Source organism: Streptomyces sp. NPDC002788 (genome assembly GCF_053592115.1).
Map to the genome: position 1 here is coordinate 129,130 of NZ_JBSFVB010000014.1, position 112,321 is coordinate 241,450.

The 112,321-nt window shown below is 71.0% G+C and carries 104 protein-coding genes and 7 pseudogenes (1 of these 111 cut by a window edge); 51 read left to right on the forward strand and 60 right to left on the reverse strand.

Annotation, left to right across the window (positions count from 1 at the left end):
• Positions 1-283 (reverse strand): annotated as a pseudogene (locus tag ACWD1U_RS25450) (hypothetical protein); the annotation flags it as partial.
• Positions 284-876: 593 nt separating this feature from the next.
• Positions 877-1,164, reverse strand: coding sequence for a DUF3040 domain-containing protein (locus ACWD1U_RS25455; RefSeq protein ID WP_451110800.1), 288 nt, complete (start codon positions 1,162-1,164; stop codon positions 877-879).
• Between the two features lie 338 nt (positions 1,165-1,502).
• On the opposite strand from ACWD1U_RS25455, the pseudogene ACWD1U_RS25460 reads away from it, so the two are divergent.
• Positions 1,503-1,610: pseudogene (locus tag ACWD1U_RS25460) on the forward strand (DNA-binding response regulator); the annotation flags it as partial.
• On the opposite strand, the pseudogene ACWD1U_RS25465 reads toward ACWD1U_RS25460, so the two are convergent.
• The 3 genes and pseudogenes from ACWD1U_RS25465 to ACWD1U_RS25475 all read right to left on the reverse strand — a co-directional run.
• Positions 1,605-1,837 (reverse strand): annotated as a pseudogene (locus ACWD1U_RS25465) (arabinose isomerase); the annotation flags it as partial. The pseudogenes ACWD1U_RS25460 and ACWD1U_RS25465 sit on opposite strands and share 6 nt — an antisense overlap.
• A gap of 128 nt (positions 1,838-1,965) precedes the next feature.
• A complete protein-coding gene (locus ACWD1U_RS25470; RefSeq protein ID WP_451110802.1) occupies positions 1,966-3,228 on the reverse strand; it encodes an MFS transporter in 1,263 nt (420 codons plus the stop codon).
• Positions 3,229-3,379: 151 nt separating this feature from the next.
• The gene (locus ACWD1U_RS25475) at positions 3,380-3,793 is read right to left on the reverse strand and encodes a helix-turn-helix domain-containing protein (protein ID WP_451110803.1); all 414 of its coding nucleotides are present in this window, start codon (positions 3,791-3,793) and stop codon (positions 3,380-3,382) included.
• Positions 3,794-3,870: 77 nt separating this feature from the next.
• Between ACWD1U_RS25475 and ACWD1U_RS25480 the strand changes: the two genes are divergently transcribed.
• The 3 genes and pseudogenes from ACWD1U_RS25480 (at position 3,871) to ACWD1U_RS25490 (ending at position 6,565) form a co-directional block, all read left to right on the forward strand.
• A complete protein-coding gene (locus tag ACWD1U_RS25480) occupies positions 3,871-4,722 on the forward strand; it encodes a class I SAM-dependent methyltransferase (protein ID WP_451110805.1) in 852 nt (283 codons plus the stop codon).
• A gap of 51 nt (positions 4,723-4,773) precedes the next feature.
• Entirely contained in the window at positions 4,774-5,484 is a 711-nt protein-coding gene (locus tag ACWD1U_RS25485) for a ThuA domain-containing protein (protein ID WP_451110807.1), read from the forward strand.
• Positions 5,454-6,565, forward strand: a pseudogene (locus ACWD1U_RS25490) (Gfo/Idh/MocA family protein). Before ACWD1U_RS25485 ends, ACWD1U_RS25490 begins: the two are co-directional and overlap by 31 nt.
• Positions 6,566-6,570: 5 nt before the next feature.
• On the opposite strand, the gene ACWD1U_RS25495 reads toward ACWD1U_RS25490, so the two are convergent.
• Positions 6,571-8,049: a glutamate-cysteine ligase family protein gene (locus ACWD1U_RS25495; protein ID WP_451110809.1), complete on the reverse strand. Its 1,479-nt coding sequence runs from the start codon at positions 8,047-8,049 to the stop codon at positions 6,571-6,573.
• A gap of 171 nt (positions 8,050-8,220) precedes the next feature.
• Between ACWD1U_RS25495 and ACWD1U_RS25500 the strand changes: the two are divergent.
• The 3 genes and pseudogenes from ACWD1U_RS25500 to ACWD1U_RS25510 form a co-directional block, all read left to right on the forward strand.
• Positions 8,221-8,583, forward strand: a pseudogene (locus tag ACWD1U_RS25500) (MFS transporter); the annotation flags it as partial.
• A 160-nt stretch (positions 8,584-8,743) separates the two neighbouring features.
• Positions 8,744-9,622 carry an SDR family oxidoreductase gene (locus ACWD1U_RS25505; protein ID WP_451110811.1) on the forward strand — a complete coding sequence of 293 codons (879 nt, stop codon included), beginning with the start codon at positions 8,744-8,746 and terminating at the stop codon, positions 9,620-9,622.
• 42 nt (positions 9,623-9,664) lie between these two features.
• On the forward strand, positions 9,665-10,393 hold the full coding sequence (locus ACWD1U_RS25510) for a maleylpyruvate isomerase family mycothiol-dependent enzyme (RefSeq protein ID WP_451110813.1): 729 nt from the start codon (positions 9,665-9,667) through the stop codon (positions 10,391-10,393).
• Positions 10,394-10,409: 16 nt separating this feature from the next.
• On the opposite strand, the gene ACWD1U_RS25515 is transcribed toward ACWD1U_RS25510, so the two are convergent.
• A complete protein-coding gene (locus ACWD1U_RS25515) occupies positions 10,410-10,805 on the reverse strand; it encodes a MarR family winged helix-turn-helix transcriptional regulator (RefSeq protein WP_451110814.1) in 396 nt (131 codons plus the stop codon).
• Positions 10,806-10,890: 85 nt separating this feature from the next.
• Here ACWD1U_RS25515 and ACWD1U_RS25520 point away from each other — a divergent pair, with 85 nt between their 5' ends.
• Entirely contained in the window at positions 10,891-12,372 is a 1,482-nt protein-coding gene (locus ACWD1U_RS25520; protein ID WP_451110816.1) for an MFS transporter, read from the forward strand.
• A 103-nt stretch (positions 12,373-12,475) separates the two neighbouring features.
• On the forward strand, positions 12,476-12,736 hold the full coding sequence (locus ACWD1U_RS25525; RefSeq protein WP_451110818.1) for a DUF6332 family protein: 261 nt from the start codon (positions 12,476-12,478) through the stop codon (positions 12,734-12,736).
• Here the strand turns inward: ACWD1U_RS25525 and ACWD1U_RS25530 are convergent.
• A pseudogene (locus ACWD1U_RS25530) lies at positions 12,711-13,226 on the reverse strand (sensor histidine kinase); the annotation flags it as partial. The gene ACWD1U_RS25525 and the pseudogene ACWD1U_RS25530 sit on opposite strands and share 26 nt — an antisense overlap.
• A 107-nt stretch (positions 13,227-13,333) precedes the next feature.
• On the opposite strand from ACWD1U_RS25530, the gene ACWD1U_RS25535 reads away from it, so the two are divergent.
• Both ACWD1U_RS25535 and ACWD1U_RS25540 read left to right on the forward strand, forming a co-directional pair.
• Positions 13,334-14,278 (forward strand): bifunctional helix-turn-helix transcriptional regulator/GNAT family N-acetyltransferase, encoded by a 945-nt coding sequence (locus ACWD1U_RS25535; RefSeq protein ID WP_451110820.1) that lies wholly within the window; start codon positions 13,334-13,336, stop codon positions 14,276-14,278.
• A 298-nt stretch (positions 14,279-14,576) separates the two neighbouring features.
• Positions 14,577-14,792 (forward strand): hypothetical protein, encoded by a 216-nt coding sequence (locus tag ACWD1U_RS25540; RefSeq protein ID WP_451110821.1) that lies wholly within the window; start codon positions 14,577-14,579, stop codon positions 14,790-14,792.
• Positions 14,793-15,280: 488 nt separating this feature from the next.
• Here the strand turns inward: ACWD1U_RS25540 and ACWD1U_RS25545 are convergent, their stop codons facing one another.
• Positions 15,281-16,522: a geranylgeranyl reductase family protein gene (locus ACWD1U_RS25545; protein ID WP_451110822.1), complete on the reverse strand. Its 1,242-nt coding sequence runs from the start codon at positions 16,520-16,522 to the stop codon at positions 15,281-15,283.
• A gap of 190 nt (positions 16,523-16,712) precedes the next feature.
• On the opposite strand from ACWD1U_RS25545, the gene ACWD1U_RS25550 reads away from it, so the two are divergent.
• Together ACWD1U_RS25550 and ACWD1U_RS25555 are read left to right on the forward strand one after the other, a co-directional pair.
• On the forward strand, positions 16,713-18,068 hold the full coding sequence (locus ACWD1U_RS25550) for a M20/M25/M40 family metallo-hydrolase (RefSeq protein WP_451110824.1): 1,356 nt from the start codon (positions 16,713-16,715) through the stop codon (positions 18,066-18,068).
• 60 nt (positions 18,069-18,128) lie between these two features.
• Complete coding sequence (locus ACWD1U_RS25555; protein WP_451110826.1) at positions 18,129-18,830, forward strand: MBL fold metallo-hydrolase; 702 nt, start codon at positions 18,129-18,131, stop codon at positions 18,828-18,830.
• Between the two features lie 3 nt (positions 18,831-18,833).
• Here the strand turns inward: ACWD1U_RS25555 and ACWD1U_RS25560 are convergent, their stop codons facing one another.
• The 13 genes from ACWD1U_RS25560 to ACWD1U_RS25620 form a co-directional block, all read right to left on the reverse strand.
• On the reverse strand, positions 18,834-19,937 hold the full coding sequence (locus ACWD1U_RS25560) for an ABC transporter ATP-binding protein (protein ID WP_451110827.1): 1,104 nt from the start codon (positions 19,935-19,937) through the stop codon (positions 18,834-18,836).
• Between the two features lie 23 nt (positions 19,938-19,960).
• Positions 19,961-21,061: an ABC transporter ATP-binding protein gene (locus ACWD1U_RS25565; protein ID WP_451110828.1), complete on the reverse strand. Its 1,101-nt coding sequence runs from the start codon at positions 21,059-21,061 to the stop codon at positions 19,961-19,963.
• Between the two features lie 27 nt (positions 21,062-21,088).
• Positions 21,089-22,081: an ABC transporter permease gene (locus ACWD1U_RS25570; protein ID WP_451110830.1), complete on the reverse strand. Its 993-nt coding sequence runs from the start codon at positions 22,079-22,081 to the stop codon at positions 21,089-21,091.
• A 74-nt stretch (positions 22,082-22,155) separates the two neighbouring features.
• On the reverse strand, positions 22,156-23,832 hold the full coding sequence (locus tag ACWD1U_RS25575; RefSeq protein ID WP_451110831.1) for an ABC transporter substrate-binding protein: 1,677 nt from the start codon (positions 23,830-23,832) through the stop codon (positions 22,156-22,158).
• A gap of 77 nt (positions 23,833-23,909) precedes the next feature.
• Positions 23,910-24,941 (reverse strand): ABC transporter permease, encoded by a 1,032-nt coding sequence (locus ACWD1U_RS25580; RefSeq protein ID WP_451110832.1) that lies wholly within the window; start codon positions 24,939-24,941, stop codon positions 23,910-23,912.
• Positions 24,942-25,246: 305 nt separating this feature from the next.
• Positions 25,247-26,290, reverse strand: coding sequence for an NUDIX hydrolase (locus ACWD1U_RS25585; RefSeq protein ID WP_451110834.1), 1,044 nt, complete (start codon positions 26,288-26,290; stop codon positions 25,247-25,249).
• Between the two features lie 141 nt (positions 26,291-26,431).
• Complete coding sequence (locus tag ACWD1U_RS25590; RefSeq protein WP_451110836.1) at positions 26,432-26,629, reverse strand: hypothetical protein; 198 nt, start codon at positions 26,627-26,629, stop codon at positions 26,432-26,434.
• A 66-nt stretch (positions 26,630-26,695) separates the two neighbouring features.
• The gene (locus tag ACWD1U_RS25595) at positions 26,696-26,932 is read right to left on the reverse strand and encodes a hypothetical protein (RefSeq protein ID WP_451110838.1); all 237 of its coding nucleotides are present in this window, start codon (positions 26,930-26,932) and stop codon (positions 26,696-26,698) included.
• Between the two features lie 50 nt (positions 26,933-26,982).
• Positions 26,983-27,258: a hypothetical protein gene (locus tag ACWD1U_RS25600; protein ID WP_451110989.1), complete on the reverse strand. Its 276-nt coding sequence runs from the start codon at positions 27,256-27,258 to the stop codon at positions 26,983-26,985.
• Between the two features lie 134 nt (positions 27,259-27,392).
• Positions 27,393-29,789 carry an ATP-binding cassette domain-containing protein gene (locus ACWD1U_RS25605; protein ID WP_451110839.1) on the reverse strand — a complete coding sequence of 799 codons (2,397 nt, stop codon included), beginning with the start codon at positions 29,787-29,789 and terminating at the stop codon, positions 27,393-27,395.
• Between the two features lie 150 nt (positions 29,790-29,939).
• Positions 29,940-30,356: a VOC family protein gene (locus ACWD1U_RS25610; protein ID WP_451110840.1), complete on the reverse strand. Its 417-nt coding sequence runs from the start codon at positions 30,354-30,356 to the stop codon at positions 29,940-29,942.
• 10 nt (positions 30,357-30,366) lie between these two features.
• Entirely contained in the window at positions 30,367-30,843 is a 477-nt protein-coding gene (locus ACWD1U_RS25615; RefSeq protein WP_451110841.1) for a helix-turn-helix transcriptional regulator, read from the reverse strand.
• 328 nt (positions 30,844-31,171) lie between these two features.
• Positions 31,172-32,122, reverse strand: coding sequence for an ROK family protein (locus ACWD1U_RS25620; RefSeq protein WP_451110842.1), 951 nt, complete (start codon positions 32,120-32,122; stop codon positions 31,172-31,174).
• Positions 32,123-32,394: 272 nt separating this feature from the next.
• On the opposite strand from ACWD1U_RS25620, the gene ACWD1U_RS25625 reads away from it, so the two are divergent.
• Positions 32,395-33,381 carry a LacI family DNA-binding transcriptional regulator gene (locus ACWD1U_RS25625; RefSeq protein ID WP_451110844.1) on the forward strand — a complete coding sequence of 329 codons (987 nt, stop codon included), beginning with the start codon at positions 32,395-32,397 and terminating at the stop codon, positions 33,379-33,381.
• Between the two features lie 7 nt (positions 33,382-33,388).
• Positions 33,389-34,210 carry a hypothetical protein gene (locus ACWD1U_RS25630; protein WP_451110845.1) on the forward strand — a complete coding sequence of 274 codons (822 nt, stop codon included), beginning with the start codon at positions 33,389-33,391 and terminating at the stop codon, positions 34,208-34,210.
• A gap of 268 nt (positions 34,211-34,478) precedes the next feature.
• Here ACWD1U_RS25630 and ACWD1U_RS25635 read toward each other — a convergent pair whose 3' ends face one another.
• Positions 34,479-35,780 carry a DUF6986 family protein gene (locus tag ACWD1U_RS25635; protein ID WP_451110847.1) on the reverse strand — a complete coding sequence of 434 codons (1,302 nt, stop codon included), beginning with the start codon at positions 35,778-35,780 and terminating at the stop codon, positions 34,479-34,481.
• Between the two features lie 215 nt (positions 35,781-35,995).
• Here ACWD1U_RS25635 and ACWD1U_RS25640 point away from each other — a divergent pair, with 215 nt between their 5' ends.
• On the forward strand, positions 35,996-36,898 hold the full coding sequence (locus tag ACWD1U_RS25640; RefSeq protein WP_451110849.1) for an endonuclease/exonuclease/phosphatase family protein: 903 nt from the start codon (positions 35,996-35,998) through the stop codon (positions 36,896-36,898).
• Positions 36,899-36,965: 67 nt separating this feature from the next.
• Here the strand turns inward: ACWD1U_RS25640 and ACWD1U_RS25645 are convergent, their stop codons facing one another.
• The 4 genes from ACWD1U_RS25645 to ACWD1U_RS25660 form a co-directional block, all read right to left on the reverse strand.
• Positions 36,966-37,928 carry an electron transfer flavoprotein subunit alpha/FixB family protein gene (locus tag ACWD1U_RS25645; protein WP_451110851.1) on the reverse strand — a complete coding sequence of 321 codons (963 nt, stop codon included), beginning with the start codon at positions 37,926-37,928 and terminating at the stop codon, positions 36,966-36,968.
• 55 nt (positions 37,929-37,983) lie between these two features.
• Entirely contained in the window at positions 37,984-38,772 is a 789-nt protein-coding gene (locus ACWD1U_RS25650) for an electron transfer flavoprotein subunit beta/FixA family protein (protein ID WP_451110853.1), read from the reverse strand.
• Between the two features lie 219 nt (positions 38,773-38,991).
• Positions 38,992-39,483, reverse strand: a complete 492-nt coding sequence (locus tag ACWD1U_RS25655) for a flavin reductase family protein (RefSeq protein WP_451110854.1) — start codon at positions 39,481-39,483, stop codon at positions 38,992-38,994.
• Positions 39,484-39,557: 74 nt separating this feature from the next.
• The gene (locus ACWD1U_RS25660; protein WP_451110991.1) at positions 39,558-39,980 is read right to left on the reverse strand and encodes a thioredoxin family protein; all 423 of its coding nucleotides are present in this window, start codon (positions 39,978-39,980) and stop codon (positions 39,558-39,560) included.
• 88 nt (positions 39,981-40,068) lie between these two features.
• Here ACWD1U_RS25660 and ACWD1U_RS25665 point away from each other — a divergent pair, with 88 nt between their 5' ends.
• Together ACWD1U_RS25665 and ACWD1U_RS25670 are read left to right on the forward strand one after the other, a co-directional pair.
• Positions 40,069-40,299, forward strand: a complete 231-nt coding sequence (locus ACWD1U_RS25665; RefSeq protein WP_451110856.1) for a DUF4395 family protein — start codon at positions 40,069-40,071, stop codon at positions 40,297-40,299.
• Between the two features lie 187 nt (positions 40,300-40,486).
• Positions 40,487-41,215 carry a lysophospholipid acyltransferase family protein gene (locus ACWD1U_RS25670; RefSeq protein WP_451110858.1) on the forward strand — a complete coding sequence of 243 codons (729 nt, stop codon included), beginning with the start codon at positions 40,487-40,489 and terminating at the stop codon, positions 41,213-41,215.
• Between the two features lie 18 nt (positions 41,216-41,233).
• Here the strand turns inward: ACWD1U_RS25670 and ACWD1U_RS25675 are convergent, their stop codons facing one another.
• From ACWD1U_RS25675 to ACWD1U_RS25695, 5 genes are all read right to left on the reverse strand, one after another.
• Entirely contained in the window at positions 41,234-41,935 is a 702-nt protein-coding gene (locus ACWD1U_RS25675; protein WP_451110860.1) for a B3/B4 domain-containing protein, read from the reverse strand.
• A 13-nt stretch (positions 41,936-41,948) separates the two neighbouring features.
• Positions 41,949-42,521, reverse strand: a complete 573-nt coding sequence (locus ACWD1U_RS25680; protein WP_451110862.1) for a transglutaminase-like domain-containing protein — start codon at positions 42,519-42,521, stop codon at positions 41,949-41,951.
• Positions 42,522-42,880: 359 nt separating this feature from the next.
• Complete coding sequence (locus ACWD1U_RS25685; RefSeq protein ID WP_451110864.1) at positions 42,881-43,951, reverse strand: threonine aldolase family protein; 1,071 nt, start codon at positions 43,949-43,951, stop codon at positions 42,881-42,883.
• Positions 43,948-44,697, reverse strand: a complete 750-nt coding sequence (locus ACWD1U_RS25690; RefSeq protein ID WP_451110865.1) for an SDR family NAD(P)-dependent oxidoreductase — start codon at positions 44,695-44,697, stop codon at positions 43,948-43,950. The genes ACWD1U_RS25685 and ACWD1U_RS25690 overlap by 4 nt, the downstream gene beginning before the upstream one ends.
• 41 nt (positions 44,698-44,738) lie before the next feature.
• Positions 44,739-46,136 carry a DUF6421 family protein gene (locus ACWD1U_RS25695; protein WP_451110866.1) on the reverse strand — a complete coding sequence of 466 codons (1,398 nt, stop codon included), beginning with the start codon at positions 46,134-46,136 and terminating at the stop codon, positions 44,739-44,741.
• A gap of 249 nt (positions 46,137-46,385) precedes the next feature.
• Here ACWD1U_RS25695 and ACWD1U_RS25700 point away from each other — a divergent pair, with 249 nt between their 5' ends.
• Positions 46,386-47,105: a glycerophosphodiester phosphodiesterase gene (locus ACWD1U_RS25700; protein ID WP_451110868.1), complete on the forward strand. Its 720-nt coding sequence runs from the start codon at positions 46,386-46,388 to the stop codon at positions 47,103-47,105.
• 103 nt (positions 47,106-47,208) lie between these two features.
• Here ACWD1U_RS25700 and ACWD1U_RS25705 read toward each other — a convergent pair whose 3' ends face one another.
• Positions 47,209-47,748 (reverse strand): GNAT family N-acetyltransferase, encoded by a 540-nt coding sequence (locus ACWD1U_RS25705; RefSeq protein WP_451110869.1) that lies wholly within the window; start codon positions 47,746-47,748, stop codon positions 47,209-47,211.
• 71 nt (positions 47,749-47,819) lie between these two features.
• On the opposite strand from ACWD1U_RS25705, the gene ACWD1U_RS25710 reads away from it, so the two are divergent.
• Positions 47,820-48,212, forward strand: coding sequence for a VOC family protein (locus tag ACWD1U_RS25710; RefSeq protein WP_451110870.1), 393 nt, complete (start codon positions 47,820-47,822; stop codon positions 48,210-48,212).
• Between the two features lie 45 nt (positions 48,213-48,257).
• Here ACWD1U_RS25710 and ACWD1U_RS25715 read toward each other — a convergent pair whose 3' ends face one another.
• The gene (locus ACWD1U_RS25715) at positions 48,258-48,482 is read right to left on the reverse strand and encodes a hypothetical protein (RefSeq protein WP_451110872.1); all 225 of its coding nucleotides are present in this window, start codon (positions 48,480-48,482) and stop codon (positions 48,258-48,260) included.
• 187 nt (positions 48,483-48,669) lie between these two features.
• Between ACWD1U_RS25715 and ACWD1U_RS25720 the strand changes: the two genes are divergently transcribed.
• Entirely contained in the window at positions 48,670-49,431 is a 762-nt protein-coding gene (locus tag ACWD1U_RS25720) for a VOC family protein (protein WP_451110873.1), read from the forward strand.
• Positions 49,432-49,642: 211 nt separating this feature from the next.
• Here the strand turns inward: ACWD1U_RS25720 and ACWD1U_RS25725 are convergent, their stop codons facing one another.
• Together ACWD1U_RS25725 and ACWD1U_RS25730 are read right to left on the reverse strand one after the other, a co-directional pair.
• Positions 49,643-50,104, reverse strand: a complete 462-nt coding sequence (locus tag ACWD1U_RS25725; protein ID WP_451110993.1) for a MarR family winged helix-turn-helix transcriptional regulator — start codon at positions 50,102-50,104, stop codon at positions 49,643-49,645.
• Between the two features lie 473 nt (positions 50,105-50,577).
• Positions 50,578-52,248 (reverse strand): FUSC family protein, encoded by a 1,671-nt coding sequence (locus ACWD1U_RS25730; RefSeq protein ID WP_451110874.1) that lies wholly within the window; start codon positions 52,246-52,248, stop codon positions 50,578-50,580.
• A gap of 145 nt (positions 52,249-52,393) precedes the next feature.
• On the opposite strand from ACWD1U_RS25730, the gene ACWD1U_RS25735 reads away from it, so the two are divergent.
• The 5 genes from ACWD1U_RS25735 to ACWD1U_RS25755 all read left to right on the forward strand — a co-directional run bounded on the left by ACWD1U_RS25735 (position 52,394) and on the right by ACWD1U_RS25755 (position 56,495).
• Positions 52,394-52,942 (forward strand): DUF5134 domain-containing protein, encoded by a 549-nt coding sequence (locus ACWD1U_RS25735; RefSeq protein WP_451110875.1) that lies wholly within the window; start codon positions 52,394-52,396, stop codon positions 52,940-52,942.
• Positions 52,943-53,041: 99 nt separating this feature from the next.
• Complete coding sequence (locus ACWD1U_RS25740; protein ID WP_451110877.1) at positions 53,042-53,977, forward strand: M56 family metallopeptidase; 936 nt, start codon at positions 53,042-53,044, stop codon at positions 53,975-53,977.
• Positions 53,978-54,193: 216 nt separating this feature from the next.
• Positions 54,194-54,883 carry a phosphatase PAP2 family protein gene (locus ACWD1U_RS25745; RefSeq protein ID WP_451110879.1) on the forward strand — a complete coding sequence of 230 codons (690 nt, stop codon included), beginning with the start codon at positions 54,194-54,196 and terminating at the stop codon, positions 54,881-54,883.
• A gap of 57 nt (positions 54,884-54,940) precedes the next feature.
• A complete protein-coding gene (locus tag ACWD1U_RS25750; protein WP_451110881.1) occupies positions 54,941-55,630 on the forward strand; it encodes an HAD family hydrolase in 690 nt (229 codons plus the stop codon).
• A 178-nt stretch (positions 55,631-55,808) separates the two neighbouring features.
• A complete protein-coding gene (locus ACWD1U_RS25755) occupies positions 55,809-56,495 on the forward strand; it encodes a TetR/AcrR family transcriptional regulator (protein ID WP_451110883.1) in 687 nt (228 codons plus the stop codon).
• On the opposite strand, the gene ACWD1U_RS25760 is transcribed toward ACWD1U_RS25755, so the two are convergent.
• A complete protein-coding gene (locus ACWD1U_RS25760) occupies positions 56,483-57,985 on the reverse strand; it encodes an LVIVD repeat-containing protein (RefSeq protein ID WP_451110884.1) in 1,503 nt (500 codons plus the stop codon). The two genes, ACWD1U_RS25755 and ACWD1U_RS25760, sit on opposite strands and share 13 nt — an antisense overlap.
• 190 nt (positions 57,986-58,175) lie before the next feature.
• Between ACWD1U_RS25760 and ACWD1U_RS25765 the strand changes: the two genes are divergently transcribed.
• The gene (locus tag ACWD1U_RS25765) at positions 58,176-58,829 is read left to right on the forward strand and encodes a DUF305 domain-containing protein (protein ID WP_451110886.1); all 654 of its coding nucleotides are present in this window, start codon (positions 58,176-58,178) and stop codon (positions 58,827-58,829) included.
• 9 nt (positions 58,830-58,838) lie between these two features.
• On the opposite strand, the gene ACWD1U_RS25770 is transcribed toward ACWD1U_RS25765, so the two are convergent.
• Complete coding sequence (locus tag ACWD1U_RS25770; protein WP_451110888.1) at positions 58,839-59,495, reverse strand: maleylpyruvate isomerase family mycothiol-dependent enzyme; 657 nt, start codon at positions 59,493-59,495, stop codon at positions 58,839-58,841.
• A 443-nt stretch (positions 59,496-59,938) separates the two neighbouring features.
• On the reverse strand, positions 59,939-60,397 hold the full coding sequence (locus tag ACWD1U_RS25775) for a DUF6214 family protein (RefSeq protein WP_451110890.1): 459 nt from the start codon (positions 60,395-60,397) through the stop codon (positions 59,939-59,941).
• A 107-nt stretch (positions 60,398-60,504) separates the two neighbouring features.
• Between ACWD1U_RS25775 and ACWD1U_RS25780 the strand changes: the two genes are divergently transcribed.
• The 3 genes and pseudogenes from ACWD1U_RS25780 to ACWD1U_RS25790 all read left to right on the forward strand — a co-directional run.
• Entirely contained in the window at positions 60,505-60,729 is a 225-nt protein-coding gene (locus tag ACWD1U_RS25780; RefSeq protein WP_451110891.1) for a hypothetical protein, read from the forward strand.
• Positions 60,730-60,932: 203 nt separating this feature from the next.
• The gene (locus tag ACWD1U_RS25785) at positions 60,933-61,565 is read left to right on the forward strand and encodes a DUF4352 domain-containing protein (RefSeq protein ID WP_451110893.1); all 633 of its coding nucleotides are present in this window, start codon (positions 60,933-60,935) and stop codon (positions 61,563-61,565) included.
• An 84-nt stretch (positions 61,566-61,649) separates the two neighbouring features.
• Positions 61,650-61,781: pseudogene (locus ACWD1U_RS25790) on the forward strand (NADH:flavin oxidoreductase/NADH oxidase); the annotation flags it as partial.
• 66 nt (positions 61,782-61,847) lie between these two features.
• On the opposite strand, the gene ACWD1U_RS25795 reads toward ACWD1U_RS25790, so the two are convergent.
• Positions 61,848-63,164: an extracellular catalytic domain type 1 short-chain-length polyhydroxyalkanoate depolymerase gene (locus ACWD1U_RS25795; protein WP_451110895.1), complete on the reverse strand. Its 1,317-nt coding sequence runs from the start codon at positions 63,162-63,164 to the stop codon at positions 61,848-61,850.
• Between the two features lie 52 nt (positions 63,165-63,216).
• Positions 63,217-63,480: a hypothetical protein gene (locus ACWD1U_RS25800; RefSeq protein WP_451110897.1), complete on the reverse strand. Its 264-nt coding sequence runs from the start codon at positions 63,478-63,480 to the stop codon at positions 63,217-63,219.
• 483 nt (positions 63,481-63,963) lie between these two features.
• On the opposite strand from ACWD1U_RS25800, the gene ACWD1U_RS25805 reads away from it, so the two are divergent.
• On the forward strand, positions 63,964-64,752 hold the full coding sequence (locus ACWD1U_RS25805) for a pectate lyase (protein WP_451110899.1): 789 nt from the start codon (positions 63,964-63,966) through the stop codon (positions 64,750-64,752).
• Between the two features lie 356 nt (positions 64,753-65,108).
• On the opposite strand, the gene ACWD1U_RS25810 is transcribed toward ACWD1U_RS25805, so the two are convergent.
• Entirely contained in the window at positions 65,109-65,693 is a 585-nt protein-coding gene (locus tag ACWD1U_RS25810; RefSeq protein ID WP_451110901.1) for an Rv1733c family protein, read from the reverse strand.
• Between the two features lie 214 nt (positions 65,694-65,907).
• On the opposite strand from ACWD1U_RS25810, the gene ACWD1U_RS25815 reads away from it, so the two are divergent.
• The 5 genes from ACWD1U_RS25815 (at position 65,908) to ACWD1U_RS25835 (ending at position 72,651) form a co-directional block, all read left to right on the forward strand.
• Entirely contained in the window at positions 65,908-67,065 is a 1,158-nt protein-coding gene (locus tag ACWD1U_RS25815) for a WD40/YVTN/BNR-like repeat-containing protein (RefSeq protein ID WP_451110903.1), read from the forward strand.
• Between the two features lie 598 nt (positions 67,066-67,663).
• Complete coding sequence (locus ACWD1U_RS25820) at positions 67,664-68,218, forward strand: carbohydrate ABC transporter permease (RefSeq protein WP_451110904.1); 555 nt, start codon at positions 67,664-67,666, stop codon at positions 68,216-68,218.
• The gene (locus ACWD1U_RS25825) at positions 68,215-69,474 is read left to right on the forward strand and encodes a family 1 glycosylhydrolase (protein ID WP_451110905.1); all 1,260 of its coding nucleotides are present in this window, start codon (positions 68,215-68,217) and stop codon (positions 69,472-69,474) included. Before ACWD1U_RS25820 ends, ACWD1U_RS25825 begins: the two co-directional genes overlap by 4 nt.
• A complete protein-coding gene (locus ACWD1U_RS25830) occupies positions 69,471-71,351 on the forward strand; it encodes a sugar-binding domain-containing protein (protein WP_451110906.1) in 1,881 nt (626 codons plus the stop codon). The genes ACWD1U_RS25825 and ACWD1U_RS25830 overlap by 4 nt, the downstream gene beginning before the upstream one ends.
• Positions 71,352-71,625: 274 nt before the next feature.
• Positions 71,626-72,651 (forward strand): LacI family DNA-binding transcriptional regulator, encoded by a 1,026-nt coding sequence (locus tag ACWD1U_RS25835; RefSeq protein WP_451110908.1) that lies wholly within the window; start codon positions 71,626-71,628, stop codon positions 72,649-72,651.
• A 27-nt stretch (positions 72,652-72,678) separates the two neighbouring features.
• Here ACWD1U_RS25835 and ACWD1U_RS25840 read toward each other — a convergent pair whose 3' ends face one another.
• The gene (locus tag ACWD1U_RS25840) at positions 72,679-73,356 is read right to left on the reverse strand and encodes a uracil-DNA glycosylase (protein ID WP_451110910.1); all 678 of its coding nucleotides are present in this window, start codon (positions 73,354-73,356) and stop codon (positions 72,679-72,681) included.
• Positions 73,357-73,506: 150 nt separating this feature from the next.
• On the opposite strand from ACWD1U_RS25840, the gene ACWD1U_RS25845 reads away from it, so the two are divergent.
• On the forward strand, positions 73,507-74,490 hold the full coding sequence (locus ACWD1U_RS25845) for an N-acetylglucosamine kinase (protein WP_451110911.1): 984 nt from the start codon (positions 73,507-73,509) through the stop codon (positions 74,488-74,490).
• A 110-nt stretch (positions 74,491-74,600) separates the two neighbouring features.
• Complete coding sequence (locus ACWD1U_RS25850; RefSeq protein ID WP_451110913.1) at positions 74,601-75,524, forward strand: sirohydrochlorin chelatase; 924 nt, start codon at positions 74,601-74,603, stop codon at positions 75,522-75,524.
• Positions 75,525-75,727: 203 nt separating this feature from the next.
• On the opposite strand, the gene ACWD1U_RS25855 is transcribed toward ACWD1U_RS25850, so the two are convergent.
• Together ACWD1U_RS25855 and ACWD1U_RS25860 are read right to left on the reverse strand one after the other, a co-directional pair.
• A complete protein-coding gene (locus ACWD1U_RS25855; protein ID WP_451110994.1) occupies positions 75,728-77,227 on the reverse strand; it encodes an FUSC family protein in 1,500 nt (499 codons plus the stop codon).
• A gap of 499 nt (positions 77,228-77,726) precedes the next feature.
• A complete protein-coding gene (locus ACWD1U_RS25860) occupies positions 77,727-79,043 on the reverse strand; it encodes an acyltransferase family protein (RefSeq protein ID WP_451110914.1) in 1,317 nt (438 codons plus the stop codon).
• A 792-nt stretch (positions 79,044-79,835) separates the two neighbouring features.
• On the opposite strand from ACWD1U_RS25860, the gene ACWD1U_RS25865 reads away from it, so the two are divergent.
• Complete coding sequence (locus tag ACWD1U_RS25865; RefSeq protein ID WP_451110996.1) at positions 79,836-81,521, forward strand: chloride channel protein; 1,686 nt, start codon at positions 79,836-79,838, stop codon at positions 81,519-81,521.
• Between the two features lie 105 nt (positions 81,522-81,626).
• On the opposite strand, the gene ACWD1U_RS25870 is transcribed toward ACWD1U_RS25865, so the two are convergent.
• The 3 genes from ACWD1U_RS25870 to ACWD1U_RS25880 all read right to left on the reverse strand — a co-directional run bounded on the left by ACWD1U_RS25870 (position 81,627) and on the right by ACWD1U_RS25880 (position 84,124).
• Entirely contained in the window at positions 81,627-82,310 is a 684-nt protein-coding gene (locus tag ACWD1U_RS25870; protein ID WP_451110916.1) for a hypothetical protein, read from the reverse strand.
• A 154-nt stretch (positions 82,311-82,464) separates the two neighbouring features.
• Complete coding sequence (locus ACWD1U_RS25875; protein ID WP_451110918.1) at positions 82,465-83,001, reverse strand: MarR family winged helix-turn-helix transcriptional regulator; 537 nt, start codon at positions 82,999-83,001, stop codon at positions 82,465-82,467.
• Between the two features lie 34 nt (positions 83,002-83,035).
• Complete coding sequence (locus tag ACWD1U_RS25880) at positions 83,036-84,124, reverse strand: PP2C family protein-serine/threonine phosphatase (protein ID WP_451110920.1); 1,089 nt, start codon at positions 84,122-84,124, stop codon at positions 83,036-83,038.
• A 577-nt stretch (positions 84,125-84,701) separates the two neighbouring features.
• Between ACWD1U_RS25880 and ACWD1U_RS25885 the strand changes: the two genes are divergently transcribed.
• The 4 genes from ACWD1U_RS25885 (at position 84,702) to ACWD1U_RS25900 (ending at position 89,766) form a co-directional block, all read left to right on the forward strand.
• Positions 84,702-85,178, forward strand: a complete 477-nt coding sequence (locus ACWD1U_RS25885; protein WP_451110922.1) for an Lrp/AsnC family transcriptional regulator — start codon at positions 84,702-84,704, stop codon at positions 85,176-85,178.
• A 42-nt stretch (positions 85,179-85,220) separates the two neighbouring features.
• A complete protein-coding gene (locus ACWD1U_RS25890) occupies positions 85,221-85,916 on the forward strand; it encodes an HAD family hydrolase (protein ID WP_451110923.1) in 696 nt (231 codons plus the stop codon).
• Positions 85,917-86,032: 116 nt separating this feature from the next.
• Positions 86,033-88,864, forward strand: a complete 2,832-nt coding sequence (locus ACWD1U_RS25895; RefSeq protein WP_451110924.1) for a beta-L-arabinofuranosidase domain-containing protein — start codon at positions 86,033-86,035, stop codon at positions 88,862-88,864.
• Positions 88,865-89,007: 143 nt separating this feature from the next.
• The gene (locus ACWD1U_RS25900; protein ID WP_451110926.1) at positions 89,008-89,766 is read left to right on the forward strand and encodes a DUF4142 domain-containing protein; all 759 of its coding nucleotides are present in this window, start codon (positions 89,008-89,010) and stop codon (positions 89,764-89,766) included.
• A gap of 126 nt (positions 89,767-89,892) precedes the next feature.
• On the opposite strand, the gene ACWD1U_RS25905 is transcribed toward ACWD1U_RS25900, so the two are convergent.
• Positions 89,893-90,660 (reverse strand): LysR family transcriptional regulator substrate-binding protein, encoded by a 768-nt coding sequence (locus ACWD1U_RS25905; protein ID WP_451110928.1) that lies wholly within the window; start codon positions 90,658-90,660, stop codon positions 89,893-89,895.
• Positions 90,661-90,744: 84 nt separating this feature from the next.
• On the opposite strand from ACWD1U_RS25905, the gene ACWD1U_RS25910 reads away from it, so the two are divergent.
• Positions 90,745-91,125: a DUF5997 family protein gene (locus ACWD1U_RS25910; RefSeq protein ID WP_451110929.1), complete on the forward strand. Its 381-nt coding sequence runs from the start codon at positions 90,745-90,747 to the stop codon at positions 91,123-91,125.
• A gap of 426 nt (positions 91,126-91,551) precedes the next feature.
• Positions 91,552-92,040, forward strand: a complete 489-nt coding sequence (locus tag ACWD1U_RS25915; RefSeq protein ID WP_451110931.1) for a hypothetical protein — start codon at positions 91,552-91,554, stop codon at positions 92,038-92,040.
• Here the strand turns inward: ACWD1U_RS25915 and ACWD1U_RS25920 are convergent.
• A complete protein-coding gene (locus tag ACWD1U_RS25920) occupies positions 92,006-92,317 on the reverse strand; it encodes a hypothetical protein (RefSeq protein ID WP_451110932.1) in 312 nt (103 codons plus the stop codon). The genes ACWD1U_RS25915 and ACWD1U_RS25920 overlap by 35 nt on opposite strands.
• 495 nt (positions 92,318-92,812) lie before the next feature.
• Between ACWD1U_RS25920 and ACWD1U_RS25925 the strand changes: the two genes are divergently transcribed.
• From ACWD1U_RS25925 to ACWD1U_RS25940, 4 genes are read left to right on the forward strand one after another with little or no spacing between them, the layout of a single operon-like run.
• A complete protein-coding gene (locus ACWD1U_RS25925; RefSeq protein ID WP_451110934.1) occupies positions 92,813-94,195 on the forward strand; it encodes an L-serine ammonia-lyase in 1,383 nt (460 codons plus the stop codon).
• Positions 94,196-94,227: 32 nt separating this feature from the next.
• Positions 94,228-95,115, forward strand: coding sequence for a formate dehydrogenase accessory sulfurtransferase FdhD (fdhD, locus tag ACWD1U_RS25930; RefSeq protein ID WP_451110936.1), 888 nt, complete (start codon positions 94,228-94,230; stop codon positions 95,113-95,115).
• Positions 95,112-95,246, forward strand: a complete 135-nt coding sequence (locus tag ACWD1U_RS25935; RefSeq protein WP_451110938.1) for a hypothetical protein — start codon at positions 95,112-95,114, stop codon at positions 95,244-95,246. The genes fdhD and ACWD1U_RS25935 overlap by 4 nt, the downstream gene beginning before the upstream one ends.
• A gap of 11 nt (positions 95,247-95,257) precedes the next feature.
• On the forward strand, positions 95,258-95,443 hold the full coding sequence (locus ACWD1U_RS25940) for a hypothetical protein (protein ID WP_451110939.1): 186 nt from the start codon (positions 95,258-95,260) through the stop codon (positions 95,441-95,443).
• A 44-nt stretch (positions 95,444-95,487) separates the two neighbouring features.
• Here the strand turns inward: ACWD1U_RS25940 and ACWD1U_RS25945 are convergent, their stop codons facing one another.
• Entirely contained in the window at positions 95,488-97,782 is a 2,295-nt protein-coding gene (locus ACWD1U_RS25945) for an FdhF/YdeP family oxidoreductase (protein ID WP_451110941.1), read from the reverse strand.
• A gap of 3 nt (positions 97,783-97,785) precedes the next feature.
• On the reverse strand, positions 97,786-98,928 hold the full coding sequence (locus ACWD1U_RS25950) for an aromatic ring-hydroxylating oxygenase subunit alpha (RefSeq protein ID WP_451110943.1): 1,143 nt from the start codon (positions 98,926-98,928) through the stop codon (positions 97,786-97,788).
• A 191-nt stretch (positions 98,929-99,119) separates the two neighbouring features.
• On the opposite strand from ACWD1U_RS25950, the gene purU reads away from it, so the two are divergent.
• Together purU and ACWD1U_RS25960 are read left to right on the forward strand one after the other, a co-directional pair.
• Positions 99,120-99,992 (forward strand): formyltetrahydrofolate deformylase, encoded by an 873-nt coding sequence (gene purU / locus ACWD1U_RS25955; protein ID WP_451110945.1) that lies wholly within the window; start codon positions 99,120-99,122, stop codon positions 99,990-99,992.
• Positions 99,993-100,045: 53 nt separating this feature from the next.
• Positions 100,046-100,837 (forward strand): IclR family transcriptional regulator, encoded by a 792-nt coding sequence (locus tag ACWD1U_RS25960; protein ID WP_451110946.1) that lies wholly within the window; start codon positions 100,046-100,048, stop codon positions 100,835-100,837.
• Between the two features lie 108 nt (positions 100,838-100,945).
• Here ACWD1U_RS25960 and ACWD1U_RS25965 read toward each other — a convergent pair whose 3' ends face one another.
• The 8 genes from ACWD1U_RS25965 to ACWD1U_RS26000 all read right to left on the reverse strand — a co-directional run.
• Positions 100,946-101,551 carry a sarcosine oxidase subunit gamma gene (locus ACWD1U_RS25965; RefSeq protein ID WP_451110947.1) on the reverse strand — a complete coding sequence of 202 codons (606 nt, stop codon included), beginning with the start codon at positions 101,549-101,551 and terminating at the stop codon, positions 100,946-100,948.
• Positions 101,544-104,783: a sarcosine oxidase subunit alpha family protein gene (locus ACWD1U_RS25970; protein ID WP_451110948.1), complete on the reverse strand. Its 3,240-nt coding sequence runs from the start codon at positions 104,781-104,783 to the stop codon at positions 101,544-101,546. The genes ACWD1U_RS25965 and ACWD1U_RS25970 overlap by 8 nt, the downstream gene beginning before the upstream one ends.
• Positions 104,784-104,803: 20 nt before the next feature.
• The gene (locus tag ACWD1U_RS25975) at positions 104,804-106,036 is read right to left on the reverse strand and encodes a sarcosine oxidase subunit beta family protein (protein WP_184907377.1); all 1,233 of its coding nucleotides are present in this window, start codon (positions 106,034-106,036) and stop codon (positions 104,804-104,806) included.
• Complete coding sequence (gene glyA, locus ACWD1U_RS25980) at positions 106,033-107,316, reverse strand: serine hydroxymethyltransferase (protein ID WP_451110949.1); 1,284 nt, start codon at positions 107,314-107,316, stop codon at positions 106,033-106,035. Before glyA ends, ACWD1U_RS25975 begins: the two co-directional genes overlap by 4 nt.
• A complete protein-coding gene (locus ACWD1U_RS25985; protein WP_451110951.1) occupies positions 107,313-108,173 on the reverse strand; it encodes a bifunctional methylenetetrahydrofolate dehydrogenase/methenyltetrahydrofolate cyclohydrolase in 861 nt (286 codons plus the stop codon). Before ACWD1U_RS25985 ends, glyA begins: the two co-directional genes overlap by 4 nt.
• A gap of 22 nt (positions 108,174-108,195) precedes the next feature.
• On the reverse strand, positions 108,196-110,634 hold the full coding sequence (locus ACWD1U_RS25990; protein ID WP_451110953.1) for a GcvT family protein: 2,439 nt from the start codon (positions 110,632-110,634) through the stop codon (positions 108,196-108,198).
• Between the two features lie 227 nt (positions 110,635-110,861).
• A complete protein-coding gene (locus tag ACWD1U_RS25995) occupies positions 110,862-111,824 on the reverse strand; it encodes an ABC transporter substrate-binding protein (RefSeq protein WP_451110954.1) in 963 nt (320 codons plus the stop codon).
• 13 nt (positions 111,825-111,837) lie between these two features.
• A protein-coding gene (locus ACWD1U_RS26000) for an ABC transporter permease (RefSeq protein ID WP_451110998.1) crosses the window boundary here: on the reverse strand, positions 111,838-112,321 show its final stretch. 1,043 nt of this gene lie beyond the right edge of the window; only the last 484 of its 1,527 coding nucleotides appear in the window; its start codon lies off the right edge, out of view; the stop codon is at positions 111,838-111,840.

Genomic DNA, 112,321 nt, shown 5'->3' on the forward strand with positions numbered 1-112,321 from the left:
CCTTCCCGTGCCCTTCGTGCTTGCCGTTCTCGTCGTGCTTGCCCTCTCCTTCGTGCTTGGTGGTGCCCCAGTCGTCGTCCGCGTTCACCGCGGACAGGGCTCCGCCACCCGTGTGTACCCCGCCGCGGGGCGCGTGGTGCTTGCCGTCCTTGTGGTGCTCCTTGCTGTACGAAGTGGTGTCGTGGTCCCGGTCACCCATCGCCTCGGCGTAGGCGGCGGGTGCGGCGATCGCGAGCGCCGCCGTGGCGGTGGCCGTCGCGAGCAGCATGCGGGCAGAGCGCATCGGTGAGTCCTTCCGTCGCGATCCGGGCAGCTGACGCCTCGCCAGCTCACGAGACCCGGCCTCGACGTGAACCACCGTCAGCCATGACGGGCGCTCCCACCATTCAGAGCGTTCACACGGGTTACGGACCCACTCTGACGGCGGCACCCGACCCCTGGGTGTTCGGCCCCCACGCAGGCAACCTCTGCCCGCTGATCACTGGCTCCTACCGCGACACCCAGGGGTGAGAACACCGCACTCCCCCGGACCATCACGGTCAGGCGCACATGGCCGTGGTCGGCCTGTTCTGGATCGGCGAGGACTCGCTGTGCGTGGGGGCCGAGCCCCCGGGAGCCGCCGCGGGGCTGCGGCTGACCCGGGACGGTGTCGAGGCGCAGGAGCGAAGCGGGTGCGCGCAACAGCGCCGCGAAGAGGCAGAGCGCGGCGTCGGCACACAGGAGCGAAGCGGGTGCGCGCAGGCAGGGCGCGCGGGCGGGTGCGTGCGGGCACGACGCGAGCCGGCACGCGGAGCAGGCGCCGAGGCGGGTCCGTGCGGGCTGGTCGAAGGGGAGCAGGGCATGGGGCAGGCATCGCGGGCCGGACGCCTGCACGCGTCACCGGCGCCCCGGCCCCCGGTGCCCCGTGCGCGCCGGGTCCGGGTCGACCAGCTGGGCCGCCATGCCCACCAGGACCAGCCCGCCGGCGATGAGCAGCCCCTGGGCCAGGGCGATGCCTGAGCCGAGGACGCCCACACCGAGAGCAAGCCCCCACCAGGCTCCGGTACGCCGGTACTCACGGGGCGGGGCCGGGCAACCGGATCTCATGGCACGGGTGAACCTGGGGTCCTCCCGTTCGAGTCGTGCTTGGAGGTGCACGAGGCGCTCCTCTTCGGACTGGGACACGGCTTCTCCTCTCCGGGACCGGCGGCGCTTCGGGCAGGGCACGGCCGGGGCCAGGGCAAGTCGTGGGGTGTCGGGCCGAGTGAGGGCGGAGGGAGACGGCCCGCCGGGTGCACGACGCGGACGGTCCCACCGGGGCTTCAGCTTCTCCCCCCTCCGACGGCGTCCGCCGTCAGGCCCACCCTCATCCTTCCCGGTGCCCGTACCTCACGAACGCCGTTCCGGGGGGAGCGTGTTCGGGCCGAGTGTGGGTGCTGTCACGGATGGGGGGATGCCGGGCGCCTCGGACGCCGGGGGTGACGGTGTCGAGGAGACGGTAGGCGGTGCCCCTGCGAAAACGACGGTTCTTCTTCGAGGCCCTCGGCGCGGGTGCCTCGGGCCACGTCCTGAAGTCCGCCGCTGACCGCGATCTGGTCGAGGTGTGCCGGGACACTGTGCGGGGCGAGCCGGCTGGTGGTGTTTCCGATCTCCGGCAGCGGCCCCGGTACGACGGCGCCCTCGGAGGTGACGAACGACAGGCCGCCGTCGGCGTCCTGGCCGAGGCCGAGGAGGGTGACGGGCCCGTGCTGGACGTCGAGCTCGACGCTCACGCCCCAGCCGCGTTGCCGTGGTGGACGCCGAGCCCGCGCAGCAGGAGGTCGCGGGCTCGGACGGCGAGGTGCCCCATGAGGCCGTGCCGGGCGTGCCGGAGCGCGGACTGATCCAGAACAGAACGCGGCAGGCAGCCGGGGCCGGACTCTCGGTGATCAGCCGTGGACCGTTCTGTCTGTTCGGCCGATCACCGTCCGAGACAGACACTCGCGGTCAGGGTCGCACCGCGGCCGCCCCGCTGGGGGTCTGCGTACCGCTGCTGCCGAACCGGACCCCCTTGGCCTCCTTGCCGAGCGCGCTCAGCAGGATCACCACGGCCAGGGTGGGCACGATGGTCCATGCCATCGCCGAGGGGTAGCCGTGGCGTTCGGCGAGGGCCTCCTGGATCGGCAGGTTGAGGGCGGCGATGAGGTTGCCGAGCTGGTAGGTGACGCCCGGGTAGAAGCCCCGGACGGCGTCCGGGCTCATCTCGGTCAGATGCGCCGGGATGACGCCCCACGCTCCCTGCACGCAGACCTGCATCAGGAACGACGACAGCATCAGCCAGCCGACCGTGGTGGACAGCACGAAGAACGGCACCACGACCAGTCCCGCGGCCGCCGCGATCATGATGGTCCGGCGGCGGCCCAGCCGTTCCGAGTACGCCCCGAGCAGGACCCCGCCGATCATGGCGCCGATGTTGTAGACCACGGCGATCGCGATCGAGGTGTTCGCCGACAGCTCGAGGCCCTTCTTCACGAACGTGGGGTAGATGTCCTGGGTGCCGTGCGACATCCAGTTGAAGGCGGTCATCAGCGCCACGAGGTAGACGAAGCGCCGCAGCACCGCCGGGTTCCTGAACACCTGGTGCGCCGGGGTGCGGTTGAGCTGGACGCTCTTCTCCCACACCTCGCTCTCCTCCACCCGGCTGCGCACCCACAGCGCGACCAGGGCGGGCAGCAGGCTGAAGGCGAACAGGCCGCGCCAGCCGAAGACGGGCTCGATGACGAAGAACGCCACGGCGGCCAGCAGGTACCCCAGCGAGTAGCCGCTCTGCAACAGACCCGACCAGAATCCGCGCCTTTCGGTGGGGATCTTCTCCATGGCCAGGGCCGCGCCCAGACCCCACTCGCCGCCCATGCCGATGCCGTAGAGCAGGCGCAGCACCAGCAGCACCGTGTAGTTGGGCGCGAAGGCGCACGCGAAGCCGACGATCGAGTAGAAGACGACATCCACCATGAGCGGTGTGCGGCGGCCCTTGCGGTCCGCCCACATCCCGAAGAGCAGTGCGCCGATGGGCCGCATCACGAGAGTCGCCGTGGTCAGGAATGCCATGTCCGTCAGGGAGACATGGAAGTCGTCGGCTATCTCGCTGTAGACGAGCACGACGAGGAAATAGTCGAACGCGTCCATCGCCCAGCCGAGATAGGCGGCCACGAAGGCATTGCGCTGGTCTTTGGTCAGACCCGTCGCCTGCCGTTTCACGGTTTTCAGCACTGCGGCCTCCTGAAGTTCGCAGCCGAGGCTAGGCAGGGGGTCACGGGAATCGGGCAAAGCACGGACCAGGATTGGACCAAAGGTCGCTTACGGGGCCAAGGGGTCCTTGCACTGTGCCCGCCCGGGTCGCGCGCTCATAGCGCCAGGACCCCTAACGGCCGGGGATTCGCCTTCCCGGTGCTGTCGCGTCGTCCAGGAGACGGCGGAACGTGGGGCATTCCAGGTGGCTCGGGGCGGGGCACGCGGCGGCATGGCGCAGGGAATCGCGCAGCACGCCGAGTTCGCGGATCCTGCGGTCCAGTTCGTCCGCCTTGGTCGAGAGCATCCGCCGGTCGATCCGCGGTCGCCCGTCCGGTGCGAACATCCGGGCGATCTCGTCGAGCGAGAACCCGGCCGTCCTGCCCAGCGCTATCAGCGCCAGCCGCTCCAGTACGCCGGGGTCGTACTGGCGCCGCAGGCCACGCCGGCCGGTCGAGGCGATCAGCCCCTTCTCCTCGTAGAAGCGCAGCGTCGAGGCGGGCACCCCGGCGCGGTGCGCCACTTCGGCGATGTCCAGGTCTGTCATTGCCTTGACCTCAAGTCGGCTTGAAGTAGAACGCTGTCATCCCGACTCGACGAAGGCAAGCAGAAGGAGAGACGACCATGGACGCTTCGCGCAGGGGCGACGACGATCAGGCCGCCCGTTGGAACGGGCCCTCGGGCCATGCCTGGGTGGATCTCCAGGAGGTGCTGGACGGGATGTTCCGGCCCTTCGAGGAGCTGCTCGTCGAGGCCGTGTCCGCCGAGCAGGCCGGCCGGGTGCTCGATGTCGGCTGCGGCACGGGCGGCATCACCCGGGCCGTCGCCCGACGGGTCGGTCACTGCGTCGGCATCGACATCTCCGAGCCGATGATCGCCACCGCCCGGGAGCACGCCGAACGGGAGGGCGTACCGGCGTCCTTCCTCCGCGACGACGCTCAGGGGCACGCGTTCGAGCCCGGCAGCTTCGACGCCGTCGTCTCCCGGTTCGGTGTCATGTTCTTCAACGATCCCGTCCGGGCTTTCACGAACATCCGGAGCGCCGTCGTGGAGGGGGGCCGACTGCGGCTCGTCGTGTGGCGCGACCCCGCGGAGAACCCGTTCATGACGACAGCGGAACGTGCCGCGGCACCGTTCGTGCCGGACCTGCCCGCCCGCCGGCCGGACCAGCCGGGGCAGTTCGCCTTCGCGGACCCGGACAGGGTCCGCCGCATCTTGGCGGAGAGCGGGTGGGTCGAGATCGACATCCGGCCGATCGACGTGGTCTGCACCCTGCCCGAGAAGGAACTCGTGAGCTACTTCACCCGGCTCGGCCCTCTCGGCACGATTCTGCCCCGGGCCGACGAGGAGACCCGCGCACGGGTCGTCGAGACGGTCCGCCCCGCCTTCGAGCCCTTCGTGCAGGGCACGGACGTCCGTTTCACCGCGGCTTGTTGGACGGTCTCCGCGCGGTCCGCCGCCGCGAAAATTTCGTGAGGTCCGGCCACCTTTTCGAAGCGGGGGCGCCCTGCGCATAGTGAGATCACGATGACGCGGAAGAGAGCCCTGGTCGTCCGGGGCGGTTGGGAAGGCCACGAGCCGGTCAAGGCGACGGAGCTGTTCTTGCCCTTCCTCCGGGACAACGGATACGTCGTCCGGGTCGAGGAGTCGACCGACGTCTACGCCGATGCCGCGGAGCTGGCCGGTACCGACCTCGTCGTGCAGTGCGTGACGATGTCGGAGATCACGTCCGAGCAGGTGGCGGGGCTGAGCTCGGCGGTCGTGGCCGGCACCGGCCTCACCGGCTGGCACGGCGGCATCGCCGGCTCGTTCCGCGCCTCGGCCGACTATCTCCATCTGGTCGGCGGCCAGTTCGCGACGCACCCCGGCAGGGAGCCGTGCGAGCGCAGGGGCGGGGCGGCGGACAACTTCCTGCCGCACACGATCACCGTCACCGCCGCCGGCCGCGAGCACCCCGTCACCGCGGGTATCGAGGACTTCGAGCTGCACACCGAGCAGTACTGGGTGCTGCATGACGACCTCATCGACGTGCTGGCCACCACCACGCACCCCACCCGGCCGTGGCAGCCGTGGCACCGGCCGGTCACCTCGCCGGCGGTCTGGACGCGGCGGTGGGGCGCCGGTCGGATCGTGGTGACGACACCCGGACACAGCCTCGACGTGCTGGAGAACCGACAGGTCCGCACCATCGTCGAGAGGGGCATGCTGTGGGCGACGCGCACCGCGTCGGCGTCGTAGGGCTCGGCGTCATCTCCCGCGCGTACCTGGACACGCTGGCCGGCCATCCCGCCGTACGCGTCACCGCGGTCGCCGATCTCGACGCCGGCCGGTCGGCCGCGGTCGCCGCCGAACTGCCCGGCGCCCGGGCACTGCCCGTCGCGACCTGCTGCGCAGCCCGGACGTGGACACGGTGCTGAACCTCACCACCCCCGCGGCGCCCGCCGAGATCGCCCTCGGCGCGATCGGCCACGGCAAGCACGTCTACGGGGAGAAGCCGCTGGCCGCCACGTTCGCCGACGCCCGTGCGGTCGTGGCGGCCGCGGCGAAGGCCGGCGTGGGTGTGGGGTGTGCGCCGGACACCGTCCTGGGCACCGGAGTGCAGACGGCCCGGGCGGTCGTGGAGGCGGGGAGCATCGGGCGTCCCCAGTTCGCCTCGGCCGTGATGGTCACCCCGGGCCACGAGCGCTGGCATCCCCACCCCGACTTCTCCTACACGGCCGGAGGCGGCCCGTTGCTCGACATGGGGCCGTACCACCTCACCTCTGTGATCCATCTGCTGGGCCCGGCGCGGGCCGTGACCGGAGCGGGAGGACGCCTGCGCACCGAGCGGGTCATCGGTTCGGGGCCGCGCGCGGGCGAGCGCATACCGGTCGAGGTGGACAGCCATGTCTCCGGAGTGGTCGAGCACGTGAACGGGACCCTGACCACCCTCACGACGAGCTTCGACGGTGTGGCCACCACGGCCGCCCCGATCGAGGTCCACGGCGAGACGGGAACCCTCTCGGTCCCTGACCCGAACCGCTTCGACGGCGAGGTACGGCTCCACCCACTCGGCGACACACGGTGGCACGCCCTCCCCGCGTCGGCGGGGTACGAGGACGGCGCACGGGGCGTCGGTCTGCTGGACTTCCTCACCGCCGGCGGGCAGCGCGCGAGCGGCGGACTCGCCCTGCACGTGCTGGAGACGATGACCGCGCTGCTGCGCTCCCCGGCCGAGGGACGGCGCATCGAGCTGACGACGTCGGCTGAGGTGCCCGCGCCCGTACCGCTGACGGCGGCCCGGGAATGGCGGGGCCAGGCCACACCCGGCCCCGCGTGAGCCTGTCAGTCCACGGGCCAGGTGTGGGCGGGCGCGTTCATGTGCATGTAGTCCATGTACGTCCGGGTCATCTGGCGCAGCGCTTCGCGCCGGTCGGAGATGCCGGCCTTCTCCAGGTGGTGGACCGTCTCCGTCTGCCAGGTGGCGCCGTTGCGGCCGGTGAGGCAGCGCTGCTCGATGATGCCCAGCAGCGGTTCGCGCCACGAGTCGTCCATGCCGGCCAGTTCGAGGCCGCGATGAGCCAGGGGCAGCAGCCGTCGCAACACCAGTTCGGTGACCGGCACTTCACCCACTCCGGGCCAGTACAGGCGGGCGTCGATGCCGTCGCGGGCCGCGGTGTGCAGGTTCTCCTCGGCCACCGCGAACGACATCCGCGTCCACACCGGCCGGTCCTCGTCGACGAGGGCGCGGGTCAGGCCGTAGTAGAAGGCGCCGTTGGCGATGATGTCGGCCACCGTGGGGCCGGCGGGCAGCACCCGGTTCTCGATGCGCAGATGCGGACCGCTGTCGGTGACGGCGTAGACGGGCCGGTTCCAGCGGTAGATCGTGCCGTTGTGCAGTGTCAGTTCGCCCAGTTGGGGCACGCCGCCGTTGTCGAGCTCCCGCTGCGGGTCCTCGTCGTCACACAGCGGCAGCAGGGCCGGGAAGTAGCGCACGTTCTCCTCGAAGAGGTCGAAGACGCTGGTGATCCAGCGCTCGCCGAACCACACTCTGGGCCGTACGCCCTGCGCCTTGATCTCCTCGGGGCGGGTGTCGGTGGCCTGCTCGAACAGGGGGATGCGGGTCTCGCGCCACAGCTCCCGGCCGAACAGGTAGGGCGAGTTCGCCGCGAGGGCGATCTGCACGCCCGCGATGGCCTGCGCCGCGTTCCAGTAGTGCGGGAACTCCTTCGGGTCGACCTGGAGGTGGAACTGGGTGCTGGTGCAGGCGGCCTCGGGGGTGATGGTGTCGGCGTACGTGGCCAGGCGCTCCACACCGTCGACCCTGATCCGCAGGTCCTCACCTCGCGCGGCGAAGATCTGCTCATTGAGCAGCCGGTAGCGCGGGTCTCCGGAGAGGGCGGACTCGCTCACGTCCGTCTCCCCCAGGGTCGGCAGGATGCCGACCATGATCAGGTGGGCGCCCACGGCGGCGGCACGGTCCTCGGCGTGGTTGAGGGCGTCCCGGATCTCCTGCTCCCAGGCGCCCGGGCCGCCGGCTGTCAACTGCCGGGGCGGGATGTTGATCTCCAGGTTGAAGCGGCCCAGTTCGCTGGACCAGGCGGGGTCGGCGATCGCCCGGAGCACGTCGGTGTTCCGCATGGCGGGAAGTCCGTGGTCGTCCACCAGGTTGAGCTCGATCTCCAGCCCGACCTGGGGGCGCTCGCTCTCGAAGCCGGACTCGCGGAGCATCCGCGCCAGCGCCTCGAGGCCGGTGTGCATCTTCTCCCGGTACCGACGGCGGTCCTCCCGGGTGAACACCAGGGCCGGCACGTCACGTCCCATGCGCCCTCCTGTACTCCGGCGGCGGCTGCTTCCGGTCCCAGCGTCGCACCTTGTCGTCGCCCCCGCACCCACCTAGCCTGACTTTGTGCCGCAAATAAACAAACCGCGAACGCACAGTGCCGTGCCGGGCAACGGCAGCTCCCTCACCCGACTCCGTACCCTCATCACCGTCTTCTCGGCATGATCGGCCGCCGCAGCGTCGCCGGCGGCACCACCGCGGCGGCCGGGATGCTGCTCGGCTCCCTCGCCCCGTCCCTGTGGGCGGCCCTGCTCGGCTACGCGATCACGGGCATCGGCCTGGCGAACCTCTTCCCCGTGGCGGTGGAACGGGCGGGCGCGCTGGCCGGGCCCAGTGGGGTCGCCACGGCCTCCACGCTGGGCTACGGAGGCATGCTCCTCGGGCCGCCGGCGATCGGTTTCATGGCGGACTGGTTCACCCTGCCGGCCGCGCTGACCAGCGTGGCGGTGCTCGCGGGGGTGGCAGCGGCGGTCGGAGCGCTGGTGGGGGCGGCGTCGCGGCGGTCGGGGGACTGAGGGAAGGGCCGGCCGGGGCGGCCACCCCCATCCGGGTGAAGGACCGCCCCGCCGCGGAGCCGCTCTCGATCGGGAGATCGGCCCAGTCGTGATCCTGGGTACCCGTCGCCAGGCCCGAGGTGATCTCCGGGCCGCATGCCAGGAACAAGGAGGCAGACTCGTGACCGAACAGCAGCACCCCGGCGAGCAGCACCCGACCCCGGAGTTTCCCTCCCAGGACCAGCCGCACCCCGGCTGGACGGGGCCCATGGACCCGCCCCCGGACCACGGTGAGGAGTCCTACCGGGGCAGCGGCCGGCTGGAGGGCCGCAAAGCCGTGATCACCGGCGGCGACTCCGGGATCGGCCGCGCGGTCGCCCTGGCGTTCGCCCGTGAGGGAGCCGACGTGCTCTTCACCCACCTCGACGAGGAGAAGGACGACGCCGCCGAGACCGCGCGGCTGATCCAGGAGGCCGGCCGGCGTGCCGTGCCCGTCTCGTGCGACGTACGGGAGGAGGAGAACTGCCGGGCGCTGATCGACCGTGCCGTGGCGGACTTCGGCCGGATCGACATCCTGGTGAACAACGCGGCGTACCAGATGTCCCAGCCCGACGGCATCGAGGCGATCTCCACCGAGCAGTTCGACCGGGTGCTGCGCACCAACCTGTACGGCATGTTCTGGCTGTGCAAGCTGGCCGTGCCGCACATCCCGGAGGGCGGCAGCATCATCAACTCGACCTCGGTGCAGGCGTACAAGCCCAGTCCGCATCTGCTGGACTACGCGATGACGAAGGGCGCGATCGTCACCTTCACGCAGGGGCTCGCGCAGATGCTGATCGAGCGGGGCATCCGCGTCAACGCGGTCGCGCCGGGCCCGGTGTGGACGCCGCTGATCCCGGCGACGCTTCCGGACACGCAGACGTTCGGCAAGCAGGCGCCCATCGGGCGGCCCGCGCAGCCCGCCGAGATGGCTCCGGCGTACGTCTTCCTCGCCTCGCAGGAGGCGTCGTACATCACCGCCGAGATCGTCAACGCCACGGGCGGTACGCCGCTGCCGTGAAATCCGGCGCCTCGAGCGGGCTCCGTACGGCAGACTCGCGCCATGGATACCGCCGAGTTCCTGCAAGCGCTGGAGACAGAGGGCCGGTTGCTGGCCGAGGCAGCCGAGGAGGCCGGGACGGAGGCGAAGGTGCCGACGTGCCCGCAGTGGCAGGTGCGCGATCTGCTGCGGCACACGGGCGCGGTGCACCGCTGGGCCGCGGCGTACGTCGCGGAAGGGCTCACCGAGCGCCGCCCGCTGACCGAACCCACCGGCCTCGACGGCCCGGAGCTCGTGGCCTGGTACCGCGACAGCCACCGCCTTCTCGTCGGCACACTGGCCGGCGCCTCGCCCGACGTGGAGTGCTTCACGTTCCTGCCCGCGCCGTCGCCGCTGGCCTTCTGGACCCGGCGGCAGGCGCACGAGACGGCGGTGCACCGGGTCGACGCGGAGTCCGCACGCGGGGGCGGCACGACGGCCGTCACCCCGCACTTCGCGACCGACGGCATCGACGAACTCCTGCGCGGTTTCCACGCCCGTCCCAGGAGCCGGGTCCGCACGCCCGAGCCGCGCGTGCTGCGGGTCCGCACGGACGACACCGACGCCGTGTGGACCGTACGGCTGTCCCCGGAGCCCCCCGTGACCACACGGGGCGCCTCCGGGGACGCCGAGTGCGAACTCTCCGGTCCGGCCGGGCAGTTGTATCTGGCACTGTGGAACCGGGCTCCCGTGCCGACGATCACGGGCGAGGGGGCGCTCGCCGAGCTGTGGCGGAAGGCGTCGGCAATCTGACCTGAGCCGGGGCAGCTCAGTCGTCCGCCAGCATCCGCTCCAGAACCGCGCGCTGCACGGGCAGCACCTCGCCGTGCAGCGCGCGACCCTTCGCCGTGAGCGAGACCTTCACGCCCCGCCGGTCCTCGGGGCACATGCCGCGCTCGACCAGGCCCTCCTTCTCCAGCCGGGCGATCAGTCGCGACAGCGCGCTCTGGCTCAGATGGACCCGCTCGGAGATCTCCTGCACGCGGTAGGAGGGCGCGCCCTTCGCCACCCGGCGCCTGGCGAGGACGTCGAGCACCTCGAAGTCACTGGCGCACAGGCCGTGGCCGTGCAACGCACGGTCGAGTTCGCACTGCGTCCGCGCGTGCAGCGCCAGAATGCCCCGCCACTGTTTCACGAGCGCCTGCTCGGCCTGCTTCGCCGCCATGAGGCGCACCGTAACAGAGAAGCGAGGTTGTTGCACACGAATTAAATGCATTTGCATCACATGCAAGCGCATGTAGTCTTCGGGCATGACCTCTCCGCTCATCTCCCCCACGGCCGAGGGACGTTGGACTCCCCGCCTCTGGGGCACCCTTCTGGTGCTCTGCGCCGCGATGTTCCTGGACGCCCTCGACGTGTCCATGGTCGGCGTGGCGCTGCCGTCCATCGGCGCCGACCTCGGCCTGTCGACATCGGCGCTGCAATGGATCGTCAGCGGCTACATCCTCGGCTACGGCGGTCTGCTGCTCCTCGGCGGACGCGCCGCAGACCTCCTGGGCCGGCGCCAGGTCTTCCTGGTGGCCCTGGGCGTCTTCGCGCTGGCCTCGCTGCTCGGCGGGCTCGTCGACTCGGGGCCCCTGCTCATCGCCAGCCGCTTCATCAAGGGTCTGAGCGCGGCCTTCACCGCCCCCGCCGGCCTGTCGATCATCACCACGACGTTCCCCGAGGGCCCCCTCCGCAACAGAGCCCTCGCCATCTACACCACCTGCGGCGCCGCCGGCTACTCGATGGGCCTGGTCTTCTCCGGCCTGCTCACGGAGGCCAGTTGGCGACTCACCATGCTCCTGCCCGCCCCCATCGCGCTGATCGCCCTGCTCGCCGGCCTGAAGCTGCTGCCGCGCAGTGCCCGCGAGCGCGGCGAGGGCGGCTACGACATCCCCGGCGCCGTGCTCGGCACCGCCTCGATGCTCCTGCTCGTCTTCACCGTCGTCGAGGCGCCCGAGGTGGGCTGGGGTTCGGCCCGCACCATCCTGTCCTTCGCCGCCGTCGCCGTACTGCTGGCCGCGTTCGTGACGGTCGAGCGGCGCAGCCCGAGCCCGCTGATCCGGCTCGGCGTGCTGCGCTCGGGGCCGCAAGTGCGGGCCCAGCTCGGTGCGTTGACGTTCGTCGGCAGCTACATCGGCTTCCAGTTCCTGGTCACGCTCTACATGCAGCAGCTGCTCGGCTGGTCCGCGCTGCACACGGCCCTGGCCTTCCTGCCGGCCGGCGCGCTGGTGGCGCTGTCCGCGACGAAGGTCGGCGCCGTCATCGACCGGTTCGGCACGGCCCGCCTGATCGTGCTCGGCTTCGCCCTGATGGTCGCCGGCTACGCGCTGTTCCTGCGCATCGACCTCCACCCGGTCTACGCGACCGTGATCCTTCCGACGATGCTGCTGGTCGGCTCCGGCTTCGCACTGACCTTCCCGTCCCTCAACGTCCAGGCCACCAACGGCGTCGACGAGCACGAGCAGGGCATGGTCTCCGGACTGCTCAACACCTCGGTCCAGGTGGGCGGCGCGATCTTCCTCGCCGTGGTGACGGCGGTGGTGACCGCGAACTCCCCCGAGGGTGCCGACGCCTCCCCGCAGGCCGTCCTCGACAGCTACCGGACCGGCCTGGTGGTCGTGGCGTTCATCGCTCTCGCCGGCCTGCTGATCACCCTCTCGGGCCTGCGGACCCGCCCGGACCGGCCGTCCGTCGTGGTCGCGAAGTCCACCCCGAAGGAGGCGGAGCGCGTCGCCGTACGCGACTAGGGCTGTCGCGTGATCCGAACGACAAGCCCTGGGGGGAATGCCTCCACGGTGTGCCCGGCGGGCTGCCTTGCCTGCCGGGCACACCCCCTGTTTGACTCGTCGTATGACCAGTCACGGAGGACGGCGCACTCAGGCCGAACGCGACGCGATCACCGTCGAGATCGGGTACGCGCTGTGCAGTGCGGCTTTCGCGGCAGCCGTGGTGTTCGGGGCCGTTGCGGGGCCCGCGCTGCTCTTCGACCTGCCGGACACGCCGGAGAGCCTGCTGCTGCGCGCCGGACTGGTGCTCGCGCCGGTGCTGTTCGCCGCGCGGGTGGTCAGCGTGCTGGTCCGGTTCCGATCGCCACGACCCACGTGGCGATGACGATCTCCTCACCCCAGGAGACGGCGGAGTCCCCCGAAGGCGGCAGCCACTTGTACAGCCAGTGCGCCACCAGGACGTGCCCTGCCCACAGAGTCCCCATCGCGGCCCATGCCGCCCACCGGTGCCCCGCGACGACGGCGCTGAAGCAGGCCAGGGCGACGGTGAAGAGCACCGGTCCGTACGGATATCCGGCGCCCAGGTACATCATGACGGCCGCCGCCGTGCCGAACACCACGGCCACCGGGTACCGCTTCCGCCACAGCAGCAGCGCCCCGGCCGCGAGCAGCAGAACGCGCGCGAAGAGGTCCAGGTCCGCCCGCTCGCCCTCCTGTCCGTGCGCGGCGAAGTTCGACCCGGCCAGCACGAAGACGGTCACGGCGAGGGTGGACCGCCAGGGCCACCGGGGCGCCCGCTCCCCCGACCGGTCCCACCCGGGAGGCCCGTGCCGCCACCACTGCGGCGGACCGCCCCGCCCTCGCTGCTCGTCCATACCGGCCACGCTAGACGCCGGCAGCGGCGTCCCCCGGGCGTGGTGATCACGGGTACTCCCCGGGAAGTACGTTGCCCTGTCCGTCATTCTCTGACTAAGGTCAGAGAATGACGACGGACCAGGTGGACCAGGTGGAGCAGGTGGACCAGGTGGAGCAGGTGGACCAGGTGCGGCGCTTCAACCGGACGGTCGCCGAGCGGCTGGGAGTGCTGCACGACCACTATCTGGGCGGTGCCCGCCCCTACGGGCAGGCGCGCCTGCTCTGGCAGATCGGCGACGAGGGAACCCACGACGTCCGCAGCGTGCGGGACCGGCTCGGCCTCGACTCCGGCTACGCGAGCCGGCTCCTGCGGGCACTGGAGCGCGACGGCCTCGTCGCCGTCGAGCCCCACCCCCGCGACCGGCGGGTACGCACCGTGCGGCTGACCGAGGCAGGGCGGCGGGAGCGCGCTCTTCTCGACGACCGCAGCGAGGTGCTCGCCGCGTCGCTCCTCGACCCGCTCGACGCCCGGCAGCGGGACCGGCTGACCGCGGCCATGGCAGAGGTCGAGCGCCTGCTGACCGCCTCGGTGGTGTCCCTGGAGGTCCTCGACCCCGATCACCCCGACGCCGCGTACTGCCTGCGGTCCTATGCAGCGGAACTGCGGGAGCTGTTCGAGGGCGGCTTCGACCCCGCGCACAGCCTGCTCCCCGACCCGGGCGCCTTGCGCACCCCGCGCGGTCTGTTCCTCGTCGCCCGGCTGCACGGCGAGCCGGTGGGCTGCGCCGGGCTCAAGCTCCCGCCGGGAGCCCCCGCCGAGATCAAACGCCTGTGGGTCCACCCCCGCACCCGGGGGCTAGGACTGGCCCGGCGCCTCCTGTCCGAACTCGAGGAACGCGCGGCCCGGCACGGCAGCGAACTGGTGCGGCTCGACACCAACAAGGCCTTGGAAGCGGCCACTCGTCTCTACCGCACCAGCGGATACACCGAGGTACCCGCCTTCAACGACGAGCCCTACGCCGACCATTGGTTCGAGAAGCGGCTGCCTCCGGCAGCGCCGGGGAAGCGATGACGAAGCCTGAGCACGGCGGCAGCGCGCTAGGGTGACGCGCATGAACACGACACGTGCGGCAGGACCGACGGGCTTCAGGTAGCCCGCCAGGAGATACCTGGCGGTTGCCGCGAACGGAGCCCCCGTGACCCGCACCGCCCACCACCTTCCCCCTTCACTCGGCCAGAGAGCGCACGGCCGCTCGTCAGGAAGCCCCTGGCGTTCCGTGGTTCTCCACGACCTCAGGTACAGCGCCCACACCTTGACCCAGGCCGCACGAGAGTCCGAGCGACCCCGACCTCGGCCGATCCGCCGCACGGTGGCTGTCTACTCGTTCGCCCGGCACCAGCGGGACCGCTCCGTCGCCGAGTGGTCCGCGGTGGAGGAGCGCCGGGCGCGACAGCGGCTGCGCACCCAAGTGGGCACGCTGCTCAAGCTGGTGAACTCAACGGCCGGCGAACTCGCGCTGGACGCCGCGGATGCGGTGGACGTACCGCCGGCGCGTCATCGGCGCGGCTCGCTCTGGCTCGCGTAGCCGCGCCGCCGCATCGTTCGCGACCATCAGGCCCGCCGGGGCTGCGTTCGGAGTTTCTGGATCCTTGCCGGCCCTGCTCACCTTCGGTGCCGGACTTGTGTTGCGCCGCCGCCGGATCCCGCGCTGGCTGACCGGGCCGGGAACGATCAGTCACTCGGTCTACGTGGTGCATCCGGTACTGCTGGCGGTGACCGACGGCACGATAGGCCGGTGGCGGCGGGACAATCTCGTACTCCGGGTGGCCTTCTGTGCGGTGCTGTTACCGCTGTGCCTGCTGACCTACCGTTACATCGAAGCGCCGGGCCGGACATGGGGCCGGAAGCCGGCACGCCGCTCCCGGCCTCGACGTCGGTCGGGGCGGGGGACGACTCCGGATGACCCAGCCGGGCGGAACCGGCGCTCCGGTCCCTGGTGTCGTCGCCCGTCACCCATGCCCCTGCCCTGCCTCCCGCATCGTCATCGCTGTCCGCGGGTGCAGGAACAGGTACTCACTCCGGCGAGCTGACCTCGCCGCCCGTCGCGGGGCGGCGGTCCAGCGCGTTCAGCGCACGCTGGGCCATCGGATGCGTGCGGACGAGTTCGCCCAGCGAGGTCTTGCCCTGCGTGATGTCCTTGAACGCCTTCCAGGCGGGGCGGAAGCCCGTCAGCGCCGCGTGGAACAGGCCGGGACGGCGCTCGAACGCCGTCAGCATCCGCTTGCCGATGCTCATCTCCACGCCGAGCCCGGCCTTGACCGCGAACGCGTAGTTGAGTGCCTGCCGGCGGGTGTCCACGGCGTCGTGCGCCTCGGCGATCCGCACCGCCCACTCCCCCGCCAGCCGGCCGGAGCGCAGCGCGAAGGAGATGCCCTCGCGGGTCCACGGCTCCAGCAGTCCGGCCGCGTCTCCGCACACCAGCACCCGCCCGCGCGACAGCGGCGAGTCGTCGGCCCGGCAGCGCGTCAAGTGCCCGGAGGAGATACTCGGTTCGAAGCCGGCGAGGCCCAGTCGCCCGATGAACTCCTCCAAGTACCGCTTCGTCGCTGCTCCTTCACCGCGGGCCGAGATCACCCCGACCGTCAGCGTGTCGCCCTTGGGGAAGACCCAGCCGTAGCTGCCGGGCATGGGGCCCCAGTCGATGAGCACCCGCCCCTTCCAGTCCTCGGCTACGGTCTCCGGCACCGGGATCTCCGCCTCCAGCCCGAGGTCCACCTGGTCCAGCTTGACTCCGACGTGCGCGCCTATGCGGCTGGCGCTGCCGTCCGCCCCGACCACGCACCGGGCGAGCAGGACCTCGCCGCCCTGCAGGACGACGGCGACCGTGCGCCGGTCCGGCACCGCCGAGCCGTGCTGCTCGACCCGCTGGACGGTGACGCCCGTGCGCAGCTCGGCACCCGCCTTCTGCGCGTGCTCGACGAGCTGCTGGTCGAACTCGGGCCGGTTGACCAGCCCGAACAGCGTGTGCCTGGACCGGCGCGTACGCGTGAAGCGGCCGTTGTTCGAGAACGTCACCGCGTGCACCCGGTCCCTGAACGGCAGCTCGAAGCCGGGCGGCAGGGCGTCACGCGAGGGGCCGATGATGCCGCCGCCGCAGGTTTTGTAGCGCGGCAGCTCGGCCTTCTCCAGCAACAGCACGCGTCTGCCGGCGACCGCCGCCGCGTACGCGGCCGAAGCGCCCGCCGGTCCCGCGCCCACCACTACGACGTCCCACACCTGCCGCACGTCGTCCGCCGAAGAGTTCTCGCTGCTCACGATGGTCTACTGCTCCCGATCAAGCCGCCTGCCGCTGTCTCCCGCATCCTACGGCGGCGGTCACCGCAGGCTGCTGTGGGAGGATCGGCGGTGTGGGTGGCCCCTACACGGGGACGCTCCAGCACCGCATGATCACCGCGTACCGAGACGTACGCATCCGTACAACGTCGCACCCACGAGGAGCGTGCCCATGTCGTCGAATCCGGTTGCCGAGACCGTCGCCTCGCTGATGCCCAGGGCGAAGAAGGAGCTCACCGAGCTGGTGGCCTTCCGGTCGGTGGCGGACTTCGACCAGTTCCCGAGGAGCGAGAGCGAGGGCGCCGCCCGCTGGGTCGCGGACGCGCTCGCCGCCGAGGGCTTCCGGGACGTGGCACTGCTCGACACCCCCGACGGCACGCAGTCGGTCTACGGCTACCTGCCCGGCCCGGCGGGTGCGAAGACCGTCCTGCTCTACGCCCACTACGACGTGCAGCCGCCCCTGGACGAGGCCGCCTGGACGACCCCGCCGTTCGAGCTGACCGAGCGGGACGGGCGCTGGTACGGGCGCGGGGCCGCCGACTGCAAGGGCGGCCTGATCATGCATCTGCTGGCGTTGCGGGCGCTGCGGGCGAACGGCGGCGTTCCGGTCCACGTGAAGGTGATCGCCGAGGGCTCCGAGGAGATGGGCACGGGCGGTCTGGAGCGGTACGCCGAGGAGCACCCGGACCTGCTGGAGGCGGACACGATCGTCATCGGTGACGCGGGCAACTTCCGGGTCGGCCTGCCGACCGTCACCTCCACCCTGCGGGGCATGACCCTGGTCCGCGTACGGATCGACACGCTCGCGGGCAACCTGCACTCGGGCCAGTTCGGCGGTGCCGCGCCCGACGCGCTGGCCGCGCTGATCCGGGTCCTGGACTCCCTGCGCGCCGAGGACGGTTCGACGACCGTCGAGGGGCTCACCGGGGGCGCGGCCTGGGAGGGGCTGGAGTACGAGGAAGAGCAGTTCCGGCAGGACGCCAAGGTGCTGGACGGCGTGGAGCTGATCGGGTCCGGGACGGTCGCCGACCGTGTCTGGGCACGCCCGGCCGTCACGGTCATCGGCATCGACTGCCCGCCCGTCGTCGGTGCCACCCCGTCCGTGCAGGCGAGCGCCCGTGCGCTGATCAGTCTGCGGGTGCCGCCGGGGGTGGACGCGGGCGAGGCGACCAAGCTGCTCCAGGCGCACCTGGAGGCGCACACGCCGTGGGGTGCGCGGGTGAGTACCGAGCAGATCGGTGAGGGGCAGCCCTTCCGGGCAGACACCGACAGCCCGGCCTACCAGGCCATGGCGGCGGCGATGGCGGTGGCGTACCCGGGGCAGGAGATGCAGTACGCGGGGCAGGGAGGCTCCATCCCGCTGTGCAACACGCTCGCGGCCCTCTACCCGCGGGCGGAGATCCTGCTCATCGGGCTGAGCGAGCCGGAGGCGCAGATCCACGCGGTGAACGAGAGCGTGTCGCCGCGGGAGCTGGAGCGGCTGTCGGTGGCGGAGGCGCTGTTCCTGCGCAACTACGCGGCGAGCTGACCGCTCTGCCCACGGCAGAAGCCCTCGCCCTCGGGCGGGGGCCTTGCCTACGGTCGTCCCATGGACGTCATCGAGCTGCTCCCCCGCCTGCACCTTCTGCGTTTCCCGGTCGGTCAGGCCTATCTCTGGCGCGACGGTGACGAGCTGACGCTGGTCGACGCCGGTCCGGCGGGCTCCGGCGCCCCGCTCGCCGAGGCCGTGACCGCGCTCGGCCGGGATCCGCGGGACGTACGGCGGATCGTGCTCACCCACTTCCACGAGGATCACGCGGGCGGGGCGGGCGAGTTCGCCGCCCTCAGCGGTGCCGAGGTACTGGTTCACCGGCTGGACGCGCCCGTCGTACGGGGCGAAGTCCCGGGCCCGGCACCGATGTTCGAGGACTGGGAGCGGCCGTTGCACGAGCAGGCGGCGAAGTTGCTGCCCGAGGGTGACTTCGCCCGGCCCGCGGAGGTCACCGAGATGTCCGGTGGAGATGTGCTGGATGTCGGTGGCGGGGCGCACGTCGTGCACGTGCCGGGGCACACGCACGGCAGCATCGCGCTCCATCTCCCGGAGCACGGGGTGCTGTTCACGGGCGACACGGTCGCCGCGTCACCCGTCGACGGCTCGGTGATGCCGGGCGTGTTCAACCTCGAACGCGCGAAGGTCCTCGCCGCCTGCCGGCGACTGGCCGAACTCGATGCGGACGTCGCCTGCTTCGGTCACGGGGCCCCGGTGAGACGGCACGCGGGCGAGGAGCTGCGGGCCCTGGCACACGCCTGAGCGTCAGCGGCTCTCCTTCAGCTCCGCGAGCGCCGGGTCCAGGACGATGTCCTCCTCGCGTGCGGCGACCGTCGGTTCCTCGGGGAAGTGGCAGGCGGTCAGGTGGCCCGAGGGGCTGCCGTCGACCCGCGCCAGGGGCGGTTCCTCGGTGGCGCACTTGTCCTGGGCCTTCCAGCAACGGGTGCGGAAGCGGCAGCCGGAGGGCGGGTCGATCGGTGAGGGCACGTCCCCGGCCAGCCGGATCCGCTCGCGCCGCTCGGTGGCGTCCGGGTCGGCCTCGGGCACGGCGGACAGCAGGGCGTGGGTGTAGGGGTGCCTGGGGCGGGTGTAGAGGGACTCCCGCTCGGCGACCTCGACGATCTTGCCGAGGTACATGACGGCGACCCGTTCGGAGAAGTGCCGTACGACGGCGAGGTCGTGGGCGATGAAGACGAAGGCGATGCCGAACTCCCGCTGGAGGTCCTGGAGCAGGTTGACGACCTGTGCCTGGATGGAGACGTCCAGCGCGGAGACGGGTTCGTCGGCGACGATCAGCTTCGGCCGCAGGGCGAGGGCGCGGGCGATGCCGATGCGCTGGCGCTGGCCGCCGGAGAACTCGTTCGGGTAGCGGTTGTAGTGCTCGGGGTTGAGGCCCACCGTCTCCAGGAGTTCCTGGGCGCGCCGCTTGTGGCCCTGCGGCGGATTGATGCCGTTGAGCCGCATCGGCGTCTCGATGATGGTGCCGACGGTGTGCCGCGGGTTCAGCGAGGAATACGGGTCTTGGAAGATCATCTGGAGGTTGCGGCGGGCCTCCTGCATCCTCCCGGGCGGCTGGTGCGTGATGTCCTCGCCGTCGAACACGACGGAGCCGCCGGTGGGTTCGAGGAGCCGGGTGACCAGGCGGCCGGTGGTCGACTTGCCGCAGCCGGACTCGCCGACCAGGCCCAGCGACTCGGCGGGCCCGACCGAGAAGTCGATGCCGTCGACGGCTCGTACGGCCCCGATCTGCCGCTGGAAGATGATGCCCTGCCGGAGGGGGAAGTGCTTCTGGAGACCGCGTACTTCGAGAAGGTTCTCACCGCTGGGGCGGTCGGTGGTCTGTCCGGTGAGGGACTGGGTGTTGCTCACGTCATGCTCCCTTTCGTCCGCCGTCACTGCGCGGCCCGTGCGGCTGCGGTGCCGCGGTCGTCGGGGCCGGCACCGCCGCGGATCTCCTGCTTGGCCTCGTCGGTGAGATGGCACGCGGCGAGGTGGCCCCCGGTGCCGGGGACGAGGCGCAGCTCGGGCCGTTCCACGGTGCAACGCCCTTCCGGGACCCAGCCCTTGTAGGCGCAGCGCGGGTGGAAGGAGCAGCCGTCCGGCAGGTTGATCAGGCTCGGCGGGGTGCCGGGGATCGGGTTGAGCCGTTCGCCGACGTCGCCGGTGAGGTGCGGCATCGACTGCAACAGGCCCCAGGTGTAGGGGTGCTGGGGGTGCTTGAGGACATCGCGGGTGGAGCCGTACTCGATCCGGCGACCGCCGTACATCACCAGGATGTCGTCGGCGACGTCGGAGACCACGCCGAGGTCGTGCGTGATGATGACGACGGCGGAGCCGAACTCCTCCTGCAGATCGCGGATCAGGTCCAGGATCTGCGCCTGGACGGTGACGTCCAGGGCGGTGGTGGGCTCGTCGGCGATGAGCAGCGTGGGGTCGCAGACCAGCGACATGGCGATCATGGCGCGCTGGCGCATGCCGCCGGAGAACTGGTGCGGATAGTCCCTGACCCGGCGTTCGGGCTGCGGGATGCCGACGCGCTCGAGCATCTCGACCGCGCGGTTCTTGGCCTCCGTCTTCGAGACCTTGTGGTGCACGCGGTAGGCCTCGGCGATCTGGGCGCCGACGGTGAAGAAGGGGTGCAGCGCGGAGAGCGGGTCCTGGAAGATCATCGAGACGGTGCGGCCGCGCAGGGCGCGCATCTCGGCCTCCGGCAGGGCGACGAGTTCCTTGCCCTCCAGCCAGATCTCGCCGCTGACCTGGGCGCGGGTGCCCTTGTGCAGTCCGAGCAGGGCCAGCGAGGTCACCGACTTGCCGGAGCCGGACTCGCCGACGATACCGAGGGTGCGGCCCTTCTCCAGGGTGAAGGAGACACCGTCGACGGACTTGACGAGGCCGTCCTCGGTCGGGAAGTGCACCCTCAGGTCGCGTACGTCGAGGAAGGGCGCGGGCGCGGGCGTGACGTCCGCGGGCTGCGGTGAGGTCTGAACGGACACGGGTGTTCCTAAGGACGAAAGAAGGGCTCAGGCGAGGCGCACGCGCGGGTCGACGAGGCCGTACACCAGGTCGACGACGACGTTGGCGAGGACGACGAACGTCGCGGCGAAGAGCGTGGTGCCGAGGATGACGGGCAGGTCGGAGTTCTGCACGGAGTCGACCGCGAGCTTGCCGATGCCGTTGATGCCGAACACCGACTCGGTGATGACCGCGGAGCCGCCGATCAGCGATCCGACGTCCATGCCGAAGATGGTGATGATCGGGGTGATCGCGGCCCGCAGCCCGTGTTTGAGGACGACCGTGGAAGCCGACAGGCCCTTGGCCCGGGCGGTGCGCATGTAGTCCTCGGCGAAGACCTCCAGCATGGAGGAGCGGCTGAGCCGGGTGTACATCGCGAGGTAGACGAGGACCAGGGTGGCCCAGGGCAGGATCAGTCCCTTGAACCAGCCGGCCGGGTCCTCGGTGATCGGTGTGTAGCCGGAGGTCGGCAGGATCTGGAACTTGTCGACGAACAGGTACAGCAGGAGCAGACCGATGAAGTAGATCTGCACCGAGACGCCGAACAGAGCCAGTCCGACCGCCGCCTTGTCGGCGGCCCTGCCCCTGCGGACCGCTGCGACGGTACCGAGGCCGACACCCAGGACCAGGAACGTCACCGCGGCGCCGAGACCGAGGGAGAGGTCCGCTGGGAAGTCCTGGAGCAGCGTGGTCAGGACGGGGGTGTCGGTCTGGAAGGAGACGCCGAGGCAGGGCGCACCGCAGTGGATGCTGACGCTCTGGTCGCCGAAGGTACGGCCGACGAACAGTCCCTTGAGGAACTCCCAGTACTGGGTGAGATAGCTCTGGTCCAAGCCCAGCGAGTGCTTGATCTCGGCGAGGCGGGAGGGCGAGCAGGTCTTTCCGCAGGCCAGGAGTGCGGGGTCGGACGGCAGCGCGAAGAAGATGAAGAAGGTGATCGTGGTGATCACCAGCATGATCAGGGCCGCTGCCAGCAGGCGTCTGATGAGGTAACGAAACATGGGGTGCCGGGACCTGACGTGAGTGGGCTGCCCGCCGGCGGCCGGGACCGCCGGCGGGGTTCAGAGGAGATGCGTCAGTGCTTGACGTAGACGTGGACCAGGCTCGGCTCGGCCACGATCGAGTCGGAGATGACCCCGCCGACCTTGGAGCCGGACATCTCGCTGAAGTTCATGTACATCAGCGGGACCACGGCGGCGTCCTTCAGGATCTGCTCGTCCATCTGGCCGTAGACCGCGTTGCGCTGCGTGATGTCGGTCATCTTCGCGGCCTTGTCGATCAGTGCGTTGACCTTCGGGTCGTTCAGGTACGACTGGTCCTGGTTGGCCTGCGGGTTCTTCTTGATCAGCCGGCCGTCGAAGAGGGTGGGCAGCACCGTGGAGGCGTTCGGCCAGTCGGCGATCCAGTCGACCCACGTCAGGTCGTACTGGTTCTTCACGTTGTCGATGGTGCTGAAGTAGTTCGACGCGTCGATGGGGGTGATGTTGACGGTGATGCCGATCCGTCCCAGCGCCGTCTTCACCGCGTCGGCGAAGTGCTCCTCGGTGGCGGTGTTCTCCACCGCGATCGACATGGTCGGCTTCGGGTTGCCGGCCTGCTTCATCAGCGTCTTGGCCTTGGCGAGGTTGCCCGCCGGGTTCGCGCTGTACAGGTTGAACTTCTTGTAGCCGCCGATGCCGGGGCTCAGCATGGTGCTGGCGTAGTCGCCGTACGCGGAGCCACCGAAGGCGCCGCGGGCCGTGGTCTTGTCCAGGGCGTACTCGATCGCCTGGCGGACCCGGAGGTCCTTGACACGGGTGGTGTTGATCGCCAGGTAGTTGATGCCGGGCGCGGGGATCTTGTAGTAACGGCCCTTCAAGGAAGGGTCGTTGGCGAGCTGGGCCAGGTCGGAGCCCGCGATCGGCCACTGCTGGATCGAGGTCTGGGCGGTGCCGGCGTCGGCCTTGAGCTGCTGGTCGATGGCGGCCTCGTCCTGCCCGAACTTGACGTCCATCTCGTCGACGTTCTGCTGCCGTATCGGGTCGGTCGACTGCGACCAGTGCTGGTTCCTGGCGAGAACGAGTTCCTTGTTCTTGGTGTACGACTTGATCATGTACGGGCCGTCGGACCAGACCTTGGTGTCGTAGGTCGAGCCGGTGTCGTGGGCCTTGGGCACGGCGGACCAGCCGGTCATCGTGGTGGTCTCGTTGAAGTCGGCCACCGGCTGGTTCAGGTGGAAGACGATCGTGTACTTGTCCGGCGTCTGGATGGAGCCCAGTTGCTTGCCCTGGTACGGGCCCTTGTAGTCGGCACCGCCGACGAGCCACTGGGCCGCGTAGGGCGGGCCGCCGTTGATGTCGGAGGAGAAGAACCGCTCGACGCCGTACTTCACGTCGGGTGCGGTGACCTCGGTGCCGTCCTGGTACTTGACCCCGTGCCGCAGGTGGAAGGTCCAGACCGTGGCGCCCTTGCTGGCGGTTCCGGTGTCGGTGGCCAGGTCGCCGACCAGCTTCGGCTTCGGCCCCGTCTCGTCCCAGCCGGTGAGGGTGCGGACGATCTCCTGGTCCATGCTCTGGCCCTCGGTCGTGTAGACGCGCTGAGGGTCGAGGTGGTCGTAGTCCGCCTTGTTCAGGATGGTCAGGGTGCCGCCCTTGCCGGGCGTGCCGCTGGCGCTGCTGCCGGAGGACCCTCCGCATGCGGTGGCTCCGAGGGCGATCGCCACGGCGGAGGCCGTGAGAGCGACCGTGCGCGATCTGCGCGTGCTGCGCGTCATTGAGGAAACTCCGTTTCTTGCTACGGGCCCGGCGGCCGTTCGTGGGACCGCCGGGCCGACACTCGGGGGGTGGCTTGTCAGCCGCGCCCGGCGCGGGGGTCCAGGGCGTCCCGGACGCCGTCCCCGAGGAGGTTGAGCGCCAGGACCAGGAGGAAGAGCAGGACACCGGGCACGAAGAGGTACATCGGGTCCTGCAGGAAGAACTGTGAGGCGTCCGACAGCAGGGATCCCCAGTCGGGGTTGGGCGGGATGACGCCGACGCCCAGGTACGACAGCGCCGCCTCGGTGGTGATGTTCTGCGGCACGGCGAGCGCGAAGGAGATCAGGATCGGCGCCCACAGGTTGGGCAGCAGCTGCCGGAAAAGGATGTGCCCCCGGCCGGCGCTCATCAGCCGCGCGGCGTCGACGAACTCCCGCTCACGCAGGGACAGCACCTGTCCGCGCACCAGACGGGCGGTGTACGCCCAGGCGAAGACGGCGATGTTGAGGACCAGGACGAGCAGCCGGAGGTTCTCGTCGGTGCCGCCGTGGCTGTCGGTCTGCAGCGCGTTCTGGATCACCGGGGTGAGCGCGATGATGAACAGCAGCTGCGGGAACGCCAGCATCACGTCCATGACCCGGGACAGCAGGGAGTCGACCCAGCCGCCGAAGTAGCCGGCCGCGAGCCCCGCCACGACACCGACCACGGTGGACAGCACGGCCGAGGCGAAACCCACGTAGAGGGAGGTGCGCAGGCCGTAGACGACGCGGGCGAACAGGTCGTAGCCGGTGCCCGGTTCGACGCCGAGGAGGTGCTGGGCGCTGATGCCTCCCAGCGATCCGTAGGGGAAGTTGCCCGTGTCGGGGTTGATCGCCTTGTTGTCGGGGGTGATCGGTCCCCAGCTGGTCAGCGCGGTGAGGACCGGCGCGAGCAGGGCGACGGCAAGGAACAGGAGGGTGGCCACCAGGGCGGCCGTTGTGACCTTGTCCCGCCTGATCCGCTTCCAGGCCATGCGGGCCGGTGAGCGGCCGGCGACGACCGTGTCGCCGGTTCTGGGGTCCGGTGTCGACGGCTCGGTCAGCAGCGCGGTGCCGCCGCCGGCGTCGGCCGGCTGGTGTTGCGTGGTCATCTTACGGACATCCCGGATCTGCCCCTGAGGCAAGGAAATTGAGTGGCGGTCGTAAGCGCCGCCGTGAGACTCTGCGGACTTTCGCAATCCCGTGCGAGTCCGGTCAAGCCGAGCAGGGGCCAGAAAAGGGATTGTTTGCGGTCATGGAAAAGTGTTGACGAGAGAAGGGAATGTGATTACCCGCCGCGTGAAGAAGTGCGGGAGATTCCTTGGCCAGCGATTGACAATGGGCCCGTGGCCGTTTCCTTGTGCTTTTCCCTCGGAATCCCCCGTGCCGGGTAAAGAGCACGATCAAAGGGCAGGGGTCAGCCGACCGGCACCCCGGCTTCCAGATAGAACGCCGCTCCGCGTTCGCGTGCCCTCAGGGCCCAGCGCAGCCGCTCGTAGCGCACCGGTGGCAGCAGGTCGGCGGCCTCCGCCTCGGTGACGAACCGCCAGTCGCGCAGCTCCGGTCCGGGCAGCAGCAGCCGTCCGGCTTCCGTGGACTCGAGGAGGCCACCGTCGAAGAGGAGCCGCAGTCCGCCGTATCCGGGGGGAGAGGGGCGCTCCCAGTCGACGACGAGCAGGCTCGGTACCTCGTCGAGGCGGAGGCCGGTCTCCTCGGCGACCTCCCGCATGCCGGCACGCGCGGGCGCCTCACCGGGTTCGACGACGCCGCCGGGGAACTCCCAGCCGGCCTTGTAGGTGGGGTCGACCAGCAGCACCCGGTCCTGTTCGTCGAAGAGGAGCACACCGGCGGCGAGTGTCTCGGCGGTGGGCTCGGGCGTCTGCACGATGTCGCAGACCGGCGCGGAGCCGTTGGTGACGGACGCGGCGATCCGGGCGGCGGTCTCGTACGGCGTGAGGTCGCTGGTGTCGACCAGGTGGGCGTCGGCGGTGAGCCAGGAGGCGAGGGCGGCCCGGTACGGCTCGATGTGGTCGAAGGACCACTGGCGTGTTCGCACCTCGCCGTCGGGCAGGTCCGGCGGGACGTCACGCCCCGCTATCCGCTCCCGCAGTATCGTTTCGGCCGGAGCGAGCAGGATGTGGCTGACCGGGATCCTGCGGGCGGCCAGGCCGCCGAAGATCTCGTCCCGGTACTCCTGACGCAGCAAGGTCATGGGGACCACCAGGGTCCCGCCGAGCTCGGCCAGCATCGCGGCCGCCGTGTCGATCACGAGCCGCCGCCAGATCGGCAGGTCCTGGAAGTCACCGACCTCGGCGAGGTGTTTGGGCGGCAGCAGGTACCGGAGCGCTCCGCCGATGACCTCGGGGTCGAAGAGCGTACTGTTCGGGATCAGTTCGATCAGTTCCTGTGCGGTGGTGGTCTTTCCCGCACCGAACGCGCCGTTGATCCAGACGACGGTCACAGGTCCCCCTCTTCTTTGGCCCCCTGAGGCTTGCCCGCTCCACCCTGCCATGGAAACCAGCCCCAGTTGAGGGCGCATGACGACGGCGCCGGCGCCCCCGCGGGCGGGGGTGCCGGCGCCGTGGGCCTGGGCGGGGCCCCGTCAGCCCTTCTTCTCCTGAGCGTCGGCGTCCCGGTCCAGGGACAGGCTGTCGTCGGCGACCGACTTGTCGAGGGTGCTGAGGGTCTCGTCCACGTTGAGGGTGCCGAGGTTCTCCCCGAGGGCGTGCGACGGGGTGACCGCCGCGACGACGAATCCGGTGGCGAGGGAGGCGATGGCGAGCATGCTGCGCTTCTTCATGCCCGGCTCAACTGCCGGATCCGCTCCGGGGTCACGCAGTCGCCCGCGACCGGGCGAAGAAGGGCTTCACGCAAAGTCACCGTCACGGTCCGTGCCCCACGCGTCCGGCCCGCCGCCGCGCCACTCGATCAGCCCCGACGTCGCCACGTACGCCGCGTCGGCGTCCTCGATCCCGGCCCGCCGCAGGAACTCCGCGATGTCCAGCAGCCCGTAGGCGATCCCGAGGAACTGGTCGCCCACGCGTACCCGCCGGCCGTTGTCCGCGGCGGGCGGGTAGACCACGACGGGTTTCGCGGACGCCATGGCACCAGGGTGCGCGGGGGCGGTGCCGGGCGCCCGCCGGACTGGGCCGTTCAGCTGGCCTTGTGCGTCTGCCGGAGCTCGTGGACGCTCGCGGTGAGGGTGCCGTCGTGCTGTTCGTAGTGAGACAGGGCGAGGCCGAGGCCGAAGAAGGTGGGCGCCCATTCGCCGACGAAGATGCCCCAGCGGTCGGCTCGGGCGACGTTGGTGCCGGGTTCCATCTTCAGGGAGCCCATCCAGGCGACGACGCTGAGGCCTATGGACGCCATGGCGGCCATGTACGCGTGCTCACTGCGGACGCCCATCTCGTGCATCTTCTTGATGATCATCAGCGACTCCGTTCTGTGGGGGGTCACGGGACGGAGTGCCCTCGGAGCGTGTCGATATTCATCATTTCGCACCTTATATCCAAAATGGGGGTTCTTGAGCCGAGCTGGAAGCACTCAGCGCACGGCCGACTCCGTCAGGCGCCCACGTACGCCGCCAGGTGCTCCCCGGTCAGTGTGGAGCGGGCCTCGACCAGCTCGGCCGGCGTGCCCTCGAAGACGATCCGGCCGCCGTCGTGACCGGCACCGGGGCCCAGGTCGATGATCCAGTCCGCGTGCGCCATGACCGCCTGGTGGTGCTCGATGACGATGACCGACTTGCCGGCGTCGACCAGCCGGTCGAGCAGGCCGAGCAGCTGCTCCACGTCCGCGAGGTGAAGGCCGGTGGTCGGCTCGTCCAGGACGTAGACGCCGCCCTTGTCGGCCATGTGCGTGGCCAGCTTGAGGCGCTGCCGCTCGCCGCCGGACAGCGTGGTGAGCGGCTGGCCGAGGGTGAGGTAGCCGAGCCCGACGTCGGCGAGCCGCTCCAGGATTCTGTGCGCGGCCGGGGTGCGTGCCTCACCGCTGCCGAAGAACTCCCCCGCCTCGGTCACCGACATCGCGAGCACCTCGCTGATGTCGCGGCCGCCCAGGTGGTACTCCAGCACCGACGCCTGGAACCGCTTGCCCTCGCAGTCCTCGCAGGGGGTGTCGACGCCGGCCATCATCCCCAGGTCGAAGTAGATGACACCGGCTCCGTTGCAGGTGGGGCAGGCGCCCTCGGAGTTGGCGCTGAACAGGGCCGGCTTCACGCCGTTGACCTTGGCGAACGCCTTGCGGATCGGGTCGAGCAGGCCCGTGTACGTCGCGGGGTTGCTCCGGCGCGATCCCTTGATCGGGCTCTGGTCCACCGAGACCACGTCCGCGTCGGCCGGCATCGACCCGTGCAGGAGGGAGCTCTTGCCGGAGCCGGCGACACCGGTGACGACGGTGAGCACCCCGAGCGGGACGTCGACGTCGACGTTCTGCAGGTTGTTCGCCGAGGCGCCGCGGATCTCCAGCGCGCCGGTGGGCTTGCGGACCGTCTCCTTGATCCCGGCCCGGTCGTCGAGGTGTCGGCCGGTGACGGTGTCGGCGGCCCGCAGGCCCTCGACCGTGCCCTCGAAGCAGACGGTGCCGCCCGCCGTACCCGCACCGGGGCCGAGGTCGACGACGTGGTCGGCGACCGCGATGGCCTCCGGCTTGTGCTCCACGACGAGGACCGTGTTGCCCTTGTCCCGCAGCCGCAACAGCAGGTTGTTCATCCGCTGGATGTCGTGCGGGTGCAGACCGATGGTGGGCTCGTCGAAGACGTAGGTGACGTCCGTGAGCGAGGAGCCGAGGTGGCGGATCATCTTGACGCGCTGCGCCTCACCGCCCGAGAGCGTGCCCGCCGACCGGTCGAGCGAGAGATAGCCGAGGCCGATCTCCACGAACGAGTCGAGCGTCCCCTGCAGCGCGGTGAGCAGTGGCGCCACCGACGGCTCGTTCAGGCCCCTGACCCACTCGGCCAGGTCCCTGATCTCCATCGCACAGGCGTCGGCGATGCTGATCTCGCCGATCTTCGAGGATCTGGCGCCCTCGCTCAGCCGGGTACCGTCGCATTCAGGGCAGGTGGTGAAGGTGACCGCCCGCTCCACGAACGCCCGGATGTGCGGCTGCATCGCCTCCTTGTCCTTGGACAGGAACGACTTCTGGATCTTCGGGATCAGGCCTTCGTAGGTGAGGTTGACGCCGTTCACCTTGACCTTGGCCGGCTCGCCGTAGAGGAAGGCATGCATCTCCTTCTTGGTGAACCGGCGGATCGGCTTGTCGGGGTCGAGGAATCCGGACTGGGCGTAGAGGCCCACCGTCCAGACGTTGTCCGCCTTCCAGCCGGGGATGGTGAACGCACCCTCGGAGATCGACTTGGAGTCGTCGTAGAGCTGGGTGAGGTCGATGTCGGAGACCTTGCCGCGGCCCTCGCAGCGGGTGCACATGCCGCCGGTACGGGAGAAGGTCGCCTTCACGGTCTTGGTCTTGTCGGCGCCGCGTTCGACCCTGATCCCGCCGCTCGCGCTGACCGAGGCGGTGTTGAAGGAGTACGCGCTGGGCGGGCCGATGTGCGGCTTGCCGAGCCGGCTGAAGAGGATGCGCAGCATCGCGTTGGCGTCGGTGGCGGTGCCGACGGTCGAGCGGGGGTCGCCGCCCATCCGCTGCTGGTCGACGGCGATAGCGGTCGTCAGCCCGTCGAGCACGTCGACCTCCGGGCGGGCCTGGTTGGGCATGAAGCCCTGCAGGAAGGCGCTGTAGGTCTCGTTGATCAGCCGCTGCGACTCCGCCGCGATCGTGTCGAACACCAGCGAGCTCTTGCCCGAGCCGGACACGCCTGTGAAGACCGTCAGCCGGCGTTTCGGGATCTCGATGCTGACGTCCTTGAGGTTGTTCTCGCGTGCGCCGTGCACGCGGATCACGTCATGGCTGTCGGCGACGTGCGGCCCGGGCGACTGTCCGTCCGTCGTCTTGGCCTTGCTCATGGTGTCTCCATCTGTCAGGCGGGCCTGCCGCGCTCGGACGATCTCCTCCCCGCGCCGCCCCGGGGGGTGCGGCGCGGGGGCGCGGAAGCCCGCGGTACGGGGTTGCCGTCTGCGGGGTCCCGCGGTGTGACGCGTCGGTCTCGGATGCTGCTACTGCGGCTTCAGCTCCTGGATGCGGACCATGTTGCCCGCGGGGTCGCGGAAGGCGCAGTCGCGGACGCCGTACGGCTGGTCCACCGGCTCCTGTACCACCTCGGCGTCGCCCGACTGCAGCCGCTCGAAGACGCCGTCGACGTCGGGGGTGGCCAGGACGATGCTGGCGTAGGTGCCCTTGGCCATCATCTCGGCGATGGTGCGGCGCTCCTCCTCGGTGATGCCGGGGTATGCGGCCGGCGGGTGCAGCACGATGTTCGTGCCGGGCTGGCCGACGGGACCGACCGTGATCCAGCGCATGCCCTCGTACCCGACGTCGTTGCGGACTTCGAAACCGAGGGTGTCGCGGTAGAACGCCAGGGCGGCGTCCGGGTCGTCGTGCGGAAGGAAGCTGGCGTGAATGTTGAGGTCCATGGCCATCACGCTAGTTTCGGCTCCCGGCGGGCGCTTCTCGATTCCTGATCGGTCGGGTGACCTGCTTCGCCACGCACGACGGGATCCCCGCGGTCGCGCGCGCCGCCTCACGCCGGTAGGCGCTGGGCGGCATGCCGACCAGCTCGGTGAAGCGGGTGCTGAAGGTGCCCAGCGACGAGCAGCCGACCTCGAAGCACACCTGCGTGACGCTGAGGTCCCCACGGCGCAGCAGCGCCATCGCGCGCTCGATGCGCCGCGTCATGAGGTAGCTGTACGGCGATTCCCCGTACGCCTGCCGGAACGCGCGGCTGAGGTGCCCGGCCGACATGTGCACACCCCGGGCCAGCGCCTCCACGTCCAGGGGCTGTGCGTACTCCCGGTCGATCCGGTCCTTGACCCGGCGCAGGCGGGCGAGGTCGCGCAGGCGCTGCTCCGAGACGGGTCTGCTGCTGCTCACACGCGTGATCGTGCCACATCGCACGGACATGCGGTCGATTTTTCCGGGTATCCCGACCCGGACCGACAGGTTCCGGGGCAGGGCTCACCACTTCCCGTGGAGCCGGCACCCGCTGCTCGGCTTTGCGGCGCTTTCGGCCCCGGCCCTGCGGGGGCTCCGTGTTCGGACTTGCGGCGCTTTCAGCCCCGGGAAGCCCCAGGTCTCGGGCCGGTGCCCCCAGGGCCCGGGCAGGAGCCCGGGCAGGAGCCCAAACCTGGTCGCGAGCCCCAAGGCCCGGGCTCCGCCTCGCAGCGTCGGGGATCACGCCTCCCGCGACCCCGTTGACTGAACGTTCCTGCACGGTCCGGCGGCCCCGGTCTCACACCCCTGCCGCCGCGCCCGTCCGCTTCGCCAGGGCTGCCGCCGCCGCGCCCACCAGTCCGGCGTCGGTGCCCATCTCTGCCGGGGCCACGGTGAGGTGCCGGACGAAGGACAGGGTGGCGTAGGCGTCGAGAGCCTTGCGCAGAGGGGCGAAGAGGACGTCGCCCGCCTTGCCCACTCCCCCGCCGATCACGGCGATGTCGATCTCCACGAGGGTGGCCGTCGCCGCGATCCCGGCGGCCAGGGCCTGGGCGGCCCGCTCGAAGGAGGCGACGGCGACCGGGTCGCCGAACCGGGCGGCGGCGGCCACCGCGGCGGCGGACGTGTCACCGTCGGGGCCGGGCCGCCAGCCGCTCTCCAGGGCGCGCCGGGCGATGTTGGGGCCGCTCGCGATGCGCTCCACGCAGCCGTGTGAACCGCATGGGCACAGGTCGCCGTCGAGGTCCACGCTGATGTGGCCGATGTGGCCGGCGTTGCCGGTGGGCCCGGGGTGCAGCCGGCCGCCGAGCACCAGACCGCCGCCGACGCCCGTGGAGACGACCATGCACAACGCGTTGTCGTGGCCGCGGGCGGCGCCCTGCCAGTGTTCGGCCGCGGTGATCGCCACACCGTCGCCGATCAGCTCGACGGGCAGGTTCCCGGCCGCGGCCCGGACCCGGGCGACAAGCGGGTAGTCGCGCCAGCCGGGCACGTTCACCGGGCTCACCGTGCCCGCCGAGGCGTCCACGGGCCCGGCGCTGCCGATCCCCACGGCCGTGGCGCGGCCCCACAGCGAGGACGCCGTGAGCTCGCCGAGCACCTCCTCCACGGCCCGCATCACGGTGTCGCCGTGCTCCCGGGCGGGCGTCGGCCGCTGGGCGCGGACCAGGATCCGGCCGTGGCCGTCCACGAGAGCGCCGGCGATCTTGGTGCCGCCGATGTCGAGCGCGGCCACGAGGTCGTTGTGCATCAGTGTCGGATCTCCCCGTCAACCATCGGAAAAACGCCGAGAATAGCGATCGAGCAGGTCAAACTGCGGACCGGCCCCGCCGCCGCCCTCGGGCCGGAGAATGTGGTGGACAGTCTCCTCCGCCCCTGACAACGTTGTCCAGCCTCTATGCTCGACGCCACATCCTCAAACCGACCCAGGACCGACGCATTCCCGTGGCCGACAGGACAGGACACCGCACCGTGCCCCAGACCCACCTCCGATCCGCCACGCGCTACGGCAACCGTCCTACCATGAAGGACGTGGCCGCCCGCGCCGGAGTCGGTCTCAAGACGGTCTCACGGGTCGTGAACGGAGAACCCGGCGTCACACCGGAGACGGAGCGACGGGTCCAGGAGGCTATCGACGCCCTCGGTTTCCGGCGCAACGACAGCGCGCGGGTGCTGCGCAAGGGCCGCACGGCGAGCATCGGCCTGGTCCTGGAGGACCTCGCCGACCCGTTCTACGGGCCGCTCAGCCGGTCGGTCGAGGAGGTGGCCCGCGCGCACGGCGCCCTGCTGATCAACGGCTCCAGCGCGGAGGACCCGGAGCGCGAGCAGGAGCTGGTGCTGGCCCTGTGCGCGCGGCGGGTGGACGGGCTGGTGGTGATCCCGGCCGGGGACGACCACCGGTATCTGGAACCGGAGCTCAAGGCAGGTGTCGCCACGGTGTTCGTGGACAGGCCGGCCGGTCACGTCGACGCCGACGTGGTCCTGTCGGACAACTTCGGCGGCGCCCGCGACGGCGTCGCCCATCTCATCGCGCACGGCCACCGCCGGATCGGTTTCATCGGCGACATGCCCCGCATCCACACCGCAGCCGAGCGGCTGCGCGGCTACCGGGCCGCCATGGAGGACGCGGGCATACCGGTGGCGGACTCCTGGATGTCCCTCGGTGTCACCGACCCCGGGCGGGTGCGCAGGGCCGCCGAGGAGATGCTGTCCGGTCCGGACCCGGTCACCGCGGTCTTCGCGGGCAACAACCGGGTGACGGTCACCGTGATCCGCGTGCTCGCCGAGCAGACCCGCCGCGTCGCCCTCGTCGGCTTCGACGACATCGAGCTGGCGGACCTGCTCCAGCCGGGCGTCACGGTCGTCGCCCAGGACGCGGCGGACATCGGCCGCACCGCCGCGGAACGCCTCTTCCGGCAGTTGGACGGCTCCCTTCTCACCCCGGAACGCATCGAGCTGCCGACCCGGCTGATCACCCGAGGATCCGGCGAGCTGCCCCCGGCGGACTGAGAGGCCCATGGACGATCGCACGGATCGCACACTGCGCGCACTCGGCCTGACCGAGGCGCCGCGCGAACACCCCCTGCTGTACCCCGGCGCGTGGCCCGCCGACTCCGGACTGCTCGACGACGAACGCTTCCTGCCGCTGGAACAGCTGATGCACGACGACCGCACGCCGGTCCTCGCCATCGGCTCCAACGGCTGCCCGGGCCAGCTGCGGCACAAGATGCGTGAGTTCGGGATCACGTCGCCGCTTCCGATGGTGAAGGCCCGGGTGACGGGGGTCGACGCCGGGGTCTCGGCCCATGTGAGCCGCATGGGGTACGTCTCCGCCTCGCCGGTCAGCGCCCCGGACACGGTGCGGGACTTGTTCGTCCTCTGGCTGGATGCCGAGCAGCTCGCGGTGATCGACGCGAGCGAGGGCGTGCCGGTGCCGGGCGGCAACTTCGACCGGGCCTGGCTGCCCGCACCCGACGTACGGATCGCCCTCGCGGACGGCACCCGCCTGCCCGGCGTGTACGCCTACGTCAACCGCCACGGCGTCCTCCACGACGGCGCCGGCGCGCGGCGCACCCACCCGGGCGAGCGCGAGCTGCTCACCGATCTGCTGGTCGGCCTGCCACCCTTGCGGGAGCTGTTCGGCGTCGTGCCCGAGGAGTTCTGCGCACGGGCACGGGGCGACCGGCGGTTGTGCGAGCGGGGCACGCGGCTGTTCGTCGAGGAGAAGCTGGTGACGGCCTCGGGGCTGGAGCGGTACGCCGCGGTGTCCGTGCGGGCTCAGCGGAGCGGGAGCCCGGGGACCGCCACATCGTTGTCGCCGGCCTTGATGGAGATGTAGACGTCGCCGACCCGGACGTTCGTGTTGCCGCTGAGACCTCGTCGGTCTTCGCCCACCAGACGTTGGTCTGCCCCGGCCGCCGTGAGCCGCCGCGCCTGCTGCCCCCGCGGGCCCGGAGGCCCGCGGCCGGAGAGGCTCCGGCGTGCCGGGCCCTCATGAACACGGGGGCGTACGAACTACGGGGCGGCGATGACGGAGGGGGGCGATGACGGCGGCGGCCGGCGGTGACGGCCGTGACGGGGCCGGTACGTGCGAGTCGTTCGGCCCCTCAGGCGGACGCCGTGAGGTCCCCCCGGCGGGGCGCTGCGAAGGTCTCCAGATCGGCGCGGGTCAGCCCGGCCAGGCGCGCGACCTCCCCGATGTCCAGGGCGCCGCAGTCCAGTCCGCGCAGCAGGTAGCCGCTGAGAGCCTTGGCGGTGGCGGGCTCGTCCATGACATCGCCGCCGGTGCGGTTGGCGTAGCGGGCGAGACGGGCGGCGGCCTGCTCGAAACCCTCGCGGTAGAAGGCGAAGACGGCCGCGTAGCGGGTGGGGATGTGGCCGGGGTGCATGTCCCAGCCCTGGTAGTAGGCGCGGGCGAGGGCACGGCGGGTGAGGCCGTAGTGCAGGCGCCAGGCGGCGTGGACCTTCTCGGTCGGGCCGACCGGTAGGACGTTCGTCGAGCCGTCCGAGACGCGGACACCGGTCCCCGCCGCCGCGACCTGCATGATCGCCTTGGCGTGGTCGGCGGCCGGGTGGTCGCCGGCCTGGTGGGCGGCGGAGACGCCGAGGCAGGCGCTGTAGTCGAAGGTGCCGTAGTGCAGCCCGGTGGCTCGGCCCTCGGCGGCCTGGATCATCCGGGCGACGGTGGCGGTGCCATCGGCGGCCAGGATGGACTGGCTGGTCTCGATCTGGATCTCGAAGCCGATCCGGCCGGGCTCGAGCCCGTGGGTCTCCTCGAAGGCGTCCAGCAGCAGCGCCATTGCGGTGACCTGCTCGGCGTACGTCACCTTCGGCAGGGTGAGCACCAGTCCGCCGGGCAGGCCGCCGGACTCCATCAGGCCGGTGAGGAAGATGTCGAGTGTGCGGATGCCCCGGGCGCGGACGGGCGCTTCCATGCACTTCATGCGGATGCCCATGTAGGGAGCCGCGGTGCCGTCCTCGTGTGCCTCGGCGATGAGCCGGGCGGCGCGGGCGGCGGCCTGGTCCTCCTCGGCGTCGGGGCGGTTGCCGTATCCGTCCTCGAAGTCGACGCGCAGGTCCTCGACGGGCTCGCGCTCCAGCTTGGCGCGCACGCGCGTGTGGACGGGCTCGGCGAGTTCGTCCGAGAGGCCGAGGACGGCGGCGAAGGAGGCGGCGTCCGGGGCGTGTCGGTCGAGGGCGGCCAGTGCCCGGTCGCCCCAGGAGCGGATGGTGTCCGCGGCGAAGACGTCACCGGGTACATACACGGTGTGGACGGGCTGGCGGGTGCCGGGGTCTCCGGGGTAGCGGCGTTCCAGTTCGGCGTCGACGGGCGCGAGGGAGGCGCTGATCTCCTCGCTGACGGCGCCCGCGAGGCTCGTCGCCACCTTCTCCTGTTGACCCTGACCCATGCCGAGACCCTCCTGGTTTCCGCTTTACGGAATCAACAATCCGTAGAGCGAAGTTATCGGCCGACCTTCCCGATGGTCAACACGGTCTTGCGCGGCGATCCGCTCTGCCATCTCGGCATGTTCACGTCCATCTGGCACCGTTTCCCTCGGAACCGCCCACACCTCCACAGGTTCCTCCGCACGACTCGCCCGAAGCCGCCACAGAAGGAGCCCCTGTGCCGCACCTCCGAGTCACGCGCCGCCTGGGTCTGAAGACCGCGCTGGCCGGCGCGGTCGCCCTGCCTCTCTCCAGTACAGCAGTCTCCCCCGGGCCCGCCTCGGCCGAGGAGCGCGGGGACGGCCGCCTGGAGGTCATGTCGTTCAACCTCCGCTTCGCCAGTACGGTCCAACCCAACAGCTGGGCCGCCCGCAGACCGGTCATGCGCGCCCTGCTGCGCCGCGAGCGTCCCCACGTGATCGGCACCCAGGAGGGCCTCTACCAGCAGTTACAGGACATCGAGGCCGATCTCGGAACGCACTACGACTGGATCGGCACGGGGCGTGCCGGGGGCAGCCGCGACGAGTTCATGGCGATCTTCTTCGACACCCGCCGGCTGGCCCCGGTCGAGTACGACCACTTCTGGCTCTCCGACACCCCGGACGTCATCGCGTCCAACACCTGGGGCAACGCCTCGGTCCGCATGGTCACCTGGGTGCGCTTCCGTGATCTGCGCGACGGCGGCCGGGAGTTCTACGTCCTCGACACCCACTTGGACAACGCGAGCCAGTACGCGCGCGAGCGGGCCGCCTCGCTCACGGCGCAGCGCATCGCCGGGCTCACCCGCTCCCTGCCCGTGATCGTGACGGGCGACTTCAATGTCGCGGCGCACCGGAACCCGGTTCACGACACGATGCTGGGTGCCGGGCTCGTCGACACCTGGGACGCGGCTGCCGAGCGCGGCGACCTCCACGGCACGTTCCACGGATACAAGCCCTTGGTGCCGGGCGGCCCTCGCATCGACTGGATCCTGGCCACGCGGGGCGTCACGGTCCACCGCGCGGCGATCAACACGTTCGCCCTGAACGGCCAGTTCCCCAGCGACCACCTGCCGGTGCAGGCCTCCCTCCGGCTGGGGTGACGGCCGAGGGAACGACGAGGCCCCCGTGACCGGCTGGTCACGGGGGCCCGCTGCGGCCGGGAGACGATCAGCCCTTACGGGCCTTGATCTCCTCGGTCAGGGCCGGGACGACGTCGAACAGGTCGCCGACGACGCCGTAGTCGACCAGGTCGAAGATCGGGGCCTCGGCGTCCTTGTTGATCGCCACGATCGTCTTCGAGGTCTGCATACCGGCGCGGTGCTGGATCGCGCCGGAGATGCCGGAGGCGATGTACAGCTGCGGCGAGACGGACTTGCCGGTCTGGCCGACCTGGTTGGTGTGCGGGTACCAGCCGGCGTCCACCGCGGCACGCGAGGCGCCGACGGCCGCGCCGAGGGAGTCGGCGAGCGCCTCGATGATCGCGAAGTTCTCCGCGCCGTTGACGCCACGGCCACCGGAGACCACGATCGCGGCCTCGGTCAGCTCGGGGCGGCCCGTGGACTCACGCGGCGTACGGCCGGTGACCTTGGTGCCGGTGGCCTGCGCGGAGAAGGACACCGACAGGGCCTCGACCGCACCGGCGGCCGGTGCGGCCTCCACGGCGGCGCTGTTCGGCTTGACCGTGATGACCGGGGTGCCCTTGGAAACACGGGACTTGGTGGTGAAGGAGGCGGCGAACACCGACTGCGTGGCCACCGGGCCCTCGTCGCCGGCCTCCAGGTCGACGGCGTCGGTGATGATGCCGGAGCCCAGGCGCAGCGCCAGACGGGCGGCGATCTCCTTGCCCTCCGCGGAGGACGGCACCAGCACCGCGGCCGGGGAAACGGCCTCGTGAGCGGCCTGGAGGGCGTCCACCTTCGGTACGACCAGGTAGTCGGCGTACTCGGCGGCCTCGTGCGTGAGGACCTTGACCGCGCCGTGCTCGGCGAGCGTGGCGGCGGTTTCGCCGGCGCCGTTGCCCAGCGCGACGGCGACGGGCTCGCCGATGCGGCGGGCGAGCGTCAGCAGCTCCAGGGTGGGCTTGCGGACGGCGCCGTCCACGTGGTCGACGTAGACGAGAACTTCAGCCATGGGACTTCTTCTCTCCTGCTTGCGAAAGATGAGGGGCGGTCAGCGAATGCGGGGCTCAGATGAACTTCTGGCCCGCGAGGAACTCAGCGAGCTGCTTGCCGCCCTCGCCCTCGTCCTTGACGATCGTGCCCGCGGTGCGGGCCGGGCGCTCGGCCGCGCCGTCGACCGTGGTGTAGGCGCCCTCCAGGCCGACCTCCTCGGCCTCGATGTCGAGGTCGGACAGGTCCCAGGACTCCACCGGCTTCTTCTTGGCCGCCATGATGCCCTTGAAGGAGGGGTAGCGCGCCTCGCCCGACTGGTCGGTCACCGACACGACCGCCGGAAGCGACGCCTCGAGGTTCTCGGAGGCCGCGTCGCCGTCGCGGCGGCCCTTGACCGTGCCGTCCTCGACCGAGACCTCGGAGAGCAGGGTGACCTGCGGGACGCCCAGGCGCTCGGCGAGCAGCGCGGGGACGACGCCCATGGTGCCGTCGGTGGAGGCCATGCCGGAGATGACCAGGTCGTAGCCGGCCTTCTCGACCGCCTTGGCCAGGATCAGGGAGGTGCCGATGGCGTCGGTGCCGTGGATGTCGTCGTCCTCGACGTGGATCGCCTTGTCGGCACCCATGGACAGCGCCTTGCGCAGGGCGTCCTTGGCGTCCTCGGGGCCCACCGTCAGAACGGTGATCTCCACGTCGTCGTCGGAGTTCTCGGAGATCTGCAGCGCCTGCTCGACCGCGTACTCGTCGAGCTCGGAGAGCAGACCGTCCACGTCGTCCCGGTCGACGGTCAGGTCATCGGCGAAGTGCCGGTCGCCAGTGGCGTCGGGCACGTACTTCACAGTGACAACGATCCTCAAGCTCACGCCGGCTCTCCTACTGCATCGTCATTTTTCGGCTGCCTCTTGCAGGCAGCATAGGTGCCTCAAGCGGCCGATCCCGGTCGGGGCCACCCACGCTCCGAGCGAAATATTACTCGTCAGTACACCCAGTTCGTTCCCGCTGAGCAAGCGCTTTGAACTGTGACCTTCGCAACGCAGCGTAACCGGAACCCGACTGTCACGCAGCCCGGGAAAACGCGCGGTTCAGTCACGCAGCCGCTGGAAACGCCCCTGGTGGTAGACGAGCGGACGGCCGCTGCCCGTGGGGTCGCCGTGCACGACCTCCGCGATCACGAGCCGGTGGTCCCCGGCGGGCACGCGGGCGACGACCCGGCCGACCAGCCAGGCCGGCACGCCGTCGAGCACGGGAACGCCCTCCGGCCCCTCCCGCCAAGCGGTGGGCGGGCCGAAGCGGTCGGCTCCGCTGCGGGCGAAGGTGGCGGCCAGCTCCTGCTGGTGCTCGCCGAGAATGTGGACGCCGACGTGGTCGGTCTCCGCGATCGCGGGCCAGCTGGAGGCGCCGGTGCCGATACCGAAGGACAGCAGGGGCGGCTCGGCGGAGACGGAGGCCAGGGACGTGGCGGTGAAGCCCACCGGACCGGCGTCGCCACGGGCGGTGATGACAGCGACTCCCGCCGCGTGCCGCCGGAAGACCGAGCGCAGGAGGTCGGTCGTGGTGAGAAGGTCCGCAGGCATGGGGTCAGGCTGACGATAAATGGTTCCCGCAGTCAAGCTCGCTCCCTGATGTGGGACATGGCTCACTCCCGGCGTCACGCCCCTCCCACCGCCTCCCCCAGCGCGGCGATCACGTCGCCCTTGCGGGGCTGCCCGGTGGCCCGGCGGACCACGCGGCCGTCGGCGTCGAGGACCAGCACGGTCGGGGTCTTGAGGATGTCGAGCCGCCGTACGAGGTCCAGGTGTGCCTCGGCGTCGATCTCGACATGGGTCACGCCCGGGACCAGGCCGGTGACCTCATCGAGGACCCGCCGGGTCGCCCTGCAGGGCGCGCAGAACGCGCTGGAGAACTGCACGAGCGTCGCCCGCTCGCCGAGTTGCGCGCCCAGCTCCGCCGCGTCCAGCCGCTTGCCGTCGTCCCACCCGCGCACCCGCACCCTCCCGCTCCGCCGCTTGTGCAGCACTCCGTAGGCGCTCGCAGCCGCGAGCACCAGAACGCACACCACCGGCCCGGTCATCATCTGCTGCAAGCGCTCACGAGGCCGCGAAGATTCCCGCCCCCTCGTGGGCGCCCCGCTGCGGAATGCTCGGATCCCATGGACATCAGTGAGAGGGCCGCGTGTCGGGGCAGCCGTCACGGCCGCCGTCCTGGCGGTCGTTCCGGTCACGGGAAGCGGGTGGCTGCCGGCGTGGCGGACGCCCGTGGGGCCCGGCTGGCCGGGACTCGCCGCGACCGGCGCCGCGCTCGCCGCCGCCCTCCTGAATGCGGCATTCGGGTACTGCCTGGGGTGCGAGTTGTACCTGCTCGTACCGCGCGTGACGGTGCGTGCGGAGTAATGGGGACGCAAAAGCACGAGGTGGGATCCTGCGGCGACGTGACAAGAATCTCGTCGACTGCGGGCACGAGGACTGGCTACCCGGCCGTTCTTCGGGCACCATCTGCGACAAGCCGTAAACCTACGGCTGCGTAACTTGTCCGCTGGGAATCCCTTCCCAGGCAGAGCAGGAAGGGTCCGAACCGCCCATGGCAGAGCTCGTCTACCGTCCCGTCGTCGGTTTCGCCCGCACGCTGTTCAAGGTGTGGGACCTCAAGATCGACTGCCAGGGTTCGGAGAACATCCCGCGCTCGGGCGGCGCCGTGCTGGTGAGCAACCACATCAGCTATCTGGACTTCGTCTTCAACGGCCTGGCGGCACTGCCGCAGAAACGTCTCGTGCGGTTCATGGCGAAGGAATCCGTCTTCCGGCACCGGATCTCCGGCCCGCTGATGCGCGGGATGAAGCACATCCCCGTGGACCGCAAGCAGGGCGAGGCGGCCTACGCGCACGCCCTGGACTCGCTGCGGTCGGGCGAGATCATCGGGGTCTTCCCGGAGGCGACGATCTCGCAGTCGTTCACGTTGAAGAGCTTCAAGTCGGGCGCCGCTCGCCTGGCGCAGGAGGCGGGCGTCCCGCTAATCCCGATGGCGGTCTGGGGTACGCAGCGGCTGTGGACCAAGGGCCACCCGCGCAACTTCAAGCGCAGCCACATCCCCATCACGATCCGGGTCGGCGAGGCGATCGAGGCCTCCCGCGACAAGTACGCGGGCGCGATCACCCGTCAGCTGCGCGAGCGCGTCGGAGAGCTCCTCGAGGCCGCCCAGCGCGCTTACCCCGTACGCCCGAAGGGGCCGGACGACACCTGGTGGATGCCGGCCCACCTCGGCGGCACGGCTCCCACGCCGGAGCAGGTGCGGGAGACCGAGGCACGCTGACGCCCGGGCGGTCCCGGCTCAGGCGGAGGATTCCGGAGCGCGCACGTCGATGTCGGCGCCAGGGCTGAACTTCGCCAACAGCTCGGCGAGTTCTCCTGCGGCCGCCGCCACTTCGGCGACGGGCATCGGGGCCATGCTCTCCAGCAGGAAGATGCCCGAGGTCGTCCGCTCGGTGAGCCGGGTGCGCGGGCCCTGGCGCCAGTTCCAGCGTCGGCAGGTCACGCCCTGGTCGTCACACCACACCACCTCGCCCGCATCCGGGTGCTCGACGGCCTCCTCGCCGCCGGCGACGGTCACGAAGTCCTCCTGACCCGTGGCGCGGACCAGCCGCATGCCGCCCTCGACGCGGTCGGCGTCCTCCCCGCCGACAGGAATCAGATGGGCGACGGAGACGGCGTTGTAGAGGTCGACGAGCAGGTTGATGCGGGGCAGCCCCGCCTCCGAGAGAGCCCGCCTGGCCAGGGCCTCGGCGGAGTTGCGGGTGCGGGACGGCTTCGAGCCGAAGGCCGTGTAGGTCTCGCGCCAGGCGACCATGTGCGGGTCCTCGTGCGGGGCACGGCCGTCCAGTCGGGCCGCGAGCCGGCCGGCGGCGCCGTCCAGCAGGGCTGAACTCGCGTCGGTGCTCGGCCCGTTGACCAGGCCGTGCGCCTCGATCGCGACGTGCGTGAAGCCGGGCGCGAGGGCGCGTACGTCGTCCGACACGGTCAGTGTGAGCGTCATGGTGGGCCTTGCCTCAGAGTGCGGTGGGGAGCGTCTGCCACAGGTACGGCCGGTCGGGTGCCGCTCGGAGAGTGTCCAGCACAACCGGGTGTGGTGCAGCATACAGGACTGGGTAGTCCAGTTCATTGGACGCCAGGTCGGGCGTGAAGGCGAGCCGCTCACCGTCGAGGGAGAACTGCGCGTCGACCCCCGGCTTGTTGCCCCGGGGGTCCTGCCGGTGCCACGCACCGTTGAACCGCACGGCGACCAACCCGTGCACCTCTTCGAACTTCTGGTAGCACAGCGCGGTCGGAATGTCCTCGGCCCGCAGCAGCGCGGTTAGCGCGTGGGCCTTCGCGTAGCAGATGCCGGTGCGCTGCTCCAGGACATCGGAGGCCCGCCAGGTGACGCGGAGATCACCGGCATCATGCGAGTGCGCGATGACGTCCCTCACGAACTCGAAGGCCGCCCGCGCATACTCATACGAATCCGCCACTCCCTCAGCGAGCTTCGCGGCCGTCTCGCGCACGAGCGGATGGCGATGGTCGATCGCCTCGTCAGCGGCCAAGTACGAGGAAAGGTCAGGAGTCTCCTGGATCAGCTGCATGCACGCAGAGCATAGGGAGGGGCCCACTTCTCGGTCAATGCTTTTTCCGACAGACGCATACTTATGCAGAATGCGGCGTGCGGCCGAACACCGTCGCAACCCCGGTTCCGGCCGCAGTGCAGTCCTTCCTCCGCGTCACGGGTCTCGGCTCTCTGCCGCAGGACACCCGTCTACCTGCACGACAAGGCGTCGCACGTCTTCGACATGCCCCTGCGGAGCGACCGAGTGGTGCGCGGCGCGCGCACGCCGTTCGTCACCCTCGACGACGATCGGAGCTGAGTCAGGAAATTCGACCCCGACCCGCGCGACAGCAGCGCGCCGATCGTCGTCAACGGATGGACAAGCGTCGGGAGGTGGCCCTAGCGGGCCGTCTCCTCCTTCAGCGCCGCAAGGAACGCGTCCACGTCCTCCTCGGTCGTGTCGAAGGCGCACATCCAGCGGACGTCGCCCGCGGCCTCGTCCCAGAAGTAGAAGCGGAACCGCTTCTGCAGGCGCTCGCCCACGTCATGCGGCAGGCGGGCGAACACCGCGTTGGCCTGCACCGGGTAGAGGATCTCCACGCCGTGCACGGCCCGTACGCCTTCGGCGAGGCGCTGGGCCATCTCGTTGGCGTGCCGGGCGTTGCGCAGCCACAGGTCACGGGCGAGCAGGGCCTCCAGCTGCACCGACACGAACCGCATCTTGGAGGCGAGCTGCATGGACAGCTTGCGCAGATGCTTCATGTGGCTGACGGCGTCCTGGTTGATCACCACGACCGCCTCGCCGAACAGGGCGCCGTTCTTCGTGCCGCCCAGGGAGAGGATGTCGACGCCGGCCGCGTTGGTGAGCGTCCGCATCGGGACGTTCAGGGTGGCGGCGGCGTTGGCCAGCCGGGAGCCGTCCAGGTGCACCTTCATGCCGTGCGCGTGGGCGTGCTCGCACAGGGCGCGTATCTCGTCCGCTGTGTAGACCGTGCCCAGTTCGGTGGCCTGGGCGATGGAGACGACCTGCGGCATGGCACGGTGCTCGTCGTCCCAGCCGTACGCCTGCCGGTCGATCAGCTCCGGGGTGAGCTTGCCGTCGGGCGTCGGGACGGTGAGCAGCTTCAGGCCGCCGACCCGCTCGGGCGCGCCGCACTCGTCGACGTTGATGTGCGCGCTCTCCGCGCAGATCACCGCGCCCCAGCGGTCGGTGACCGCCTGGAGCGCGACGACGTTGGCGCCGGTGCCGTTGAAGACCGGGAACGCCTCGGCGGTGGGTCCGAAGTGGCTGCGGACCAGCTGCTGGAGGTTCTCGGTGTAGGCGTCCTCGCCGTAGGCGACCTGGTGGCCGCCGTTGGCCAGGGCCAGGGCGGCGAGCACCTCCGGGTGGGCGCCGGCGTAGTTGTCGCTGGCGAAACCTCGGACCTCGGGGTCGTGATGGCGGCGGGCGTCGGTCTTCGGCGGGTTCACGGCTTCTCGGTGAGCCACAGACGGTTTCCGTTCACTTCGGCGGCGGGCTTCTCCCAGACCTCGGTGATGGCCTCGGCCAGGTCCTTGACGTCGGTGAAGCCCGCGAACTTCGCGTTGGGGCGGTCGGCACGCATCGCGTCGTGCACCAGTGCCTTCACCACCAGGATCGCAGCCGCCGAGGTCGGCCCCTCGGGGCCTCCGGCCTTGCGGAAGTAGTCGGCCATGGCCAGCGTCCACGCCTCGGCTGCGGCCTTGCCGGCGGCGTAGGCGGCGTTGCCCGCGGTGGGCTTGCTGGCTCCCGCGGCGCTGATCAGCACGTACCGGCCGCGGTCACTGCGCTGCAGTGCCTCGTGGAAGGCGAGGGACGTGTGCTGCACGGTGCGGACGAGCAGCATCTCCAGGAAGTCCCAGTCGTCGAGGCTGGTCCGGGTGAAGGTCTCGCTGCCGCGCCAGCCGCCGACGAGGTGGACCAGACCGTCGACGCGGCCGAAGTCCTTCTCGATGCGAGTGGCCCAGTCCCGGGTGGCCCGCAGGTCGAGCAGGTCGACCGTGTCACCGGTCACGGTGGCCCCGCCGGTGGCGTAACTCGCCGCGTCCACGGCTTCCGCCAGCCGTTCCGGATCGTTGTCGGAGCCGATGACGGTCGCTCCCGCCTCGGCCAGCCTGAGCAGCACGGCACGCCCCGCGGGCCCACCCGCACCGGCTACCGCGATCACCGCACCGCTGAGCGCCCCGTTCCCCGCCATGTTCCTCGCCTCCTGAGCAGTGTTCTCGGTACGCCGATCGCTCACGCGGCGATCCGCTCGGTGCTGTCCGCCGTGATGCCCTTGGTGGAGGCGATCACGTTCTTCAGCTTCTTGGACAGTGCCTCATAGAACATGCTCAGCGGAAACTCGTCCGGAAGCACGTCATCGACGAGTTTCCGCGGCGGCTGCGTCAGGTCCAGCGCGTCCGGGCCCTTGGCCCACTTCGACCCGGGGTGCGGGGAGAGGTAGGTGGAGACGAGCTCGTACCCGGCGAACCAGTGGACGAGCTTGGGGCGGTCGATGCCGTCGCGGTACAGCTGCTCGATGTCGGCGCACAGCTGGTTGGTGACCTGCGGGGCGCGCTCCCAGTCGATGGTGAGCTTGTTGTCGGTCCACCGGACGACGTCGTGCCTGTGCAGGTAGGCGAAGAGGAGCTGGCCGCCGAGACCGTCGTAGTTGCGGACCCGCTCGCCGGTGACCGGGAAGCGGAACATGCGGTCGAAGAGGACCGCTACCTGTACGTCACGCGCCTGCGGGACGCCGTCCTGCGCGAGCTTCACGGCCTCCTTGAAGGCGGTGAGGTCGCAGCGCAGCTCCTCCAGGCCGTACATCCAGAACGGCTGGCGCTGCTTGATCATGAACGGGTCGAAGGGCAGGTCGCCGTGGCTGTGGGTGCGGTCGTGGACCATGTCCCACAGGACGAACGCCTCCTCGCAGCGCTTCTGGTCGTGGACCATCGCGGCGACGTCCTCGGGCAGCTCCAGGCCGAGGATCTCGACTGCGGCGTCGGTGACGCGGCGGAAGCGGGCCGCCTCACGGTCGCAGAAGATGCCGCCCCAGGTGAACCGCGCGGGGGCCTCGCGCACGGATATGGTCTCGGGGAACAGGACGGCGGAGTTGGTGTCGTAGCCCGCCGTGAAGTCCTCGAACTTGATGCCGCAGAACAGCGGGTTGTCGTAGCGGGTGCGCTCCAGCTCGGCCAGCCAGTCCGGCCAGACCATGCGCAGCACGACCGCTTCGAGGTTGCGGTCCGGGTTGCCGTTCTGCGTGTACATCGGGAAGACGACCAGGTGCTGGAGGCCGTCCGCGCGGTTCGCCGCGGGCTGGAAGGCCAGCAGCGAGTCGAGGAAGTCGGGAACCTGGAACCCGCCGTCGGACCACCGGGTCAGGTCCTTGACGAGGGCCTCGTGGTAGGCGCGGTCGTGCGGGAGCAGCGGGGAGAGCTCGAGGACCGCGTCCGTGACCTGGCGGACGGCAAGCTCGGCATCGGCCGGGTCGGGCGCGCCCTCGGCGTCGAAGTCGATCGACCCGTCCTTGGACTGCCATGGCCGGATCCGCTCCACGGCATCCTTGAGCACGGGCCATGCCGGGTGCTCCACCACCCTGACCACGGGAGGAACCTCTTCCTCCGAACCCACTTGCACAAGAATTTCCGTCATGTCTCACCCTCCACGGGAGAATCTCACGTACGCAGACCGTATACGCGCGAGGTTCCTTCCAGCAAGGGCCACCTCGGGAAATTATCCTGCCGCACCCCCCGATTCACCGCACTTTTTCCTGTCGACCATGCTTGTGCCCGCCAGCGCGCGGACCATGCCCTCGCCCGCTGCACCGGGCGGGCGCAGGCGATACGGTCGGGTGGGCCGTCAGGTCCCCAGTGCCGCCTGTCGACGGAAGAGAGTCGCGTCTTGAACTTCCTCACCATCGGTCACCGCGGAGTCATGGGTGTGGAACCCGAGAACACCCTCCGGTCCTTCGTCGCAGCCCAGGAGGCGGGCCTCGACGCCATCGAACTCGATCTGCATCTGAGCAAGGACGGCGCGCTCGTCGTCATGCACGACACGGACGTGGACCGCACGACCGACGGCACCGGGCCGATCGCCGAGAAGACCCTCGCGGAGCTGCGGGCCCTGGACGCGGGCCGGGGCGAGCGGGTGCCCGTCTTCGAGGAGGTCCTCGAGGCCGTTCAGACGCCCCTCCAGGCGGAGATCAAGGACGTGCAGGCGGCGCGGGCGCTGGCCGAGGTGATGAACCGGCGCGGGCTGGCCGGCCGGGTGGAGGTGTCCTCGTTCCACGACGAGGCGGTGGCCGAGATCGCCCGTCTGGTGCCGGGCGTGCGCACCGCGCTGATCTCCGGCCTCCCCCACTCTCGAATGAACTCGGGCGGGGGTACCCCCGTCGGCACCGACGTCGTGGAGCGCGCCGTGCGGGTGGGTGCCGCGACCGTCTGCCTGAACATCCGCCGGCTCACCCTGGAGATCGTGGAGCAGGCCCGCAAGGCCGATCTGAGGATCATCGGCTGGGTCGTGAACACGCAGGACCACCTGCGTCTCGTCCGGGCGTTCGGCCTGGACGGCGCGACCACCGATCACCCGGACATCAAGCGCACGGGCCGCTTTACGGCGTAAGGGGTCCTTGCACTACGAGCGTCCGATCAGGTCGCGTGGTCCGGTGCCGTGCATCGCAAGGCGCCGGAGGGCCCTGTCAGCGGAGCGGAACATGCCCCGGTGGCTAGCCGAGCTCCTTGACCAGCAGTTCGAACTTCAGGTCGTCGCGCTGCGGGATGCCGAAGCGCTCGTCGCCGTACGGGAACGGGGTCGTCCGGCCCGTACGGCGGTAGCCGCGCCGCTCGTACCAGGCGATGAGGTCCTCGCGTACGGAGATCACGGTCATGTGCATCTCCTTGACGTCCCAGGTCTCGCGGGCCTGCCGCTCCGCCTCCGCGATGATCACCTTGCCGAGGCCGGCGCCCTGGAGCCTGGGGCTGACCGCGAACATGCCGAAGTAGGCGTGGTCGCCCCGGTGCTCCAGCTGGCAGCAGGCGACGATCCGGCCGTCCCGTTCCACGGTCATGAGCCGGCTGTCGGGCGACTTGATGACCTCGAGCACACCCTGCGGGTCGCTCCGCTGGCCTTCGAGAATGTCCGCCTCGGTCGTCCACCCGGCCCGGCTGTCGTCGCCCCGGTACGCCGACTCGATCAGCACGACCAGCTCGTCCACGTCGGCGTCCGTGGCGTCCCGGAAGGTCAGTGCGGTGGCGGCGGTCTCCATGGCGTGCGTCTCCGTTTTCCTGGCGGGGCTCGGGCAGGGACGAGCGTAACGCCCCCACTAAGCTCCGCCGCATGGTGCATGTACTCAGCAGCCGGATCCTGCTCCGCCCCGCCGACCCCGACCGGTCGCGGGCCTTCTACGGCGAGCAGCTGGGCCTCGCCGTCTACCGCGAGTTCGGCACGGGTCCCGAGCGCGGCACGGTCTACTTCATGGGCGGCGGCTTCCTGGAGGTCTCGGGCCGGTCCGGGACTCCCTTGGCGCCCACCGTGCGGCTGTGGCTGCAGGTCGACGACGTGGCGGCGGCGCAGGAGGAGCTGCGGGAGAAGGGGGTGGAGATCGTGCGGCCCCCGGTGAAGGAGCCGTGGGGACTGGTCGAGATGTGGATCGCGGACCCGGACGGGACGCCGATCGTGCTGGTGGAGGTGCCGGCGGACCACCCCATGCGCTACCGGCCGGGCATCTGAAGTCGTCCGAGGCGGTGCTCCCAGCCCCGGTCGGTACAGGTCGGCTCACGAGAGTCCGCGCCGGTCAGGAGATCCAGCGCAGTGCGGTCGGCGGCCTCCTCGGGCGACGAGCCGGCCGACGCCGCACAGGCGGAGCCGGTCGGCGGCCCGGGCGGGCGGCAGGAGCTCCAGGCCGGTGCCGCGCTCGAAGACGCCGGGGGCGACGGCCGCCACATGCAGGTCGACCAGGTCGGCGGGCTGGTCGCGGTCGGCTCGGCGGAAGGGGCGCACGGTCGCACCTCGGGCGCGGGCACGGGGTACCTCCGGACAGGGAGAGGAAGCCGGTAGCCGCCACGCGGTGCGGTACGAGGCGAGGGCACGTCGCGGCCGCGCCGCACACCACTGGGTTCTCCCGGATGGCAGGCGGCCCCGGCGGCGGCTTAGCGTGCTTGAGGGGGTCTCCCGCGGAAGGAACGCCATGAAGCTCGACGCACCGGTGACCGGCGGGCCCTGCTGGACCGAGCTGGGCACCAGCGATCCGGAGTCGGCCCAGCGGTTCTACACGCGACTGTTCGGCTGGCGGCCCGAGACCGACCCGCGTCAGGAGGCGGGCGGCTACACGATCGCGCACCTCGGGGACGCGGCGGTCGCCGCGCTCACCCCGCTGTACCAGCCGTCGCAGCCCGTCGCGTGGACCGTGTCGTTCGCGGTGACCGACGCGGACGACACCGCCCGTGCGGTGACGGAGGCGGGCGGAGAGGTGCTGTTCGGGCCGATGGACGTGTTCGACGCGGGCCGTTTCGCGGTGGCCGCCGATCCGGGCGGCGCCGTGTTCCAGCTGTGGCAGGCGGGGACTTTCGCGGGCGCCGGGCTGTTCAACGCGCCCGGTGCGCTGGGCTGGGTGGAGCTGTTCACACGGGAGCCGGAACAGGCCGTGGCGTTCTACACGCGTCTGTTCGGCTGGACCGTCAACGCCTCGGAGCGCTACACCCAGTGGGGAGTCGACGGCGCGGACTTCGGCGGCATGGTGACCATGGACGACAAGTTCCCGCCCGAGGTGCCGCCCCACTGGCTGCCGTACTTCGCCGTCGCCGACGTGGACGACACGACCGCCGTCGTCCAGCGGCACGGCACGGTCCTGATGGTGCCCACGTCCGTGCCCGGCGGGCCGCGCATCGCGGTGCTGCGGGACCCGCAGGGGGCGATGTTCGGGGTGTACCGGGCCGACCACGAGTTCTGAGGCGACCGGGGCGTGACGGCGGGACAGTCGTACCCGCAGGGGCGGTTGGGCACCACGGGCGGTGACATCGACCCGGGCGAGGAGGCGGTGATCAGCGTCCTGCGCGAACCGGCCATCACCCGCAACATCCACGGCGACCGCTGGACGGCCGTCGAGGACCGCCGCTCCACGCACCGCCGCACGGCGCACGAGGTGCTCCGGCCGGCCGGGCTCAGGCCCGCAACGCGCCCAGGCGGCCCTCCAGCTGCCCGAGCAACTCACCCAGCAGCACGGCGAGTTCTCCCTGCTCCGAACCACCCAGGCCGGACAACACGGCGGTCTCGTAGGCGAGCTGGGCGGGCAGGATGCCGTCGACCAGCTCGCGTCCGGCGTCGGTGAGGCGGAGGTGGGCGACCCGGCGGTCGCGGGTGTCGCCGCGGCGTTCGACCAGGCCGCGCTCGGACAGCTGCTTGAGCCGCTTGGTGACGGCGGCCCCCGAGGAGAACGTCTCCCGGGCCAGCTCACCGGGCGTCAGCTCGTGCCCGGTACGACGCAGCGCGCCGAGCAGATCGAACTCGGGCCGGCTGAGCCCCGCCCGGCGCAGCGGCGCGTCCTCGGCCTGCTGGAGGAGGGCGGCACAGCGATTGATCCGCCCGATGATCTCCATCGGCCCGGTGTCGAGCCCGGGGTGCACGGCCCGCCACTGCCGGACGACAGCGGCGACGGTGTCGCCCCGGCGCCAGCCGGCCGAGGCGCCCGCCGGGTCAGGGGCCTCGTCGGCCGCCCGCCGGTCGGCGAGGTGCCGCCCGGCCGCGTCGGCTTCGTCAGCACCCCGCCCGCCGACCGGGGTCGTTCCGGCGGCAGCGTCTCCGGCGCCCTGATCCGCCCCAGCCCTGCCCGTCCCGCCCGCGCTGTTCTCGCCGACCTCACCGGCGGCCCGCCCAGCGGCAAGGACTCCGGCGGCGCGGGCTCCGCTCGTCGGGGACTCCTGGCATCCCTCGGCCGGTTCCCCGTCGCCTGCCCCTCCGTCGGCGGGACGTCCGTCGGCGGGCCCCCCGCCCGCTGCCCCGACGGCACGCCGCACCTCCGCCACCGGCTCTCGGCCGACCCCCGGCTGCGGATCGGCCCCCGAGTCGTTCCCCCCGGGTGAAGGTCCCTCGGTCGGCGTCATGCCCGTGTGTCCTCCGTCTCCATGCCCGCGCTCCGGTCCGGGAGCAGCCCCTGGCGTCGTGCCGTAGCGGCGAGCGTACGGTGTCCGGACTGCTCGGTGAGCACGACCCGCTCCTGGGGCAGGGCACGCTGCCACCACTCCCCGGCCGCGGCGTCGGCGGCGGCCCTGAGATCGGCCAGGGCGACGGCGAGGCCGCGTCGGGCGGACTCCAGGGCGGCCGGAGCGGGGTCCGGCGCGGCCAGGAGGCGGGCGGCGTGTTCACGGGCCCGGTCGGCGGCCGACAGCGCGCGCTCCACCCGGTCGCCCGCGCGTCGGTCGGTCACGGCCAACGCCGCGCCGAAACCGACCAGCGCGCCGACGACGGTGTCAACGACCCGCTCCTTCATCAGCTCGCCGGGCGCCTGATACCCGGTGAACTCCGTGATGAGCAACGCCATGGGCGTCACGCAGACGCTGCCGAGCCAGTAGTTGCGGCTGATGAGCACCTCGGCACCGAAGCTGAACGCCAGGCAGCACAGCACGAGGGCCGTCGGGCCCAGATGCGCGAGCGGTACGACGGCCAGGAAGACGAGGACGCCTACGACGTTTCCCACGACGCGCTGGACGGCCCGGCTCCAGGTCAGGGAGGTGTTGGCCTGGTAGAGCGAGGCGGCCGTGACCAGCGCCCAGTACGGGCGGCCGATGCCGAGAGCGAGGGCGGCGTAGCCGGCGAGGGCGCAGCCCAGCGCGGTGCGCACCGCGAGCGGGGTCAGGGGACCCAGCCGCACCCGGAGGGACCGTGCCGCGTCCACGCCGAGCAGTTCCTCGGCGGCTGCCGGCGGCAGACCGGCCTGCGGGACGGGCCCGGCGGCGCGCAGCTCACCGGCCCACCCGCGCAGCCGGCCGGCGTCCGCCTCCGCCGGCGCGGCGAGGGCGAGCTCGGCGCGGACGACGAGCCGTTCGAGTGCTCGCCGGGTCCGGGAGCGGGCACTGGCGGACAGCAGCGACTGCCAGGCGGTCTGCACTGCGGCGTAGCCCGCGGCGCGGACCCGGGCCCGGCCCTCGTCCGTGCCACCCGTGCCACCCGTGTCGGCGTACGCGGCGGCGGCCTTGAGTGCGGCGGCCGTGGCGCGGCGCTCCGGGCCGTGCGGGCGCAGAAGCGCGGGCGCCATGCAGACCAGCCAGGCCCAGGCACCCGTCCCGGCCGCCAGAGCCAGATGGCCGGGGACCTGGTCGAGGGTCTGCGGCACGAACAGGGAGGCGGAGCTGACGAACGTGAGGACGACGTTGCCCGGCGGACCGCTCCGGGTGGCGTCGCACAGCACCTTCTGCGCGGCGGCCAGCAGCGCGCCGACGGTGACCAGGACGACCGCGCTGCCCGTGAGCGAGGCCGTGGCCAGGGCGATGGTGAGTCCGCCGAGCATGCCGAGCACCACCCGCGCCAGGGCTCCGGCCCGGGCGGCGTACGGACGATGGTGGCCGTACAGCGCGCACAGGGACCCGGCCATCGCGTACATCGCCAGATCGAGTCGGCCGAGAGCCAGCAGGGTGAGGTTGGGCGGGGCGATCGCCGCGACGACGCTCAGCGCGGACTTGAACCAGATGTCCGAGGGCCGACCGAGGCGCAGCACACCCGCCGGCTGGAGGCGCCGGGCGGGCAGGGAGGTGGAGGCGGGGGGCGTGCTCATGCCTTTGACATTAACAGGTGTTTTACTCGTAAAACATTTTCACCTGGCGTGCTCCGTCGAATGCTCCCCGTGTACACCCTTGCGCTCGCGTGCGCACCGCACGGCCCGGGCATCGAAAGAGCGACTGTCGAGCGGGGAGGTGCGCGTGCACGGACCGGCTTCGTCCGGCTGGCTGCTGGTGGCGCTCTGCGCGGTGACCGGCGTCTACTGCCTGCTGCGGATGCGCAGCAGTGCCGAGGAGCAGCGCAGCGCCGCGGGCGGCGAGGCGCTGATGGGCTTCGGGATGGCCGCGATGGCGGTGCCGGCGGCGGTGTTCACTCCGCCCGCGTGGGCCTGGCCCGCCTACGCCGCCGTGTTCGGTGCGGCCGGGCTTCACTCGCTGTGGGCGGCGCGGACCGGCGCGCACCACCTCCACCACCTGGTGGGGGCCGCGGCGATGGTCTACATGTCCGTCGTCATGGCCCGCTCCCCTGCGCACGCGCACGAGGGGGCCGGATCGGGTGTTCCGCTCCTGACCGGGGCGCTGCTGCTCTACTTCGCCGGGTACGTGCTGCTGGCCGGCGTGCGGCTGGTGCCGGTGGCCGCCGTGGCCGGGGGCGGGGGTTCCACCGGGTGGGGTGACCGGCCGGAGCTGGCGCGGGCCTGCCGACTGTCCATGGGGATCGCGATGGTGGCGATGCTGCTGGCGCTCTGAGCCTGCGCGGTCCGGCACGCCCTGCGAATTCCGTTGCCTGCGTCACTTCGGCGGCGCGAGGCGTACCCCTGAGCGGCTCCGCGCTCATAGGCTGCCCTCATGATGCTCCCCGCGGCGCTGCTGCTGCTCGGCGCCCTGACCGCCGTGGCCGCTCCCCGGCTGCTCGCCCGGGCGAACTGGCCGGACCGTGAGCCGGTGGTGGCGTTGTGGGTGTGGCAGTGCGTGGTGGCGGCCGTGCTGGTGTGCTGTGCGCTGTCGATGACGCTCAGCGCGGCGGCGGCCTGGCACGCGGTCGGCGGGCATGTCTTCGCGACGGCGCCCGGCCCGGTGGTCGAGGCCTACACTCTCGGCACGGCGGGCACCTGGGCGGCGGCCACCGCGGTGGCGTTGGCCTGCGGCGGGCTGTGGAGCGCGGCGATGCTGGCCCGCGAGATCGGCCGGGCCCGCGCCCGGCGCCGTCGGCGGCGCGCCGGCCTCCTGGTCCGGGCGCCGCTGCTGCCGGGCGAGGTGACCGTCTCCGGCCGGCTCGTCGTCCTGGAGAGCGAGCAGCCCGACGCCTGGTGGCTGCCCGGCACTCCCCCGCAACTGGTCGTCACCACGGCCGCGTTGCACCGGCTGACGGGACGGCAGCTGGACGCCGTGCTGGCCCACGAGCAGGGCCATGCGCGCGCCCGGCACGACTGGCTGCTGAACTGCTCCTCTGCCCTGGCGGGCGGCTTCCCGCAGGTGCCGGTTTTCGCCGCGTTCCGCGACGAGATGCACCGCCTGGTGGAACTCGCCGCCGACGACACGGCATCGCGCCGCTTCGGCCGTCTGACCACGGCCCTGGCCCTGGTCGAACTGAACGAGCACCGCGGGATGTTCGGCCCCTGCCCGACACCGCACGCCCATGTCCCTGCGCGGGTGCACCGGTTGCTCACTCCCCCGGACCGGCTGCCCCCGTCCCGGCGCCTGCGTCTGACGGCGGCGGCCGCGCTGGTGCCGGTGGTGCCGGTGTTCGTGGCGTTCGTACCGGGGCTGAGGGCGCTGGGGTAAAGGGTCCTTGCCCTGAGGCCTGTCGTTCGGATCCCGCCGCAGACACACGGGGCAGAGGCCGCTGCCGTCCCTGCGACCCGATCCGGACGACGGGCCCCCGGCCGGGGCCTTCGAGCCGGGGCCGGTGGCGTCGGCGTGGCCGAAGCCCTGCCGTCCGGAAGTCGAAGATCACCGCCGTACTGGATCCGGACCCCCCGGTTCGGCGAGGATCGCATCATGCACACCCCGTTCGTCGTCTCCCCGCCCCGCCCGGACCACCGCACGGCCGCCGGTCTCGCCGGCGTGCTGGCCCTGTGCTCGACCCTCCTGCTGACCCTCGTCGCGGTCAGATGGAGTCCGCTCATCACCGCGGACGGCGACATCTCCTCCACCACCCATCGTTGGGCGGTCGACGAGAGCGGCATCACCCAGGCGTGCCGCATCCTCACGGACTGGGTGTGGGATCCGTGGACGATGCGTCTGCTGTGCGCGGCCGTCGTCGTGGCGCTGGTGGTGCGGTTCGCGGCACGCTGGACTGCGGTGTGGCTCGCGCTGGCCGTCACGCTGGGGGCACTGCTGCAGCAGTGCCTCAAGGCGGCGGTGGACCGGCCCCGCCCGGTGTGGCCGGACCCCGTCGACTCGGCCCACTACTCGGCTTTCCCCTCGGGCCACGCCATGACGGCCACGGTCGTGTGCGGCCTGCTCCTGTGGCTCCTGCACCACCACGGCGTCGCCCCTGCCCTGTGGCGTGCGGCCCTGGCCGTGGCCGTCGTCTCCGTGGTGGGCGTCGGGCTCACCCGGGTCTGGCTGGGCGTCCACTGGCCGTCGGACGTAGTGGGCGGCTGGCTGCTGGGCGCGACGGTGGTGGCCGCGGCGGTGTGGGCGCACCGGCGTTGGCGGCCCGAACCCGCGAACGCCCCGAGTTGACAGGGCGGCCGCCCCGCTACCTTCTCGGCGGTGCGGCAGGCCTCATAGGATCGACCCATGACCGCCGTGCTGTTCGACTTCTCCGGGACCCTTTTCCGTGTCGAGTCCACCGACGCCTGGCTGCGTGGCGTCCTGGCCGGAGCGGAGATCCGCCTCGCCGAGGCGGAGTTGACCGCCGCGGTGCGGGCGCTGGAGGCGGTCGGGGCGCTGCCGGGCGGTGGCGATCCGGCGCGGGTGCCGGAGGAACTGGCCGGCACCTGGCAGGTCCGCGACCGCAGCGCCGCACTCCACCGGGCCGCCTACACGGGCCTGTCCCGCCAGGTCCGGCTGCCCGACCCGGCGTTGCACGACGCTTTGTACGACCGCCACATGAGCCCGGCCGCGTGGGCGCCGTACCCGGACGCCGTCGAGGTGCTCCGGACGCTGCGGGAGCGGGGCGTCCCGGTCGGGGTGGTCAGCAACATCGGCTGGGATCTGCGGCCGGTCTTCCGCGCGCACGGTCTGGACCGCTACGTCGACACGTACGTCCTGTCGTTCGAGCACGGCATCCAGAAGCCCGACCCGCGGCTGTTCGCGACGGCGTGCGAGGCCCTCGGCGCGGATCCGCGCAGGACGCTCATGGTGGGTGACGACCGGCGGGCGGACGGGGGCGCCACGGCTCTGGGATGCGAGGTGCACTTCGTCGACCACCTGCCGGTGACCGAACGGCCGGACGGGCTGCGCCCGGTGCTGGATCTGGTGAGCTGACACAGGCACATCGCCCGATAGGAAGCAGCCCCGAGCCACTACCTGAGTGCCTGCCGTCCGCCTCGGACGATCCCCCGCGTCGCCCGAGGCAGACGGCATCACCGGCCCAGACCGAACGGGTCTGGCCGGACGCTCCGAGTATAGTTGGCTGGCAGCCAGTCAACGCAGGAGTTACAGGATGTCCCCGCGCAGCGCCTCGGTCAACGAAGAGTTGCGGCGGCGTTCCCGGGAGCGGCTTTTGCAGGCGGCGGTCGAGCTCGTCGCCGAGCGCGGCTACGACGCCACGACGCTCGGCGACATCGCGGACCGAGCGGGCTCGGCGCGCGGCCTGGTGTCGTACTACTTCCCCGGCAAACGCCAGTTGGTGCAGTCCGCCGTGCACCGGCTGATGCACCGCACGCTGGAAGAGGCGCTGGAGCGCGAGCCGCGCACGTCGGACGGCCGGGAGCGGATGGCCCGGGCCATCGACGCGATCCTGGGCCTGGCCAGGGACCGGCCCGTGCTGATGCGCCAGCACATGGCGGGGATCCTGGACACCGAGGGCTTCATGCAGTGCCCGGAGCAGCGACGGCTGGCCGAGCTGCTGCGCGACACCATGGCGCGGCACGGGTCGCGGGATGTCGACAGCGACTACCCGATGATGCGCGCCCTGCTGATGGGCGCCGTGTACGCGGCCGTGGTGCCGGGCGTGCCGATGCCGGTGCCGGTGCTGCGGGCCGAGCTGTTCAAGCGCTACCGGCTCGACTGGGAGCTGGGTCTCCCGCCGGAGACCGGGGCCTCCGGCGGGAGCAGCGACGAGGATCTGTCGCGGTTCTTCGCGACCGGGGCCGCACCGGAGTGCGGTCCACAGGGTCAGCCGAAGTAGTCCGGCTGGGTCTGCACGTTGAGCTCACGCAGGTGCACCCGGCGGGCCGGGTCCGTGCGCCGGTCGTCGATCTTCAGGACGTCGAAGCCCCGGGCGTACTCGTTCGAGTAGATGTAGCCGTTGTAGTAGTACGCCGACCACGAACCGCCCGACTTGATCGTGTCGGTGGTCAGCGGGCCGCGGTCGAAGTAGGCGATCTCCTTCGGGTTGGCCGAGTCGGTGAAGTCCCAGACGGAGACGCCGCCTTGGTACCAGCCCTGGACCATGATGTCCTTGCCCTTGACCGGGATCAGCGAGCCGTTGTGGGCGACGCAGTTCTCGGTGTCCGCCTGGTGGCGGGGGATCTTGAAGTAGCTGCGGAAGACGAGCTTGCGCTTGTCGCCCTTGCCGACGATGTCGTAGATGCCGTCGGCACCGCGGTTCGGGCCGATCACCGCGTTGCAGGTGGCCGCGCCGCCGCCACCCAGCTCGTCGGTGAAGACGACCTTGTTCGCCCTCTGGTTGAAGGTCGCCGAGTGCCAGAACGCGAAGTTCGCGTTGTCCTGCACGCGGTCGATGACCTTCGGGCGTTCCGGGTCCTTGATGGAGAAGAGGATGCCGTCGCCCATGCAGGCGCCCGCGGCCAGGTCCTCGGACGGCAGCACGGTGATGTCGTGGCAGCCGGTGGTCTTGGACACGCCCGGGTTGGTGGGTCCGCCCGGGTTGCCGCCGCCGTCCGGTCCCTCACCGGGGAACAGCACGGGGAAGCCGACGACCTCGGCCTTCTCGGGGGCGTTGCGCGGCACCTTGATGACGGAGATGCCGTCATGCGGCGGCTGGCAGTCGGGGTAGGCGGCGTTCGGCGAGTACGAGGAGACGTACACGTAGACGTTGCGCCGCTCGGGCACGAGCGTGTGGGTGTGCGAGCCGCAGGCCGTCTCGACGGCGGCTACGTACCGCGGGTTGCGCTTGTCGCTGATGTCGAAGACCTTCATGCCCTCCCACGAGGACTTCTCGGTCGCCGGCTGGGTGGTGCTGGAGCAACTGCTGTCGCTGCGCGAGGAGTCGGTGGACAGGAACAGCAGGTCGCCGGAGACGGAGATGTCGTTCTGCGAGCCGGGGCACAGCACTTGGGCGACGGTTTTGGGTGCCCTTGGGTTGCTGATGTCGAAGATGCGGAAGCCGTCGTAGTTGCCCGCGAACGCGTACCTGCCCTGGAAGGCGAGGTCCGAATTCGTGCCCTGCAGCACGTCCTTGGGGACGTGGGCCAGGTGCTGGATGTTGTCGGAGTGGACGATCTGGTCCTGGCCGGGTATCTCGCCGTCCTCGATGGCCTCGCGCACCTCGGCCTGGGCGCTCTTGGAGACCTCCCTCGGCGCCGGCGGCGCGTCCCCCGGGTCGGGGGTGGCGCCGGCCGGTGCCGCCGTCAGGAGTGCTGCCATCAGCCCACCGGCGGCCGCGACGACTCCCAGGCGTCTGCGGCGCGTTCTGCGGTCGTTCAACAGGATCACTGTTTTCCTCCCTGGTTCCGTTCACTGCGGAACGGTTCACGCACCACGCAGTATCGTCGTCGCCATGCACATACCAACAGAGGGCAACGGAATCGCAATGAAGTTTTCCGATCAATGACCCGAGGAAGCGTGCCAGTGCGCCGTCCGCCACACGAGGTATGTCCCAACCTGCCCGCTACAGGAGGTCGTTGTGCTTTTCCGCCGTGCGTCTCGCGTGTCCGTCGTCACGACGGGGCTCGTCGCCCTGGCCGTGCTCACGGCCGGGGGCTGTGACTCCGGCCCGGACCGGAAGCCGGCCGCAGCGGACGGGCCCGCCGTGATCGCGCCGGGCGAGCCCGGCGAGGCGAACCGCACCCTGTCCGCCGAGGAGGCCGCGGACCGGCGCTCGGAGAACGACGCCCCCAACTCGGCGGACGTCTCCTACGTCCGCATGATGATCGAACACCACGCACAGGCCCTCGTGATGACCGAACTCGTCCCGAAGCGCGCCGAGTCGAAGGACGTGAAGCGGATCGCCGGCCGGATCGCGGCCGGCCAGAAACCCGAGATCGAGGCCATGAAGGGCTGGCTGAAGTCCTACGGCAAGCCGCTGAAGGCCGAGCGGCACGATCACACCCTGATGGCCGGGATGGCGACCGAGGCTCAACTGAAGAAGCTCCGCACGGCCGAGGGCAAGGCGTTCGACCACCTCTTCCTGACTTTGATGACGACCCATCACCAGGGCGCGATCACCATGGCCACGGACGTGAAGGGGCAGGGCAACAACATCCGCGTGGAGGAGATGGCCGACGAGGTGATCGCGCAGCAGACGAGCGAGATCACGCGGATGCGGAACATGCTCTGAGCTTGTTCTTCACCCTGAGCGCAGTCGGGCGCGCAGGACCGCCGCACCGTCCCCCTCAAGGTCCTCGCAGGCCGCTGCGCGGCCTGCCATCCCCATCACCAGCGAGAGGGTCGGCCCCCGGAGCAGATCCCCCGAGCCGGTGCTGAACGGTCCGTCAGTGGCCTCGACCCGCAGGCCCGCGATTGCAGTGTTGCTCGCGACGGTGAAATCGCGGCCGGCGAAGAACCGGGCCACGGCGGTCGTCGTGGCCACCGGGGGTGTCCGCACAAGACCCAGTGGCCGACGGATGTCCTCGCTGTGGACGACTATTTCGCCCAGCCAGGCCGCAGTATGTCCTGTCGGCCCGGCAGGCCCGGCGACAACATCGCGAAATCGCCGCAAGGTCTCTTCATGTGTAGCACCACGGTGCTTTGCGAGTCGTCGGTCGTTGTGCAGATCGGAGTCGAAACGAGCGGCCAGCATGCTCAGCAGCCAGCGCCACATCCTCGTGCTGGCACCTGCCGTCAGATGGGCTACGACCTCCTCCACGCTCCAGCGTTCACACAGTGATGCTTTCGCCCACTGGGCCTCGCTGAGTCCGGTGAGGTCTTGAGCGAGCGCGGACCGCTCGACGTGGATCGCCCTTTCCAGAGCGTCCCGGGTTTCCAGAACGTGTGGTTCAGACACAGTTCCGCCTCCAGAGATCGGGTGTCCTCCATCAGACTCCTGTCGCCGCCCAAACTCATCGACTGCACCCCGTAGCGAGCCCAATTCGACCTTCCAGTGTCGAAACGGTTCTCGAACTAAGGGGTCCTTGCACTATGAGCGTCCGATCAGGTCGCGTGGTCCGGTGCCGTGCATCGCAAGGCGCCGGAGTGCCCTGGTAGCGGAGCTGCCTGGGCGCTGCGGCAACGCGGCGAGGCGCGGTGCCAGGCCGCGCGACCCGGGCGGGCACAGTGCAAGGACCCCTTTGCCGCTCACCTGGCATTCTCCTGCCGCTGAGGCGGCCTTCGTCTGATCACGTACTCCGACCAAGGTGCACTGAGCGAGACGAAGGTCGTGAAGGTGGGTCTGCTGCCTGACGCCGCGGCAGGCGAAGCGTCCCGCAAGCTTGTTCTTCAGCCTTTCGACTAGCGGCGGGCTCGGCGTGGGGACAGCAGGCCCGCGTCCCGGGCCTGGCCGATCAGCCTGAGGGATGCGCGGCGGCTGTGGCCGGTCGCGGACATCACGGCGAGGACCGGGTCGGCACCGTTCTGCTGGGCCGCGCGGTACTTCTGCGCCACCAGCCGCCGCCCCTCCGCTCCGCGCGGCCAGACCGGCCGGGCACGGCGGCCCGGACCCCCGCCGCCTTCCGCTCCCGGCCCGGCGCCACACGCCTCCCCCACCGACTCCTCGATCCATTCGGCGAGCACGGCCAGGTCGTCGAGGGTCAGGGCGGGCTGAGCACGCACCTCCTCGACGCAGACGCATCCGCCGGCCACGACGGCCAGCGCGTCGACGCGGGCGCCGTCCGCGAAGGCCAGGCGGAACTCGAACCACCGCATGGCGCACTCGTTCTCCCGCACCTCCCACGCGGGGCGCACTGACACCGCACCCTCCGCCAGAGAGCGATCAGAAAGATGAAGAAGGGATGCTTCCAGCACACGCGGAACGTAACTGCATGATCACATTCCCTACAGATCGGACACGCCCCGGGGTGGAGCACAGCACCCCGTCAGCGGAGAACGAATCAGCCACCGAGACGAACGGCCTGCCGAGTCGCCGCATCCAGGACAACTCCCGTCTCCACACCCGCGGGCAGTGGATCGAGGCGGAGATCGTAGCTGTCCGTGAGGAAACGGACGGCGACGGCAACCCCCGCTTCTATGCCGAGGCCGCCTTCACCCCTCCGGACGTCACCGGCCCACGACCAGGTTCTTGATCAGGCGGCCAACGCCCCCGCACTACTCCTGGTGCGGGCCTTTCACTTTGACGACAGAGCCGCGCCAACGCCAGGGCGAGTACGACGGCAACGCATGAAGCCACCAGCAGAGCCGTGCCCATCCTCCTCATGCTGCGCCGGTGTTTTACGCTTGCTGCTCCATGTGGCCAGGGGAGGCCACTGAGTCATCGGGGGGATGCGCTATGCGCGCCTACATTCGCCGTGCCTGCGTGCCGACCGTCGTCATATCCGCCGTCCTGCTGACGGGGTGTTCGTCAAAGAGCGATTCCGGGGACGACGCAGCTCCGAAGCTGTCCGCCTCGGCGGCGCCCATCGAGGACCAGCCGTCGGAGGAGCCGTCGGAAGCCGCGCCCTCGTCCGCTCCTGGCCCCGTTCTGGAGGTCGGGGAAGAGGGCGAGTTCGAGACCGGCAGGACCGACGAGTACGGCGAGAACTACGAAGTGACGTCGAAGATGTCGGTCAAGGTCGTCAGTGCGGAGTACGTGACCGCGGAGCAGCTCGACACGTCGAACGAGCCGGAGAACGGCCAGTACGTGAAGCTGACGCTCACGTTGAAGAACGTCGGAAAGGCGCCGGCTGAGTTCTCCTCCTACGGCATGATGCAGTGGGAGGACACCGACACGGCTGCGCAGGACGCCTCCACACTGGAGGGCGTCGGCGAAGGCCAGGATCTCGACACGACCTACAAGCCGGGGCAATCCGTCACGGGGACGCTCGTCCTCGACGTCGGCGACGGGGGCGGAACCGTGAGCTACGTCGGGTCGGAGGATCTGGAGGCGGATGAGCCCGTGTTCTCCGTCAACCTGCCCGAGTAGAGACAGCTCAGCCCCGCTCCCGGGATCTCACGAACGTCACCGTTTGGGGACACCGTGAAGCCCGTGTTCTCGACGATGACGCCGGTCCTGGCCCACGGCGAGGCGGACGCGGGCCCGCTGGGCCGCGAGCTGCTGCGCAACACCTCCTTGACCCGGCACGCGGCGCGGGAACTCGGCGGCGAGGTGCGGGTGCCGGACCAGTACCACCGGTCGGTTGTGAGAGGTTCCGGGTGCCGGCCCGCTTTCGGCCCGGCACCCGTTCCCCGTGGCAGCGCGTAGGCCTCAACCTGCCGTGCACGCCGTCCCGTTGAGCTTGAACGCGGCCGGACCGGCACTGTTGCCGCTATGACCGGCCTGATAGCCGATGCTCACGCTCGCACCCGGCGCGATCGTGCCGTTGTACGACACGTTCGTGGCGGTGACCGCCCCGGACGGCGGCGTGTAGGTGGCGCCCCAGCCGCCCGTGATGGTCTGGCCGGCCGGCAGGGTGAAGCCGAGTTTCCAGCCGTCGACCGTCGTCGTGCCGGTGTTGGTGAGGGTGACGGAGGCGGTCAGGCCGGTGTTCCAGGCGTTCACCGAAGCCGTCACCTTGCAGGCGCCCGGTTGCGGCTGCGGCGCCGGGCCCGAGGTGTCCAGGCCGAAGAAGGTGAGCACGCGGGACGCCATGCCCTGGGCGTACAGGTTGTGACCGACGCCTTGGAGACTGATGGCCTCGACGGGGGCCCGGTCGCCCGTGCCGCCGTAGCGGGTGCGGACCCAGCCGGACTGAGGCGTGTCGGTGGCGGCAGGCGTCTGGCTCACGCCCTGCACGTCCGTCCACTGCTTGATCTGCTCGCCGAAGTTCGGGTAGCGCAGGACGTCGTCCTGGGTGCCGTGCCAGATCTGCATCCGCGGGCGCGGACCGGTGTAGCCGGGGTAGGCGCCCCGGACCAGGTCGCCCCACTCCTTCGCGGTGTGTGTGACCGTGCCTCCCGAGCAGGCACTGTTCCATTCGGAGCCGTCGGTGGTGGCGAAGCAGCCGAACGGGACGCCCGAGAAGGCGGCGCCCGCGGCGAACACGTCGGGGTAGTCGCCGAGCAGGACGTTCGTCATCATCGCGCCGGAGGAGATCCCGGTGGCGAACACCCGGCGGGTGTCGGCGTCGTAGGTGCGGGTGACCCAGTCGATCATCGACTTGACGCCGACGGGGTCGCTGCCGCCGCCGCGGCGAAGGGCCTGGGGCGAGGAGACGTCGAAGCATTTGCTGCTGCGGGTGACGGACGGGTAGAGCACGATGAACCCGTACCGGTCGGCCAGCGTGTCGTACTCGGTGCCGTTGTACATGTCCGGACCCGAGCCGGTGCACCAGTGCACGGCGACCAGCACCGCCGGATTCGGGGTGACGCTCTCCGGGACGTACAGGTACATCCGCAGGTTGCTGGGGTTCGTACCGAAGTTCGTGATCTCGGTGAGGGTGGCGGTGGGTACGGCCCGCTCGCGAGCGGCGGCCGGGGGTGCGGTGAGCGCGGTGGCCGCGAGCAGCGGCAGCAGCGCGGCGACGAGCGCGAGGAGTATCGGCCGCAGCCGTCTCCTCGCTGTGGGGTGGGGGGTGGCAGGCACGTCCGGATCCCTTCCGTGGTGAAGTGTGGCTCGCAGGACGTCGTGCGGCGGTTCAGCAGGTGGGGTTCGACCGGGTCAGCAGCGCGAGCCGCCGGGGCAGCCGGTGGTGCTCGCCGCTCGCGGCGGGGTCCATGCCCTGGTGGAGGAAACACGCGGCACGGCTCGAGGGCGAGGGTCCGGTCAGCGCGTGACGATCGCGTGCCTGCGGCGGCCGGCCCAGCGGCCAGGGCGGCACGCCGACGGTCAGCAGCATGAACACGAGCCGACTGACGAACGTACGCGTGTGCGCGGATTCCTCATCGACCCGCCCTCTCATGAAGGGAAGCGTTCGTTCGGCATGGTGACATGGACATGGACCTTATGGAAGCGCTCCCACACGGTCTGTCCGACGAGCATGCCTGGCCGAATGTGTTCTGCGCGAGGCGTTGACTAGAAAGCGCTTGCCCCCTACGTTCCGTTCAGCAGTGTGATTGGCGGGCGTCCCTCGCGAAGACGCTTTCCGAGCCTGCCGAGCCCAGGGAAGTGCACCCCCAGGGCGCGACAGGCCTTCGGACCTGCCACCCGCAGTACCGACGCTGGACAGTGGAGCGAACATTGTTCAGCTCTATGACCCAGTGACTGATAGAGGCAGTACGGAAGGGACGCTCCCCACATCGCTCGACGACGATCACGGTCACCACGAACCGCAGCAGTGACGCCGGCCGTGCACGGCGGCCCCGCGGCGGCACTTCCGGTGGAGCCGCGACCGGGATCTCGCGGGCGAGCACCCCCCTCACCCCCACGACAGAAGGAACGGGACATGACTTCTGCGACCCGACCGCGCGCCCGCAGGCGCGCACTGACCGGCACACTGGCCACACTCGGCCTGTCTGTTGGCATGATCATGACTACCAATGCGCCCACGGCGAGCGCCGCCACCTGGCCGACCCCGAACGGCAGCCAGGGGACCTCCTCCACCATCTCCGTGTCCGGCACCAAGGACTACGGGATGAAGCGGTACTACGGAACCGGCAGCCTGGCCGGCGACGGCCAGGAGGAGGGCCAGGACCCGATCTTCAAGCTCGCGAACGGCGCGGTGCTGAAGAACGTCATCCTCGGCGCCCCCGCGGCCGACGGCATCCACTGTGAGGGCAGTTGCACGCTGCAGAACGTCTGGTGGGAGGACGTCGGCGAAGACGCCGCCACCTTCCGCGGCGGCACCGGCGCCACGTACCACGTGATCGGCGGCGGCGCCAAGAAGGCGGCGGACAAGGTCTTCCAGCACAACGGCGGCGGCACCCTGAACATCTCCAACTTCGCGGTGCAGGAGTTCAAGACGCTCTACCGCTCCTGCGGTGACTGCTCCACGCAGTACACGCGCAAGGTCAACCTCAACACCATCGACGTGACCGGCACGGGCACCACCGCTCGGCTCGTCGGCATCAACGTCAACCGCAACGATGTCGCGACGCTGCGCAACATCACGATCCGCAACGACGCCGGCCGCAAGGTCGTCCCCTGCCAGAAGTACAACAACAACACCGCTGTCGGATCCGGGCCCGACAGCAAGAACTGCCTCTACTCCAGCTCTGACATCACCTACAGGTAGTCCCAGCGGCCCCACGCCGAAGGCGGCCGTGCGGAGCGTCCCGGCGGGCGCTTCGCACGGCCGTCCGCGTATTGCGCCGGCGAAGCCCTACGAGCCGTCGCCGACCAGCCATCGACTGCGCGTCCCGGCTCGGCGGCGACTGGAGGCACGGGTGCGGGACGCTGCCGGGCACGTCGAGCCTCGACGCGATCGTGAGCCCTGGGGCCGGGCGGAGCGCCCCTGCACGACCTGCTCCGCGCGGAACTCACCTCTCCCCGACGGCACCGGGCCACCCCGGGGGCTACGGCATCCACGAGGACTTGGTGCTGCTGCGGTCGTGCCGGTAGGCGCCGGCCGGGCGGGGGCGCCAGTAGGCCTCACCCCGTCGTGCGCCCCCACATCGGCCCGAAGTGTGCCCACTCGGCGTCCCACCGGTCGATCCGGTCACGCTCCAGGCGGCTGCGCACCGCGCGGCCGCCGGCCAGGGGCACGGCCGCCGCGCCGACGCCCGCCACGCCGCCGATCAGCACGGCGCGCACCCGGGCCTGCGAGGCGGTGACCGGCCGGGTGACCTGGCGCCCCTCGGGATCCGTCCACACGGTGACGGGGGTCCCGGCGGCGCTGCCCGCCGGGACCCTGAGCTGCCCGGAGTGCGAGGAGCCGTCCGCGGCGGTCCACCGCGCGCTCGCCCAGACCTGGTCGGCGCGCAAGACGCTGCCGTCCTCGGCGGCCTTCCCGGGAGCCCGCTCGGCGAGCCGTGCCACCAAGGGGCGCCACTCGACGCGCTCCCGGGCCAGCCCGTCCGCCACCGAGCGGCTCACCGCCGTTCCGGCGAGCACCCCGACACACACGGTGAGCGCCCACACGCCCAGCACGAGCCAGGCCTCCGCCCTGTCGGCACGGCGCTTGAGCGGATTGCGCCGCCAGCGCCACAGCCACACCCTCGGACCACGTAACGCCATCGAAGGGATCCTCCTCACGAGCGGATGACCGTTCCGCCGCTCTCCTCATACGGACGGCGACCCCTGGATGCTCACTGCACGTACCCCGGCGTCACGGGCCACCGGCTCCCCGGCCCGGCGGTGACGCCGTCCGGGGACGCGGCCCGTCCCCTGCGTCGTCTGTCGCCGACACCCCTCTGACCTGCGTCGGAGTCCGGTCCGGGGGTGACTGTCAGTGGTGGGGTGCAGACTGGCCGATGTCCGAGAAGAAGGCGTCAAAGGTGACGCCGCGGAGGTGATCGGCATGACCGAGGTACTGCTCGCCGTGGGCACGCGCAAAGGCCTGTTCATCGGGCGCCGACGGGATGGTGGCGCCTGGGAGTTCGACGAGAGTCCCTACTTCAACGCGCAGGCCGTGTACTCGGTCGCCATCGACACCCGCGCCGCGACCCCGCGGCTGCTGGCCGGCGGCGACAGCGCGCACTGGGGCCCGTCCGTGTTCCACTCCGACGATCTCGGCCGGACCTGGACCGAACCGGCCCGGCCGGCCGTCAAGTTCCCCAAGGACACGGGGGCATCCCTGGAGCGGGTGTGGCAGCTGCACCCGGCAGCCGCCGAGCCGGACGTGGTGTACGCGGGCACCGAACCGGCGGCGCTGTACCGCTCCGAGGACCGCGGTGAGACGTTCGAACTCGTCAGGCCCCTGTGGGAGCACCCGACGCGCTCGAAGTGGGTGCCGGGCGGCGGCGGTGAGGGGCTGCACACCGTGCTCACCGACGCGCGCGACCCGAGGGCGGTGACGGTGGCCGTCTCGACCGCCGGCGTCTTCCGCACCCTGGACGGCGGCGCGAGCTGGGCGCCCTCCAACTCCGGTGTCTCCGCGGTGTTCCTGCCCGACCCGAACCCGGAGTTCGGCCAGTGCGTGCACAAGGTCACTCGGGACTCGGCGAACCCCGACCGGCTGTACCTGCAGAACCACTGGGGTGTGTACCGCAGCGACGACGCGGGCGCGCACTGGACGGACATCGGCGAGGGTCTGCCCTCCACGTTCGGTTTCGCGGCGGCGGCCCATCCGCACCGGGGCGACACGGCGTACGTGTTCCCGATCAACGCCGACGCCGACCGGGTACCGGCCGACCACCGCTGCCGGGTCTACCGGACGGCGGACGCGGGCAAGAGCTGGGAGCCGCTCTCGGCGGGCCTGCCCCAGGAGAACCACTACGGCACGGTGCTGCGCGACGCCATGTGCACGGACGACGCCGACCCGGCGGGCGTCTACTTCGGCAACCGCAACGGCGAGGTGTTCGCCTCGGCGGACGACGGCGACAGCTGGCAGCAGCTCGCCTCGCATCTGCCGGACGTGCTGTGCGTGCGGGCCGCTGCCGTCGGCTGAGGCCCAACCGTCTTTACCTACGTTGAAGGAGGCCCCGACCCGGGGCCTCCTTCGCGTTCGGCAGCCCGCCCGCCCGCCCCCGTCCATTCCTCGCCGCCGCTCGCGAAGACGCAGGTCGTAGGCGCTTGTTCGATCTGTCGAGGCCGGGCGCGCCGGGCACCGTCGGGGCTCCCTCCGTCCGAACTTTGCCAATTGAGGATTTACAACGTTTACCGACGCGCCATAACAATGCCACGACGCATCGCCGATCCGGCGGCGTCGTGCGCATCCACCTCGATGGCATGGGGCGGCACGGGACGGCCGCGCCCGACAGAGGAGAAGTCGTGGATTCGACCACGGGCCACCGGCCCCCCGGCCCGGCGGTGACGCCGTCCGGGGACGCGGCCCGTCCCTGGCGCGCGGCCACCGTCGTCGCCGCGGCTTCGCCTCCTTCCGCCCCGAGCAGGACATCGTCACCAGCCCGCCGACGCTCTTCCCGCGCGCGTTCACGCTGTCCAACTACCGGGAGATCTGGCACGCGCTGCCGTTCGCGGAGCTGTACCGCAACACGATCGTCTTCGCGGGCTCGGTCACGATGATCTCGCTGTGCTTCGACTCCATGGCCGCTTACGCGCTGGCCCGCCTGGAGTTCAAGGGACGCAACGCCGTCTTCGTCATCATCCTCGCGATGCTGATGCTGCCGTTCCAGATCACGCTGGTACCGCTGTACGACCTGCTGAACAACCTGCATCTGGTCAACACCTTCACCGGCCTGATCGTGCCGCGGGCCACCAACGCGTTCGGCATCTTCTTCATGCGGCAGTTCTTCCTCTCGCTGCCCAGGGACATGGAGGAGGCCGCCCGCGTCGACGGCGCCTCGGAGTGGCGCATCTACTGGCAGGTGATCCTGCCCCTGGCCCGCCCCGCCCCGCTGACCCTCGGCCTGTTCCACTTCCAGTACAACTGGAACGACCTGCTGTGGCCACTGATCATGACGTCGGACAACAGCCACGCCTCCATCCCCGCCGGTCTGTCCCTGTTCATGGGCCAGCACGTCACCCAGTACGGCATGCTGATGGCCGGGGCCGTGCTCTCCCTCCTCCCGGTCATCCTCATGTTCCTGCTCATCCAGCGCAGTTTCGTGCAGGGCATCGCGACCACCGGCATCAAATGACCCTCGAGGACAGCGCCTTGACCCCCTGGTTCCACAGCGACCGGTTGCGTTTCGCGGTCGGGATCGAGGACACCTTCGTCCCGCAGGAGGACGTGGGCCGTCGCAAGCTCGACGAGTACGAACTGACCCAGCACTACCACCAGTGGCGGGACGATCTGACCCTGGCGAAGGACGCCGGCGCCGGCATGATCCGCTGGGGCATCCCCTGGTACCTGCTCGAACCGGAGCCCGGCCGCTTCGACCTCGAGTGGACCGACCGCGTCGTGGAGCATCTGGACCGGCTGGGGCTGCGCTGCATGGTGGACCTGATGCACTACGGCACGCCGCTGTGGCTGGACAACCAGTTCCTCAACCACCGCTACCCGGAGGCCGTCGCGGCGTACGCAGCCGCGGTGGCCGAGCGCTACTCCGGCTCGCTGGACATCTGGACGCCGCTCAACGAGCCGGTGATCAACGCCGTCCACTGCGGTGAGCGGGGCACGTGGCCGCCGTATCTGCGCGGCGACGACGGCTTCGTGAAGGTCCTGACGCAACTGGCCCGCGGCATGGTCCTCACGCAGCGGCGGATCGCCGAGGCGCAGCCGTCGGCCACCTTCGTCCACGTCGACGCGGGGTTCCGCTGGACGGGCGGGTGGCCGCGGGGTGAGCGCGAGCACCTTGAGGAGCGCCGCTTCCTGGGCCTCGACCTCGTCCTCGGCCGGGTGGACGAAGGCCATCCGATGCGGCCCCACCTCACCCGGCACGGCGTCACCGACGCCGAACTCGACTGGTTCACCGCCAACGCCGTCACACCCGACGTCATCGGCGTCAACTACTACCCCGCCTTCACCACCGCCGAGCGTGACGCCACGAGCGGCGCCCTGCGTCCCGTGGAGGCCGGAACCGCGGGCCTGACGGACCTGCCGCGCCGCTACGCCGAGCGCTACGACCAGCCGCTCTTCCTGACCGAGACCAGCCGGGGCGGCCCGGTGGAGGACCGGCTCGCCTGGCTGGAGGCGAGCGTGGACACCGTGCTGCGGCTGCGTGCCGAGGGCATGCGGCTGATCGGCTACACCTGGTTCCCGTTCTTCGCCCTCGTCGACTGGCTCTACCGCGAGTCGACGGAACCCGTGGACCGCTGGCTGGTGCAGATGGGCCTGTACGACCTGGAGCGGGACGCGGGCTCGGTGCTCCGGCGCCGGGACACCGGCCTGGCCGGCCGATTCCGGGCCCTGGCGGCAGGCACGACACCGACATCTCAGGAGCGAGCACAGTGAGCACACCTTCCGTGGCGGACGACGGCCTCCACCCCCGGCCCCAACTGCGCAGGGCGGACTGGACCGATCTCAGCGGTCCGTGGGGCTTCGCCCACGACGACGCCGACGCGGGAAGGGACGCCGGCTGGCACCACGACCCCGCTCCCTTCGACCGCACCATCACCGTCCCGTTCCCCCCGGAGGCACCCGCGTCCGGCATCCGCGACACGGCGCACCACCCCGTCGTGTGGTACCGGCGCACGCTGCGGCTGCCGGGCGGCGAGGTTTCCGGCCGGCGCGTCCTGCTGCACTTCGGAGCCGTCGACTACCGGGCGTCGGTGTGGGTGGACGGCACGCACGTCGGCGATCACGAGGGCGGCATGACGCCCTTCTCGTTCGACGTGACGGCCGCGCTGGCGGGCGCGGACGAGCACACCGTCGTGGTGCGCGCCGAGGACCTGCCGTGGGACGCCGGGCAGCCGCGCGGCAAGCAGGACTGGCAGGGCAGCCCGCACGTCATCTGGTACCACCGCACCACGGGCATCTGGCAGCCCGTCTGGCTGGAGTCCGTCCCCGAGCCGAGTGTCGCTGAGCTGTGCTGGACCTCCGACCTCGCCGGCGCCTCGGTCCGGCTGGAAGCCGTGCTGCGCCGCCCCCTGAGCAGGCCCGGCAACCCGCTGGTGATGCGGGTGGGTCTGCGTCTCGGGGACGAGTTGCTCGCCGAGCAGTCCGCCGTCGTCACGGACGACCGCGTGGTGATGGACATCGCCGTGCCGGCTCTGCGCAACGGCCAGGACCGTGACCGGCTGCTGTGGTCGCCGCAGTCCCCCACCCTCGTCGACGCCGACATCACCCTGCTGACCCGCGCCGCGGACGGGATGGACCGGCCCGTGGACGAGGTCGCGAGCTACCTGGGCATCCGCACGACGGGGACCGCCGACGGACGGTTCCTGCTCAACGGCCGCCCGTACTACCTGCGCATGGTCCTGGAGCAGGGCTACTGGCCCGAGTCGCACCTGGCGGCTCCGAGCGCCGAGGCGCTGCGCCGCGAGGTCGAGCTGATCAAGGAACTCGGTTTCAACGGCGCCCGCCTCCATCAGAAGGTGGAAGACCCGCGGTTCCTCTACTGGTGCGACCGGCTGGGCCTGCTGGTCTGGGGCGAGATGGCCGGCGCGTTCGCGTTCGACCCGGAGGCGGTGCGCCGGCTGACGACCGAGTGGATGGACGTCGTGCGCAGGGATCGCGGGCACCCCTCGGTGGTGGCCTGGGTGCCGTTCAACGAGAGCTGGGGCGTGCAGGACATCGCCGGCTCGCCGGCCCAGCGGGCCTTCGTCGAGGGCGTCGTGCACCTGACCCGGGCCCTCGATCCGTCGCGGCCCGTCATATCCAACGACGGCTGGGAGATGACCGACAGCGACATGTGGACCATCCACGACTACGCGGGCACCGGGCAGGAGCTGCGGGCCCGTTACGGCTCAGCGACGGCCGTCGAGGCGATGCTCACCGACGGGCGGCCGGGCGGCCGCCGGGTCGTTCTCGACCCGGATGCCCGGGATCCGCGCGGCGGACGCCCGGTGCTGCTCACCGAGTTCGGCGGTCTCAGCTACCGTCCCGAGGGCGAGGAGTGGTTCGGCTACTCCACGGTGACGTCACAGGACGAACTGCGCGGCCGGCTCGGCGAACTGTTCCGCGCGGTGACGGACTCCCCGGAGCTCGCCGGGTTCTGCTACACCCAACTGACCGACACCGAGCAGGAGACGAACGGCCTGCTCACCGCGGAGCGCCGGGCCAAGCTGCCCGTCGAGGAGATCCGCCGGATGGTCGGGCGCGCCTCGGCCGCCATGCCCACCGAGGCCCTCGACCAGCACCGCCAGGAGGTGGAGGAAGCCCAGAGCTGACCAGGGACACGGCGACAACGTTGTAGGATGCTGTTTCTCCTTGGCGATCCCAAGGAGGGCGACGACCGGGGCGAGCCGCGGAATGCCCCTCAGGGGTCCTTGCACTGTGCCCGCCCGGGTCGCGTGGTCTGGCACCGCGCCCCGCCGCGTTGACGAACGCCCTGGGGAGCTCCGCTACCAGGGCATTCCGGCGCCTTTCGATGCACGGCACCAGCCCACGCGACCTGATCGGACGCATGGTGCAAGGACCCCTTACTGGTGAGGACAGTCGGTCATGGGGGTTCGCCTCAAGGACGTCGCCGAGCACGCGGGCGTGTCCATCAAGACGGTTTCCAACGTCGTACGGGGCGAAGCGCACGTGTCGGAGGCCACGCGTGAGCGTGTGCTCCGGTCCATCTCCGAACTCGGCTACCGGCCGCACGCCTCAGCCCGCCACCTGCGGACGGGACGCAGCGGCATCCTGGCCCTGGCCGTGCCGGACCTGGCGGCGCCCTACTTCGCCGAGCTGGCCGCGGCCGTGATCGCCGCGGCCAAGGACCTCTCGTACACGGTCCTGATCGAGGGGACCGGCGGGGACCCGGAGGAGGAGCTGCGGTTCGCCTGCGGACTGGGGTCCTCGCTCATCGACGGTGTGCTGCTCAGCCCCCTGCGCCTCGACCAGGAAGCCCTGGCCTCCCGCCCGCGCCGGGTGCCCCTGGTCCTGCTCGGCGAGCGGGACTACGGCCTGCCGGTCGACCACGTGCTGATCGACAACGTCACCGCTGCCCGGGAGGTCACCGCGCATCTGCTCTCCCTCGGCCACACCCGCGTCGCGGCGATCGGCGCCCAGCACGGCCCCGCCTCCGCCACCGCCCAGCAGCGCGTGCGCGGCTACCAGGAGGCCCTGTACCGGGCCGGTGTTCCGTACGACCCCTCCCTGACGTGCGAGGTATCGGCCTACCGTCTCGCCGACGGCGTCCGGGCGATGCGGGCGCTGCTGGACCTGCCCGAGCCGCCGCAAGCGGTGTTCTGCTTCAACGACCTGCTGGCGGCCGGCGCCGTACGGGCGGCGGCCGACCGCGGACTGCGCGTGCCGGGGGACGTGGCGATCGCCGGATTCGACGACGTCGAACTGTCGCAGTACTCGGTGCCCTCCCTGACCACCGTGGCACCCGACAAGGCGGAACTCGCCCGGCTGGCCGTCACCGCGCTGCTGCGACGGACGGAGGACGGCGTGGAGGAGCCTCCCGCCGTGCTCTACGCCGGGCACCGGCTCGTGGTGCGGGAGAGCAGCGGCGGGCGGGACCCCGGCCGGCCCTGATCCGGCGCCCCCGGCCTCAAGGACCCCTCAGGGCAGTCGCCAGTCCACCGGCTGGCCGCCCAGCTTCATCAGCAGATCGTTGGCCCGGCTGAACGGACGCGAGCCGAAGAAGCCGCGGTCCGCCGACATGGGCGAGGGGTGGGCGGACTCGATCGCCGGGAGATCCCCCAGCAGCGGCCGGAGGTTGCGCGCGTCGCGGCCCCACAGGATCGACACCAGAGGTTTGCCGCGGGCGGCGAGCGCCCGGATCGCCTGCTCGGTGACCTCCTCCCAGCCCTTGCCCCGGTGCGCGCCGGGCTTGCGCGGCGCTGTGGTGAGCGCCCTGTTGAGCAGGAGGACGCCCTGCCGGGTCCACGGCGTCAGGTCTCCGTTGGACGGCCTGGGCAGCCCCAGGTCGGTGTGCATCTCGCGGAAGATGTTCTCCAGGCTGCCCGGCAGCGAACGCACCTCGGGCGCCACCGCGAAGCTCAGGCCGATGGCCATACCCGGGGTGGGGTAGGGGTCCTGGCCGACGATCAGGACCCGGACGTCGTCGAAGGGTTGCTGGAAGGCCCGCAGGACGTTCGCCCCGGCCGGGAGATAGGTCCGGCCCGCCGCTATCTCGGCCCGGAGGAAGTCCCCCATGGCCGTGATGCGTTCGGCCGCGGGTTCCAGGGCCTTCGCCCAGCCCGCTTCGACAAGTTCGTGCAACGGTCGTGGTGCCACGACGTGTCACTCTACTGGCAGACACGAACAGCCCGGCATCGGTCACGGGGCACCGCGCAGGGGTGGCTTCGCCGCTACTCTTCCTCCCCGTCGAGGTCGTCATCCCGGCTGAGCGGATCGCGCGGCCGGGTCGCCGGGAAGGAGGGGGTCGTGTCGCTTCCCGTGGGCTCCGGGTTTCTCGCCGTGGACTCCGGCGGGTCCGGCCTCCGGGTGGTGGTGGGGACCCCAGAGCGCGGACCGCTGGCCCGGCGGGCGTCCGGCGATCCGGTCCGCACGGGCGACCGGGGTGTCGACCCCGAGCACTTCATGGCGCAACTCGTGCCGCTGGTGCGGGCGCTGGAGGAGGAGGCCGGGCCGCTGCGGCTCGAGGCCGCCGTCGTCGGGGCGGCCGGGTTCGCCTCCCTGGGTGACGCGCTGCGCGCCGAACTGCCGGACGCCCTGGCCCGGGAACTGGGTGTGCGCAGGGTCGCGCTGGCCGCCGATGCCGTGACCGCGTACGTCGGTGCCCTCGGGCCGCGCCCTGGTGCGGTGATCGCCGGTGGTACGGGTCTGATCGCGATCGGCACCGACCTGACCCGTTGGCGCCGTGCGGACGGCTGGGGGCATCTGCTGGGCGACTGCGGGGGCGGGGCCTGGATCGGGCGGGCCGGACTGGAGGCCGCGCTGCGGGCCCATGACGGGCGGGAAGGCGGCTCCGCCCGGTTGCTGGCAGGTGCCGAGGAGGTGTTCGGGCCCGTGGCGGGGCTGCCCGGCGCGCTGTACCCGCGGCCGGACCGGCCCGCCGTGCTCGCGTCCTTCGCGCCCCTGGTGGCCGCCTGCGCGGGCGACGACCCCGTGGCGGCGGGCATCATGCGCACGGCGGCCCGGCACATGGCCGACTCCGCGGCGGCCGTGTGCCCGGCCGGCGGTGAGCCGTACGTCGCCGCCACCGGCGGCCTGTTCACGTCGGGCGACGCGCTCCTCGGGCCGCTCGACGAGGAATTGGCGAAGCGGCTTCCGCGGGCGCGGCGGGTGCCGGCCGAGGGCGATCCGCTGCACGGCTCGGTACGCATGGCGGCCGAGCTGAGCGCCGGTCCGCTCACCCTGCCGGGTGACGAGACGATGCTCTGCGTGACCACCCGGTCGGGCGATTGATCCGATCACGCCCGAACCGGACGTAACTCATCAGACAAAACAGGACGGATACCGCTCACCTGCACCCTCCCCGAACAGGGGGACTCAGGAAACCAGTAACATGCGGCGCCATGAGTTCCCCCACTGGGCCCGCGTCCGGCCTGCCAGTACGAATGCCGCGCCCCCGCCAGCCCGGACGGCACCGTCGTCCCGAGCCGCTGGTGGCTCCCGAGGGCGCGCCTGCGCTCGTCCTCGCCGTGCCGGGCACGCCCAGTAGCGCCACGCGCGGCCTCGCCGAGGAGGTCGTGAGCATCGCCCGCTCCGAGCTGCCCGGCCTCGACGCCCGCATCGGGTACCTCGACGGGGACAACGGGGAGTTCCCCACGCTGCAGACCGTGCTCGCGCACACCGCCGAGGAGCGCACCGCCCGCTTCGAGCAGGCGCGCGCCGCGGGCATGGACGTCCGGGAGCCGGACGGGCCCGTCGCCGTGGTCGTGCCGCTGCTCGCCGGCCCCGACAGCGCGCTGCTGCGCCGGGTCCGCCAGGCCGTCATGGAGAGCCGCATCGCCGCCGAGCTGACCGACGTGCTCGGTCCGCACCCGCTGCTCGCCGAGGCGCTGCACGTGCGGCTGTCCGAGGCCGGTCTGGCCCGTGCGGACCGTGCCCGGCTGTTCACCGTGGCGACCGCGGCCGACGGCATCATCCTGGCGTCCGTGGGTGGTGACGAGGCGGTGCAGGCGGCCGGGATCACCGGCATGCTGCTCGCCGCGCGCCTGGCGGTGCCGGTGATGGCGGCGGCCCTGGACCAGGAGGGCTCCATCGCCTCCGTGGCCGAGCAGCTGCGCTCCTCCGGTTCGCAGCAGCTGGCCCTCGCGCCGTACCTGATCGGCCCGGAGATCGAGCCGGGGCTGGTCGAGGAAGCCGCGAAGGAGGCGGAGTGCTCCGCTGCGGAGTCGCTCGGGCCGTATCCGGCGGTCGGGAAGCTGGCCCTCGCCAAGTACACGACGGCGCTGGGCATCACGCCGCAGCAGGCGCAGAACACGCCGGTTCGCTGACGCGGCGCACACCACCGAGAAAGGCCCGCTCCGGCTCGGAGCGGGCCTTCGTCGTGGGCGCAGGTGACTGCGCCCGAGCGTGCGTCGGTGACCAAGGGTCGAGGGCGCCCGAGGGTCAAGGGCGCCCGAGGGGCCGACGCGCAACGATTCAGCTCAGCTCCTCAAACCGGCACCGCACCGTAGGTCGACGCTTTTCCTCCCGTTCAGGAACCGACAAGTGGAGGGCGCTGAGAAGAGCCAAGCGGCATCGCAAGTTCCGACAGAGCCTTCTCCAAGCCACGCAGATGCACGAGGGCCGACTCCGCCTCGTCCTGCTGAGGCATCTCGCCGCTGGCGGACGCCACTCGCCTGCGCCCCAGGTCGCTGACTGTGAGTGCCTCCACCGCCGCCTCGACGCGCCAGCAGGCAGCGGCCAGACGGGCATCGTGCGACGCGACAGGATCGGCGGCAACGGACACCAGACCCCGCACTTCGCGGGCGCAGTCGTCGAGCAGCTCAATGACCCGGCGGGCACGGGCCTTCCGAGCACGGAAGGGAGTCAAAGGGTGCATCAACGGGGCAAGTGCCATCCGTACCCGGCCGAGCAGCAATTCCAGCTCGGCAGCGTGCGGGGCGGGGTCGCTCTTCGGGTCTCCAGCGAGGCGAGCGGTCGCTTCGGCGGTGGCCGCGTGGACACAGTGCAGTGCCCGCTGGATCCAGGCATCGGTCGTGGCGTGCGTGGTGACCGGCAGGACGAGGGCCACGGCCAGCGCGGCACACAGCGCACCCACACCGGTCTCTGCGAGACGGAGCTCGAGCAGGCCGTAGTCCAGCACGCCCAGCAGGCCGTACAGCAAGCTGACCATAAGCGTCACTGCCAGCATCATCCAGGAATACGAGACGGCGGCGGTGTAGAAGATGCCGAAGACACAGACGGCAACCAGGGCGGCCGTCGGCGCGGGCGCGCCATGCAGCGGGATGGCGACGAGCAGACCGATGGCGATACCGATCACAGTTCCGAAGACCCGGCGGAAACCGCGGATCAGGGTTTCGCCGCGAGAAGCCGTGTTGACGAAGATCCACCAGACAGTACCGACGGCCCAGTACCAGCGCTCTTCGGAGAGCAGCTGCCCGACCAGAAGCGCGAGAGTCGAGGCGGCAGTGGCCTGGAAGGCTTGCCGGGTGGTGGGCCGCGCCAATCCGATGCCGGGCAGGGCCGGCGGGGCTGCCGCAGGTGGGGTGTGACGCTCGATGGGCCAGAGCACGAAGCGCGTGGCGCCGGCCACGGAGAGGGCAAGGCCCACGGCGGTGTACAGCTCGGGCAGCTGAGCGGGAACCGCATGCAGGAACTGCGCGATGAAGAAGTTCATGAACGCGAAGATCCCGAGCGCGTGGCCTCGCGGGCCCCAGCGGCGGGCATAGACCCCGCAGAAGACGACGGCCAGGAACGCGGCGTCACGGACCGGGGTGATGCCGTGCAGTGTGGTGGCAAGCGCCAGCACGGGGAAACCGGCGATGGGAAGCAGGGTGGTGGTGATCTGCTGGTTACGGACGGTCGCATCGGTGACCGTGAAGAGGGCGAGCAGTGCCGCGAGCCCTCCGGTGATCGACGCGGTGAGCGACAGCCCGCAGAGTTCGGAAACGGCGACGGCGGCGGCGACACCGATGACAGCGCGGGTCGCGCTCCGCAGCCTCGAGCGCCCCGGGTCCGGAGCCACGAACATCCTCTTCACGGCGGTGCGCCGCCCCCCTTGCGGTGGTACGCGTCCTGCCCACGGTCGTCCCGGGTGGCGGGCAACAGCAAGCAGGACGAAGGCACCGCGGTCCGGAGCCGGCCTCGTCGCCGTCCAGCGCTACGCGGCGCCGCAAGTACATGGATAGGACAAAGATAAGCACCTCGAGGCCCAATGGCTCAACTGTCCTGCCATCGGCTGTGCCAATGGCACAGCCGATCAGCTTCAATGCCGACCGATGGGAGGCCAATGGATCAGACTTCACCCAGGTCCTGGGCAGCAGCTGAGCTACTCCACCGGACTCTGGCAGCCGCGCGCCACACCCATCCGCGATCTCACGGCGACCTTCGCCTCAGCTCACTCGGCCGGCTCCCCGACGAGTGCGAAGACGTACCCGATTCCGGCTCACAGGACGTTCTCAGCGTTGACGCTCCAGGGTGAGGACGGCAGTGGCCATGACCGTCATGCGGTGGGGGCTGTCGATGGGCTGTCAGGCGGCTTCCTCCAGGACGTCCTCGGGCTTCTCGATGTCGCGCGGCTTCGCGCGCCGGGGTAGCACCACCAGCAGTGTGCCCAGAGCCAGGCCCAGCGCGGGCAGCAGGGGGAACCGGCCGTCCGGTGCGAAGCCCAGTGCGGCGAACAGGGAAAGAGCGGCGACGGCGACGGCGAGGCCGAGCCACAGCGGCCATGGGCGGCGCAGGTCGGCGTCCGGGCGGATCCGCTCGTACACTGCCGCCAGCCAGCGCTCCATGGGCTGCAGCGCCGCCACCACACCGGCCAGGACGACGCCGAGCACCAGCAGCCAGGGCCCCCGCACCACCCACCATGCCGCGGACCCGAAGGCGGGCTCGGGTGCGAGTCCGGTCAGGTAGAACGCGGCGGCCACGACCAGCACCGGCAGCATGTGCCAGAGATACAGCGTCATGCTGGCGCCGCCCACAGCGCTCACCACCCGCCACACCTGCTCCCGGTCCAACAGCCGCCGCATCGCCCGTGTGGCGAGGAGACACATGCCCACCTGTGCCACCGCCCACGCCAGCATCGCCGCCGACGGTGGATCGGTGTTGCCCGCCCTCTGCCCAGTCACCCGGATCAGGCTGACCGGGTAGGGCCCGAGTGCCACCAGTGCCGCGAAGGCCAGCCCCCCGCACGCCGCCATCGCGGGTGCTGTCGCCCGGTGCCCGGTCAGCGAACCGTCACGCCAGCAGAAGCCCAACTGATAGGCCGCGCCCCACACGAGCAAGTAGTTCAGCAGCCCGACGTACGGCACATGCACCGCCACCACCAGCGCGTCAACCGCCAGGGCGGCCACGCCCATGACCACAGGGACGCCCAGGCCCCAGCGCCGGTGCGCCGCGTGCAACGGTGGGGTCAGCGCGCTGAGGAGCAGATACACCGGAAGGAACCAGAACTGCATCGCCATCGCCCAGCCCACCAGCGCGAGGGTTTCCGGATCCACGCGGACGGCCGCACAGACTCCCACGGCGAGCAGCACCAGTGCGCTGTACGCGCCCGCCGGGAGCAGCAGCCGCAGCGCCCGCCGCGCCACCCACCCGGACGCCGTACCCCCCGCCGCCCGGGTGCGCGCCCAGGAGCCGCCGGCCGCATGCCCCCCGGCCAGGAAGAACAGCGGCATGATCTGAAATCCCAGGGTCAGCCACTGGGTCCACGGAATGACCGCCAGCACCTCCGGCGCCGTGATCTCGTCACCGGGCCCGCGGACCAGTGCGGTGATCAGCCAGTGCCCGGCCACGACCAGGACGATGGCCCATGCGCGCAGGAAGTCGACGTAGCGGTCTCTGCTCATAGATCGTCATGTTGCCCCGATTCCGGGGCTGTCCGGGCGGGAAAGCCGTGCCGCAACCAACCCGTGGCCGGCACGACACCGTCCGCACAGCCCGTGCTACGGCAGCTGTGTCCCCGGCGGTCAGCAGATGCTCGCTCGCGCCCAGCGGCGTCGGCTCGGACTCGATACGCCGGGTCGCCGCGAGGACGGCCGCGCGGCGCTGCGGATCATCGAGGCAGCCACACGATCGAAGACGTCGCCGTCGACGGAACGTTCCCCTCCGCGGAGTTCGCGGAACGCGTCGAGGCTTGGGCCGCCGCGACGGTCGACGCGTGGAGCCGCGGCACGTGATCGGAAAGACCTTGGCCCTGCCGAAGAGCCGGCCCACAGCATTCCTGAACCCGTTCGGCCTGTCCACGACGGACGCGTAGCCGACGCTGGTCCGCCCGGCGCCGACGTCACCCAGCCCACGCTCGCCGCGGCCATAGCCGTGAAGATCACCTCTGCGGCTGGAGCACTGACCAAAGTGACGGTTTTCGTTCCAGAGGGGCGGCGATGCTGATGCGAACGAACGGACTCGGCGGGCCTTCACCCACCCGTCAGCGCAGCAGCAACCGGCCGCGCACTCCCGAAGGCTCCCGCCCCCCGCCCCAGGCACCCTTGACACGTTTTGCATAATGCAAAGGTGAGAGAGGGGAAGCGATGAGCGCCGTCCAGACAGCCCAGGGGAGGAAGTCCGCGACCGACAACGCGACCAGCGGCTCCACGTCCTCGCGGAGGTTCGTGCAGCTGCGCTCCACGCTGTGGGGTCTGATGGCGCTGGCCGTGGTGATCGGCGCCGGAGCCGGGGCGGGGGCCGTCGTCTTCCGCTGGTGCATCCAGACCTTCACGCACCTCTTCTCCGGTCACGCCGACTACGCGGCCGCCCCGGGCGCGAGCAATCCGCACGTGCCCTGGCTGGGCCCGCACTTCGTGCTGCTCGCCCCGGTGCTCGGCGGCCTGCTGTACGGGCCGTTGGTGAACCGGTTCGCCAAGGAGGCCCGCGGACACGGCGTGCCCGAGGTCATGCTCGCGGTCGCCCAGCGCGGCGGCCGGATCAGCCCCAAGGTCGCCGTGGTCAAGACACTCGCCTCCGCGCTGACCATCGGCTCCGGCGGTTCGGTGGGCCGGGAGGGGCCGATCGTGCAGATCGGCTCCGCGCTCGGCTCCACGCTGGGGCGTGTCACAGGGCTGGCCGATGCGCGGATGAAGCTCCTGGTCGCCTGCGGTGCGGCGGGAGGGATCGCCGCGACCTTCAACGCTCCGCTGGCCGGTGCCTTCTTCGCCATGGAGCTGATTCTCGGCACCTTCTCGGCGCAGGCGTTCGGTGCGACGGTGCTGGCCAGCGTCACCGCGAGCGTGATCGGACGCGCCGCCTTCGGCGACACGGTCTTCCTCGGCCTGCCGGACTTCCACGTCGACCACCTCGCCCAGTACGGGCTGTTCGCGCTGCTCGGCGTCCTCGCCGCTGTGGTCGGGGTCGGCTTCTCCCGGTTCCTGTACCTGATCGAGGACGCCTGCGACTGGCTCTGGCGTGGCCCGGAGTGGCTACGTCCGGCGGTCGGCGGGCTCGCGCTCGGCCTTGTGCTGCTGGCCCTGCCGGAGATGTACGGCGTCGGCTATCCGGTGCTGCAGAAGGCCACCGAAGGCGGGTACACGGTCGGGTTCCTGCTGTTGCTGCTGGCGGGCAAGATGCTGGCGACCAGCCTGACCATCGGCATCGGCGGCTCCGGCGGGGTATTTGCGCCCAGCCTGTTCATCGGGGCAATGCTCGGCTCCGCCTACGGAATCGGCGCCCACGCTCTGCTGCACGGCACGGCCGGCGCGGTCGGGGCGTACGCGCTGGTCGGGATGGGTGCCGTCTTCGCCGGTGCGTCCCGCGCGCCGATCACCGCCGTGGTGATCCTCTTCGAGCTCACCGGCGAGTACTCGATCATCCTGCCGCTGATGCTGGCGATCGTGCTGGCCACCGCCGTCAGCCGTTCGTTGTCGGACGACACCGTCTACACGCTCAAGCTGCGCCGCCGCGGCATCGACCTCGCGGGACCCGCGCCGGGGGATCGGATCGGCCCCCAGCACGTCGGCGCCGTCATGGAACCGCTGCCCTCGCCGCTGCCCGCCTCCATGGCACTTGCCGACGCGGCTGACCTGCTGAGCCTGTCCCGCCACGGTGCGATGCCGGTGCTCGACGACGCCGGGGACTACCTCGGGGTCGTCTCCGCCCAGGCCGTCGCCAAAGCGCTCGCCGAACAGCCGGATGCGGCGCCGACACTGGTCGGACACCTCGCCGAGCCGCCCGCCCGCGTCATTGCGGACCAGCCCCTCGCTGATGCCCTGCACGCCTTGCTCTCGGCTCCGGGCACGGGAGTGCCGGTCCTCGACCCCAGTCGGGGCAAGCCCGTCGGGTGGCTCAGCCACCACAGCGCCCTGCGCGCGGTCCATGCTGCTGCCGCTCGGTAGAGGGTGACTCCGGGGCGCGACCGGGTCCGGCCCCGAAGAGCGCGGCGGACAGTCAGGTGCACCCGTGATGCGGAGGATCACGCGGCCGGGGCGCTTCGCGTCCGCTCAGCTGCGCGAGCAGGTGGGCGGCGCGGTGGCGGAGAGCCGATAGGAACGCACGATGGCGACCACGCAGGCGGTGACGAGCGCGGCAGCCCAGCCGCCCAGGTCGCGCAGCGGGTACGACGGGGACACTCCGGCGTCCACACCGCGCGGCGGCACCCGCCCCTTCGAGTCGTACACGACGGCGAGCGCGTCGCCGGGCCGAGTGGCCTGCCCGCAGCCGCGCCAGATACGGACCTGCAAAGGTTCACCGTCCCGGTCGGCCACCGAGCAGAAATAACGGCCATGGCCGGAGACGGCTCCCGGTCCGCCCTCGACGGATGTCACCACGACGGACTCCACGCGCCCCCTCTCCGCCAGCACCAGACCCACGGCCACCTGAGGTGCCTGAAGCGCGAGGCAGACCCCGAACACGGCGACAACGCCGACCAGCGCACGCCCCGCCCGCACCACGCAGAGATACAGAGCGAGCGCCGCAGCACACACCAGGCCGCCCTCGCCGTCCGCCAGCCCGGGGATCCCGTACCAGGCCCCGGCAACCGCAGTGCCAACGATCGCCCCCGCCCCCAGGCATCCCGCAAGGAGACCCTCCCCAGCCAGCCACAACGGCGGCAGCCCGACGAATTCGGCCGGCCCCCACACCGTGGTCCGCAGATACGCCATCAGGTGCGATTCCGGCGCGGGCATGGGGCGATGTCGTCGATGCTCGCCCATCTCCCCTCCCAGCGTTCTTCCGTGTCCGGCAGCCAAACCCAGCCGCGCAGTTTCTTCCTTGCATTATGCAAAACGCGTCCCGGGGGCGGAACTGCCCCGTGTGAATCCGGCTGCGACACCTGTGCGATCAGACGTCGCGGTCGGCCGGGAGGTCCACCGCCCAGCCCAGCGGGTGCGGCTGCGCCTCGTCGAGCGCAGGCGCGAGGGGCTCTCCCCCGGCTTCGTTGAACGCGGTGAGGGCCTCGATGAGGGCCAGCCGCTGCGTCGGGGTGAGCCGTTGCACGATGGCGGCGATCTCGGCGCGGCGCCGGGCGGTGGCGTCCTCGACCGTGCGCCGCCCCTCCTCGGTGAGCTGCAGCAGGGTCTCGCGACGGTTGTCCGGGTTGTGGTGCCGTTCAGCGAGACCGGCCGCGATCAGCCGGTCGACCATCCGCATCGCGGTGGACGGGGCTACCTGGAGCAGGTCGGCGAGCGCGACCAGCTTCGTGGCCCCGCGCGTGGACAGCACCACCAGCATCCGGAACTGCGGCAGCGTCACCCTCTCCTCGACCGCCGCGAGAGAACGAGCGGAGACCGCCACCAGTAGCCGGGAGGCGGTCAGCACCGCGCGGGTCACCGCGTCAACATCGTCCATGGCTCCCACGGGGGTCTCGCGTTCCGGCATGAACCCTTTTTACCGTGCCGAAGCCCCTGCCCACTCACGCGAAGGGAACAGCTTTTCCTTCCCCATGACCGTGATAGCGCAACAGGAGCATCGCGGCGTCGTCGTGGGGCGGACCGCCGACGTGCCGGGCGAGATCCGCACGCAGGGCTTCCAGGGCGCGGTGCGCGTCCGGGGCCTTCAGCAGGTGCGCCCGCTCGCCGACGGGGTAGAAGCGGCCGTGCTCGTCGCGGGCCTCGGTGACACCGTCGGTGTACAGCAGGAGTTGCTCGCCGGGGGCGAAGTCCACCCGATGGGACTTCGGACTCTCGCCCCCGCGTACACCCAGACCGAGCGGAAGGGCATAAACCGGCGGCTGCGGGAAGTCGACCGTGCCATCGCGGCGGACGACCATCGGGGCCGGATGGCCGTAGTTGAGGAAGACAGCCTCGTGGTCCGTACCGATCTCGGCGAGGATCGCGGTGACGAACTTCTCGTCCTCGAGCTCCCGGGCCACGCTCCGTTCCAGGCGTTCGCCGAGCCTCACCAGGTCTGCTTCGTCGTGCGCCGCCTCCCGGAAGGCGCCGAGGACGACAGCCGCCGTCTCCACAGCGGACAGCCCTTTGCCCTGGACGTCGCCCACGATCACGCGAACGCCGTGCGGTGAGGCCACCACCTCGTACAGATCGCCGCCGATGCGCGCATCCGCGACCGCCGAGGTGTACGACACCGCCGCCTGCAACGGGCCCGCGGTGAGCGGCACCGGTCGCAGCAGCACCCGCTGGGCGACCTCCGCGATCGAACGCACACTGGCCAGTTCCCCCTCCCGGCGCGCGCGCATCACGGCAGCCGCGATACCCACCCCGGTCACACCGGCCACCGATGCCAGCGCGGTGAAACCCCGGCGCTCCGGGAACAGTCCGTCGTACAGGCCCAGCGCCACGCACAAGATGAAGGCAGCGAGTCCGAACGCCGCCGTACGACGCCACCCACCCACCAGCCCGGCGAACGCGGGCCCGAGCGAGACGAGCGGGAGGAACCCCACGCCGGGCCCTGCCACGACGTCCGCGACCGCCACCGCCGCCATCACCACGACCGGCATGCAGGACAGCACGGTCCAGCTCGACGGCGACTTCTTGTCGATCATGACCTACTCCAGCGGTGTCGCGGCGCTCGAGAGCCGCCCTTCGTCCCCGCAGGCGCCCCTCCTCCACCTTTAGACTATGCAAAGGTGGTGGGCGCGAGGCGGCTCTCGACCCCGGACCTTTACCCAATCGAGGCCGAGAGCCGACATACCCGACCCGCGGTAGGCGACCATGACACACAGAGAGACACCCCACCCCGCCGTCCCCAACTCCTCACCGGATGGCGGCGCCTGGCCATGCGGCTGCCGATCGGCTCTTCCGGGCAGGACCGGGTCCACTCTCCGGAAAACGGCTGCTCCTCCTGCGTCACACCGGCCGAGTGAGCAGCCTCCCCACTGAAGATCGCAACGAGCACCTACTACGGGGCGAAGAATCGCACCCCCAGCGCCCGGGCGGTCCGCGAGGCGGAGCTGAAGACGCACATCAGCCGCGTCCACACGGACAACTTCAGCGTCTACGAGGTGCGAAAGCATCCCGCCCGCCAGTGGCTCAACTCGCGCCTTCTAAACTGGTCCATTGGTACACCCAGAGCCGCTCATGAGCGGCTGCGGCAGAGCCAACGGCCGAGGAGGACGCACGATGCCCGTGGACGCGCTCGACACCCGCATCCTGCGGCTGCTGCTGGAGCAGCCGCGTACCAGCGTGCGCGAGTACGCCCGGATCCTCGGCGTCGCCCGGGGCACGCTCCAGGCGCGGCTCGACCGCCTGGAGCGCGACGGCGTGATCACCGGCACGGCACCGGCCCTCTCCCCCGCCGCCCTCGGCCATCCGGTGCTCGCGTTCGTACACATCGAGGTCACCCAGGGCCATCTCGACGAGGTGGGGGACGCGCTGGCGGCGGTGCCGGAGATCGTGGAGGCCTTCTCGATCACGGGCGGCGGCGATCTGCTGGCCCGGGTCGTGGCGCGGGACAACGCGCACCTGGAGGACATCGTCCAAAAGCTGATCAGCATGCCCGGGGTGGTCCGCACCCGCACGGAGGTCGCGCTGCGCGAGCGCGTCCCCCAACGGCTGCTGCCGCTGGTGGAGTCGATCGGCCGCGCGGCGAGGTCCTGACCCGGCGCGCTCTCCGGATCACGGCTTTGACATGCTGGCATCATGAGCAGGCTCGGCGGCGTATCGGTCGTCTTCGATCTCGACGGCACGCTCGTGGACAGCGAGCCGAACTACTACGAGGCGGGCCGGCGGACCCTGGCCGAGTACGGCGTGACCGGCTTCGGCTGGGCTGACCACGAGCGCTACGTGGGCATCAGCACCCAGGAGACCGTCGCCGACTGGAAGGAGCGGTACGGCCTGCGGGCCTCCGTCGAGGAGTTGCTCGCCGCCAAGAACCGCCGCTATCTGGAACTCGCCCGTGGCTCCACGCACGCCTACCCCGAGATGCGCGTCTTCGTCGAACTCCTGGCGGCCGAGAACGTGCCCCTGGCCGTGGCCTCCGGATCCTCACCCGAGGCCATCGAGGCGGTCCTTGCGGGCACGGGGCTGGACGCCCTCGTGCGGACCGTCGTCTCGGCCGACGAGGTCGCGCACGGCAAGCCCGCTCCCGACGTCTTCCTGGAGGCGGCCCGCCGGCTCGGGGCCGACCCGGCCGACTGCGTGGTGCTGGAGGACGCCGCCCCGGGCGCCGCCGCCGCGCACGCGGCCGGCATGCGGTGCATCGCGATCCCGTACGTCGCCGCCCAGGCCGACGCCCCGGAGTTCGCGACCGCCGGTCTGCTTCTCCGGGGAGGCCAGGCGGAGTTCACGGCACGAACGGCGTACGACTGGCTGGCGCGCTCGGCCGGACTTTCCTGAACTCGCCTCTCCCGACCCGTTGACGCTCCCCCGTCCCCTCTCTAGGGTCTGGTCGATCACTCGCACAGCGTTCGACATTTCGACCATCCTGAGCACGTGGACCCGGAGGAGCACACATGGCACGGCCTCTCTCCAGACGATCCCTTCTCCAGGCCGCGACCCTCGCCGCGACCGTCCCCGTGCTCTCCCACACGTCGGCCGGGCGGGCGGTGGCGGCTCCCGCCGCCGCGGCCGTCGCCGGGGGAGCCGCCGGCGTCCCGTCGGCCTGGACCGTGCGGCCGTTCGGGCTGGAGGACGTGAGTCTCGGCCAAGGCGTCTTCGCCGACAAGCGGAAGCTGATGCTGGACCACGCCCGCGGCTACGACGTGAACCGGTTGCTGCAGGTGTTCCGCGCCAACGCCGGCCTTTCCACGGGCGGGGCTGTCGCCCCGGGCGGCTGGGAAGGCCTGGACGGCGAGGCCAACGGCAACCTGCGGGGCCACTACACCGGCCACTTCCTGACCATGCTGGCGCAGGCGTACCGCGGGACGAAGGAGCAGGTGTTCGCCGACCGGATCGGCACCATGGTCGGCGCGCTGACCGAGGTGCGCGCCGCGCTGCGGCGCGATCCGGTGGTGCTCAGCGTCGCCGGGAAGTTCGGGACCGCCGCGGACCAGGTGCGGGGCTCCTACCAGTACGTCGACCTGCCGGCCGCCGTGCTCGGCGGGGCATCGGCTCTCACCCTCTCCGTCTGGGTGCGGCCCACGCACGACGCGAACTGGGCCCGGATTTTCGACTTCGGCAACGACACCAACCGCTACCTGTACCTCGCCGCCCGCAACCAGGCCGGGGTGCCGCGCTTCGCGGTCACCACCTCGGGCGCCGGCGGCGAGCAGGGCCTGAACGGTACGGCCCCGCTGCCGCTGAACCGGTGGAGCCATCTGGCGGTCACGATCGCGGGCGGCACCGGCACGCTCTACGTCAACGGCACCGCCGTCGCGCGCAATACCGCGATGAGCCTCACCCCGGCGGCACTCGGCACGCTGAAGAACAACTGGCTCGGCCGCTCGAACTATTCGGCCGACCCGGTCTTCGCGGGTGCCTACGAGGAGTTCAACGTCTTCTCCCGGGCGCTGACCGCCGCCGAGATCACCGAGTTGCAGAGCCGCCGGGCCGCCGACGCCTCGACGGGCCGGGGCGACCTGGCGTCGTACGCCTTCGACGAGACGGCGGGCGGGACGTTCGCGGACGCCTCCGGCCGGGGTCTGACCGCCACCCTGCGCCGCACCTGGGGCGGGCCCAGCCATCCCGGGTTCCTCGCGGCGTACCCGGAGACGCAGTTCATCGAACTGGAGTCGCGGACCACCCCCGACTACACCAAGGTGTGGGCGCCGTACTACACCGCGCACAAGATCCTGCGGGGTCTGCTCGACGCGTACACCGCCACGGACGACGACCGGGCCCTGGACCTCGCGTCCGGCATGTGCGACTGGATGTACTCGCGGCTGTCCAAGCTGCCGGAGTCCACGCTCCAGCGGATGTGGGGGATCTTCTCGAGCGGCGAGTTCGGCGGCATCGTCGAGGCGATCTGCGACCTGCACACGATCACCGGCAAGGCCGAGCATCTCGCGCTGGCCGAGCTGTTCGACCTCGACCGGCTGATCGACGCGTGCGCGGCGAACACCGACATCCTCGACGGGCTGCACGCCAACCAGCACATCCCGATCTTCACCGGGTACGTGCGGCTCTACGACGAGACGGGCGAGGAGCGCTACCTCACGTCGGCGAAGAACTTCTGGGACATGGTCGTGCCGCACCGCATGTACGGCATCGGCGGCACCAGCACCCAGGAGTTCTGGAAGGCCCGTGACGTGATCGCGGGCACCATCAGCGCGACCACGGCCGAGACGTGCTGCGCCTACAACATGCTCAAGCTGAGCCGGACCCTGTTCTTCCACGAGCAGGACCCGAAGTACATGGACTACTACGAGCGGGCCCTGTACAACCAGGTGCTCGGTTCGAAGCAGGACAAGCCGGACGCGGAGAAGCCGCTCGTCACGTACTTCATCGGGCTGACGCCCGGTCATGTCCGTGATTACACGCCCAAGCAGGGCACGACCTGCTGCGAGGGCACCGGCATGGAGAGCGCCACGAAGTACCAGGACTCGGTGTACTTCGCGAAGGCCGACGGCAGCGCCCTGTACGTCAATCTGTACAGCGCTTCCACGCTGACCTGGGCCGGGAAGGGAGTCACGGTCACGCAGACGACCCGCTTCCCCGAGGAGCAGGGCAGCACACTGACCTTCGGGGGTGGCCGGGCCTCCTTCACGCTGCGGCTGCGCGTGCCGTCCTGGGCGACCGCCGGGTTCCGGGTGACCGTCAACGGGGGTGCGCTTTCCGGGACTCCGAGGCCGGGGAGTTACTTCGACGTGTCCCGGACCTGGCGGGCCGGTGACACCGTCCGCATCGCCATGCCGTTCCGGACGCGGGTGGAGAAGGCCCTCGACGACCCGTCGCTGCAGACCCTGTTCCACGGCCCGGTCAACCTGGTCGCCCGCGACGCCGCCACGGAGTACCTCAAAGTCGGGCTGTACGGCAGGGCCGGGCTGTCCGGCGATCTGTCGGCCTCCCTCACCCCGGTGCCGGGCGAGCCACTCCACTTCACCCTGGACGGACGGGAGTGGGCGCCGTTCTCCGAGGGGACGGAGGACCCGACCCACGCCTACTTCCGGCGTACGGAGCCGAAGGTCGTGTTCGGCGGCCGGGACGCGGGCGTCGCCAACCCGGCGAAGGCCGGCGGCACCACGCTCCTGGACGAGATCTGGGCCGGGGCACCGTTCCGGAACAAGGGGGCGCTGGTGGCCCGGGTGCGGTCCACGGTGGACGCCTGGGTGACGGCCGGGCTGCTGAGCAAGGCCGACGGCGACAAGGTGGTCAAGACGGCGGGCGCGGCCTCGTACGAGGCCTGAGCAGGCGCGCCCCGGGGCAGGGTGCATGAGCCGTACGGCACCCTGCCCGCGCCGAGTACGAACTTTTTCGCTGCGGGAGTGATTGTTTCGCCCCTGGCATCCGTACCTCCTGGTGTTGGGCCGTTCACATCCCAGGAGGCACGATGCGCATCTCGCGCAGCACGGCAGGAACCGCGTTCATGGGCGGCGCGCTGGTCCTTACGCTGACCGCGCTCGCCTACCCCACCATGCTGGGCGTGCAGAACACGGCTTCCGGCCAGGACCGCATCATCGCCAACACCCAGTGGGGTCCGCTGACCGAGGCGGACCGCGACTTCGTGGTCCGCGTGCGCGCGGCCGGCTTGTGGGAGTACCCGCTGGGGCAGCTGGTGCTGCAGCGGGGCACGACGCCGGCGATGAAGGAGGCCGGTGAGCATCTGCTCGTGGGGCACGGCCGACTCGACGCGGCCTGCCGCAAGGTCTCCACGGACCTGGGCATCACCCTGCCGAACGAGGCGTCGCCGCAGCAGCAGCAGTTCGTGGCGACGGCGGAAGGCAGCTCCGGCAAGGAGTTCGACTCCACGGCGGTGACCATCATGCGCGTCGCGCACGGGGGGATCTTCCCGACGATCGCCAAGATCCGGGCCACCACCCGGAACAGCCTGGTGCGAGAGCTCGCCGACCAGACCAACGACACCGTGCTCGACCACATCACGGTCCTGGAGAAGACCGGTCTGGTCAACCACGAGCAGGTCAGCTTCCAGATCACCGCCCCGGCCAAGCTGCCCCAGGACCAGACGACGCCGCCGCCTCCGCAGGCGGGCGCGCCGGTCCGGGTGCTGCCGATCCCCGAAGACCTGAAGGATCTGCAGACGGTCGCTCCGAATCCGTCCTACGGGCAGCCGTCGCCGACGGCGGGGTAAGCGAGGCGACGGGATCCGGCCGGGTCGGCCGGGAGTGCTGGGGCGCGGCCCGCGCCGAGGTCCGAGGCAGCGTCCCCGCCGTCGGTCGGCGGGTTCGCGCCGCGGCGAGCCCGTGCCCGTGGAAAGCTACGACCGTCGGCGGGGCCTTCCCCGCTTGCCGCCCTTGGGGGTGGTGCCGGAGCCGCCTCCCCGCCGGTTCGCGCCCGGCTGCTTGGTCGCCGCCGGCTTCCGCCGGGCTCCGTCCTTCTCCGTGCGCCTGGACTTCTCCTGCGCCGCAGGCTGATTGCGGCCCCGCGTGCTGTTGACCGTCCGGCCGCGGACGATGCCGATGAAGTCCTCGACCTGGTCCGTCTTCGCGTCCTCGGGCCAGGCCAGGGCCACACTCGACTCGGGGGCCTCCTTGAGGGGGCGGTGGGTCAGGTCCTTGCGGTGGTGGAGCCGGGCGAGCGACAGGGGGACGATCAGGACGCCGACGCCGGCCGCGACGAGTTCGACGGCGTCGGCCGTGGTGGCGGGGCGTTCGAAGGCGGGCCGCCCGGGCAGGGTCTCCCAGTCGAGGACGTCGTCGAGGGGGTGCAGCACGATGTCATCGGCCAGGTCCTCGGAAGCCACCTCGTCGACGGCCGTGACCAGGTGGTCCTTGGGCACGACGACGACCGTCCGCTCCGTGTAGAGGGGGATCGCGCCGAAGACCGTCCGGTCCACGGGCAGCCGGACGAGACCCGCGTCGGCGTCCCCGGCCCGCAGCCGCTCGGCCGCCGTGCCGGGGGGCACCTGTGTGAGGGTCAGCGGGACATCGGGGTGCCGCTCGTTCCAGATGCGCACCCACTTGTCGGGCATCACCCCTGGGACGTACACGAGCCGGAACGAGGGGGATACTTCCGAGCCTGTCACCTGGCCAGGTTACCGGCCGTGGTCGGTGGCCGTGGTCAGTGGCCGTGGTCAGAGGTCGCGCACACGCTCGATACGCTGGACGGCATGACGTCGCACCAGAGCACCCAGACGATGAAGCCCGCCACCGCGGCGAAGAAGCTGGGTGTGTACCTCGAGGCCACACCCGCCGAGTTCCGGGAGGGTGTCGTCTCACGCGCCGAGCTGAACGAGCTCCAGGCGAATCCGCCGCAGTGGCTTCAGGAGCTGCGGCGCAACGGCCCGCACCCCCGCCCGGTGGTCGCGGCGAAGCTCGGCGTCTCCATCGCGGGCCTCGCCCGCGGCGGTGTCACCGAGCCGCTCACCACCGAGCAGATCGAGACGCTGAAGCAGGAGAGCCCCGAGTGGCTGCAGCGGGAGCGTGCCACCCAGGCGGAGGTCCGCAAGGAGGCGGAACGCATCAAGAAGAAGCACGCCGAGCGCGGCTGAGCTCGCAGGTTCCTCAGACGGCCCCGACCGGTTCTCCGTTCGGGGCCGCTGCCGTTTCCGGGGGGTCCCCCGAGCCCGCGGCCGACATGTGCGTGATCGCCCGGGAAAGCTCCCGCGCTGGTGCCCCCCACCCGTTCCCGTTCCCCGGGAGCGGCACACACACGCGCTGAGGCGCCACGACCGCCGGTTTCGTCAGGGCACGCACAGGCGCACAGAGTTGACCGGCGCCTTACGGGAAATACCTTCGGCTGCCCCCTTTCGACCGCGATATGCCCGACGTAAACGCCAGGCCGCGCCACCCCTTCCAGGCCGTAGAAATATCTACGAGCATGGCTGTGGCCGGGCGGCACGCGGAACCCCGCGGGTCACCGGTCCGTGTCCAGCGCGCGCCCGACCGCGGCGCCGTCGACTGTGCCTGGGGTGGTCATGCAGAGCGTCATGTGGAAACAAGCCGTCGAGTGGCTCGCCGCAGCCGCCACGGACCCCCAGGAATGCAAGCGGGAGTGGGACTACGGCGCGGGAACGATGCTCGTGGAGGCCGGGCGGTACTGGGACATGCTCAGCGTGCCCGACCGGCTGGGCCTGCTCGCGCTGGACATCCTGTGGCGTGACCCGCTGAGCGTTCCCGGTCCCACCCTGGTCGACTCCGCCGCGCGAAGAGTGGGGTTCTTCCTCCCGCCGGACCCGGTCAGCGAGTGGGTCGGAGGCGGGGTCCGGCGCGTCGGGCGGGGTTCCTGGGTCGCCGTGCCGCCGCCGTACCGGCCCGCCGGACGGCTGGAGTGGCTCATCCCGCCGGACGGCACCGGCACGCTGCACGCCCCCGGCACCCTCGAATCGGCCCTGCGGGAAGCCTCCGGCACCCTCGCCGTACTGGCACCGGTCAGCGCGGAGCCCGTGGTGACGGACGGCTGGTGAGCCGGGCACCGGGAGGGGCGACCGGGGTGACCGGGCCCATGTGGCGGCCGACGGCCCATGAGGTGAAGGCTGTCCACGTCTCGCTCTCGGCCGGTGCGGCGAAGGAGACCCACTGGCCGTCGCGGTGCCCCGGGACCGTGTGACCCCTGGCCTCCCATTCGGCGAGCAGCGCCGCGTAGATGGGCGGATGCCCCGCGTATCCGCTGGTGAGTTCGGCGTACGAGCGGTGCGCGGCGTCGTTCCCGGGAAGGCGCCGCGCCGTCTGCGTGCTGTCCATGCCAGGCCAACGCGGCGCCGCACACCGGTGGTACGCGACCGTGCCTGCGTCCGTCGGGTCGAGTGAACCCGTCACCCGAACGGCGGCACACGGACACCGGACAAACGTCCAGTCAGGCGGTCGCCCGTTCAGTACGGGGGACGATTCCGGGCCAGGGTGTCACTTCCCGGCCAGTCGGTCGTCCTCGGGCACACCCCGCGGAACGCTCCCGGGTCTGCCGGCTTCCTCGACCGGGGCCGTCCGGTGACAGTGACCTCACGCCGAGGAACCGGTACGACGGCAGGAAGAGGCCATGCCACAGCGCCCTGCCCACCCTCGCCTGCCTGCGACTCTGGCGGCCGCCCGCGCGGCAGGCGTCTTGACAACCTGGGACCCAAGAGAAAGTCTGTTGCGTATAGAGATGCTGGTTGCCCTATCAGAAACCGAGGCATCCGCGGTCGAGAGGTCTCGCTCGCACCTTGCGCCACACTCACACGCAGACAAGGGAGCCCGCTCGTGGCCATCTCCGTCTTCGACCTCTTCTCCATCGGCATAGGCCCGTCCAGTTCGCACACGGTCGGTCCCATGCGGGCCGCCCGCATGTTCGCCGGCAGGCTGGAGAAGGAAGGTCTGCTCGCGCGGACGGCGTCGGTACGGGCCGAGCTCTTCGGGTCGCTGGGGGCCACCGGCCACGGTCACGGCACTCCCAAGGCCGTCCTGCTCGGTCTGGAGGGCAACGAGCCGCACACGGTGGACGTCGGCCTGGCCGAAGGTGAGGTCGAGCGGATCAAGTCGACGGGATGCCTGCGTCTGCTGGGCCGGGAGCTCGGCGACACCCACGAGATCCGTTTCGACACGGAGCGGCAGTTGGTCCTGCACCGCCGCCGTTCCCTGCCCTACCACGCCAACGGCATGACGCTGTTCGCGTACGACGCCGAGGGGCTGTCCTTGCTGGAGGCCACCTACTACTCGGTCGGCGGCGGGTTCGTCGTCGACGAGGACGCCGCCGGCGCGGACCGGGTCAAGGTCGACGACACGGTGGTGAAGTACCCGTTCGGCAGCGGCGACGAGCTGCTGCGTCTGACCCGGGAGACGGGCCTGTCGATCTCGGCACTGATGCTGGAGAACGAGCTGGCCTGGCGGACCGAGGAGGAGATCCGCGCCGGGCTGCTGGAGATCTGGCGGGTGATGCGGGAGTGCGTGGCACGCGGCCTGTCCTGTGAGGGGATCCTGCCGGGCGGGCTCAGGGTCCGCCGCCGTTCCACCGCCGTGGCCAAGGCGCTGCGGGCCGAAGGCGACCCGGCGGGGCGGGCGTTGGAGTGGGTCACCCTCTACGCCATGGCGGTCAACGAGGAGAACGCGGCCGGCGGCCGGGTGGTCACCGCACCGACGAACGGCGCGGCCGGCATCATCCCGGCGGTCCTGCACTACTACGTCAACTTCGTGCACGGAGCCGACGACGACGCCGTGGTCCGGTTCCTGCTGGCGGCCGGCGCCATCGGCCTGCTGTTCAAGGAGAACGCCTCGATCTCGGGCGCCGAGGTCGGCTGCCAGGGCGAGGTCGGCGCCGCCTGCTCCATGGCCGCGGGCGGCCTCGCGGAGGTACTCGGCGGCTCGCCCGAACAAGTGGAGAACGCCGCCGAGATCGGCATGGAACACAACCTGGGCCTGACCTGCGACCCGGTCGGCGGCCTCGTGCAGATCCCGTGCATCGAGCGCAACGGCATGGCGGCGGTCAAGGCCGTCACCGCGGCCCGGATGGCCCTGCGGGGCGACGGCCGCCACCACGTCTCCCTGGACAAGGTCATCAAGACCATGAAGGAGACGGGCGCCGACATGAAGGTCAAGTACAAGGAGACAGCCCGCGGCGGGCTCGCGGTCAACGTCATCGAGTGCTGACGACGCGGCAGTCGAGATCCGGGGAGTTGCGCGTGGGACGGGTCACCGAGCGACGGCGCGTACTGCGCATCCGGGACGGGGCGGTGGGCAGCCGGCCGGACACCCTGGTGGCGGAGGAGCCGCTGGAGATCCGGCTCAACGGCAAGCCTCTCGCGATCACCATGCGCACGCCCGGCGACGACTTCGCGCTGGCCGCCGGGTTCCTGGTGAGCGAAGGCGTCCTCGGCCGGGTCGAGGAGCTGGCGAACATCGTGTACTGCGCGGGCGCGAAAGCTGGGGGCACCTCCCGCTCGAGCGGAGTCGAGAGTGGGGGAGGCTCGAACACGTACAACGTCGTCGACGTGCGGCTCGCGCCCGGCGTGGCGGTGCCGGACATCTCGCTCGAGCGGAACGTGTACACCACCTCCTCGTGCGGTCTGTGCGGCAAGGCGAGCCTGAACGCCGTGCGGACCACCGCCCGTTGGCCGATCGCCGACTCTCCCCCGGTCCGGGTCGCTCCCGATCTGCTGGCCGCTCTCCCCGACCGGTTGCGGGCCGCACAGCGGGTGTTCGACCGCACCGGGGGTCTGCACGCCGCGGGGCTGTTCTCGGCGGAGGGGGAGCTGCTGGACCTGCGTGAGGACGTGGGCCGTCACAACGCGGTCGACAAACTGATCGGCCGCGCCCTGCGGTCCGGCGCGTTGCCGCTGTCCCGAACCCTCCTGCTGGTCTCGGGCCGCGCGTCCTTCGAGCTGGCGCAGAAGGCGGTCATGGCCGGCATCCCGGTGCTGGCCGCGGTCTCGGCGCCCTCCTCCCTGGCGGTGGACCTGGCGGCGGAGACCGGCCTCACGCTGGTCGGTTTCCTGCGCGGCAGCTCCATGAACGTGTACGCCGGCGAGCAGCGCATCGCCCTGGGGCCGCGAGGGGAGCACGCGGAGTGAGCCGTCGCCTCCCCCGCCGCGTCGCGATGTTCAGTGTGCACACCTCCCCTCTGCACCAGCCGGGCACCGGCGCGGGCGGCATGAACGTCTACATCGTCGAACTCGCCAAGTGCCTCGCCGGGACTCAGTGAGCGGCGTCCCGGTGCCGGGGCACAGGCCCGCGGACTACGCGCGGGCCGCTGCGCCGCTGCGCCGCTTCGCCGACGACCCGGCGCTCTCGGCCCGGATGGGCACGGCCGCCGCCCGGCACGCCGAGTCGCTCGGCTGGGACTCGGCCGCCGCGGCGACGGCGGATGTGTACGCGGCGGCGCTGCGCGGGTGTGACTGACCGGCAGTCCGGTCAGTCGTGGGCGGGACCGACCGGACTGCCGGTCAGTGCGCCGGTTCCAGCCGGACCACGATGGACTTGGACGTCGGCGTGTTGCTGACCTCCGCGGTGGAGTCCAGCGGTACGAGGACGTTGGTCTCGGGAAAATAGGCGGCGCAGCAGCCACGCGGGGTGGGGTAGGCGACCGTTCGGAAGGCCGGTGCCCGGCGCTCGACCCCGTCGGAGAACTCGCTGACGATGTCGACCGGATCGCCCTCGGTCAGGCCGTGCGCGGCGAGGTCGTCCGGGTGGACGAAGAGCACCCTGCGGCCCTGGTGGATGCCCCGGTAGCGGTCGTCCAGGCCGTAGATGGTGGTGTTGTACTGGTCGTGCGAACGGAGGGTCTGCAGGAGCAGCCGCCCCTGCGGGACGCGCAGCACTTCCAGGGGGTTGACGGTGAAGTTGGCCAGCCCGGTCCTGGTGGGGAAGCGCCTCTCGTCGCGTGGCGGGTGAGGCAGGGCGAAGCCGCCCGGCCGGCGCACCCGGGCGTTGAAGTCCTCGAAGCCGGGGATCACCCGGGCGATCCTGTCCCGAATCAGGTCGTAGTCCGCCTCGAAGTCGGCCCAGGGCACCTGCGGACCGCCGCTGTCGAGGGCCGCGTCCGCCATCCGGCAGATGATCGCGACCTCGCTCAGCAGGGCGTCGGAGGCGGGCGCCAGCCGGCCACGCGAGAGGTGCACCATGCCCATGGAGTCCTCCACCGTCACCCGTTGCTCCCCGGCGGGCCGCAGGTCGGCTTCGGTGCGGCCCAGGCAGGGCAGGATGAGCGCCTGGCGGCCGGTCACCGCGTGGGACCGGTTGAGCTTGGTGGAGATCTGCACGGTGAGTTCGCAGTCGCGCAGAGCTCGCTCGGTGAGTTCGGTGTCCGGAGCGGCGGAGACGAAGTTGCCGCCGAGCGCGACGAAGACCCGTACCTGTCCGTCCCGCATGGCCCGGATGGCCTCCACCGCGTCGTGGCCGTGGTGGCGCGGCGGCACGAAGCCGAACTCCGCGCCGAGCGCGTCGAGGAAGGCTGCGTCCGGCTTCTCGTGGATGCCCATGGTCCGGTCGCCCTGGACGTTGGAGTGCCCGCGCACGGGGCACAGGCCGGCCCCTGGGCGTCCGATGTTGCCGCGCAGCAGCAGGAAGTCGACGACCTCGCGGATGGTGGGCACCGAGTGGCGGTGCTGGGTGAGGCCCATGGCCCAGCACACGACGATCTTCCGGGCGGACAGTACCTCCTGGAATGCCTCCCGGATCTCCCGCTCCGACAGGCCGGTCGCCTCCAGGACGTCGTCCCAGGACGTCTTGCGGGCCTGGTCGGCGAACTCCTCGAAGCCGTGGGTGTGCGCGGTGATGAAGTCATGGTCGAGGACCGTGCCGGGAGCGTCGTCCTCCGCCTCCAAAAGCATGCGGTTGAAGGCCTGGAAGAGGGCTTGGTCGCCGCCGAGCCGGATCTGCAGGAACAGGTCGGAGAGCTGGGTTCCCGCGCCCAGTACGCCGGAGGGCCGCTGGGGGTTCTTGAACCGCAGCAGGCCCGCCTCGGGCAGGGGGTTGACCGAGATGACGCGGGCGCCCTTGGTCTTCGCGGTCTCGAGCGCCGAGAGCATCCGGGGGTGGTTGGTGCCCGGGTTCTGCCCGACGACGAGGATCAGGTCGGCCTCGTACAGGTCCTCCAGCCGGACGCTGCCCTTGCCGATGCCGATGGTCTCGGTCAGGGCGGAGCCGCTCGACTCATGGCACATGTTGGAGCAGTCCGGCAGGTTGTTGGTGCCGAGAAGCCGGACGAACAGCTGGTAGACGAAGGCGGCCTCGTTGCTCGCCCGGCCGGAGGTGTAGAAGGCGGCCTGATCGGGTGAGCCGAGAGCGCGCAGCTCCCGGGCGACGACGGCGAACGCCTCCTCCCAGGAGATCTGCCGGTACCGGTCGCCGCCCGCGGGGCGGTACATGGGGTGGGTCAGGCGGCCCTGCTGACCGAGCCAGTAGTCGCTGCGTCCGGCCAGCTCCGCCAGGGTGTGCTCGGCGAAGAAGCCGGGACCGACCCGGCGCAGGGTCGCCTCCTCGGCCACCGCTTTGGCGCCGTTCTCGCAGAACTCGGCACGGTGCCGGTGCTCGGGCTCGGGCCAGGCGCATCCCGGGCAGTCGAATCCCGTCTTCTGGTTGACGCTCAGCAGGGTCAGCAGGCTGCGGCGGACGCCCATCTGCGCGTGGGCGTGGCGCAGCGAGGACGTGACCGCGGGAACGCCCGCGGCGTAGTCCTTCGGCGGGCCCACCCGCAGACGGGAGTCACCGGGGTCCTCGGCGGGTGCCTTGCGGGTCATCGCCTAGCTCTCCGCGAGGTTCGCGCGGGTGCCGAGGCGGTCCTGGACCCAGTCGTGGAACTCGCCGATGTGGTGCTCGCTGGGCACCAGGACGCCGCCCTTGGCGTACAGCCGGGAGCTCATCGCGGGCTGGCAGCGCTCACAGGCGTCGAAGTCCTGCCGGTTGACGCGGTCGAACAGCTCGACCGACCGGCTGACGTCCCGGCCGCTTGCCACCACGCCCTTCAGGTACAGCCAGTCGCACTCCACGATCGTGCGGTCGACCGCCACCGGGAACATCCGGTGGAAGATCACGTGGTCGGGGACCAGGTTGATGAACACCTGCGGGCGCACCGTGATCGCGTAGTACCGGCGGTCCTGTTCCTCGGAGACCGTGGGGATCCGGTCCAGGCCCTGAGAGCCGTCCACGGTGAAGCCCTGGACGTCCGAGCCGAACTCGGCGCCGTGACCCACGTAGTACTGCGCCGCGTAGCCGTCGGCGAACTCCGGGAGGACCTCGGTCAGCTCGGGGTGGATGGTCGCGCAGTGGTAGCACTCCATGAAGTTCTCGATGATCAGCTTCCAGTTGGCCTTGACGTCGTAGACGATCCGCCGGCCGACCTCCAGGTTCTCGACGTCGTACCGCTCGATGGACTCCACGTCGCCCAGGCGCGCGACCACGTCCGCGATCACCGACTGCTCGAACGAGGGCGGGTTCTCGGCCAGGCACACCCACACATAGCCGAGCCACTCGCGTACCGCCACGCTCGCCAGGCCGTATTCGGTTCGGCCGATGTCCGGCATCTTCGTCAGGTTCGGGGCCGCCACGAGCTTGCCGTTGAGGTCGTACGTCCAGGCGTGGTACGGGCATTGGAAGGCCCGCTTCACCTCTCCGGACTCCTGCGTGCACAGCTTCGCGCCCCGGTGCCGGCACACGTTGAAGAAGGCCCGGACGGAGCCGTCCCGCGACCGGGTCAGCAGGACGCTCTCCCGCCCGACGTCCACGGTACGGAAGGCGCCCGGCTTCGCCAGTTCCGACGAGCGTGCCGCGCAGAACCACATGGATTCGAAGATGTGTTCCTGCTCCAGGCGGAAGATCTCCGGGTCCGTGTAGTGGTCACCGGGGAGGGTCGCGATCAGGCTCTCCGGCAGGCCGGTCGTAGTCATGGTTCACCTCGGAGTGAAGCGCCTCGGGCGGGCGAGTGGTTGCCTCATGTGCAACGGGCTTCTTGCTGCGCAACTCACGGTGCAGTTCACCCGAAGCACTGTCAAGCCCTTGACCCCAGACCGTCGCAGCCAGGACCATGTTGCGTATCAGTCAGACTGTTGCGTAATGCGCACTTCTCTGGGAGGGCTCCGTGTCACTTGGACCCACAACCGGCCGCGAGTTCGTCCTCACCCTGTCGTGCCCCGACCGCTCGGGCCTCGTCCACGCCGTCACCGGCTTCCTGGTCCGGCACTCCGGGAACATCCAGGAGAGCCAGCAGTTCGACGACCGGTTGCAGGACCGCTTCTTCATGCGGATGCACTTCGACGTCTCGGACCCGGGCACGTCGCTGGAAAGCCTGAAGTCCGGCTTCGCCCAGGTCGCGGAGGCCTACCGGATCACGTGGCAGCTGTACGAGGCGTCGACGCCGACGCGCACGCTGATCATGGTGTCGAAGTTCGGGCACTGCCTGAACGACCTGCTCTTCCGGTGGCGCACCGGCGCGCTGAACATCGAGGTGCCGGCGATCGTCTCCAACCACCGGGACTTCGAGCCGCTCGCCGAGAGCTACGGGATCCCCTTCCACCACGTGCCCGTGACCCGGGAGACGAAGCCCGAGGCGGAGGCGCGGCTGCTGGAGCTCGTGGACGAGCTGGACATCGACCTGGTGGTCCTCGCCCGCTACATGCAGATCCTGTCGAACGACCTGTGCAAGCAGCTCGAGGGCCGGGCGATCAACATCCACCACTCGTTCCTGCCGAGCTTCAAGGGCGCCCGCCCCTACGTCCAGGCGCACGAGCGGGGCGTCAAGCTCGTCGGGGCGACGGCCCATTACGTCACCCCGGACCTCGACGAGGGACCCATCATCGAGCAGGACGTCATCCGTGTGAACCACTCACAGGGGCCCGACAGCATGGTCGCCCTGGGGCGCGACGTCGAGGCGCAGGTCCTGGCGCGGGCGGTGGAATGGCACAGTCAGAGCCGCATCATGGTCAACGGCAACCGTACGGTCGTCTTCCGCTGAGGAAAACGGCCTCCCCCCTCCCACCTGTTGACTGTTTCACCTAGGGTTTCGCCATGAGCAACTACGGCGCTGAGTCCGCAGGCGCTCCCAGTGGCGGAGTGCAATCCGTTGACCGTGCTGTCGCCGTGCTGGAGATCCTCGCCCAGCACGGCGAGGCGGGGGTGAGTGAAGTGGCCGCGGCGATCGACGTCCACAAGTCCACCGCCTTCCGTCTGCTCGGCGCGCTGGAAGCGCATGGGATGGTCGAGCAGGAGAGCGAACGTGGGAAGTACCGTCTCGGCTTCGGTGTCGTGCGCCTGGCCGGCGCCGTGACGGGCCGCATCGCCGTCACCAGACACGGGCGCGGGATCTGCGAGCGTCTCGTCGACGAGGTGGGCGAGACGCTGAACATCGCCGTGCTCGAGTCCCACCACGCGATCAACCTCTACCAGGTACGCGGCTCGTCGGCCATCGCCGCGCAGAACTGGGTGGGACGGCTGACGCCGCTGCACTGCACGTCGAGCGGCAAGGTCCTCCTGGCCCACCTCGACCGCGAGGCCCGCGACGAACTCCTCGCGGAGTCCGGCCTCCCCCGTCTGACACCGCGCACGGTGACCTCCAGGAAGAAGCTGGAGGCGGACCTGTCCAAAGCCCGTGAGCAGGGTTATGCCGTCACGCTGGAGGAATACGAGGAGGGCCTCAACGCCCTGTCTGCTCCCGTGCGTTCGGACGACGGTGAGGTCGTCGCCGCTCTCAGCGCGTCGGGGCCGGCCTTCCGGCTGACCGAGGAGCGCATGCACGAACTCGCGCCGCTGCTGGTCTCGGCAGCGGGCGAGCTCAGTCGCCGTCTCGGCTGTGCGGGCTGAGGCCCGCACAGCCCGGCTCGGTCGCTGACCAGGACAGAACCCTCACGACAAGCGGCGGTCGGTGATCCGGTGTCCGGATCACCGACCGCCGCTTGCGTGCTGCCCGCGTCAGCCCGTCCACTCCACAGCCGCGTCCAGCAGCCAGTCCGTCAGATAGCCGGCGAAGGACGAACGGACCAGCACCCAGAACCCGGCCCGGGGGTCGTCACGGGCGACCAGGACGACCTGGGTGCGGCCCAGGTTCGTCTGGGCGCAGCGACCGGGGCCGAAGACCCGCGGGTGAAGATCCAGCGAGCAGCCGTGGGCCAGCACGTCGCGGGCCCGGGGACCGGCGACGAGGAGCGTGGTGCGCTGTGCCGAGACGTCGATGACGGACACGGGCTCGTCGCCCGCGGCCTCGCGGATCCGGCTCTCCAGGCCCTGTTGACCGCCCGGCGGGCCCACCACGAGCCACTCGTCGGGACCGAGCCACAGCGCGGTCAGTTCCCCGGCGCGGACCGCGGTGCCGGGTTCGACGGGGAGTTGGAGACCCAGCGCCAGCCCCACGGCGTCCGCCGCCGCTCCCTTGGGGTCGAGACGCACGTTGATCTGGGACAGGAAGGGCAGTTCCGCCAGCCGGATCGCGCCCCCGGAGGTGCGGGTCGCGGCGGCGAGCCGGTCGGCGGCATGCGACAGGGGGCTGCGGAGCGGGGTGGTAACGGCGGTGTCAGCCATCGCGGCGGGCTCCCTCGGGGTCGTAAAGGACGGGGCTCGCGACGGTCACCGGGACCAGCCGGTCGCCCACGGGGGCATAGAGTCGCTCACCGATGCGGTCCCGGCCGCCCTTGACCAGCGCGAGGGCGAAGGTCCGGCCGAGGGCCGCGCTGCGGTAGCTGGACGTGACGTGGCCGAGCATCGGCACGGGCGGCGCGGGCAGCACACTGCCGGCGACCAGGTGCGTGCCTTCGGGGAGGAACGTGCCCGGGTCCTCCGGAAGCAGCCCGACCAGGTGCTTGCGGTCGGGACGGGCGGTGTCGGCACGGGCGTGGGACCGCTTGCCGATGAAGTCCCGCTTCTTCTTCGACACCACCCAGCTCATGCCGAGGTCCTGCGGCGTCACGGTGCCGTCGGTGTCCTGGCCGACGATCGGATAGCCCTTCTCCGCGCGCAGGACGTGCATGGTCTCCGTGCCGTAGGGGGTGATGCCGTACGGGGCGCCGGCCTCGTACAGCGCCTCCCACAGGGCGAGGGCCTCCCACGGTGACACGTTGATCTCGTAGGCGAGTTCACCGGAGAAGCTGATCCGGCACACTCGCGCGTCGGTGCCGGCGACGGTCGTCTCGCGCCACGCCATGAACGGGAAGTCCTCGCCTGCGACGGCGAGTCGAGGTGCGAGCGAGCCGAGGACCTCGCGGGAGCGCGGGCCGACCAGGGCGACGGTGGCCCACTGCTCGGTCACCGACGTGCAGTGGACGCGCAAGTCGGGCCACTCCGTCTGGAGCCACTCCTCCATCCAGTCCAGCACGGCGGCGGCGTTGCCCGTCGTGGTGGTGACCAGGTAGCGGTCCTGGTCGAGGCGGATCACCGTGCCGTCGTCGAAGACCATTCCGTCCGGGCGGCACATCACGCCGTAGCGGATCATGCCGACCTTCAGGGTGCTCATCATGTTGGTGTAGAGCAGGTCGAGGAAGACGCCGGCGTCCGGGCCCTGGACGTCGATCTTGCCGAGGGTGGAGGCGTCCATGAAGGCGACGCCGTCGCGGGCGGCGGCGCACTCGCGCAGGACGGCCGTCTCCATGTCCTCGCCGTCCCGCGGGTAGTACCAGGGCCGCTTCCACTGGCCGACGTTCTCGAACAGGGCGCCGTGCGCGACATGCCACTCGTGCAGGGCGGTGGTGCGGATCGGGTCGAGCAGGGCACCGCGGTCGCGGCCGGCGAGAGCAGCGAAGGAGACCGGGGTGTACGGCGGCCGGAAGGTGGTGGTGCCGAGCGCGGAGATGTCCACGCCGAGCAGTTCGGCGACGACGCCACTGGCCAGGACGCCGGAGGTCTTGCCCTGGTCGTTCGCCGTGCCGGCCGTGGTGTAGCGCTTGGTGTGCTCGACGGAGCGCATGCCGGCACCGGTCGCCCGGGCCAGGTCGTCGACGGTGACGTCGCGTTGCAGGTCGACGAAGCGCGGGGCGCCTTCCCGGCCCGGGACGGTGAAGACCCGCATGGGGGGCGTCTGCGGCGGCGTGGCCACCTGTGGCAGGCGCGGGGCTTCGCAGGTGTAGCCCTCGGCCTCGAGTGCGCGGGCTCCGGCGGCCGCTCCCTGCGCGAGGACCCGGGCCAGGTCGAAGACGCCGCCCGCGCCGCCCGCGACCTCGACCGCCTGGCGGCAGGTGTCGGGGACGAAAGTGCCGAGCTCCTCGTCGTAGCGGAGCTTGCCTCCCGCCTGGCTGAACAGGTGCGCCACCGGGTTCCAGCCGCCGGAGACCAGGAGCAGGTCGGCGGCGAACTCCCGCTGCCCCGTGGACTCTCCGTACGGGGCGACGGTCACGGAGGTGAGCCGGGGGGCGCCTTCCGTGGCGGTGACGGCGTGTCCCGTCAGCACCTCGATGCCTGCCTGCCGGGCGCGCGTCGCCCACTCCCCCGGCTCGGGACGGGTGTCGACGACGGCCTCGATGGCCACGCCCGCCGCCGCCAGGTCCAGGGCCGCCGCGTAGGCGCTGTCGTTGGTGGTGAAGACGACCGCGTGGCGGCCGGGCAGGACGCCGTGGCGGTTGGCGTAGGCGCGGGCCGAGGCGGCCAGCATCACACCGGGGCGGTCGTTGTCCGCGAAGGCCAGCGAGCGTTCGTGCGCGCCGGTGGCGAGGACGACGCGGCGGGCGCGGATGCGCCAGACGCGTTCGCGGGAGACGTTCTCGGGGGCTTGGGCGCCGAGGTGGTTGGTGCGGCGCTCCACTGCGAGGAGGTGGTTGTCGTCGTAGTAGCCGAAGACGGTGGTGCGGCGCAGGACATGGACGTCGGGGGCGGCGTCGAGCCGGGAGGTCGTCTCGGTCACCCAGTCGAGGTGTTCGCCTGTGCCGAGGAGGCTGCCGCCGGTTTCCGGCTGGTCGTCGGCGAGGATGACGCGGGCACCTGAGCGGGCGGCGGCTGCCGCTGCGGCGAGGCCGGCCGGGCCCGCGCCGACCACCAGCAGGTCGCAGTGGGTGTGTACGGCGTCGTAGCGGGCCGGGTCCGGTTCGGTGGCGAGGCGGCCCTGGCCGGGGAGGCTGGTCGCGACGAGGCCGTCGTAGAGCTCGACGGTGGTGGCCGGGAGCATGGGCTCGGGGAACGGGGCCTCGATCTGGACGACCGCGTTGGGTTCCTCGACGCCGGCCGAGAAGATGCCCCGTGGGCGGCCCAGCTTGATGCTGGTGCCGGTCTGGACGACGCCGTTGGCGAGGAGGGCGGAGGCGAGGGTGTCGCCCTTGTAGCCCTGGTGTTCGGTGCCGTCGAAAGTGAAGGTGAGGGGAGTGTCGCGGTGGATTCGGCCGCGGGTGGGGTGGCGGAACGGCTGGGTTGTTTCGCCCCCGCCGCCCCTACCCTTCCCGTCCTGAAGGGGCTCTGCCCCTTCTACCCCGCTGGGGGCTGCGCCCCCAGGCCCCCCTTCGGCCTCAACGGCCTCGTCCTCAAGCGCCGGACGGGCTGGATGCACCGAACGGGACTCGAAGGTGGCAGGGCGCTCCTCCCCCGCCCGGTACACCGTGAGGATCTCGTTCGTCGACGTGTCCCGCACCGCGTTGAACCAGCGGCGGCAGCCCGCCGCATGGCTCCAGCGCTCGGCGAAGGGGCCCCTCGGGTTGTCGCGGAAGAAGAGGTAGCGGGCCCACTCCTCGTCGGTGAGGGAGGAGGGGTCCTGCGGGTACGGCACGTGGGCCTGGCCGCCGTAGTGGAACTCGGCCTCGTCGCGGGGCCCGCACCACGGGCAGGGGATCAGCAGCATGGGTCGGCTCCCTGATGGTCCTAGTGGGCGACCGCGGCCGCGCCGTGCTCGTCGACGAGCGCGCCGGTGGTGAAACGGTCGAGCGAGAAGGGGGCGTTCAGCGGATGCGGTGTGTCGTGGGCGATGGTGTGGGCGTAGACCCAGCCCACGCCCGGAGTGGCCTTGAAGCCGCCGGTTCCCCAGCCGCAGTTGAGGTAGAGGTTGTCGACCGGGCTGAGGCCGATGATCGGTGAGGCGTCGGGGCTGACGTCGACGATGCCGCCCCAGGTGCGCAGGACGTGGGCGCGGGCGAAGACCGGGAAGAGCTCCAGGGCCGCCGACATCTGCTCTTCGATGATGTGGAAGGCGCCGCGCTGGGTGTAGGAGTTGTACGCGTCGATGCCCGCGCCCATCACCAGCTCGCCCTTGTGGGCCTGGCTGACGTACACGTGGACCGCGTTGGACATGACGACCGTCGGGTGCACCGGCTCCAGCAGCTCCGACACCAGGGCCTGCAAGGGGTGGCTCTGGACGGGGAGTTCGACGCCGGCCATGGCCGCGAGGACCGAGGTGTGGCCCGCCGAGCAGAGCGCGACCTTGCCCGCCGCGATCGGGCCGCGGGTGGTCCGGACTCCCACCACCCGGTTGCCTACGACGTCGAGGCCGGTGACCTCGCAGTTCTGGATGATGTCGATCCCGGCGGCGTCGGCGGAGCGGGCCAGGCCCCATGCCACGTGGTCGTGCTTGGCGATGCCCGCGCGCGGCTGGTAGGTCGCGCCGAGGACCGGATAGCGCACGTCCGGGGAGATGTTGACGATCGGGCAGACGTCCTTGACGCCGTCCGCGTCGAGCCACTCGGCGTCCACGCCGTTGAGGCGGTTGGCCTCGACGCGGCGCACGCTGTCGCGGACGTCCTGGAGGCTGTGGGCGAGGTTCAGCACACCGCGCTGGGAGAAGAGGATCGGGTAGTCGAGTTCGTCCGCCAGTCCCTCCCACAGCTTGAGCGCGTGCTCGTAGATGCCGGCGCTCTCGTCCCACAGGTAGTTGGAGCGGATGATCGTGGTGTTGCGGGCCATGTTGCCGCCCGCCAGCCAGCCCTTCTCCAGTACCGCGACATTCGTGATGCCGTGGTTCTTCGCCAGGTAGTGGGCGGTGGCCAGACCGTGGCCGCCACCGCCCACGATGACGACGTCGTACGAGCGCTTCGGCTCGGGGTTGCGCCACAGCCAGTCGGGGTGTTCGGGGAGCTCGGCGCCTGGGGTGCGGGGGCTCATCGGGCGTCTCCGTCTTCGGACAGGTGCGGGTAGAGCGGGTGCTTGGCGGCCAGGGCGTCCGTGCGGGCGCGCAGGGCGGGTACGTCGGGCTCCGGCTGGAGGGCGAGCGCGATCACGTCCGCGACCTCGGCGAAGTCCGCCTCGGTGAAGCCGCGGGTGGCCAGGGCCGGGGTGCCGATGCGCAGGCCCGAGGTGACCATGGGCGGGCGCGGGTCGAAGGGCACGGCGTTGCGGTTGACGGTGATGCCGACCTCGTGGAGCAGGTCCTCGGCCTGCCGGCCGTCGAGCTCCGAGTCGCGCAGGTCGACCAGGACCAGGTGGACGTCGGTGCCTCCGGTCAGGACCTTCACCCCGGCCGCCGCCGCGTCGGGCCGGGTGAGGCGTTCGGCGAGGATGCGGGAGCCGGCGAGCGTGCGGGCCTGGCGTTCGGCGAACTCCGGTGACGCCGCGACCTTGAACGACACCGCCTTCGCGGCGATGACGTGCTCCAGGGGGCCGCCCTGCATGCCGGGGAAGACCGCAGAGTTGATCTTCTTGGCGAGGTCGGCCTCGTTGGTGAGGATGACGCCGCCGCGCGGGCCGCCGAGCGTCTTGTGGGTCGTGGTGGTCGTGACGTGGGCGTGCGGTACGGGGTTGGGGTGCAGGCCCGCCGCCACCAGTCCCGCGAAGTGCGCCATGTCGACCATGAGCAGGGCGCCCACCTCGTCGGCGATCCGCCGGAAGGCCGCGAAGTCCAGCTGCCTCGGGTACGCCGACCAGCCCGCGATGATCATCTTGGGGCGGTGTTCCTTGGCGAGCCGCTCGACCTCGTCCATGTCGATGAGGTTGTCCGCCTCGGACACGTGGTACGGCACGACGCTGAGCATCTTGCCGCTGTAGTTGATGCGCATGCCGTGGGTGAGGTGCCCGCCGTGCGCGAGGTCGAGGCCGAGGACGGTGTCGCCGGGCTGGAGCAGGGCGAAGAAGACGGCGGTGTTCGCCTGGGCGCCCGAGTGCGGCTGGACGTTGGCGAAGCCCGCGCCGAAGAGGGACTTGATCCGCTCGATGGCCAGCCGCTCGGTGACGTCGACGTGTTCGCAGCCGCCGTAGTAGCGGCGGCCCGGGTAGCCCTCGGCGTACTTGTTGGTCGCGACCGAGCCCTGGGCCTCCATCACGGCGGAGGGCGCGAAGTTCTCGGAGGCGATCATCTCCAGGGTGGACTGCTGGCGGTGCAGTTCGGCGCGGAGCGCGGCGTGGACCTCGGGGTCCAGCTCCGCCAGGGGGGTGTTCAGCGCGTTCATACGGTGTTCGCGTTCCTCTCGGCGGCCTCGACGACATTGGCGAGCAGCATGGCCCGGGTCATGGGGCCCACGCCCCCGGGCATCGGCGCCAGCCATCCGGCGACCTGGGCGGCCTCCGGGTGGATGTCACCGACGAGCCCCTGCTCGGTGCGGGTGATACCGACATCGAGGACGGCCGCGCCGGGGCGCAGCATGTCCTTGGTGATCAGTCCGGGCGAGCCGGCGGCCGCGACGACGATGTCCGCCTCGCGTACGTGCCAGGCCAGGCCCTTGGTGCCGGTGTGGCAGAGAGTGACGGTGGCGTTCTCGGACCTGCGGGTGAGGAGGAGTCCGATGGGCCGTCCGACGGTGATGCCCCGGCCGATCACGCACACCCGCGCTCCGGCGAGGGGCACGTCGTGGCGGCGGAGCAGTTCGACGATGCCGCGCGGGGTGCACGGCAGCGGGGCCTCGACGCCGAGGACGAGCCGGCCGAGGTTGACGGGGTGCAGTCCGTCGGCGTCCTTGGCCGGGTCCATGCGTTCCAGCACGGCGTTGGCGTCGAGGTGGCGCGGCAGCGGGAGCTGAACGATGTAGCCGGTGCAGGCGGGGTCGGCGTTGAGTTCGGCGATCGTCTCCTCGACCTGCTGCTGCGAGGCGTCGGCGGGCAGCTCCCGGCGGATGGAGGCGATGCCCACCTGGGCGCAGTCGCGGTGCTTGCCGCCGACGTAGGCGTGGCTGCCGGGGTCGTCGCCGACCAGGACGGTGCCCAGGCCCGGTGCACGGCCCGTGGTGGCGGTCAACTTGGCCACGCGCTCGGCGAGTTCGTGGCGGATGGCGGCGGCAGTGGCCTTGCCGTCGAGCAGTTGTGCGGTCACCGGCGGTGTTCCTTCCCTGCGGTCAGCCACGGAGGCGGGACATGGTCGGGTCGAACAGGGGCTCCTCGGCGACCACGGCTTCGACGGACTGGTCGAAGTAGCCGATGTGCACAGTCGTGCCGGGGGTGGTGAGTTCCGTGGGCAGCCAGGCGTAGGCGATCCCCTTGCCGATCGTGTAGCCGTACGCGGCACTCGTGACGTACCCGACCGCACAGTCACCGTCGTACACCGGCTCCTTGCCCATGACGACCGCCTTCGGGTCGTCGATCGTGAGGCAGGTGAGCTTGCGCCGCACATCCGCCTTGCGTCGCTCCAGCGCCGCCTTGCCGATGAAGTCGTCCTTGTCGAGCTTGACGGCGAATCCGACGCCGGCCTCGTAGGGGTCGTGCTCGTACGTCATGTCCGTGCCGAAGGAGCGGTAGCCCTTCTCCAGGCGGAGGCTGTTGAAGGCGCCTCGCCCGGCCGCGATGCCGCCGAGCGGCTCGGCCGCCTGCCAGAGGGTGTCCCACAGTTTCTGACCCAGGTCGGCGGTGGTGTACAGCTCCCAGCCGAGCTCACCGACGTAGCTGAGGCGCATCGCGGTGACGGGGACGGAGCCGATGTGGGCGCGCTTGGCCCGGAAGTACTTCAGTCCGGTCGCCGAGAAGTCGGCGTCGGTGAGCGGCTGGAGGACATTGCGGGCGCGGGGGCCCCACAGGCCGATGCAGCAGGTGCCGGGGGTGATGTCGCGGACCTGGACCGTGCCGTCGGCGGGGAGGTGACGGGTGAACCAGTCGAGGTCCAGGTTGCCGTTGGCGCCGACCTGGAAGAGGTCGGGAGCCAGCCGGGCGACGGTGATGTCGCTGCGGATGCCGCCGTCGTGGTCGAGCAGCAGCGTGTACGTCACCGAGCCGACGGACTTGGCGACCTTGCCGGTGCACAGCCGCTCCAGGAACTCGCCGGCACCGCGCCCGCTGACCTCGAGCCGCTTGAGGGCCGTCATGTCGTACATCGCGACGGTCTCGCGGGTGGTCTGGGCCTCGGCTGCGACGATGGGCGACCAGTACCGCGCGGCCCAGTCGTTGGGGGTGACGATGGAACGGCCTTCGACCAGGCCCGCGTTGGCCTCGTACCACTGGGGGCGCTCCCAGCCGTTCGCCTCGAGGAAGAAGGCGCCCAGCTCCTGCTGGCGGGCGTGGAACGGGCTCGTGCGGATCGGGCGAGGGTCTCCCGACGGCTGGAGGGGGTGGAGGATGTCGTAGACCTCGACGAAGTTCTGGCAGTCGCGGGCCAGCACGTATTCCGGCGAGAGCTGGTGCGGCTCGAAGCGGTTGACGTCGCACTCGTGGAGGTCGAACGTGGAGCAGTAGCCGTCGACCAGCCATTCGGCCATGGCCCGTCCGACGCCCGCGGAGTGGGTGACCCAGACGGCCTCGGCGACCCAGAAGCCCTTGACGTCCGGGGATTCGCCGAGCAGCGGCAGGCCGTCGGTGGTGAAGGAGAACAGGCCGTTGATGCCCTCTTCGACCTTGGCGTCCTTGGTCGCGGGGAGCAGCGACCGGGTCTCGCTCCAGGCCTCCTCGAAGTCCTCCTCGGTGAACTTCAGGACGGACGGCATCTCGTCGGCCTCGTCCACGGAGACGATGTCGTCGGCCGAGATCGGCATCGGGCGGTGGCCGTAGTAGCCGATGCCCAGGCCGTCGAAGCGGTCGCGGTAGTAGAGGTCGGCGTCCTGGTGGCGCAGGATCGGGCGGACCGCCTCCTGCGTCTGGCCCGCCAGGGCCGGTACCGGGCCCGTCCAGGCGAGTTGGTGGGCGAGCGGCGTGAGCGGGAGGTTCATGCCGACCATGCGGGCGATCTTCGGGCCCCAGATGCCGGCGCAGCACACGACGATGTCGGCGGGGATCTCGCCCTGGTCGGTGAGGACACCGGTCACCTCGCCGTCGGCCCTTGTCACGTCGAGGACTTCGTGACGGGCGAGGAAGCGCACACCGCGCTCGGTGGCCCGGCGGATCTGCGCCTCGACGGCGAGGACCGCCTTCGCGAGGCCGTCCGTGGGCACGAGGAGGCCGGCGAGGACCTTGTCCGGGTTGACGAGCGGGTGCTGTTCGACGCACTCCTCGGTGGTCAGCAGCCGGGACTCGATGCCCCAGGAGGCGAGCCAGCCGTGACGCCGCTGCAGTTCCGTGACGCGCTCCGGGCTGGTCGCCACCTCCAGGCCGCCGACCTGCAGGAAGCAGGGCTGACCGTCCACGTCGAGCGAGCAGAACTTCTCGACGGTGTAACGGGCCATCTCGGTCATGGTCTTGGAGGGGTTGGTCTGGAAGACCAGGCCCGGGGCGTGCGACGACGATCCCCCGGTGGCGGGCAGCGGGCCCTGGTCGACCACGGTCACTTGGGTCCAGCCTCGCGCGGAGATCTCATCGGCGAGCGCTGCTCCCACGACGCCCGCTCCGATGATGACCACCCGGGGTCCCGTCATCGCCGCACCTCCGACGTTGAAAGCGATCCAGTTGCTGTGTGCGCAACAGGGTTCAGGTTGCGCAACTCAATGTGCCCGCCGTGGACAGGCGTGTCAAGGGGTCCGCGACGCCGGAAAAACCCCCGGAAACTCCAGGCAGGAACCACCGGAGAACGACGAGGCCCGGCAGGCTGAGGACACAGCCTGCCGGGCCCTTCCGGCGGGGTTCACCAGGGCGGTCGTACGCCCTACTTGATCCAGGCGTCGACCTTGTCGCGGTTGGCCTCGACCCACTTCTTCGCCGCGGCCTCGGGCGCCATCTTGTCCACCGCGATGTACTTGGCCACGGTGTTCTGGTCGTCGTTCGTCCAGGTGAAGTTCTTCACCAGGTCATAGGCCGGGCTGCCCGACTTGGCGAACTTGGCGCTGACGATCTTGTCGAGCTTGTACACCGGGTAGTCGCAGGCGACCTTCTCGGCGTCGGCGTCACAGCCCGCCTTGTACGCGGGCAGGCTGACCTTCTTCAACGGCACCTCGGACAGGAACCACTGCGGCTCGTAGAAGTAGCCGATCACCCATTCCTTGTTCTTCTCGGCGTTGCGGTACGCCTGGATGAGCGCGGTCTCACTGCCCGCGTACACCACCTTGAAGTCCAGCTTGAGGTTCTTCACCAGGGCCTCGTCGTTGGTGACGTACGAGGGGTCGCCGTCGAGGAGCTGTCCCTTTCCGCCCGACTCCGAGGTCTTGAACTTCGACGCGTACTTGTTCAGGTTCTTCCAGTCCAGGATGTCCGGGTGCGCCTTGGCCAGCCACGGCGGCACGTACCAGCCGATGAGGCCCTCGTTGCCGGTCGGGCCCGCGTCGACGGCAGTCTTCTGCTGGGTGATGTACTTCTTCTTCAGGTCGTCGTGACCCCAGTTCTCGACGACGGCGTCGACCTCGCCCGTCCCGAAGCCCTGCCAGGCGATCTCCTCCTTCAGGTCCTTCTGCTCGACCTTGCAGCCGAGGTCGTGCTCGGCGACGTAGGCGAGGACCGCCGCGTTCGCCTCGTAGCCCACCCAGGGGTTGATCGCGAGGTTGAAGGTGCCGCACTTGCCCGAGCTGCCCGAGCCGGCGGCGGTGTCGTCACCGACCTTCGCGCCGCCGCAGGCCGTGAGGGTGAGGCCGAGGACGGCCAGGCCGGCCGCGCCGGCTCTGAAGTGTCGTGCCATGGTGTGGTGCTCCTTATGCGCCGGCGCGGCGAGCCGCTGCCTGAGTGATCCGGTCGAACATGACTCCGAGCAGGACGATGGCCAGCCCGGCCGCGAGTCCCTTGCCGTACAGCTGTCCCTGCGAGAACCCGGCCACGACGTCGTAGCCGAGGGCACCCGCGCCCACCAGGCCGCCCACGACGACCATGGACAGCACGTAGATCAGGCCCTGGTTGGTCGCGAGGGTCAGGGCGCCCCGCGACATGGGCAGTTGGACCTTGGTGATGATCTGCCAGGTGTTGCACCCGGTGGACGTCGCCGCCTCGACGGTGGTCTCGGGCACGGCCCGCACCCCGTCGGCGATGATCTTGATGGCGACCGGCGCCGCGTAGACGACGGCGGCGACGATGGCCGTGAACCGTGTCGCGCCGAACAGCGCGAGGAACGGCACGAGATAGACGAACGGCGGCATGACCTGGGCCGCGTCGAGGGAGGGCCGCAGCAGCCGGTCCACGAGC

Bases quoted from the DNA above. Each gene is read 5' to 3' on its own strand.
- ACWD1U_RS25475 (WP_451110803.1), bottom strand. From the start codon at position 3,793: ATGACAGACCTGGACATCGCCGAAGTGGCGCACCGCGCCGGGGTGCCC.
- ACWD1U_RS25480 (WP_451110805.1), top strand. From the start codon at position 3,871: ATGGACGCTTCGCGCAGGGGCGACGACGATCAGGCCGCCCGTTGGAAC.
- ACWD1U_RS25485 (WP_451110807.1), top strand. From the start codon at position 4,774: ATGACGCGGAAGAGAGCCCTGGTCGTCCGGGGCGGTTGGGAAGGCCAC.
- ACWD1U_RS25495 (WP_451110809.1), bottom strand. From the start codon at position 8,049: ATGGGACGTGACGTGCCGGCCCTGGTGTTCACCCGGGAGGACCGCCGT.
- ACWD1U_RS25510 (WP_451110813.1), top strand. From the start codon at position 9,665: ATGGATACCGCCGAGTTCCTGCAAGCGCTGGAGACAGAGGGCCGGTTG.
- ACWD1U_RS25515 (WP_451110814.1), bottom strand. From the start codon at position 10,805: ATGGCGGCGAAGCAGGCCGAGCAGGCGCTCGTGAAACAGTGGCGGGGC.
- ACWD1U_RS25520 (WP_451110816.1), top strand. From the start codon at position 10,891: ATGACCTCTCCGCTCATCTCCCCCACGGCCGAGGGACGTTGGACTCCC.
- ACWD1U_RS25525 (WP_451110818.1), top strand. From the start codon at position 12,476: ATGACCAGTCACGGAGGACGGCGCACTCAGGCCGAACGCGACGCGATC.
- ACWD1U_RS25535 (WP_451110820.1), top strand. From the start codon at position 13,334: ATGACGACGGACCAGGTGGACCAGGTGGAGCAGGTGGACCAGGTGGAG.
- ACWD1U_RS25550 (WP_451110824.1), top strand. From the start codon at position 16,713: ATGTCGTCGAATCCGGTTGCCGAGACCGTCGCCTCGCTGATGCCCAGG.
- ACWD1U_RS25555 (WP_451110826.1), top strand. From the start codon at position 18,129: ATGGACGTCATCGAGCTGCTCCCCCGCCTGCACCTTCTGCGTTTCCCG.
- ACWD1U_RS25570 (WP_451110830.1), bottom strand. From the start codon at position 22,081: ATGTTTCGTTACCTCATCAGACGCCTGCTGGCAGCGGCCCTGATCATG.
- ACWD1U_RS25575 (WP_451110831.1), bottom strand. From the start codon at position 23,832: ATGACGCGCAGCACGCGCAGATCGCGCACGGTCGCTCTCACGGCCTCC.
- ACWD1U_RS25580 (WP_451110832.1), bottom strand. From the start codon at position 24,941: ATGACCACGCAACACCAGCCGGCCGACGCCGGCGGCGGCACCGCGCTG.
- ACWD1U_RS25590 (WP_451110836.1), bottom strand. From the start codon at position 26,629: ATGAAGAAGCGCAGCATGCTCGCCATCGCCTCCCTCGCCACCGGATTC.
- ACWD1U_RS25595 (WP_451110838.1), bottom strand. From the start codon at position 26,932: ATGGCGTCCGCGAAACCCGTCGTGGTCTACCCGCCCGCCGCGGACAAC.
- ACWD1U_RS25600 (WP_451110989.1), bottom strand. From the start codon at position 27,258: ATGATCATCAAGAAGATGCACGAGATGGGCGTCCGCAGTGAGCACGCG.
- ACWD1U_RS25605 (WP_451110839.1), bottom strand. From the start codon at position 29,789: ATGAGCAAGGCCAAGACGACGGACGGACAGTCGCCCGGGCCGCACGTC.
- ACWD1U_RS25610 (WP_451110840.1), bottom strand. From the start codon at position 30,356: ATGGACCTCAACATTCACGCCAGCTTCCTTCCGCACGACGACCCGGAC.
- ACWD1U_RS25615 (WP_451110841.1), bottom strand. From the start codon at position 30,843: ATGTCCGTGCGATGTGGCACGATCACGCGTGTGAGCAGCAGCAGACCC.
- ACWD1U_RS25620 (WP_451110842.1), bottom strand. From the start codon at position 32,122: ATGCACAACGACCTCGTGGCCGCGCTCGACATCGGCGGCACCAAGATC.
- ACWD1U_RS25625 (WP_451110844.1), top strand. From the start codon at position 32,395: ATGAAGGACGTGGCCGCCCGCGCCGGAGTCGGTCTCAAGACGGTCTCA.
- ACWD1U_RS25630 (WP_451110845.1), top strand. From the start codon at position 33,389: ATGGACGATCGCACGGATCGCACACTGCGCGCACTCGGCCTGACCGAG.
- ACWD1U_RS25635 (WP_451110847.1), bottom strand. From the start codon at position 35,780: ATGGGTCAGGGTCAACAGGAGAAGGTGGCGACGAGCCTCGCGGGCGCC.
- ACWD1U_RS25645 (WP_451110851.1), bottom strand. From the start codon at position 37,928: ATGGCTGAAGTTCTCGTCTACGTCGACCACGTGGACGGCGCCGTCCGC.
- ACWD1U_RS25655 (WP_451110854.1), bottom strand. From the start codon at position 39,483: ATGCCTGCGGACCTTCTCACCACGACCGACCTCCTGCGCTCGGTCTTC.
- ACWD1U_RS25660 (WP_451110991.1), bottom strand. From the start codon at position 39,980: ATGACCGGGCCGGTGGTGTGCGTTCTGGTGCTCGCGGCTGCGAGCGCC.
- ACWD1U_RS25670 (WP_451110858.1), top strand. From the start codon at position 40,487: ATGGCAGAGCTCGTCTACCGTCCCGTCGTCGGTTTCGCCCGCACGCTG.
- ACWD1U_RS25675 (WP_451110860.1), bottom strand. From the start codon at position 41,935: ATGACGCTCACACTGACCGTGTCGGACGACGTACGCGCCCTCGCGCCC.
- ACWD1U_RS25680 (WP_451110862.1), bottom strand. From the start codon at position 42,521: ATGCAGCTGATCCAGGAGACTCCTGACCTTTCCTCGTACTTGGCCGCT.
- ACWD1U_RS25690 (WP_451110865.1), bottom strand. From the start codon at position 44,697: ATGGCGGGGAACGGGGCGCTCAGCGGTGCGGTGATCGCGGTAGCCGGT.
- ACWD1U_RS25695 (WP_451110866.1), bottom strand. From the start codon at position 46,136: ATGACGGAAATTCTTGTGCAAGTGGGTTCGGAGGAAGAGGTTCCTCCC.
- ACWD1U_RS25705 (WP_451110869.1), bottom strand. From the start codon at position 47,748: ATGGAGACCGCCGCCACCGCACTGACCTTCCGGGACGCCACGGACGCC.
- ACWD1U_RS25710 (WP_451110870.1), top strand. From the start codon at position 47,820: ATGGTGCATGTACTCAGCAGCCGGATCCTGCTCCGCCCCGCCGACCCC.
- ACWD1U_RS25720 (WP_451110873.1), top strand. From the start codon at position 48,670: ATGAAGCTCGACGCACCGGTGACCGGCGGGCCCTGCTGGACCGAGCTG.
- ACWD1U_RS25730 (WP_451110874.1), bottom strand. From the start codon at position 52,248: ATGAGCACGCCCCCCGCCTCCACCTCCCTGCCCGCCCGGCGCCTCCAG.
- ACWD1U_RS25740 (WP_451110877.1), top strand. From the start codon at position 53,042: ATGATGCTCCCCGCGGCGCTGCTGCTGCTCGGCGCCCTGACCGCCGTG.
- ACWD1U_RS25745 (WP_451110879.1), top strand. From the start codon at position 54,194: ATGCACACCCCGTTCGTCGTCTCCCCGCCCCGCCCGGACCACCGCACG.
- ACWD1U_RS25750 (WP_451110881.1), top strand. From the start codon at position 54,941: ATGACCGCCGTGCTGTTCGACTTCTCCGGGACCCTTTTCCGTGTCGAG.
- ACWD1U_RS25755 (WP_451110883.1), top strand. From the start codon at position 55,809: ATGTCCCCGCGCAGCGCCTCGGTCAACGAAGAGTTGCGGCGGCGTTCC.
- ACWD1U_RS25785 (WP_451110893.1), top strand. From the start codon at position 60,933: ATGCGCGCCTACATTCGCCGTGCCTGCGTGCCGACCGTCGTCATATCC.
- ACWD1U_RS25800 (WP_451110897.1), bottom strand. From the start codon at position 63,480: ATGAGAGGGCGGGTCGATGAGGAATCCGCGCACACGCGTACGTTCGTC.
- ACWD1U_RS25805 (WP_451110899.1), top strand. From the start codon at position 63,964: ATGACTTCTGCGACCCGACCGCGCGCCCGCAGGCGCGCACTGACCGGC.
- ACWD1U_RS25810 (WP_451110901.1), bottom strand. From the start codon at position 65,693: ATGGCGTTACGTGGTCCGAGGGTGTGGCTGTGGCGCTGGCGGCGCAAT.
- ACWD1U_RS25820 (WP_451110904.1), top strand. From the start codon at position 67,664: ATGGCCGCTTACGCGCTGGCCCGCCTGGAGTTCAAGGGACGCAACGCC.
- ACWD1U_RS25825 (WP_451110905.1), top strand. From the start codon at position 68,215: ATGACCCTCGAGGACAGCGCCTTGACCCCCTGGTTCCACAGCGACCGG.
- ACWD1U_RS25835 (WP_451110908.1), top strand. From the start codon at position 71,626: ATGGGGGTTCGCCTCAAGGACGTCGCCGAGCACGCGGGCGTGTCCATC.
- ACWD1U_RS25850 (WP_451110913.1), top strand. From the start codon at position 74,601: ATGAGTTCCCCCACTGGGCCCGCGTCCGGCCTGCCAGTACGAATGCCG.
- ACWD1U_RS25855 (WP_451110994.1), bottom strand. From the start codon at position 77,227: ATGTTCGTGGCTCCGGACCCGGGGCGCTCGAGGCTGCGGAGCGCGACC.
- ACWD1U_RS25860 (WP_451110914.1), bottom strand. From the start codon at position 79,043: ATGAGCAGAGACCGCTACGTCGACTTCCTGCGCGCATGGGCCATCGTC.
- ACWD1U_RS25865 (WP_451110996.1), top strand. From the start codon at position 79,836: ATGGCGCTGGCCGTGGTGATCGGCGCCGGAGCCGGGGCGGGGGCCGTC.
- ACWD1U_RS25870 (WP_451110916.1), bottom strand. From the start codon at position 82,310: ATGCCCGCGCCGGAATCGCACCTGATGGCGTATCTGCGGACCACGGTG.
- ACWD1U_RS25875 (WP_451110918.1), bottom strand. From the start codon at position 83,001: ATGCCGGAACGCGAGACCCCCGTGGGAGCCATGGACGATGTTGACGCG.
- ACWD1U_RS25880 (WP_451110920.1), bottom strand. From the start codon at position 84,124: ATGATCGACAAGAAGTCGCCGTCGAGCTGGACCGTGCTGTCCTGCATG.
- ACWD1U_RS25885 (WP_451110922.1), top strand. From the start codon at position 84,702: ATGCCCGTGGACGCGCTCGACACCCGCATCCTGCGGCTGCTGCTGGAG.
- ACWD1U_RS25890 (WP_451110923.1), top strand. From the start codon at position 85,221: ATGAGCAGGCTCGGCGGCGTATCGGTCGTCTTCGATCTCGACGGCACG.
- ACWD1U_RS25895 (WP_451110924.1), top strand. From the start codon at position 86,033: ATGGCACGGCCTCTCTCCAGACGATCCCTTCTCCAGGCCGCGACCCTC.
- ACWD1U_RS25900 (WP_451110926.1), top strand. From the start codon at position 89,008: ATGCGCATCTCGCGCAGCACGGCAGGAACCGCGTTCATGGGCGGCGCG.
- ACWD1U_RS25910 (WP_451110929.1), top strand. From the start codon at position 90,745: ATGACGTCGCACCAGAGCACCCAGACGATGAAGCCCGCCACCGCGGCG.
- ACWD1U_RS25915 (WP_451110931.1), top strand. From the start codon at position 91,552: ATGCAGAGCGTCATGTGGAAACAAGCCGTCGAGTGGCTCGCCGCAGCC.
- ACWD1U_RS25920 (WP_451110932.1), bottom strand. From the start codon at position 92,317: ATGGACAGCACGCAGACGGCGCGGCGCCTTCCCGGGAACGACGCCGCG.
- ACWD1U_RS25945 (WP_451110941.1), bottom strand. From the start codon at position 97,782: ATGACCCGCAAGGCACCCGCCGAGGACCCCGGTGACTCCCGTCTGCGG.
- ACWD1U_RS25950 (WP_451110943.1), bottom strand. From the start codon at position 98,928: ATGACTACGACCGGCCTGCCGGAGAGCCTGATCGCGACCCTCCCCGGT.
- ACWD1U_RS25960 (WP_451110946.1), top strand. From the start codon at position 100,046: ATGAGCAACTACGGCGCTGAGTCCGCAGGCGCTCCCAGTGGCGGAGTG.
- ACWD1U_RS25965 (WP_451110947.1), bottom strand. From the start codon at position 101,551: ATGGCTGACACCGCCGTTACCACCCCGCTCCGCAGCCCCCTGTCGCAT.
- ACWD1U_RS25970 (WP_451110948.1), bottom strand. From the start codon at position 104,783: ATGCTGCTGATCCCCTGCCCGTGGTGCGGGCCCCGCGACGAGGCCGAG.
- ACWD1U_RS25975 (WP_184907377.1), bottom strand. From the start codon at position 106,036: ATGAGCCCCCGCACCCCAGGCGCCGAGCTCCCCGAACACCCCGACTGG.
- glyA (WP_451110949.1), bottom strand. From the start codon at position 107,316: ATGAACGCGCTGAACACCCCCCTGGCGGAGCTGGACCCCGAGGTCCAC.
- ACWD1U_RS25990 (WP_451110953.1), bottom strand. From the start codon at position 110,634: ATGACGGGACCCCGGGTGGTCATCATCGGAGCGGGCGTCGTGGGAGCA.
- ACWD1U_RS25995 (WP_451110954.1), bottom strand. From the start codon at position 111,824: ATGGCACGACACTTCAGAGCCGGCGCGGCCGGCCTGGCCGTCCTCGGC.